Here is a 114,416-nt window from a genome sequence, read left to right as displayed (position 1 = left end):
GCAAGGCTTCGACGCGCTGGTGCACCCGGACGACGAGGGGTTCGCCTCCCAGGAGGCGAAGCGGTTTGCGGGGGAGCCGGGTCGCGCCAAGGCGCGCTGGAATCACCGCGAGGACAGCCATGGTCCAGTGCGCTGGGGCGTGGTTGCAGCAAAATTCACGCCAGTTAAGATACCCGGTTCGACACGGCAAGGCAAACGTGCCCTGCCGGTCGGATGCGTCACCTTTTGCGTCTCCAGCTTTCCGGCATGCCCACGTCTTGGTGGATCGGCTTCAACGTCATGGTGCTGTTCCTGTTGGCCCTCGATCTCGGGGTGTTCAACCGGAAGGCGCACGCGGTTTCGGTCAAGGAAGCGCTCGGCTGGAGCGCCCTCTGGGTGTCGCTGGCGGTCGGGTTTGGCCTCTGGATCGGGCAGGCCATGGGACGCCAGGCCATGCTCGAGTTCTATGCCGGCTATCTGGTGGAACAGGCGTTGTCGGTCGACAACCTGTTCGTCTTCATCCTGATCTTCGGATACTTCCGCGTTCCCCAGGAGCTCCAGCATCGGGTGCTCTTCTGGGGCATTCTTGGCGCGCTGCTCATGCGCGGGGCCATGATCGGTGCGGGCGCCATCCTGCTGGCGCAATTCCACTGGATCATCTACGTCTTTGGCGCCTTTCTCGTCTACACCGGCTTCAAGATGGCCTTCGGTGGTGGGAGCGACATCGCGCCGGAGCAGAACCCCGTCATTCGCCTGGTGCGCCGGTTCGTGCCCCTCACCACCAGGTTTCACGGCGAGAGGTTCTTCGTACGAGAGGCGATCGAGCCTGGGGGAGCGCTGCGCCGTGTCGCCACGCCCCTTTTTGTGGTGCTCGTGCTCGTGGAGACGACCGACGTGGTGTTCGCCGTGGACTCCATCCCTGCCATCTTCGGCGTGACGCGCAACCCGTTCCTCGTGTACACGTCGAACGTGTTCGCCATCCTCGGGCTCCGCTCGCTCTACTTCGTGCTCGCCAACATCATCGGCAGGTTCCACCTGCTCAAGTACGGCTTGTCGGTCGTGCTGGCGTTCGTGGGAGTGAAGATGCTGCTCAGCGAGTGGCGCCCCATCGGCATCGGGGTGTCACTGGGCATCGTCGCCGGGGTGCTCGTGGGCAGCGTCCTGCTCTCCCTCGTCATTCCGCCGCGCCCGGACCGCGACGCCACGACGTGACGCTCCCCCGTCCCGGATGCCGCCCGTGCGGGGGCGTCCGGGCGTCCGGGCGGCACGGTCAGCCCGGCACTGCCGCCGATCGGTGGGCCCGTGCCATGCGCAGGAAGTTGCCAAGCAGGGTTCGCCCGTGCTCGGTGAGAATGGACTCCGGGTGGAACTGCACCCCCCACACGGGATGCTCGCGGTGCTGCACCGCATGAATCTCGGTGGCGTCATCGGTCGCCACCGCCGTCACGGCCAGACAGGACGGCAACGTTTCGCGGCTGACCACCAGCGAGTGGTAACGCATGACCCCGAAGGGCGAGGGAATGTCGGCAAAGAGCCCGGTGCCGTCGTGCACCAGTCGTGACATCTTGCCGTGCATCACGCGCGACGCCCGCACCACGTCGCCACCGTATGCCTCGCCAATGGCCTGATGGCCAAGGCATACGCCAAGGAGTGGCGTGCGGGCCCCATACCGCCGAATCACCTCCACCGAAATGCCGGCGTCGCGCGGGGCGCAGGGACCCGGTGACACCACGATCGCATCGGGCGCCATCGCGCCCACATCGTCCACGGTCAGCGCGTCGTTGCGATGTACCTCGAGCCGCTCACCGAGCGCGCCGAAGTACTGCACGAGGTTGTAGGTGAACGAGTCGTAGTTGTCGATGACGAGAAGCATGGTGACGCTCGAGGTCAGGAGCGTGGATGGAACTGTCGGTGCACACTGCGAAGATAGTCGCGGTCCACGTGCGTGTAGATCTGTGTGGTGGCGATGTCGGCGTGCCCCAGCATTTCCTGGACGGCACGGAGGTCCGCGCCTCCCTCCAGCAGGTGGGTGGCAAAGGAGTGGCGCAGCGTGTGCGGGGACACGGCTTTCTCGAGTCCCGCCTGTTCCACGTATTTGCGCAGGATCTTCCAGGCCCCCATGCGCGTCAACGGCGCGCCGCGGCCGTTGAGAAACAGCAGCCCCTTCCCCTGCCCCCGCTCCAGCACCGGACGGAGTTCGCGCACATAGACCGCCACGGCGCCGATCGCCGATCGTCCGATCGGCACGAGGCGCTCCTTGCTGCCCTTGCCGATCACGCGCACGAGCCCTTCCTCGAGCAGCACGTCCTTGACCGCCAGGCCGATCCACTCCGACACCCGGAGTCCCGCGCCATAGGCCAGTTCCAGCATGGCGCGATCACGAAACGCGAGGCGCTCGTCGAGCTGTGGCGCCGCGAGCAGTCGCGTCACCTCGTCGACGCTCAGGACCTCGGGCAAGGTCCGCCATCGTTGCGGGGAGTCGAGTCGCTCCGTGGGATCGGTCGTGACCACCCCTTCCGCCAGCAGGATCCGATACCATGTGCGGAGCGCCGAGATGTTGCGACGGATCGAGCTCCCGGCAAGGCCGAGGTCCTTGAGGTGGTAGATGAACTCCCGAAGCGCCGCCGCGGTAATGGCCCCGACCGTCGTGATCCCCTGCGTGCGCATGAACACCGCACAGCGCAGCACATCGCGTCGATACGCGTCGATGGTCCGGGGCGAGGCTCCCGCCTCGAGCGCCAACGCATCTTCGAACAGTTGCAGGGCGAACCCCTGCTGCAGATGGCGCCAGTCGTCTCCCCGGTCGGGCAACGCCGGGGCCGTCACTGGCCCTGCCCGCCACCCGCACGCGACGAGCGCATGCGCCACACGACAATCGCCACCGCCATCATGACGAGTACGCCGGCGCCGATCGCCAGCAGACGTTGCTGCTCCGCAATGTGCGCCAGCAATTGCTCGGCGTTCGCGCCGGCTCGAAACGCCAGGACACACACGATCCCGTACCACAGGCCGGAGGCCAGCGTCATGGCCACAGCCGCGCGCACCGCGCCGATGCCGAGCGCGCCTGCCATGGGCGGCACCAGCGCACGCACACCCGGCAGGAATCGACTCGCCATTACCGCGAACAGTCCCTGCGTCTTGAAGCGTTCCGCAAAGCGGTCGGCGGCGGAGGGGGATACCACGGCCGGAAAGCGCCGCATGAGCCACGGGAGACCGTAGCGGTGGCCCAACCCGTACATCAGCATGGCGCCTCCCACGTTGCCGACCATGGTCGCCAGCCACACGCCCCATTCGGTCCCGGTGCCGCGCGCGGCCACGAACGCGCCGAGCGCGATCACCGTGTCGGCAGGGAGCGGCGGAAACACATTCTCGAGAAAGGCCGCCACGATGATGGCCCCGTACAACAGGGCCTCCGGAAGCGACGTCAACCACGCCAGCAACTCAGTCATGTCGCCGCCCGGTGCCGAAGGGATGGCTGGGCGATCGGCGCGTGCTCGGCGCGGGATCGCCGCCCATCGTCAGTCGCGTCGGATGACGGATGCCGTCGCGATCACGGCCAATCCCTCACCACGGCCGATCCAGCCCAGGCCCTCGTTGGTCTTGCCCTTCACGAACACCTCCTCCACCGCCACCTCGAGCACCGCCGCCAGCCGTTCCCGCATCGCCGCCCGATGCGGGCCGATCTTGGGCTGTTGCGTGATTACGGTGACATCCACGTTGCCCACCCGCCATCCCGCCTGGTGAAGGCGCGCGACGGCCGCGGCGAGCATCACGACGGAATCCTTCCCCCGGTTGGCCGCGTCGGTGTCGGGGAACATCTCGCCAATATCACCGAGCCCGGCGGCGCCCAGCACGGCATCGGTGATGGCATGGCACACGGCATCGCCGTCGGAGTGTCCCGCACAGTGCATGGACGCTGGAACGTCGATGCCGCCCAGGCGCATGGGCCCCCCCTCACCGAACCGATGGGAGTCGTAGCCGATCCCCACGCGCACTCCCATCGCCATCGTCACGCCGCCGCCGTGGCCGACACAGCGGGAGCGGCGATCGACATCCCGTCGTTGCTGCTGATGATGGTGTAATCCTGCCGCCGCCGCGCCGGCGTGAAGCCGGCATCGACGATGAGCCGATCGAGTTCGTCGGTGGTGGTACGGTGCGTGGTGTTCGCGGCCGACACCACGTTCTCCTCGATCATGAGCGAGCCGAAGTCGTTGCACCCGAACTTGAGGGCCATCTGCCCCACCTTCATGCCCATCGTGACCCAACTCGACTGCAGGTTGGGCACATTGTCGAGCACGATGCGCGAGATGGCCACCGTACGCAGATACGTGGTGGCATCGGTCTTCGGCATGTGCGACATCGTGGGCGTGTTCTCCGGCTGCAGCGGCCACGTGATGAACGCGGTGAAGCCGTTGGTGCGGGCCTGCAGGTCCCGCACGCGCTGCAGATGCTCGAGGCGCTCGGCGAGCGTTTCGCCGATGCCGTACATCATGGTGACCGACGTCTTCATGCCGGCATTGTGCGCCAGCTCCATGATCTCCAGCCAGCGATCGGCGCCCGCCTTCTTGGGCGCCGCAATGTCCCGCACCCGCTGCACGAGAATCTCACCGCCGCCCCCGGGAATGGAATCGAGTCCCGCTGCCTTGAGTTCGCGAATGACCTCGGTGGCATCCATGCGGAAGCGCGTGGAAAAGAAATCCACCTCGCTCGGGGAGAAGCCATGAATGTGGATCGGGTGATGCGTCTTGATGTAGCGCAGCAGGTCGAGGTACCACTCGAATGGGATGTACGGATTGTGGCCGCCCTGAATCAGGATCTGCACACCGCCGAGCGCCTTCGTTTCCTCGATCTTCTCGCCGATCTGCTCATAGGAGAGGGTGTATCCCTCGCCGTGCTTCGGGCGCCGGTAGAAGGCGCAGAAGCCGCAATCGGCGACGCACACGTTCGTATAGTTGATGTTCCGATCGACGATGTAGGTGACGACACCATGCGGATGCTTCTGCTCGCGAATGCGATCCGCCTCGAGGCCCAGTTCGAGCAGCGGCGCGTTGGTGTAGAAATCGAGAAGGTCACGCATGACGGTCACGGGTATTGAGCAGAATGGCGGTCACGCGGCGGGGAGGAAGGCCAACGTACCATCCGGTACGCGTCCTGCCAGCACGAGCCGACGGAAGAACTCGGTGAGCCCCGCGAGATGCGGGTACGACAGCCGGTAATCGAGTCCCGCGAAGTAGTCGCGACAGGTCTCCACCGGAACGCCACTGGCGAGTGCGGCCTGCGCCGAGAGCAGGTCGAGATGCGCCAGCCCCCAGTCGCGGGAGGCGATGAGGGACGCATGCGCACCGAGCGCGGCGTGCACCGGGGTGCGGCGCTGCGCCACCCACACGGCGAAAACGAACGGCAGCCCGGTCCAGTGCTTCCACGCTGCGCCGAGATCTTCGATGTACGGGTATCGCTCGGCCCACAGGCCACCGCGATTGGCGGCATCGAACAACGTGAGTGCCGCATCACCGATCACGAGCCGCGCATCGTGCGGCTCCTCCTGAAAACGTGCAATGTCCCCCATCTCGGCATCGCCGGGCACGAACTCGGGGCGGCACTTCCACACGTGTTCGAAGAGCAGTTCGAGCAGATGCACGCTCGTCATGCTGCTGCGGCTCACGACGACGCGGCGCCCACCGAGGTCGCGCGCATCACGCTTGCTGAACAGCATCACGCTGCGCACCGGGCCGTCACTGGTGATCCCCAATTCCGGGAGCAGCAGGAACTGGTGCGCATCCTTTGCGTACTCCACCGCCGACACCACACTGATGTCGATGTCGCCGGTCGCCATGAGGCGATTGAGCTGCGTGGGCACGCCGTCCACCAACTCACCGGCGAGCGGCACGATGCCACGTTCGATGGCCCCGTACACCGGGTAGCAGTTGATGTACCGGATGCGCCCGACCCGCAGGGCCTCCCGCCCGCTGTTCATGGTCAGGACGCGGCGGAGGTGAAGGCGTCGGCCGCGGCCGTGATGCCTTCGCCGGTGTCATCGGGCGCGAATTCCCGGATGACGCGATAGAACGAATCCCGTTCGGCCGGCTGCTTGCCCGCACCGCGGATGAGCTGCAGCAGCTGCGGCAGCGTCATGCCCTGCGGTGTGCTGGCGCCCACGGCGTGGTAGATCTTCTCGCGCACCACGGTGCCCTCGATGTCGTTCACACCGAAGTGCAGCGCAATCTGGGACACCGGCGTGGTGACCATGATCCAGTGCGTCTTGATGTGCTCGAAGTTGTCGAGGAAGAGACGCCCCACCGCCAGGTTGCGCAGGTCGTCGAGGCCCGTCGTGCTGGTCCCCTGCCGGCCCAGCGTCACCCCGAGTTCGTTGTCGTCGGGGTGATACGCCAGCGGGATGAACGCGAGGAAGCCGCCCGTGTCATCCTGCAGCGTGCGCAGCATGTCGAGATGCTGCATCCGGTCGTCGATGGTCTCCACGTGACCGTAGAGCATCGTGCAGTTCGACCGGATGCCGAGCCTGTGCGCCGTGCGATGCACCTCAATGTACTCGGCCCCGCCCAGCTTCTTGTCGGCAATCTGCTCGCGTACGGCCGCACTGAACGTCTCCGCCCCGCCGCCGGGAAGGGTATCGAGCCCGGCCTCGCGCAGGGCCACGAGCACCTCGTCCCGGCTCATTTTTTCGATGCGCGCGATGTGTGCAATCTCGACGGCCGTGAGCGCCTTGATGTGCACCTGGGGGTGCCGCTCCTTGAGCGCGCGGAACATCGTCGTGTAATACTCGAGGCCCGCCTGCATATCGAGACCGCCGACGATGTGGAACTCGCGCGTCATCGTACCGTCGGCGCGATCGGATTCGGCGAGTACCTGCTCGAGGGAATACCGGTAGGCACCGTCTTCCTTCGGCAGGCGCGCATAGCCGCAGAAGACGCACGTCTTCCGCAGCACGCAGATGTTGGTGGGGTTGATGTGCTGGTTGGCCGCAAAGGTCACCCGGTCGCCATGGCGCGCACGGTTGGCGGCATTGGCCATGGCCCCCACCCCGAGAATATCGGGGCTGGTATACAGGGTGTGGCCATCGGCAATCGTGAGGCGCTCGCCGCGCATCAGCTTTTCGCCGATGGGGCGCAGCGCGGGATCACGCAGCGTGTCGAGGTCGAACGGTACTGCGAGCGGCATCAGGAGCTACCCGGGCTTCGGCGCGGCACCACGCCGCGCGTCATCTCGATATACGCCCCGACGGGCTTACCCGTGCCAGCGTCGGAGCGCGATCGAGACGTTGTGACCGCCGAACCCGGAGCTGTTGGAGAGCGCGACCTCGACCGGACGCGCCGTGGGCGTGTTCGGTGTGACGTCGAGATCGCAGTCCGGATCGGGGGTGCTGTAGTTGATCGTGGGAGGAATCATACCGTCGCGCATGGCCAGCGCGCAGGCGATGAACTCCACGCCACCGGCCGCGCCGAGCATGTGCCCGGTAGCCGACTTGGTCGAACTGACAGAGAGCGCGTACGCATGATCGCCGAACACCGTCTTGATGGCCCGGATTTCATTCGGATCATTCAGCGGCGTGGAGGTGCCGTGCGCGTTGATGTACGTGACGTCGGTGGGCGCCAGCTTGCCGTCAGCCATGGCCTTGCGCATGGCCCGCTGCAGCCCCTCGTGTGCTTCCGGCTGCCCGGTGAGGTGATACGCATCGCCCGTGGCGCCATATCCCACCACCTCGCCGTAGATGCGCGCTCCGCGCGCGATCGCATGCTCGAGCACCTCGAGCACCACCACGCCGGCGCCTTCCCCGAGCACGAAGCCATCGCGCGTGGCATCGAAGGGACGCGATGCCGTGGCCGGCGCATCATTGCGCTCGGAGAGCGCGGTCATGTTGCCGAACCCGCCGATGGCCATGGGCAACACCGACGCTTCCGTCCCACCGCACAGCATCACGTCGGCGTCACCGTACGAAATGGTGCGGAACGCCTCGCCGATGGCGTGAGCGCTCGTGGCACAGGCGGACATCGTGGCGAAGTTGGGGCCCTTGGCGTTGAAGCGCATGGAGACCACCCCGGCCGCGATGTCGGCGATGTACATGGGGATGAAGAACGGCGAGATGCGCCGGTTCCCCGACTGCATGAGCACCGAGTGCTGGTCCTCCATCGTGGCCAGCCCACCGATACCGCTCCCGATGATCACGCCGAAGTCCTCGGGAACGTATCCGCCCTGCTCCAGCCCCGCATCGTGCATGGCCTGCACGGACGCCGCCATGGCGTACTGGGTAAAGAGGTCGGCGCGCTTGGCCTCCTTGCGGTCCATGTACAGGCCCACATCGAAGCCCTTCACCTCACAGGCGAACTTCACCTTGAAGTCCGACGCATCGAACTTGGTGATGAGCGCGCCCCCCGATACCCCGCCCAGCAGCGACTGCCAGGTCGTCGCCACGTCGTTGCCGACGGGCGTGATCGCCCCAAGACCCGTGACGACGACCCGCCGCCGCATCAGCCCGCGACCTTCGCCTCGAGGTACGCGATGGCGTCACCCACGGTGCGCAGCTTCTCGGCATCCTCATCGGGGATGTCGATGTTGAACTCCTTCTCGAACTCCATGACCAGTTCGACGATGTCGAGCGAGTCCGCGCCGAGGTCCTCGATGAAGCTCGCTTCGGGGGTGAGCTTTTCGCGCTCAACGCCGAGTTCCTTCTCGATGATATCCTTGATCTTCGACGCGTGATCCGACATGGGAACCGTTCCTCTGATGTTGTTGGGGTGAGAATGGAGAACTTAGCCACGGCACGGCGTCACAGGGAGGCCCTCCCGGGAGAATCCCGCAGGACGGAGCCACCCAGGAGCCCCGACTACATCACCAGGCCGCCGTCCACCACGAATACCTGCCCGGTGACATAGCCGGTCAGGTCCGACGCGAGCACGAGTACCATGCCCGCCACGTCCTCGGGGGTGCCGAGGCGTTCGAGAGGGATGCCGGCGCTCATGCCGGCCCGAGCCTCGGGGGGCATGGCCGCCGTCATGTCCGTCTCGATGAATCCGGGCGCCACGACGTTGGCCAGGATGTTCCGCGACGCCAGTTCCTTGGCAATCGACTTGGTAAGACCGATCAGCCCGGCCTTGCTGGCGGCGTAGTTCGCCTGCCCCTTGTTGCCGATCAGCCCCACGACGCTGGCGACGTTGATGATCCGGCCCCACCGCCGCTTCATCATGCCGCGCGTCGCGGCGCGACAGGTGGCAAAGGCCCCTCGCAGATTCGCGTCGATGACCGCATCCCAGTCGTCGTCCTTGAGTCGCATCAGCAGGTTGTCCCGCGTCAGCCCGGCGTTGTTGACCAGAATGTCGAGCTGACCGAAGTCCCGCTCGACCGCCTCGATCAGCGCCGTGGCCTGGGCAACGTCGGCGACATCGGCCGCATAGCCGCGGACCTCGGCGCCCGTGGCAGCCGCGAGCTCAGCCGCTGCCGCCTCGGCCTTGGACAGATCACGCCCCGTCACCGCCACGCGGGCGCCGGCGGCGGCGAGCGTGCTGGCAATGGCGCGCCCGATGCCGCGGGTGGACCCCGTCACGAGCGCCACGCGCCCGCTCAGGTCAATCTTCCGACCAGTGGACATAACGTATTGTGCTGTCAGGAGTTTTGTGAAATGAGCGCAACGAACTTCTCGACGTCGGCGACCGTGCCGATCGCCAGGGTCTGCACCTCGGGCGCAATGCGCCGTGCCAAGCCGGTGAGTACCGCACCCGTCCCGACCTCCACAAACAGCGCGGAGGGATACCGCTCCGCCAGGGTGCGCATGACGCGGGTCCATTGCACCGGCGCTGTGAGCTGCTGCAGCAGCAGCTCGCGCGCGGTGGCCGCGGTGGTGACCGCGGCGGCGTTGACGTTTGCAATCACCGGAATGGCGGGGGCGTGCCACGTTTCGGCCTCGAGGGCGCGAGCCAGACCGTCAACAGCCGGGGCCATGAGCGGCGAGTGGAAGGCACCACTGACCGGTAACGGAAGACACCGCTTGGCACCGGCCTCCTTGGCCAGTTCCATCGCCCGCTCCACCCCGGCCACCTCACCCGAGATGACCACCTGCTCTTCGCTGTTGTAGTTGGCGGGCACCACCAGGCCGCGCTCTGCGGTCGCCTGGGCGCAGAGGTCGTCGATGGACCTGGTGAGGACCCCGAGAATGGCGGCCATGGCACCGGGACGCGCAACGCCCTGCTCGTACATGAGCGAGCCGCGGCGCCGTACGAGGCGCGCGGCGGCCGCCAGGTCGAGCGTACCGGCAAGGTGATACGCCGAGAACTCCCCAAGGGAGTGCCCTGCTGCCGCAACGGCCTGCGGGCCGACGGCGTCGCGCACCACGGCCCATACCGCCGCGCTGTGCGCCAACAGCGCGGGCTGCGCATTCACGGTTCGCGTCAGCTCGTCGGCGGGTCCTTCGAAGGCGAGGGTCGACAGCGCCGCCCCAACGGCATCGTCAACCGCATGAAACGCGTCACGCGCCGCAGGGAACGCCTCGTAGAGATCCTTCCCCATACCGACTTTCTGCGACCCCTGTCCTGGGAGCAGGAATACGAATTCCATGGCCATCGCGATACGAAGGGGCTGAAGTGAGGAGCGGCGCCGAGGCGTCCGCGCCTGACGCGTTTAGAAGCGGGCCACGAGTGAGCCCCACGTGAATCCCGCACCGAAGGCCGCAAAGAGCACCGTGCTGCCTTCCCGGATGCGCCCCTGCTCCATGGCGTCGTTCAGCGCAATGGGGATGGAGGCGGCGGAGGTGTTGCCGAAGCGATCGACGTTCACGAACACCTTGTCCATGGGGATGCCGGCGTGCTTGGCCGTTGCCTCAATGATGCGGACGTTCGCCTGATGCGGAATGAGCAGGTCCACATCGGCGGCCGTGATGCGCGCGCTGTCGAGCGCACGATCGGTGGCCTCGGCCATGGAGCGCACCGCATGCTTGAAGACCTCGCGTCCCGCCATCTGGATGCAGGCGCGACTCCCAGCCTCCGGCGAGTACGGTTCGGCGCCGCCACCGGCCGGCCGCCACAGCAACTCGGCCAGTGCCCCATCCGAGCGCATGAACGTGGAGAGGATGCCCTTCTCCCGCTTTTCGCCCTTCGCGCGACGCAGCACGGTGGCCCCCGCGCCGTCAGCGAAAAGGATGCAGGTATTGCGGTCGGTCCAGTCGACAATCGCGCTCAACTTTTCGGCGCCGATGACCAGGACCGTGTCGGCCGCGCCGCTCGCGATCATGGAGTCGCCGACGATGGCGCCGTACAGCCATCCCGAGCAGGCGGACGCCACATCGAAGGCCGCGGCACGCGACGCGCCGAGCGCCGTCTGCACTTCGACGGCCTGAGACGGCAGCAAGTGATCGGGCGACGCCGTACCCACGATGATCACGTCGATCTCGCCGGCGGTCACTCCCGCCTTGGCCATGGCCTGCTGCGACGCCTTGGCGCAGAGCGAAGCGAGGGACTCGTGGGGTTCGCAGATGTGACGCTGGCGGATGCCCGTCCGCTCGACGATCCATTCGTCGTTGGTGTCGACCCCCATCGCCGCGATATCGGCGTTGGTGACAACCTTGGCGGGCACGGCGTGCCCGGTCCCGGCAATGTACGAAAACGGTCGCTTCATGAGGCTGTTCCGGAGGGGGACGCCTGGGGCATCGACTCGGCGAGCCGGCGACCGATCTCGTCGGTCATCCCCGACTCGTACGCCCGCAACGCCACCTGAATGGCGTTGCTGATGGCCCGGGGCGAACTCTTGCCGTGGGAGATGATCGAGACCCCGCGGACGCCCAGCAGTGGCGCCCCGCCGTACTCGTCGACATCGAGCTGCTTGAGTGAGCCGGCCACCTTGCGCGCATCCAGTCCGGCGACCTGGGATACCATGCCGATGAGCATGGGGCCGATGCTCTCGTAGAACTTGAGCAGGATGTTGCCGGTGAACCCGTCGCAGACGACCACGTCGATGGGGCCGCGATCACAGACGCCGCGCGGCAGGTCCCGCCCCTCGACATTGCCGAGGAAGTTGAGGCCGGCGCCCAGCAGTCGCTGATGGGCCTCTTTCACGGCCAGGTTGCCCTTTTCCGGCTCCTCGCCAATGGAAAGCAGGCCGACGGCCGGTTCGGCACGGCCAAGCAGGGCACGCGCGTAGACCGTGCCAATGCGCGCAAACTGTACCAACTCCTCGGCGGCGCAATCGACGTTGGCGCCGACATCGAGCACGAGGATGGGTTCCTTGGCCGTCGGGAAGATCGTGCCGATGGCGGGCCGGGTGAGCCCGGGGTGCAGCTTGAGCAGCACAAGCGACGCGGCCATCTGCGCCCCGGTGTTGCCGGCGGAGACGAACGCGTGCGCGTGCCCTTCGGCGACGCGCTTGATGCCGACCACCATGGAGCTGTTGGTCTTGCCCCGCAGCGCGACCGAAGGCTTGTCGGTCATGGCGATCACGTCCGGCGCGTCTACAATGGCGAGACGCTCACGGACGCGCGCAAGGCCGGCGAGCTCACCGCCAAGGAGCACGTCGAGCTCCGCTTCGATTACGGCGGTGGGGCCGACGAGGTCGATGTGGTGTTCGGGGGCGAGCGCGCCGAGCGCCTGCACGGCGCCCGCGATGGGGGCCCGGGGGGCGAAGTCGCCCCCCATGGCATCCACGGCGATGCGCGCCAAGCTTACGCTTCCTGCGCCGTTACCCGCTGCTCGCCCGCATAGTACCCGCATTCCGCGCAAACGCGGTGCGGGCGCTTCGCCGTGCCGCACTGCGGGCACGACTGGATCACGATGGCGGGCGCGGTCTTGTGCGTGTTGCGGGCGCGCTTCCGCCGCTTCGAGGTACGGCGCTTCGGTACGGCCATGGGATGCTGACCTGAACTATTCGAGACGTAAGGACCGGCAGGCGCTCAGCGCAGAGCGCGCAGCGCATCCCACCGGGGATCAGAGGGTGGAGGACAGGTGCAATCCCCCGCGTTTCGATCGGCGCCGCACGCCGGACAGAGCCCGCGGCAATCGTCACGGCACAGCGCAAACGACGGAACGGCCAAGAGCCACTCCTCCCGCATCGCCGGACGCAGATCGAGTTCTCGCACACCTGCCGGAATCACGACCACGTCGTCTTCACCCGCCTCGTCCACACCGGACTCGGCGAAGATCAACTGCACGTCGTCGGACACCGACACACTCGCTTCGGCCAGACACCGCCGGCACTCCGCGAGTGCTGTACCTTCGAAATGGCCGCTGAAGTAGAAGCGACCGTGTCCCGCAGCGGAGAGACGGCCTGTCACGTGCACCCCGGGATCGACCGGACGCGACTCACCTGCCTCCCACACGGAATCCCCGGCATCGAGCCAACCGTCGACCACTTCTGCACGGGCTTCCAAACTGCGGATGTCAAAGCACAGCATAGCCGTGTAACGTAGAACGCCAGCCCCCGTCACACAAGGGCTGGCGCCGCCTTTCGCCCCGCTTCCGGTGGAGACAAGTGCCGCCACCGTGCGGAGTTAGCTGGCAGCCACCGCCGTCGGCTCACGCCAACCGGTGGCACCGGCCCCCTCAGGCGATGACGTCGGCTTCGGCGAAGAAGAACCGCGCTTCCCGCGCCGCGTTCTCGTCGGAGTCGGACGCGTGGATGGCATTCTTCCCCTTCGACTCGGCGTACAGCTTCCGCACCGTCCCTTCCGCCGCTTCCGCCGGGTCCGTGGCGCCGATCGCGGTACGCAAGGCAGCGACTGCGTCGTCCTTCTCGAGGATCATCGGCAGACACGGGCCACTGGTCATGAACTCCACCAGTTCCCCGTAAAACGGACGGGCCGCGTGCACTTCGTAAAAGGCGCCTGCCTGCGCCGTGGTCAGGTGCATGACGCGGGCGGCCTTCACCTGAAAGCCCTGGCGCTCGAGCAGCGCAATGATATTGCCCGCGTTGCCGGCGGCAAAGGCGTCGGGCTTGACGATCGTAAGGGTGCGGCGGCCAGCCATGGTCCGGGAGGGGTCGAATGGTGAAAACAGGCGCCGGAAGCACGGCGCGGCGGGAGCCAGAGCCCCCGCCGCGCGCAAGATAACCAGGCCGGACGCCGAAGAAAGCGGCGCCCGCCACGAGACCGTCACCCCAGACGGGCCCGGATCAGCTCCACGAAGTCCACCGGGCGCTGGGCCACGCCCATGCCGGCGGCCTTGAAGGCGTCGATCTTCTCGGCGGCCGTCCCGGCCGAGCCCGAGATGATGGCGCCCGCGTGACCCATGCGGCGGCCCGGCGGGGCCGTCTGACCGGCGATGAAGCCCACGACCGGCTTGGTCATGTGGTTCTTCACGAAGTCGGCGGCTTCCTGTTCATCGGTGCCACCGATTTCGCCCATCATGGCCACGGCCTTCGTGTGCGGATCCTTCTCGAACGCCGCCAGGCAGTCGATGAAGTTGGTGCCGTTGATCGGGTCACCACCGATGCCGACGCACGTGCTCTGGCCGATGCCGGCCTTGGTGAGCGCGTTCACGACTTCGTAGGTGAGCGTTCCGGAGCGGCTGACCACACCCACCGGACCGGGAGCGCAGATGCGGCCGGGGATGATCCCCACCTTGCTCTCCCCCGGCGTGATGAGCCCCGGGCAGTTCGGGCCGAGCAGACGTGCGCCATGCTCCTTCACGAAGGGATACACCTTCGTCATGTCGAGCACCGGCACGCCTTCGGTGATGCAGACGATGAACTTCACGCCCGCCGCCGCGGCTTCCATGATCGCATCGGCCGCGTACATGGGCGGCACGTAGATCACCGAGGTGTTGGCACCGGTTGCCTGCACCGCATCGTGCACGGTGTCGAAGATGGGGGCGGTACCTTCGAAGGTCTGGCCACCCTTGCCCGGGGTCACGCCGGCCACGACCTGCGTGCCGTATTCGATCATCTGCTTGGCATGGAACGAACCGTCGCGGCCCGTGATGCCCTGCACCACCAGCTTGGTGCTCTTGTCGATGAAGATGCTCACGCCGCACCTCCCTTGGTGGCGAGTTCCACGGCGCGCTGCACGGCCGAGTCCATGTCGCTCGACGCCGAGAAGCCGTTCTCCTTCAGGATCTGCAACGCGAGCTCCTCGTTGGTGCCGGTGAGACGGATGACGATGGGCACCTTCAGCGGGTTCTGCTTCGTCGCGGTCACGATGCCGTTCGCGACGTCGTCGGTGCGCGTGATGCCGCCGAAGATGTTGAACAGGATGCACTTCACGTTCGGATCCGACGTGATGATGCGGAGCGCGTTCACCACCTTCTCGGGGTTCGACGAACCACCGATGTCGAGGAAGTTGGCGGGGTCGCCGCCGTAGTACTTCACGAGGTCCATGGTGGCCATCGCGAGGCCGGCGCCGTTCACCACGCACCCCACGTTGCCGTCGAGCTTGATGAACGTGAGATTCGCGTTGCGCGCATCCACTTCACTCGGGGCTTCGCTGCTTTCGTCGCGCAGCGCGGCGATATCGGGCCGACGATCGAGTTCGTTGTCGTCGATCACCATCTTGCCGTCAACCGCGATGAGCTCTCCCTGCGGCGTCATGACCAGCGGGTTGATCTCGGCGAGCGAGCAGCCGGCGTTCATGAATGCCGTATACAGCTGCTGCATGATCTTCGCCGCCTGACGGGCCAGCTTCACATCCTTGTACAGGAAGAAGCCCATGCGCATGGCCTCGAAGGGCAGCAGGCCGTAGCGCGTGTCCACCGGGTGGTAGAGGATCTTCTCGGGCGTGGTCGCCGCCACCTCTTCAATGTCGATGCCGCCGGCGGCCGACACCATGAACACGGGCTTCTTGGTGGCGCGGTCGACGATGATGCCCACGTACGCCTCGGACCCGATGTCCGCGGCAACGGTCACGAGCACCTTTTCCACCGTGAGATCCTTGATCGTCATGCCCAGAATGGCGGTGGCCTTCTCCTTCGCCACGTCAGGGGTGGGGCAGAACTTCACGCCACCCGCCTTGCCGCGCCCACCGGCATGCACCTGGGCCTTCACCATGACTGCGGTGCCGTACTTCTTGGCGATGGCTTCCGCCTGATCGGCGGTCGTGGCGACTTCGCCGGGCGGAATCGGCACACCGGCCGCCCGCAACAGCTCTTTTGCCTGATACTCGTGTAGGTTCACGCGCTCTCCAAGGACTGGGGAATGTCAGCGGTTCAATGCTAGGTGGTCGCACCGGTGAAGGGCAATACGAGCCTGCCCGCCCCCGGTGTGTCCTGACGGATCCACCGCCGTGAACCGCCGGCGGTGCGTCCGGCCGCAATCACTGCGGCGGTCTGCCCAACGCGCGTCCGAGGCTGTCGAACGCCGCCCCGAATGCACTCCAATCACCTTGCTTCATGGCTTGTCGCATGGCGTCGTACCAGCGCGACGGGGCGCCTGTCTCCGGCGTGGAAACACCCATGGCGGTGCGCCCGCCATGGCGCGGCCGTTCGACCGTCTCTCCGAGCGAGGCCAGCGCATCGGCGAGGGTGGGTCCCACGCCGATCTGCTCGCCGTCACTCACCACTGCTGCGCCCATCGACAGGCGCCCGTCGGCGCCTGCCCCCTGTGCCGCCTGCACATACAGCACCCCACGCGAGGTGACCATGGCTTCGGGGCGCGACAGCAGGGCCCGCGAGACCGGCCCGGCCGATTCGGCACGGGCCGACCCTCGAGGAACCGTGGCAGGCGTCGGCCCAGGCGCACCTCCGGAATCGGCGCGCGCGTGCGCCCGCAGGCTGTCCACGGCCGCCGCCATGCGCGCGAGCGTTGCCGGCCACGGCACCGCAGGTGAGGACGTCCACCAGTACGTTGTTGGCACGGCCCCGCCCGTCACGGTCACCACGCCGGCCACCGCCTCCCGGGCGTCGAGCAACGGCACACTCCATGACGCCACGGCCCCGCCCTCCTGCTCCAGCATGACCGGTGCGGCGGGGCCATTGATGAAGGCACTGTCCGGCAGGTGACGAAGGACCGGCCCCTCGAGACGCGAGCCGTACCGCGCGAAGGTGCGCACCTGCAACTCCGCGCCGTCCGTTGGCGGTGGCAGTTGCACGGCGAGGGAGGGCGGCAATTCGGCACGCCGCGAGAACAGTCCGGGGAGTCGCGTCATCCACGTGCGGGCCAGAGCGTCGGGCTTCTCCGCCGGCATCACTCGCACGCGCCCGGTACCGGCATCCACGATGGCGGTGCCGGCCAGCTTGAAGTAGGAGTACACGCCGTCGCCCACCTGCCACCGCTGGCTCAACGGATACCGGGCCGACGCACTATAGAGGTGCAGCACCCAGTACAGCCGGTTGCCGTCGCGGATCGCATGCACGGTGGTGCTCTGCTCGAAGACCGGCGCGATGCGTCGCACCCGCTCACGGACGTCGCGATGGCTCACGAGCAACGGGCTCCCCGCCGTGGAATCGGCGCCAAGCAACGAGAGATCGCGCAAGGCCCAGGCATGCGCGAGGCGCGCCAGCGGCGTGTCGAGCAGCGCGCCCGGCACCTCGGCCGCGGTGGCACCATCCAACAGGCGGGCGCCGCTGGCACCTGGTGCCACCAGCGGCGCCTTGTCGCCGTACCTCCCATCAGCAACGGACCCCGGCACCGGCACGAGGCTGTCGCTCAGTACCGCCCGCGAGGCATCCACCAGCGACAGCCGCCAGGCACCGGCACCCGACACCGGGCGCTCGACGCGCAACGCGGTCACTCGTCCGTCGAGCAGGAACCAGCCAGGGGCGGCGACGGCCATGTACCCCGACGCATCGGTCGCCGCGGGGCGTGGTTCGCTCCCGGTCGTCGCCCAGTCGTCACCGCGAGTGGAGGAAACCGGCAATGTGCCCCCCGGGCGCAGCCCCTCCGCGAGTGTCACGGCGTCCCAGAGACTGGCCCGGGCGCCAAGCGTGGCGGTCGGTGTTGGCAGGGGGAGCATCGCGGCGCGATTGGCGCGATCGGCACTGTCAAGCGGAAGCGAACGCACCGCATCGGCGTCGAAGGCGCGCCGACTGAACAACGCGCGGGCCGCCACGTAATCGGCATCACGCCGTGCCGGGTCACCCAGCGTGTCCCCCCTCGCCGCCACGGCGGGCACGACGTGCCGCAACCCCATGGCGGCGAGCAGGATGACGGTCAACGTGACGAAGGCCGCCTTGAGCTGTCCGGCCCAGCCCGTACGCAGGATGATCAGGGCGGCCATCGCCGAGCCGTACGCCAGCACCGCGTCCATGCGCAAGGTGACCCGATGATCGACGCGCAGGAACAGTCCGTCGGGACCGCTGCCCGCGCGCAGCAGGTCGAACGCATCGAGTCGATAGCTCCAGGCCAGCAGCAGCAGCACGAGCGCTCCCAACACACTCAGGTGCCGCCGGACATGGGTACTCGCCGCGATGCGTCGTCCTTCGAGCCGGAGCGAACGGGTGAGGGCATAAAGCACCAGGACCATCGCCGTGAGCGCCACGACGCTGACCAGGGCCCAGAGGTACATCGTCTCCTCGAAGGGCAACCAGTAGACGTAGTGCCCCAGGTCGCGATCGAAAATGCCTTCGATTTCGCCGAACGGGATGCCGTGCCGGGCGAGGGCGAGCGTTTCCCAGTTGGTGAGCGGGATGGCCAGCACGGCCCCAACCAGCAGGGCGAGAATGATCGTCGCCGACAGCAGCCGCCGTCCCGGCACCATGGCCGTGAGCTCGATGTTGGCGACGCGCGACGGGACCGCCACGGCGAGAATGGTGCGCCGCACCGCGTGCAGATTGGCGAACGCGAAGAGAGAGCCGACGATCCAGGCGCCGCCCTGCAGCAGCACGGTGTCGAGGACCCGCTCCCAGAACAGGGTGGGCACGCCCATGGCATCGTACCATGCGTGATCCACGATCAACGCCGTCGCGGTGCGCCCTACGAGGAGCACGACGGCGGCCACAGCCACCACGAGGAGGAGCCAGCGCCTGTTCCCCACGTCAGTGTGCGCCGACGGCGGTCAGAGCGTGATACCCTGCTCGCGCACCCATGTCTCCATGATGGTGCGGATCTCGTGAAGACGCTGCTCCGTGCGTGCTTCGTACCGCGCAACGATCACCGGTTGGGTGTTGGAGGCGCGCAGCAACCCCCAGCCGTCGCCAAAGAGCACCCGCACGCCATCGACATCGATGACCTCGTACCGGGCGGCAAAGTGCGGGACGGCCTTCGCCATGATGGCGAACTTCGTCTCGTCGTCCGTGTCAATGCGGATCTCCGGTGTCGACACGTAGGGCGGCACGTCGGCGAGCAGCGCGTCGATGCGCTTGCCGCTGTCGGCCACGATGCGCAGCAGCCGCGCTGCGGCGTACAACGCATCGTCATGGCCGTAAAACCCCTCCGAGAAGAACATGTGCCCCGACATCTCGCCCGCGAGCGGCGCCTGGAGGCTCTTCATCTTCTCCTTGATGAGCGAATGCCCGGTCTTCCACATCACGGGCGTGCCGCCAGCCGCTGCGATCCCGTCGGAAAGTGCCTGTGAGCACTTCACGTCGAAGATGATGGGCTGACCAGGCCCGGTGCGCGCCAGCACGTCGCGGGCGTAGAGGATGAGCAGTTGGTCGCCCCAGATGATGCGGCCGTGCGCATCGACCACGCCGATGCGATCGGCGTCGCCATCGAACGCGACGCCCATCTCTGCCCCGTGGGTCTGCACGGCGGCAATGCAGTCGGCAAGATTCTCGGGGACGGTGGGATCGGGGTGATGATTCGGGAAGGTGCCATCGCTTTCGGTGAAGAGCCCGATGGCGTCGACACCCAACGCGTCGAAGAGCTGGGGGGCCACCAGGGCGGCCGCGCCGTTCCCGCAGTCGTACACCACGCGCAGCCGGCTCCCATCGACCCGGGCAATGGGCCCCACCCGCGTGGCGATGTCGTGCACGTAGCGATCAATGACTGCCGCATGACGCACCGTCCCCTGCCCGCTCGGCATGGGCCCCGCCACGATGCGCTCGTAGAGCGTCTGAATGTCGGCACCGTGCAGCGACGCCGTACCGAGGCACATCTTGAAGCCGTTGTACTCGGGTGGGTTGTGCGATCCGGTGATCTGGATGCCCCCCACGACGGCTTCGTGGTGCAGCGCCCAATAGAGGAGCGGCGTCGGCACGATGCCGACATCCACCACATCCACCCCGCTTTCCGTCAGCCCCCGCACCAGCGCATCGCGCAGCGCCGCTCCGCTCGGCCGGTTGTCCCGCCCCACCGCCACGGCCCCGGCAATCCCCCGTTCGGCCAGCAGGGCGGCGTACCCGCGCCCGATGCCGTACGCGACCTCCTCGGTGAGATCGGTCCCCACCACGCCACGGACGTCATACTGCCGGAAGATCGCTCGATTGATGCTCATGCCAGACCGTGCGGAGGGGACGCCAAGGAGAGGAGGAAAGCTATCACACGCCGAATGCCGGCGGGGTCGGCCCGGTCATGGGGTCGTGGTTGGCTGACGTGACGGTGCCACACCGGCGTCTGCCGCCGGGACCGTCCGGACGGCCGCCTGCAGTCGTGCCCCGCGCTGGGCCGGCTCGATTGGCGCGCTGCGAGTGATGGGACTGGTGAGCGCACGCTTGGCCATCCGGACGATGGGCGTCGGATACACGCCCAACCCGAGCAGGACCACGGCGGCAATCGCCACGAGCGACTGGCCCATGGGGAGCAACGCGGGAGCCGGCTGTCCCTCGGTGCGCGGACGCATGAACATGGCACTCACCGCGTTGAGGTAGTACGCCGCCGAGACCGCGCTGGTCAGCACCAGCACGACCGCCAGAATGGTCTGTGGTGCGTTGGCCTGCAGCGCCGCCTGCAGCACATACCACTTGGCAAAGAACCCCATGCCGCCCACCAGCGGCATGCCGAGAAACGCCAACAGAAACACCGCCATGGCGCTGGCCAACCAGGGGCGCACGAGCCAGAGGCCCGCGATGTCGTCGAGGGTGGGCGCCACATCACGGCCGGCATTCACCGCGATCAGCACGCCGAACGTGCCCATCGTCGCCAGCGTGTAGGACACCATGTAGAACACCAGCGCCGTCGTGGCGGCTGCTCCCCCGACCACCAGCGTCACGAGCAGATAGCCGGCATGCGCGATGCTCGAATAGGCAAGCATGCGCACGAGATTGCGCTGCGACAGCGCGAACACGTTGCCCACGACCATCGTCACCACGGCGAGCCACCACAGGCCGGTGTGCCATTGGGCCGAGGCGCGCCCGAGCGCCTCGACCATGATGCGGGCAAAGACGGCAAATGCCGCGGTCTTGACCGTCGCCGACATGAACGCCGTGATCGGCAGCGGCGCGCCGTCGTAGACATCGGGGGTCCACCAGTGAAACGGGGCCGCGGCCACCTTGAAGGCGAGGCCCACGAGCAGCAGGGCGGCCCCCATGGTGAACAAGGGGGAGAGGGGCGGATGTGCGGACACCCACTGCCCGATGTCCACGAGTCGCGTGCTGCCGGTTGCACCGTAGAGGAGTGCGATGCCGTACAGCAGGAACCCCGTGCTCACGGCACCCAGCAGGAAGTACTTCACGGCCGACTCGGCGCCACGTCCGCTCCGGCGGTTGACACCGGCCAGGACATACACGGCAAGCGACATCAGCTCGACGCCCAGAAACACGAACATGAGGTCTCGTGCAGCCGCAAGAATCATCATGCCCACGGCCGCGAACAGCATCAGCACGGGCACCTCCGGGCTGAACGCACCGCTGCGGTGCTGTTCGGCATCAATCAGCACCAGCGCCATCCCCGTGCCCAGCAGAATCACCAGGTCGATCGCCCAGCGGAAACCGTCCCCTGCCAATCGCTGATCGGCCGAGCCGGTCGCACCGTCGCCCCAGGCAATCACGACCACCAGGCCGACCAGAAGGCAAAGCGCCACCGCAAACCGTGACATCGCGGACGTCCGCTCGGCTCCTTCGGCCGCCCCGGCGCGTTGCGACTGTGGCGACCACACGGTCCCCACCAGCATCGCGAGTGCGCCGCTCGTGAGCAGCAGTTCCGGGGCGAGGGCGCGCAGCAGCGCGCCGCCTGACATGAACTCACTCATCGGTTCAGGGACACGGGGGGCAGCGCCGCCGGCGCGTTGGGGCCGAAGCGCACGATTTCCACCAGATCGCGGGACGGGCGGTCGCTCCGGCCCAGAACCGCACCGGGCATGAGGCCGAGGTAGATGATCGCCACCGCGAAGACCCCCATCACGAACTTCTCACGCGGGCCCAGGTCGGCAACGTGGGCCTGTTGGGGGGCGTCCAGCCCGCCAAAGAGCAGTAACTGGAGGGCACGCAACCCGTACGCCGCGGCGAAGATCACGCCGGTGGTGGCGACAACGGCCAGCACGGGGAACTCGGCATAGCTGCCGAGCAGCACGAGGAACTCGCCCACGAACCCGTTGGTCCCCGGCAGTGCGACCGTGGACAGCATCACCAGCGTGAGCATGACCGAGAACCAGGGGACCACCCGCGCCATGCCGCCGAACGCGGCCAGGTCGGTGGTGCCGGTGCGGTCCTCGAGCATGCCGGCAAGCAGGAACAGGGCGCTCGTGCTGATGCCACTGCCGACGATGCTCATCACCGCTCCCTGCACGCTCTGCTGCGTGAGGGCGAAGCTCCCCAACATGATGAAACCGAGATGACTGATGGAGCTGTACGAGATCACGCGCTTGAGGTCGCGCTGCGTCATGGCCAGCAGGGCGCCGTACACGACGGCGATGACGGACAGCACGAGAATCGTGCCACGCACCAGGTCGTGCGTAGCCGCTGCCGGAAACAGCGGAATCGCGAAGCGCAGGATGCCGTACGCCCCCACCTTGAGCCCGAGCGTGACGGCCGCGAAGGTCGGGGCGGCGCTTTGCGCATCGGGAAGCCACGTATGGAAGGGGACCAGCGCCGACTTCACGGCGAACGCCGAAAAGAAGGCGGCAAAGAGGAACAGCTGCGCGCGCGGCGATAGCGCCACGGCGCGCAGGGCATCGATGTCGAGCGTGGTACCGCCACCCAGATTCCACAGCGCAATGATGGCGACCAGCATGAGCAGCGAGCCGACCAACGTGAAGAGCACGTAGCGCACGCTGGCCCGCGAGGTCCCCTCGCGTCCCCACACCCCGACCAGCAGATAGGTGGGGATGAGCATCAGCTCCCAGGCCAGATAGAAGAGCAGCAGATCGCGCGTGATGAACACGCCAATCAGGCCGCACAGCAGCAAGAGCGCCAACGCGCCAAACGCCGGCGTCCGCACGCGCACATTGTCCCACGATCCCAGCAGCGCCAGCGGCACCACACACGCCGTGAGCACGACCATGGGCAATGACAGCCCGTCCACGCCGAGGCTGATCATGGCGCCAAGGTCCGTCAGCCAGGGCATTTCTACCCCGGCCTGCCAGCCCCGCTGCGCGGGGTCGAACGACAGCCAGAGCAGAAGGGCGAGCAGCGCCTCCACCACCATGGCCGCCAGGGTCAGCACACGCGCATCCGGGCCACCGGATGGGGCGGCGGTACCGGTCGCTTCGGCATGAACATCGCGGCCCAGAAGCCGCACGAGCAGGGCGGCGACGAGCGGCCACAGCAACATGGCCGGCAGGATCCACCGATCGACATTCAGGGAGAGAATCACGTCGCGCATATCAGGTCAGCGTCAGGGCGGCGATGAGCGCCAGCGCACCGGCGGCGAGCATCCAGGCGTACTTGCCCATATCCCCGTCCTGCAGGCGGGCTCCCATCAGGGAGGCCGTGCGACTCAGCAGCGAGCCGCCAGCGCTGAAGCCACGGTCCACGGTCCGGTCGATGCCCCGGTCCAGTACCACGCCGGCGAAGGCCTGAACCGGACGCACGATCAGCGCGTCCACCAACGCATCCACGCCGTAGGCGCGGGCGAGCAGGGTGGTGTCCTTGGTGGCGGCCGACTGGTCCGCACCGGGTTGGCGATAGCGCACCGCCGCAATGGTCATGCCCAGCAACGCGACCCCAACGGCCACCCCTACCAGCACCAACTCGGTGGTGTGGTCGAGATGTCCCGCCCCCGACAGCGCCCGGGCACTGGTACCGGTCACCGGTTCCAGCCATTGCTCGAGCAGGCCCACCGGGCCCATGGGAAGGAGCGCCGGCAGGTTGAGCCATCCCCCTGCCACGGTCAGCAACGCGAGGACCAGGACCGGCGCCGTCATGACCGCGGGGGCCTCGTGCAACGCCGCCTGCTCGGCCTCGCCTGTGCGGTTGCTACCGTAGAAGGTGAAGAGCAGCATGCGGGTCATGTAGATCGCCGTGAGCAGCGCCGTCAGGATGCCCACGCCGTACACGGTGTACAGCACCATGCTGCCGGGGATGCCGAGCAACGTGGCCGATGCCAACGGTGAGCCATGTGCGCGGCTGAACACGGCAGCGAGGATCTCGTCCTTCGAGAAGAAGCCGGCAAGCGGTGGGATGCCGGCAATTGCCAACGTCGCCAGCGTCATGGCCGTCGCCGTGGCCGGCATGAACCTCGCCAGCCCGCCCATGTTGCGCATGTCCTGCGGGTCGTCGTGACGGTGGGTCTGGTGATAGGCGTGATGCATGGCGTGAATCACCGAACCGGCTCCGAGAAACAGGAGCGCCTTGAAGAAGGCGTGGGTGACCAGATGGAAGACACCCGCCGTGTACGCGCCGGCGCCGACGCCCACGAACATGTACCCGAGCTGGGAGACCGTCGAATACGCCAGCACCTTCTTGATGTCCCACTGCCGCAGGGCAATCGTGGCGGCGAACAGCGCCGTGAGGGCGCCGATGGTGCTGACCAGGAGAGAGGCCTCGGGGGCACCCGCAAAAATGGGGGCCGCGCGCGCCACGAGGTACACCCCTGCCGTGACCATGGTGGCGGCGTGGATGAGCGCCGAGACCGGCGTGGGGCCGGCCATGGCGTCCGGCAGCCAGATGTAGAGCGGCAACTGCGCGCTCTTGCCGGCACAGCCGACGAACAGGAACAGCGCGATGGCCAGGACCACCGGCGTGCCACCCATCGCCCCGAGCGCGGCGTGAGCGCCCTCGAAGTCGAGCTTCTGGGTCGTCGTCCAGATGAGGAACATGGCGACGAGGAAGCCGAAGTCACCCACCCGGTTGACCACGAACGCCTTCTTGCCGGCGTCGGCGTTGGCCTTGTCGCCGAACCAGAAGCCGATGAGCAGGTACGAGGCAAGACCCACCCCTTCCCAGCCCACGAACATCACCGGGTAGCTGCCCCCCAGCACCAGCACCAGCATGAACGCCACGAACAGATTGAGATACGCGAAGTACCGGGCGTAGCTGGCGTCATCGCGCATGTAGCCGATCGAAAACACATGGATGAGCGAGCCCACACCGGTGATGACCAGCACCATCAGCATCGAGAGCTGGTCCAGCTGCAGCGTCCAGTCGACCACGAGATTGCCGACCGGCATCCACTGGCCCAGCGACAGCACCGCGGGGGCCGGCAACCCCACCCGCACGCGCATGAACAGCGCAACGGCCAGCGCGAACGCGGCGATGACGACGCCGGGACCGACGACGGTCACGAGCGGGTGCCGTGCCGTGGACGACGCGGAGGGGCCGGTGGTCGGCCTCCGGGTGAGGGCGATCGCGCCGTTCACGAGGAACCCGAGCACCGGCAGCACAATGAGGAGCGGCAACAGGGCAGCGATCATCCGCGGAGGCTCCGGAGTTTCGAGAGGTCCACCGTGCCGAAGTGCCGGAAGATCGAAATGATGATGGCCAGCCCGATGGCGGCTTCCGCCGCAGCGACGGACATGACCATGATGACGAACACCTGCCCGGTGATGTTATGGAGCTTGGCGAACGCCACAAAGCTGAGGTTCACGGCATTGAGCATGAGCTCGGCGCACATGAACAGGATGATCGCGTTGCGCCGGGTCAGCACGCCGACCACGCCGATCACGAAGAGAATCGCGGATACGATGAGCGCTTCGGTGATCATGCCGAGGCTCGCTTCTTGGCCAGGAGCACCGCGCCGACCACCGCCACGAGCAGCACGATGCTCGTCAGCTCGAAGGCCACGAGGTAGTCGGTGAAGAGCGCCGCGGCGACCGGTTCCACCACGTTGTCCGACATCGGCGCCGGCGCGACGCGCGGCAGTCGATGGCGCTGGGCCACCAGCAGATTGGCCAGCAGGGCGAGTCCCATGAAGCCGGCCCCCAGCCGAACGCCCAGCGAGCGCAGGTCGGAGATCTCATGCCGACCGAGATTGAGGAGCATGACCACGAAGACGAATACCACCATGATGGCCCCGGCATACACCAGTACCTGAATCGCGCCTACGAACGGCGCATCCAGCATGACGTACAGTCCCGAGAGGGCGAACATCACATTCACGAGCCAGAGCGCCGCCGGAACCGCATTCTTGCGCGTCACGAAGAGCAGCGCCGACACGATGGCCAGCAGCGCGAAGAGATAGAACTGGAACTCGAAGAACCCGGTCATTCGCCCTTCGGGTCGGCAGGGTCCCAGAGCTCGCTCACGGGGTGCGTCTGCGCCATGAGCCGTTCCAGATCGTACACGAACGCGGCGCGGTCGTACTCGGCGTTCTCGTAATGGCGGCCCAGGTGGATCGCCTCCTCCGGGCACACTTCCTGACAGTAACCGCAGAAAATGCACCGGAACTCGTCGATTTCGAACACGAGCGGGTAGCGGTTGCCCTGCTCGTCCTCCCCCGGGGTGAGCTTGATGCAGTTGGCCGGGCAAACCGTCGGGCAAAGACCGCACGCCACGCACTTGGCCTTCCCATCCTCGGTGGTGAGCATGCGGTGCGTTCCCCGCCACCGAGGGGAGAGATCCCACTTGGTCTCGGGGTACTCCATCGTGACCTTGTGCGGATCGACGAGGTGCTTCAGCGTCGTCGCCATGCCCTTGAGCGTGGCGCGCACGTAGCTCACCTGCTCAAGCGGCCGATTCATGACCTTCACACCGATGGCCATCAGTGTTGTCCTCCCTCGGCAAGGATGCCCGGGGCGGCACTCGCCGCGAGCGCCGGGACGGCATCGTTGGTACTGCTGTCGGCGCCACGCTGGGCGGCCAGCTGGCGGCGCGACAGATCGAGTCCGCGTGCACGCAGACGTTCGAGATCGGTGGGGCCAACCCGGGCGCTGGCGGGACTGATGAGCTTTCCGCGATCGAGCCATGCCAGCAGCACGGCGATCAGGACGGCATTCAGCGCCAGCAGGGCCAGCGAGAAGAGCGGACCGCGGTTCACCCCGACCATATCCAGCGCCAGCGTGGCCGAAGCGATGATGACGATGTACGCCAGCGCCAGCGGCAGCATGACGCTCCAGCCAAGACTCATCAGCTGGTCATAGCGGAAGCGCGGCAGTGTCCAGCGCACCCACATGAACACGAAGATGAAGAAGCCCACCTTGGCGAGCATCATGGCCAGCGTGGCGAGCGTCTTCACCACGGAGTACGGCCCGCTGTTGTCCCATTGCGTGAACGGGATATCCCAGCCACCGAAGAACAGCACCGCCGTGAGCCCACTCACCGTGAGCATGTTGGCGTACTCGGCAATGAAGAACATGGAGAACTTCATGCCACTGTACTCGGTGTGGTACCCGGCCACCAGTTCCGACTCCGCTTCTGGAAGGTCGAATGGCAACCGATTGGTCTCGGCGAAGGCCGCCACCAGAAAGGTGAACCAGGCGATCGTGAGCGACAGGACATTCCACCCCATATTCGACTGCTGCTGCACGATGGCGCCGAGTGACACATTGCCGGCCAGCAACAGTACCGGGATGGTGGACATCCCCATGGCGATTTCGTACGACACCATCTGGGCGCTCGAGCGCAACCCCCCAAGCAACGCGTACTTGTTGTTCGACGACCAGCCGGCGAGCACGATGCCGTACACGCCGAGCGACGAGATGGCCAGCGTGAAGAGGAAGCCCACGGGGAGCGGCGCAATGGCCATGTCGACCAGCCCCCATGGCGTGGGCAGCGGTGCCGCGAAGGGCAGCACGGCCCACGTCATCATGGCCGGGATGAAGGCGAGTGCCGGCGCAATGATGAAGAGCCACCGGTCGGCAAACGCCGGGTTCGTCTCTTCCTTCATGAAGTTCTTGATGCCGTCCGCCACCGGCTGCAGGATGCCACCAGGGCCGGCCCGGTTGGGGCCGCGGCGATCCTGAAACCACGCCGCCAGCTTGCGCTCCAGGAGCGTGAGGAGCGCCACGGTGACGAGGTACACTCCGAAGAACAACAGGATCTTGACCACGCTGGCCGCGACGAAGGTTCCGATCGCCTCCGGTGCCACCTGCGGATTGGCACGTGGGAACAGCGCGGCGAGATCGAGGGCCGCCAGCACGCTCGTTCCGCTCATGCGGACACCTCAGCGCTCGCGCCGGCGGTCTGCTCGTGGGACACCGGCAGTCCGCGCAGGCCGAGTGCGTCGTAGTCGAGCCCCGCAAAGGCCGGAAGCGATGCCGCCAGTGCCGCGAACACCTCGCCCGGCTGGAAGAACGCGCCGGCGCCGCCCACGGCGGCCACCAGGTCGGCAAGCACGTACCAGGCGGGACGCGCCACCCCCGGCGCCGATCGCGCCTGCAGATACCGCTGCACGCGCCCCCGCAAGTTGGTCAAGGTGCCTTCCTCTTCCAGCGTATTGGCAATCGGCAGGACCACCGTGGCGCGTTGCGCGATCACCGCGGGTACGGTGGTGCCGAGATACACGATGGGGCCGGCGGCGGGAAGCGCCGCGCCGTCCACGCCGGTGAGATCATCACCAAGAATCAGCAGCGCGTCATCGGCCTGTACGTCGGCGAGCAGCGCGTCGCGTTCCGCGAACCCCAGGAGGCGCGCCCCGGTGGCGTTGGCGGCGCGCTCTTCACGCAGGGCGAGATCGGTGGCGCCAGGCAGCGGGACCGCGATCCCCTTCTCCACCCGGAAGCGCTTGTCATGGTCCTGCCCGGCCACCAGTCGGTCAAGCAGGAACAGGGCCTCGTTGGACGTATTGGGGGAGGCGACGACGACGACGCGACGTCCCGCGAGCGCACGTACGGTCGCGGCGATGGCCTCGTCCCATTCCACCACGGTGAGGGAACCCGCCGTGCGCAGCAGTGGCTGATCGGCGCGGTCGCGACGCCCGAACTCACGGTACGTCTGCCGGCCCACCTCGCACATGTAGTACTGATTCACGGCGTCGTTGGGGCGCGGCCGCAGACGGACCGGCACGTTGTCACGCGTCTCGGCCACGGCGTTGCAGCCCTGGCTGCACCCGGTGCAGACGGTTGCCGCGCGATCAAGCTCCCAGGCGCGCGCCTTGTTGAGGAAATCCTTGCTGAGCAGGGCGCCCACCGGGCACAGGTCGACCACATTTCCCGCCCACACGTTGGTGAGATCGTGCCCGTCGGCCTTGCCGATGAACGCGCGGTCGCCGCGCTCGGACACATTCAGCACCGGTTCATGCGCGACATCGTCCATGAAGCGCACACAGCGCGTGCACAGGATGCACCGATTGGCCACGTACAGCACGTCGCCGCCGAAGTCCTCGACGGGATTGAAGCGCTTGGGCTCGCGATATCGCGAGTCCGCACGCCCTTCGGCAAAGGTGTAGTCCTGCAACTCGCACTCGCCCGCCTGGTCGCAGATGGGACAATCGAGCGGGTGATTGATGAGCAGGAACTCGAGCACGCCTTTGCGCGCTTCCAGCGCCTTGGGCGAGTGCACGTGCACCACCTGCCCTTCCATGACCGTGGTGGCGCACGCCGGTGCCAGCTTGGGGAACTTCTCCACCTCCACGAGGCACATGCGGCACACGCCCGCCACCGGCAGGCCGGGATGGTAGCAGTAGTGCGGAATGAGCACGCCCGCCGTCTTCGCCGCCTCCAGGATGGACATCCCGTCGGGTACCGTGACCGGCCGCCCTTCGATCGTGAGATTCACCATCTTCACATCAGCCATGATGCCCTCACGCGGCCGAGGCGCGGAGCGCCCCGGGTACGGTGACCCTCGACGGGTTCGCCGCGATCTTGGCCTCGAACTCGTGACGGAACTTCTTGAGCCCCGACACCACCGGCGTGGCGCACGAATCGCTCAGCACGCAGATCGTCTTCCCGCTCATGTTGTCGGCGATCGAAAGCAGCGTGTCGAGATCTTCGCTCGTTCCCTGCCCGTCGCGGATGCGCTCCATGATGCGCGTAATCCACGCCGTGCCTTCCCGGCACTGCGAGCACTGGGCGCAGCTCTCGTGGGCATAGAACCGCGTGAGGCGCGCGATCTGTCGCACCATGCACTGCCGATCATCGAAGACAATGACCCCACCGGACCCCAGCATGGTCCCGGCGGCGACCATGCCCTCGTAATCCATGATGGCGCCTTCCGCTTCCTCTCGCGTGAGAATGGGCACCGACGATCCGCCGGGAATGACCGCCTTGATCTCCCGGCCGGGAAGCGGACCCCCGCACAGGTCGTTGAGGAACTCGCCGAAGGGAAAGCCCAGTGCGACCTCGTAATTGCCCGGACGCGTGATGTTGCCGCAGACCGAGAACAGCTTGGTGCCGATGCTCTTGGGGTTGTCCGGACGGCCGAACTGCTTGTACCACTCGGCTCCGTGCTTCACGATGTACGGGACCGCGGTGAGCGTCTCCACGTTGTTGATCGTGGTGGGCTTCCCGAACAGCCCCGCCACGGCCGGAAACGGTGGCTTGATGCGCGGATTCCCACGCCGTCCTTCCAGCGAGTTCATCAGGGCGGTTTCTTCACCGCAGATGTAGGCGCCCGCACCGCGGTGCACGTGCACGTCGATGCGCTTCCCCGACCCCATGGCATTGGCCCCGAGAATGCCCGCCGCGTACGCCTCGGCCACCGCCTGCGTCACCCGGGCGTACGGCTCGGTGAACTCGCCGCGGATGTAGATGTAGGCGGTCTCGGCGTAGATGGTGTACGCGCCAAGCGCCACGCCTTCCACCAGACCATGCGGAGTCCAGCGCATGATCTCGCGATCCTTGAACGTGCCCGGCTCCGACTCGTCGGCGTTGCAGCAGAGATAGTGGATCTTCCCGTCGGGCTTCATGAACGACCACTTCATGCCCGTGGGAAAGCCCGCGCCACCGCGGCCACGCAGCCCCGAGTCCTTCACGATGCCCTGGATCTCCTGCGGATCCATCGTGACGGCCTTCTGCAGCGCCTCGTAGCCCCCGCGGGCGCGCCATCCGGCCAGCGTGCGCGCCTCGGCGTCGCCAAAGTACTGTGTAAGCACCGGCGTCTCGCGCGGGTGCGAAGGATGCGGGTACCCCATTACGTCAGCTCCGACAGAATCCGCGGCACCGACTCCGGTGTCACCGACTCGATGAACGCGTTGTTGATCATCACCGGCGTGGCAAAGCCGCAGGCGCCGAGGCACTCGACTTCGATCACGGTGAACCGGCCGTCGGCACTGGTGAGGCCCAGATCACCGCAGCCGGTGTGCTCGAGAAAGCTGCGCACCACATCCTCGGCCCCGCAGACGTTGCACGGGGTGGTGGTGCACACTTGAATGAAGTGTCGCCCCACCGGGTGCTGGTGGTACATGGTGTAGAAGCTCACCACGCCCTTGATGTACGCCGGTGTGAGTGACAGGACCTGCGCCACCTCCTCGATCCCCTTCTCGCTCACCCAGCCGCGCGCGTCCTGCAGCATCCACAGTGCCGGAAGCAGCGCCGCCTGCCTGGTGGGATAGCGGGAGAGAATGGTGTCGAGTTCAGCGCGCGCCGCCCCCACGAACACGGGGTCGTGCGGCTCGTCATGATGGTGGCCATGCGGTGGGGCGGCCACCAGGGCGCCCCCGCTGGCGGAAGGGCCGTGGCTCACCGGTCGATCTCTCCCATCACGATGTCGATGCTGGCGTTGATGGCGATCACGTCGGAGAGCAGATGCCCCTCCACCATCTTCGGAATCGCCGACAGGTTCACGAACGATGGGGGGCGGATGCGCCACCGTACCGGCTTGGCGCTGCCGTCGCTCACGAAGTAATACCCCTTCTCACCCTTGGGACTTTCGACGGGCACGTAGCATTCGCCGGCCGGTGGACGGGGGCCTTCCATGACCAGCTTGAAGTGATGGATCATGCTTTCCATCTCGCTGGTGGCCTTGTGCTTGGGCGGTAGAATGAGGCGCGGATCGTCGATGTTGACCGGACCGTCCGGGAGACGTCGAATGGCCTGCTCGAGAATGCGGACGCTCTGGCGCATCTCCTCGACGCGCACCAGGAAGCGATCGTACACATCGCCCGCCGTTCCCACCGGCACGTCGAAGTCGTACGTCTCGTAATCGAGGTACGGGAAGTCCTTGCGCACGTCGTAGGCGACGCCCGACGCCCGCAGCATGGGTCCCGACAGGCCGGCGTTCACCGCTTCCTGCGCGCTCATGGCCCCCAGCCCCACCGTGCGCCCGGCCCAGATCGCGTTCGTTTCAAGCATGCGCACCGATTCCTCGAGGGTCTTGGGGAACCCCTTGAGGAAAGCGCGCAGGCCATCGAGCCATCCATCAGGGAGATCGGCGGCCATGCCCCCGACACGCGTGGTGGTGACCGTGAGACGCGCCCCCACCCACCCTTCGAGCAGGTTGTAGACGTTCTCGCGCTCCTGATACAGCCACAGGAACGGTGTGAACGCCCCGATATCCACCGAGGTGGTGCCAAGCCACACCAGATGCGAAATGATGCGCGAGAGCTCCATGAGGATGACGCGCAGCACCTTGGTGCGCTCGGTCATGCCCACGCCGAACAGGCGCTCGGCGCCGAGCGCGAACGCCACGTTGTTGCCTGGCGAGTTGAGATAATCCTCGCGGTCGGTCCACGGGATGATCTGGTTGTACTGGCGGTACTCCCCGATCTTCTCGAAGCCGCAGTGCAGATAGCCGATGTGCGGGATGCACCGCACCACGGTTTCGCCATCGAGCTCCAGCACCAGGCGCAGCACGCCATGAGTGGCCGGGTGCTGCGGACCGATGTTGATCAGCATGTGATCGGCCTCGAGCTCGGGCGCCTCGCGAGCCGGCAGCCGCTCGAGGGCCACGGCACTGCCACCCTGGGGGACCAGCGGGGCCCGCAATGGCTGGCCCTGAGCGTCAAGGCCGCTGGTGCCCAACGCCACCTCGATGGTGCGACGCGCGCTCATGCCGGTTCCTCCGGGTCACCAAGCGCAGCCCGTTCGGCGAGCCGCTGCTTCATATCGGCCGGCAACGAGTCGAAGGCGTCGGCAATGCTCAACTCCTCCATGGAATAGCGCGCCTCCGGATCGGCGGCGAGCGCCTGCTTGAGCTGTTCGGCACGCGAGAATCGGCCGCGCAGCGGGAAATCCTTCCGCAGCGGATGGCCTTCCCGGTACTGCTCCCACATGAGCAGGCGCCGCAGGTCGGGATGCCCCTCGAAGCGGATGCCGAACATGTCGAAGCACTCCCGCTCGAGCCAATCGGCCCCACTGTAGATGTCGATGACGCTCGGCACCCAGAGCGGGCCGCGCCTGGGCAACTCCACCTTGAGTCGCAGGAAGCGCCGGTGCCCGAGAGCGCGCAGGTGCCACACCACCTCGAGCGGGCGCCCGCCATCCCGATACTCCACCGCCGTGACGTCCACCAGATAGTCGTAGCGCTCAGACGGCTCGTCGTGCAGGAAGCGCACGATGTCGTGTACGCGCTCACGGGTGACGAACACGGTCGTTTCTCCCCAGATCACCTCGGCGCGCAGTACATCGGCGCCGAAACGCGCCGCGAGCACGGCGGCTGTGGGATTGGCCGGTGCCCCGGTGCGCGGCACGTGGACGGGCGTGATGGGCGAGCCGTTCTCATCGGCCGCGACGGCGGCCATGACCTGCGGCGCCACCGGCGCCGACTGCGGGGCGGGGACCGGTGCCGTCATGGCGCCGAGCGGGTCTGGTGCACCGAGTTGCCGAACGGCTCCGACAACTCGTCGATGCGCGAGGGCGGGATATACAGCTGGCTGGCCGGGTCGGGCTCGATCTCGACGTGACGCCCGGTGTCATTGAGTCGCTCGCGCATGACCTTCTTCTGCAGCATGATGATGCCGTGCATGAGCGCTTCCGGACGCGGCGGGCAGCCGGGGACGTACACATCGACCGGGATGATGGTGTCGATGCCCTGCACCACGGCGTAATTGTCGAACATGCCGCCCGTGGAGGCGCAGGCGCCCATGGAGATGACCCATTTGGGCTGCGGCATCTGCTGGTAGATGCGGCGCAACACCGGCGCCAGCTTGAGCGGCACGCGGCCGGCACAGAGCAGCACGTCGGCCTGTCGCGGGGAATAGCTCAACCGCTCCATGCCGAACCGCGCCAGGTCGAAGCGGCTGGCCGCAGTGGCCATGAACTCGATGGCGCAGCAGGCGGTGCCGAAGGGCATGGGCCACAGCGAACCGGCACGGGCCCAATTCACCAGGAAATCGAGGCGCGTGGTCACCCAGCCGTCCTGCGAGCCGGGATCGACCTGTACGAGGCGCGAGTCGGTGGCGGGGGTCAGTCCCACGTGAGCGCTCCCTTCTTCCAGACGTAGATGAAGCCGACCACCAGAATGAGTACGAACACCAGCATCTCCCCCAGGCCGAAGAACGACAGTTGGCCGGCGGGGCAGCTGTTCGCCACGAGGGGCACCGCGCACGACAGCTGGCGGTAGTGCACGCCCCACGGGATCATGAAGACCGTCTCGATGTCGAAGACGATGAACAGCATCGCGACCAGGTAGAACTTCACCGAGAAGCGTTCGCGGGCATCGCCCAGCGGGTTGATGCCGGACTCGTACGGCTGGGACTTGACCGCCGTGGGCTGGGCCTTCGTCGTGAGGTGGGCGATGCCAAGGATCAGCACCGCGTTGAGGATCACGAAGCCGAGGAGCAGCAGGACCGGCAGATAGGTACGTAGCATCGCGGTGCAGCAAGGATCCGACAGATCACGAAGGGGGAGTGGACTTCGTGAAAGAATTCACAAACCATGTGCGAGAAGAGTACCAAGGGGACCGGAATCCCTCAACAGCATGCGTAATGGTTTTCGCTCCAAGTAACCGGCGAAGGACGTTTGGCAGGGTCAGCCGGTGGAGAGTAGCTTCTTCCTCATGCTCGACGCGCTGCGCGCGAGGGCGTATGGACCGCCTGGTCCTAATGCAGGTCCACCTTCCGCTTGCTCATCACCATGGGGCTCTGCTCAGACCGCTGGATCACGCGCATGGCGCGCGAGCACGGCATGATCGAACCGTTTGAAGACCGCCAGGTTCGTCAGGGGGTCGTGTCGTACGGCGTCAGCTCGTACGGCTACGACATGCGCGTGGCGTCGGAATACCGGATCTTCACGAATGTGCTCAGCTCGATCGTCGATCCCAAGCAGTTCGACCCGAAGAGCTTCGTCGAGTTCGAAGGCGACGTCTGCATCGTGCCGCCCAACTCCTTCGCGCTGGCGCGCAGCGTGGAGTACTTCCGCATTCCGCGCAACGTGCTCACGCTCACCGTGGGCAAGAGCACCTATGCGCGGTGCGGCATCATCACCAACGTCACGCCCTTCGAACCTGAGTGGGAAGGCTATGTGACGCTCGAGATCTCCAACACCACGCCGCTGCCCGCGAAGATCTACTCGAACGAGGGGATCGCGCAGGTGGTGTTCTTCACCGGGGACGAAGAGCCCGACGTCAGCTATGGCGACAAGCAGGGGAAGTATCAGGGCCAGCACGGCGTGACGCTGCCCCGCATCTAGGCTCAGCCGCGCTCAGCCGCCGGCGTAGACGTAGCGCAGACCGCGGTCCTGCGCCTGCTGCAGCGTCACAATCATCGCCGGTACCACCTCCACGCCGGGAAGCAGGCTCTTCCGCGCCTCATCGGCGAACGCCGTCGTGCGTTCCCGATCGGCGCGCTGCTCGGCGGGGAGAAACCGCCCCCCTGACGCGCGAATGGAGTTGCCGCAGGCCAGCAGGAGCACGTTGCGGCGGGCCAGAATGGCGACGGATTCCGTGATCGGGTTCCGGGTCCCGGGCATGCCCATGACCTCGCCGACGGTCGGATACTTCGCCCACATCGCGTCGTTGAAGAACCAGCCAATGGACCGGCCGTTGAGTCCGACCATGACGGTGCAATCCTCCTCGCGGATCCCGTACACGGTCTTCTGCGTGTCGAGAAACGTCTGGGCCCAGCGCAGCGCGAGGCCATCGGTGGGCAGGTGCGAGTGGAACACCACCCGCTGGGTGCCCGCCACGCGCTTCATCCACGGATCCTCCACGGCGGCCGCGGTCGCCGCGTCGGCGGCGGGGGGCGGCGCGGCGTCAAGCGCCCGACCGGGGAGCACGCCAAGCGTCGCCCCGAAAGCGGCCAGGCGGCCAAGGAAATCACGGCGGGCGGTGTGGGCGGTCATTTGGCGAGAGAGTCTGGGGATACGCGCCGCCTGAGCAGCGGGCGCGGAGGCGGCAAGGGCTTGCCGGCCCGGCGCGCGGCGGTGGTGGCATAGGCCACATCGAGGGGAGGATCGCCGCGCGGCCAGTCGCGCTCCTTGCCGGGGTGATCCTGACGGGCCTTGCTGAGCACGAACGCCGCGATGTCTGCCGCTCGCTCTGCACTCAACGTGTCCACGCCGTCGTACGGCATGTTGTGCTTGAGGAAGGTGGCCAGCGTGAACTGGCGGGCCATCCCGGCGCCAATGGAGTAACTGCCGCGCCCCCAGACGGCCGGTGCATTGAGGGCTGGCATCCCCTGCCCGTCGCCCCCGTGGCACCGGGCGCAGCTGGCGGCATACCCCTGCCGGCCACGGGTCACGTTGCCGGCGAGTTTGACGGTGTCGACCCGGTCGTGGCGAGGGCGCCCGTTGAGCGTGGCGATGTAGGCCACCATGTCGCGCATTTCGCGCGAGTCCTCACGCAGCATCTTGCCCGCGAGGCTGCGCGCAATGCACTCGTTGATGCGCCGTTCGAGCGTTTCCTCATAGCCCGGACGGCTGCGGTACCGCGGATAGCGCGAGAGCGTGGCCGTCCACGGCATCGCGCGCCCACGGGTGCCGTTGTCCAGATGGCAGCTCACGCAGCGCAGCCCATTTCCGCTGTGCGCCGGGAGCGAGTCACGAAAGGCCGAGAGCAGTGCCAGTCCCCGCACCGGATCGCCGGAGCGAGGCTGCGCCGCAAGGCCCACCGGGCCCAGCACGGCCAACCATCCCCATCGGAGGAATCTTCGCATGACGCCAATATGCGATGCCGCGCGCCCCGCCGCAGGGGGCCCTGGACGCACAGCGGGCGGAACTCGAAGGAGTCCCGCCCGCCGTAGAGGCCGAGTCCAGCGCGTGGACCGTCAGCCCGACCCGACCGTCGCCCGCGGTTCCTGACGCGTGGCGGTGGCCACGAGGTAGTCGCGGTTCATGCGCTTGATCACGTCGATGCTGATCTCCTTGGGACACGCCTCTTGGCACTCGCCGGCCAGGGTGCAGTGACCAAACCCCTCGAGATCCATCTGCTCCACCATGGCCAGCGCTCGCTTGTCGCGCTCCGGTTGTCCCTGCGGCAAGAGCCCGAGGTGGGTGATCTTGGCGCCGGTGAACAGCGAGGCCGACGCGTTGGGGCACGCCGCCACGCAGGCGCCACAGCCGATGCAGGCCGCCGCATCCATCGCCTCTTCCAGCACGTCCTTGCCGATGAGAATCGCATTGGCATCACGGGCGCCGCCGGTGTTCACCGACACGTAGCCACCCGCCTGGATGATGCGATCGAACGCCCCGCGATTGACGACGAGGTCCTTCACGATGGGAAACGGCGATGCCCGCCACGGCTCGACGGTGATGATGTCCCCGTCCTTGAACGCCCGCATGTGCAACTGGCAGGTGGCCGTGCCCTTCCACGGACCATGCGCCTGCCCGTTGATCATCATGGCGCACGAGCCGCAGATCCCCTCGCGGCAGTCGTGCGAGAAGGCCACGGGTTCCTTCCCCTCGAGAGTGAGCTTCTCGTTGAGCATGTCGAACATCTCGAGGAACGACATGTCGGCACTCACCCCTTCGAGATCGTACGTCTCCAGCTTGCCCGGAGCCTGCGACGCCGGCTGGCGCCACACGTTGAGCGTGATCTTCATTACTTGTAGCTCCGCGTGGAAAGCTTCACGTTCTCGTACTCCAGCGGTTCCTTGTTGAGGATCGGATCCTTCCCCTCGCCGGCGTACTCCCAGGCGGCAACGTAGGCGTAGTCGTCGTCGTTGCGCTTGGCCTCGCCCTCTTCCTGGTACTCCGTGCGGAAGTGCCCGCCGCACGACTCTTCGCGGTTCAGCGCATCCCGGCACATGAGCTCACCCAGTTCGATGAAGTCGGCCACGCGCCCCGCCTTCTCCAGTGACTGGTTGAGTGAGTCGCCGCTGCCCGGCACGTTCACGTTCTGCCAGTACTCCTGCTTGAGCGTCTGGATGAGCCCGATGGCCTTCGTCAGCCCGTCCCGGTCGCGCGCCATGCCGCAGTAGTCCCACATGATCTTGCCAAGCTCCTTGTGGAAGGAGTCGACGGTGCGCTTTCCCTTGATGCCCAGGAAGGTGGTCTGCCGCTCGCGCACCGCCTGCTCTGCCGCGCGGAACTCGGCGTGCGACGTGTCCACCTTCTCGAGCTTGGTGCTCGCCAGGTAGTCACCGATGGTGTAGGGCAGCACGAAGTAGCCGTCGGCCAGTCCCTGCATGAGCGCCGACGCGCCGAGGCGGTTGGCGCCATGGTCGGAGAAGTTCGCCTCGCCGGCCACGTGCAGGCCGGGAATGGTGCTCATGAGGTTGTAGTCCACCCAGAGGCCGCCCATGGTGTAGTGCACGGCCGGGTAGATGCGCATGGGCTGTTCGTACGGATTCTCATCCGTGATGCGCTGGTACATGTCGAACAGGTTGCCGTAGCGCTCGGCAATGGTGGGCTTGCCCAGCCGCTTGATGCTGTCGGCAAAGTCGAGGTACACGCCGAGGCCACCCGGACCCACGCCGCGCCCGTCGTCGCACGCCTCCTTGGCGGCGCGCGAGGCGATGTCCCGCGGCGCGAGGTTGCCGAAGCTCGGGTACTTGCGCTCCAGGAAGTAATCGCGCTCGCTGTCAGGAATCTGCGACGGCGCCCGATGGTCGCCGCGCTTGAGCGGCACCCAGATGCGCCCGTCGTTGCGCAGCGACTCCGACATGAGCGTGAGCTTCGACTGATGGTCCCCGCTCACCGGGATGCAGGTGGGGTGGATCTGCGTGTAGCACGGGTTGGCGAACGCCGCGCCCTTCTTGTGCGCCCGCCACGTGGCCGTGACGTTGGAGTACATGGCGTTCGTGCTCAGGTAGAACACGTTGCCGTAGCCGCCGGTGGCGAGCACCACCGCGTCGGCCGCATGCGACGTGATCTTGCCGGTGAGCAGATTGCGCGTCACGATGCCGCGCGCGTACCCGTTCACCACGACCAGCTCGAGCATCTCCTCGAAGGTGTGCATTTGCACCTTCTTGAGCGCCGTCTGCCGTTCCAGCGCCTGATAGGCGCCAAGCAGCAGTTGCTGCCCGGTCTGGCCGCGGGCGTAGAAGGTGCGCGATACCTGCGCGCCGCCGAACGACCGGTTGGCCAGCAGGCCGCCATACTCACGCGCAAAGGGCACCCCCTGCGCCACGCACTGGTCGATGATGTTCACCGACACTTGCGCCAGGCGATACACGTTCGCCTCGCGGGCGCGGAAGTCACCCCCCTTGATGGTGTCGTAGAAGAGCCGCTTGACGGAGTCGCCGTCGTTCTGGTAGTTCTTGGCGGCGTTGATGCCGCCCTGCGCCGCGATGGAGTGCGCACGCCGGGGCGAGTCGTGGAAGACGAAGCAGGAGACGTTGTAGCCCAGCTCCGCCATGGTGGCGGCGGCCGAGGCGCCAGCGAGACCGGCCCCCACCACGATCACATGGTGCTTCCGCTTGTTGGCGGGGTTGACCAGCTTCATCTCGAAGCGGTGCTTGTCCCACTTCTGCTCGAGGGGACCGCTTGGTGTCTTGGAGTTCAGTTCGAGCATGTCAGTGCGTCTCCGCCGCGGCCGTGGTGGATTCCGCGGCGCGTTCCTGCAGCGCCGGCGCTTCGGGGAACAGCCCCGCCATCGACGCCACGGGAATGGCGATGAAGCCGCCCGCCACGATGATTGCGATCACCAACGACAGGGTGCGCTTGAGGGGCTGCGCCGCCGGGCGCGCCACACCGAGCGTGCGCACCACGGCCCAGCCGCCGTGATAGAGGTGCAGCCCCAGGGCGGCCATCGCGAGAATGTAGAAGGCGGCCACCGCGGGATTGGCGAGCCCGATCCGCACGTTGTTGTACGGGTCGAGATGCGTGAACTGCGGGTGCACCGCCCCGATCGTCATGTGCAGGATGTGAAACACGATGAACACCAGCAGCAGCACGCCGCCCCAGCGAATCGTCTTCGCGGCGAACGTGGTGACCTGCGGGCGCCGCACGGCATACGCGTCGGGACGCGCCGCCCGTGACACCATCGTCAGCTGATAGGCGGCCACGGCATGCAGCACCACGGCGGCCAGCAGCCCGAGGCGAATGGCCCACAACAGGGGCATGCTCGTACGAAGCAGGAGCGCGTAGTCGTGCATGGCGCCCTGCCCCTTGAACATCAGGAAATTGCCGGACATGTGGCCGATGACGAACAGGATCCCGATGATCCCCGTCACCGCCATGACGATCTTCTTGCCGATCGTGCTCTGCCAGAATCGCGAGAGAGCGTACATAAGCGGGGTGGAAGAAGGAACCGGCGCACCAGAGGGGGCGCCGGTTTCGCCGGATCAGAGGGAGAGCACCGACATCGGTTCGCGCACGGCCTGCGCCGACTTCTCGAGCGCGGCGCGCTCGTTGGCCGTGAGCTCGATCTCGAGCACCTTTTCGAGACCGTTCTTGCCAAGCTTGCAGGGCACGCCCAGGAACAGCCCCGACATGCCGTACTCCCCCTCGAGCCAGGCGGCACACGGAAGGATGCGCTTGCGGTCGTGCACGATGGCGTCGACCATCTCCACGGCGCCCGACGACGGCGCGTAATAGGCAGACCCGGTCTTGAGGTACTTCACGATCTCGGCACCGCCATCGCGCGCGCGCTGCACGATGCCCTGGAGCTGCTCCTCGCCCATGAGCTGGCGGATGGGAATGCCGCTGATGGTCGTGTACGACACGAGCGGGACCATGGTGTCGCCGTGGCCACCGAGCACCATGGCCTGGATGTCGCGCACCGACACGTCGAGCGCCTCGGCCAGGAACGAGCGATAGCGCGCCGTGTCGAGCACGCCGGCCATGCCGATCACCCGCTCACGCGGAAATCCCGTGACCTGCTTGGCCACGTAGCACATCACATCGAGCGGATTCGACACGACGATGATGATGGCATTGGGAGAGGTCGCCTTGACCTGCTCCGCGACCGACTTGACGATGCCGGCGTTGGTGTTGAGCAGGTCGTCGCGCGTCATCCCCGGCTTGCGCGCAATGCCGGCCGTGATGACGACGATGTCCGAGCCGGCCGTCTCCTCGTATCCGTTGGTACCGATGACGCGGGTGTCGAAGCCCTCGACCGGGGCCGATTCCCACTGGTCGAGGCCCTTGCCCTGCGGAATGCCTTCGACCACGTCGACCATCACCACCGTGCGCCCGAGCGACTTCTCGGCAATGCGCTGCGCCGTGGTGGCGCCAACGTTGCCCGCACCAACGACCGTGATCTTGTTGACCATGTTGTGCCGGATCTCCGAACGGCTTGCGAAGCGAAAGACTGCTGCGTTGTGAGATGGGAATCGCCGAGCGCCAGTGAAAACCCGGTTAGCTGGTTACTGTCTGCGCGGCGTTCAGGGAGTGTCGTTTTCGCAACATAGAGCGGTGCACACGGCCGAGCAATGCGGACGAAACGGTCCAATCCGCCTCGACAATCAGCCACCGACCTGGCTCAACGCACGCAGGCCACCCACCTGCATCTGCAGCAGGGCGTGCTCCTTGGGTTTCTCGGCGAGCGCTTTTTCAAAGAGCGGACGCAGCGGCTCGCCGCGCCGCAACGCGTCGCGCAGCGGTACCTCATGGTCGCCGAACAGACAGGTGCGGAGGCGACCGTCGGCCGTCAGGCGCACGCGATTGCAGGTGGAGCAATACGTATGCGTCATGGGCGTGATCACGCCCACGGTGCCCGGCGCCCCATCAAACCGATGGTAGACGGCCGGCCCATTGCCGCGTGCCGGACCGGCATCCGCGTGCAAGGCCCCGAGGGTCCGCACGCGCGCCAGAATCTCGGCGCTGGGCACCACGTGATCCCAGGTCAGCTCCCGGAGCTCACCCACCGGCATGAGCTCGATGAAGCGCACATGCCACGGGTACTGCCGGGTGAGCGCCGCAAACTCCACGACCTCGTCGTCGTTGATGCCGCGCATGACCACCATGTTGATCTTGATGGGCGCGAGCCCGGCCTCCTGCGCCGCGCGGGCCGCCGTGACCAGGTCGAAGCCCAGGTCGCGGCGCGCAATTTCGACCACCCGCTCGGGGCGCAGCGAGTCGGCGCTGATGTTCACGCGGTCCAGCCCCGCGCGGGCCAGCTCCTGGGCCATGGCCGGCAACTTCACGCCGTTGGTGGAGAGCGCGATGTCCTCGACCCCATCGATGGCCTTGAGCTGCGCCACCAGCGTGACGAGATCCGGGCGGATGGTGGGTTCCCCGCCCGTGATGCGCAGTCGGCGCAGGCCGAGCGGCGCCAGCTGCCGTACGACCTCCACGATCTCCTCGTAACGCAGGATCTCCTGCTTGGGGAGCCACGGCAGCCCCTCGACCGGCATGCAGTACTGACAGCGGAAGTTGCAGCGGTCGGTCACCGAAATGCGCAGATACTCGATACTGCGCCCGAACTGATCGCGCATCAGTGCTCCCGGGGGGCGGGATGGCCGCTCGATCGGGTCGGATCGACCCACGCCCGCTCCCCGTCGACGTAATGCTCACGCTTCCAGATGGGCACGCGCTGCTTGAGCGACTCGATGATCGCGCGGGCGCCATCGAGCGCGGGGCCGCGGTGCGCGTGCGCGGCGACGATGGCCACGCTCACCTCGCCGACGGCCAGCGTCCCAATGCGGTGCTCGATGGTGACCCGGAGTCCCGGCGACGCCTCGCAAACCTCGCGCGCCACGGCGGCGAGTTCACTGGCCGCCATGGACTCGTACGCTTCGTAGTCCATGCCGGTGACCGGGCGCCCCTCGTTGAGGTCACGCACGGTACCCAGAAACACCGAGAGCGCACCGACCCCCGCGGCCTGTGCCCTCGTAATGAGGTGCCCGACATCGATGGGGGCCGTGACGATTGCCGCGTGCAGCACACCCGTTTCCGTGCGCGAACTCATCCGTTCATCCGCCGGCAACGGGGGGAATCAGCGCGACCTCGTCGGCGGCACCAATAACCCGGTCTGGGGCGGCAAACGTCTGGTTTACTGCCACCAGCGGGGATGCCGGCAGTCGGTCTCCCCCTGGCATGGTCCGCAGCGCAGCCACCAGATCGGCAACCACGCAGGGTGCCTGGACCGGCACGAGCAGCTTCCGGGTGCCGAACGCGTCGGCATACGAGGCGAAGAGCAGAACGGGGACGGTCATGACCTTCGCAAGATAGTACGTGGAGCGCCGCCGCGTTCCACGCCATAGCTCGCGGAGGGCCTCACCGAAGAAGAAAGGGCCCCCGATCGCAGATCGGGGACCCGGAACCGCTGAGGTGGCGGCGCGCACGGCTCAGCTGTCGTGCAGATCGTCGTCCCCGTCATCGTCGAGCAGATGGGCCTCGATACCGGCTACCATGGCGCGCAGTTCCTTGCTGGGCTTGAACACCGGCACCGGGCGCGCCGACACCTCGACCGGTGACCCCGTGCGCGGATTGCGCGCCATGCGGGTCTTCCGCTGGCGGATCTTGAAGGTACCGAAGCCGCGGACCTCGATGTTCTTCTGCTCCTGAAGCGCTTCCTTTATGGCATCGAGGAACGCATCCACGACGCGTGCACAGTCCTTCTTGGAGATGGTCGGACCGGCGGTTCGGGCGATACGAGCCGTGACGTTCTCGACCAGATCGGCTTTGGTCATGTTGCGGGCGGAGAGATTCAGGGCAGAAACGCCACGAGCACCAAGCCACGGCTCGGTGCCCGCGAAGCATTGCGACAGCGAACGTATGGCCTTAGTGCTTATCAGTCAAGCGTTTGGGCCATCTCACCCTCGACGATTTCTCAAAGCCTTGAGAAACTGGTCGAATAGCGGAACCGCATCATGAGGACCAGGCGCCGCCTCGGGATGGTACTGGACGGCGAACACTGGAAGGTGCCGATGCTTGAGCCCCTCCACCGTTCCGTCGTTCAGGTTGATGTGCGTGACCGCCAGATCCGGCGCCCCTTCGACCCCCTCGGGCGAGCCGACCACTGCAAACCCGTGGTTCTGCGAAGTGATGAGCACCTGGCCGGTTTCCAGATCCTTGACCGGCTGATTCCCACCCCGATGTCCGAAGGGCATTTTTGCCGTGTGCCCGCCAAAGCTGATGCCGAGCAGCTGATGCCCCAGGCATATTCCGAACATGGGAACGCGCTGCTCCGCGATCTCCCTGATTGCCGCGGGGGCGTAAGTCACCGCCTCCGGGTCGCCGGGACCATTGGAAAGGAAGACCCCGTCGGGGTTCATGGCGAGCACATCGTGGGCCGGCATGTCCGATGGCACCACGGTTACGCGAATGCCGTGCGCATCAAGGAGGCGCAGAATGTTGCGCTTGATGCCGTAGTCGTACGCCACGACGTGATACGGCGCATTGGCCTGGCCCCATTCGTAGGGCTCGCGCGTGGACACCACCGACGCCAGATCGAGTCCGGCCATGCTGGGACATGCATCAAGCGCAGCCAGAGCGTCCTTGCCGGGCGTCTCCCCTGCCCCGATCACCCCGCGCATGACCCCGACGCTGCGCAAATGCTTGGTGAGCCGACGCGTGTCGACCTCGGTCAGCACCGGCACCGAGGCGCCGCCCAGCCACTCGGGCAGGCTGCCGGTGGCGCGCCAGTTGGAGTAGGTAGGGGACAGCTCACGGCAGATCACGCCGGCAACCTGCGGGCGCGCCGACTCGGGGTCTTCGGCATTGATGCCGTAGTTCCCGATCTGCGGCGCGGTCATGACGACGATCTGCCCCCGGAAGGACGGATCGGAAAACGTCTCCTGATAGCCGGTCATGTTGGTCGTGAAGACGACCTCCGCAACCGTCGGCTCAGCGGGCCCCACGAGCCGGCCGTGAAAAAGGGTTCCGTCCTCGAGGAGGAGGAACCCCTTCTGCGACAGCGTAGCCACCTCGGCTTACTTGCTGCTGTCTGGCGAGGCGGGCGCGGCCGGTGTGGCCGGTGCCGCCTGCTGGGTCAGCGGCGCTGCTGGCGCGGCGGTGCGATTGCCACCCGCCGGTGCAGCAGGCGCCGCCGCTGGCGCGGCGAGCTTGTCGAGCACCGACTTGGGCGCCGCCGAACGGCTCGACATGATCTGCAGGATGAACGCGAGCCCAAGGAAGATGCCCCCGCACCACCACGACGCCTTGGTGAGCAGATTGCCCGCCTGACGTGTCCCGATGAGCGAATCGGACGAGGAACTCGCTCCGCCGAAGCTGGCAGCCAGACCGCCCCCCTTGCCCGACTGGAGGAGGACCGCCACGGCGAGCACGACGGCGTCGAGGATGAGCAGGATCAGCAGAAACGTGTACATGTCGCGGAGCCGGAGTTCCGGTACGAATGACCGAGAGTTGGAGCAGCGGGGAATCCGCTGCAGCCTCGTAAAATCGCCGAGTCGTGCGGCCGGGGCAAGTGCTTTCGCCGTCAGCGCTTGCCCCGCCGCTCAGGCGACGCGGCCCAGCGGCCTGTCAGGCGCGCACGATGCTCGCCCAGCTGTCCGCGTCGAGCGAGGCACCGCCGACCAGCAAGCCGTCCACATCGGGGGCCGCAAGCAGTTGGGTGGCATTGCCGCGGTTCACGGACCCGCCGTAGAGAATGGGGATGCCCGCTGCGGCCTTGTCGCCGACGCGCGAGGCAAGGGCCCGGCGCAGCACCCCGTGAATCTCGGACGCGTCGGCCGGGGTCGCGGTACGTCCCGTGCCGATCGCCCAGACCGGCTCGTAGGCCAGCATGATGCCGGCGACCTGCGCGTCCTCCAATTCGGCCAGGCTAGCAGCCAACTGCCGCTCCACCACCTCGCCGGTGCGCCCCGCCTCGCGTTCCTCGAGCGTCTCTCCCACGCACAGCATCGGGGTAAGGCGAGCCTGCGCGATCAAAGCCATCTTCTTGGTGGTCTGCGCATCCGTCTCACCGAACACGTGCCGGCGTTCCGAATGCCCTACCAGGACGACCCGTGCGCCGATGTCGCGGGCCATGAGGACGGAATTTTCTCCGGTGAAGGCCCCCTGCGCCTCCCCGTGCACGTTCTGCACGCCCACCCAGATTTCGGGGCGGTCCTTCAGCCCCTCGATGACGGTGCCCACGGTCATGGCCGACGGGAAGAAGACCAGCGTTCGCTCGTTGAGCTTGGGCACCTGCGCGAGAAACCGCTGCAGGAAAGCGCGGGCATCGTTGGGGGTGTGATTGAGCTTCCAGTTGGCCGCGAGGACCGGCTTGCGATGCATGAATGAATCCGGGAGAAAGAACGGCGGTCAGCGCGCGTCGAGCGCGCTGACACCGGGAAGGTCCTTGCCTTCGAGGAATTCCAGCGACGCACCGCCGCCGGTTGACACGTGGCTCATCTGCGCGTCCAGCCCCGCGTCCGCTACCGCCGCCGCGCTGTCGCCGCCGCCAATGATCGTGGTGGCGCCCAGTCCGGTGGCCCTGGCCATGGCTTCGGCAACGGCCCGGGTTCCGGCATCGAATGGGGGCTTCTCGAAGACCCCCATGGGGCCGTTCCAGAGCACGGTGCGCGCTCCTTCCACGAGCGCACAGTACCGCGCCACGCTCTTCGGACCGATGTCGAACATGGCCTGACCGACAGGGATGGCGTCACGATCCACGGCGCTCGCCTGCGCGCCCGCGTCCATGGCCGGCGCAATCGTGGCGTCCTCCGGAAGCACCAGCTTGTCACCGGCGCGCGCGAGCAGATCCTTGGCCATCTCGAGGCGATCGGGTTCCACCAGCGAGGTCCCCGTTTCGAACCCCATGGCCCGGAAGAAGGTGCAGGCCATGGCACCGCCAATGAGGAGCGTGTCCACCTTGGGCAGCAGCGCCTCCACCACGTCGATCTTGCCGCTGATCTTGGAGCCGCCGAGGATGGCCACGAACGGCCGCTGCGGCGCCGCCAGCGCCCCCCCCAGATAGGCCAGTTCCTTCTCCATCAGCAGTCCGGCCACGGCCGGACGACAGAACTTGGCCACCCCCGCCGTGCTGGCATGGGCGCGGTGTGCCGCGCCAAAGGCGTCGTTCACGTAGAAATCGCCCAGCTGTGCCATCTGGTACGACAGCGCTTCCTCGTTCTTCTCCTCGCCGGCGAGGAACCGCGTGTTTTCGAGCAGCAGCACTTCACCCGACGCCAGATTCTGCGTCGCTTCCACCGCACGCTCGCCGACGGTCACGTCGAGAAAGTGCACGGGACGCGGCAACAGTTCGGCCAGCCGCGCGGCCACCGGCGCCAGCGTATACCGAGGGTCAGGTGCCCCCTTGGGCCGACCGAAGTGCGCCATCAGCACGACGCTGGCCCCCCCGTCGAGCAGCGCGGTGATCGTCGGCAGGGCGGCCACGATGCGGGTGTCGTCGGCGACGCGGCCGGCCTCATCGAGCGGCACGTTGAAGTCCACGCGCACGAGCGCGCGCCTGCCGTGGAGCTCGGCCGGCGACAGGTCACGAATGGTCTTGGTATTCATCAGAAGTCGAAGGGAGGGCAACGGCGCGGAGGCCGCAGAGTGCCCGTGAGGTGAACTCTGCGGCCTCCGTGACTCCGCATCCGCCGCGCCAGCCCGGACGCGGAGGACGCGATACCGGGATCAGAGACGCGAACCGACGTAGCGCAGCAGGTCCACACAGCGCGACGAATAGCCCCACTCGTTGTCGTACCAGCCCGACACCTTCACCATCGTGCCGTTGATGACGATCGTGCTGCCAGCGTCGAGCGTGCAGGAGAAGGGATTGCCGATGTAGTCGACCGAGACGAGCGGTTCGGTGCTGTAGCCAAGGATGCCTTCGAGCGCGCCGCCTTCCGATGCCGCCTTGAAGGCGGCGTTGACCTCGTCCTTCGTGACGGCACGCTCCACGATGCACGTGAGGTCGGTGAGCGACACGTCCGGGGTGGGCACCCGCACGGCCACGCCGTCGATCTTCCCCTTCACTTCGGGGATCACGAGCGACGTGGCCTTGGCGGCGCCGGTGGTGGTGGGGATCATGCTCACCGCGGCCGCGCGCGCGCGACGCAGATCCTTGTGCGGCAGGTCGAGGATGCTCTGGTCGTTGGTGTAGCTGTGAATGGTGACCATCGAGCCGTGCACGAAGCCGAACGCCTCACGGATCACCTTGACCATGGGCGCGAGGCAGTTGGTGGTGCACGAGGCGTTGGAAATGATGTGGTGCGCCGACGGATCGTACTTGTCGCTGTTCACCCCCATCACGACCGTGATGTCCTCGTTCGTTGCCGGCGCCGAGATGATCACCTTCTTTGCGCCGCCTTCGATGTGCTTCACCGCGTCCTTCGCGTCGGTGAAGCGGCCCGTGGACTCGAGCACGATGTCGACGCCCAGGTCCTTCCAGGGCAGCTTCGCCGGATCACGCTCGGCGAGGATCTTGACCTTGTCGCCGTCGATGGTGATGCCGTCGGCATCGGCGCTCACCTGCCCGTCGTACTTCCCGTGCACCGAGTCGTACTTGAAGAGGTGCGCGAGGGTCTTGGTGTCGGTGAGGTCGTTGATGGCAACGAAGTCGATGTCGGCGACGCCCTGCTGCTTGGCGGCACGCAGCACCTGGCGGCCGATGCGGCCGAAGCCGTTGATGCCAACGCGAAGAGCCATTCGTGTCAGTTCCGGATGAAGTCAGAGTCGGGAGCGGCACGGTCGCCGGGATCGGGCGCCCGTCCGAAGGTCACACAGCTGATGATGCGGGCGCCGCCCGCAAGCAGCGCTTCCGCGGCGGCGTTGACCGTCGCGGCGGTCGTGATGACGTCGTCAACCAGCACCACGTGCCGATCGTGAAGCGATGCCCGATGGTGTGTGGGCACCACGAACGCCCCGGAAACGTTGCGCGCGCGGTCGGAAGGTGTCAACCGCACTTGCGACTGCGTGTCGCGCGTACGCACGAGCGTGTCTGCCCAGACGGGCACGTGCCAATGCGCCGAGAGGGCCATTGCGAGACACGTCGCCTGGTTGTACCCGCGCTCGCGCAGGCGGGCACGGCCGAGCGGGAGGGGAATCAGCGCCGCGCGCTCGTCCACCACATCACGCGGCCAGTCGAGGCGGGCCATGCGGGCGGCCATGGGCTGGGCCACCCGTGTCCAGCCCCCGTACTTGAGCGCATGCACGAGATCGGCCCCGGTGCCCGTGTCCATGCGGGTGACCGACCGGACGGCGCGAATGGCGGGGGCGAGGCGAGCACACCAGCGGCAGGCGGGGAGCGCTGTCCGGGGTGTTTCGCTCGCCGTGGGCCCCGGAGGCATGGGCACCGCGAGGGAAAGCCGCGGATGGCCACAGCGTGCGCACTGCGGCAGCGTCAACGGCACCAGCTGAGCCAGGCAGACGCCGCACACAATGCCATGCTCGTCGGGGCGGTGCGCACGCCGGCAGCAGACGCACGCGCCGGGCAGCAGGAGCTCGACGGCACCGGTTGCCAGCGCCTGCCACCACGAGGACGCGCCCTCGACCTGGGCGCCACCTCCACTCCCCGCAGGACTCGAGACGCGAGTGCGGCTCACGGCCGTGGCGCGTGGGCGTCCGGGCGTGGTACATCCAACGCCTGCCACATCACATCACGCGACGGTGGCTCGCCAAACCAGCAGGTGTACGCGGCGGCGCCCTGCTCCACCAACATGCGCAGCCCGTCTTCGGCGGGCAGCCCCCGCGCCTTGGCCTCACGGACCCATGCGGTCCCCTCACGACGGTAGACCAGATCGAAGACCGCCGTGTTCGGGCGGAGGTACTCCACCGGCACCGGCACGTCGTCGCTGTCGTGCATCCCCGCCGGCGTGGCATTCACCACCAGCCCCGCCCGGGTCCAGGGCGCATCGCTCACGCGCGCCAGCACCGCGGTCCGGCCGCCGGCCAGCGCCACCAACCGCTCGGCGCGCGAGCGGGTACGCGAGACGACCAGCACCCGGGCGTCGCGCGTCAGGGGCGACTGGGCCAGCGCCACCAGCACCGCCGCCGCCGCGCCGCCCGCCCCCAGAACCACCACGTCCCCCTGGAGACCACGGCTGCACAGAGCGGCCACCGTGGCCGAAACCCCGTCCACGTCGGTGTTGTGTCCCACCAGCGCGTCACCGTCCCACCAGAAGGTGTTCACCGCGCGCGTACGCTCCGCGGCCGCGGTCGTGTGCGCGGCAAGCGCGAACATGGCCTCCTTGTGCGGCATCGTGACGTTGCCGCCCGTGCGGGCATGCCGCATCGCGCCCACCGTCTGCCCCAGCGCCGCGGAGGCCACCTCGCAACGCGTGTACTCGACGGCGCGTCCGGCATGGCGCAGGGCCGCATTCTGAAAGGTCGGCGACAGCGACCGCGCCACCGGTTCCCCCATGATGACCAGCGCGGACGGCGCGTCCCGCGCTCGCGGCTCGACGACCTCGCGCATCGTTACCCGCGCTGGTTCACGACGGACGCCGTTCGGCCAGCTTCTCCACGATGGCCGCGATCTCCCGCTCGAGCTCCGCGTAGGTCGCGCGGTACACCTCGAGATCGCCGCCGAAGGGGTCGCTCACCGGGCGCCCCTTGCCGCCCACGAAGCCGGTGAGCAGATACGATCGCCCGCTTCCCCCCAGCGCTTCCGCGCGCTCCAGATGGTGCGGTCCCATGGTCAGGATGAGGTCCGCCGACGCCACCAGCTCCGGTGACAGCTGGCGCGCTCGGTGCTCCCCGAGGGTAAGGCCGTGCTCGAGCGCCACCAGCAGCGCCCCGTCAGATGCCGGCGAGCCGGGCCAGGCGCTTGTGCCCGCACTGCTGATCGTCACGTCCGCCACGTCGCGCTCGGCAAACAGGCGCCGCGCGATGACTTCGGCCATGGGACTGCGACAGGTATTGCCGGTGCACACGAAGAGCAGATGCATCAGGTATCTCCCACCAGATCGGGGACGATGGTGCGCAGCACAGGCGCCGACAGGACTCCGGGACGAATGATACGTGGCCGGCGGCCGGTGCAGTCCACGACCGTGGAGGGCGCGGACGGGACCAGCCGCCCGCCGTCCAGCACATGCAGGAGCCCCGCCCGAATCTCCTCGGGCCACTGCGCGATGATTTCCGATGCCGCCATGGCGGGCGGGACCCCCGGTCGGTTGGCACTCGTGCTGGTGATCGGCTCGCCGTAGAAGCGCAGCAGGCGCTGCAGGCCGGCATGCGGCGTGAAGCGGACCGCGACACCGCCTTCGGGACCGCGCAAACGCGGCGGGACCCTCCCGTCGCCGCCACGGAGTACCAGGGTGAGCGGACCGGGCCAGAAGCGCGCGGCCAGATGCGCCGCATAAGGCGGCAGGTGCAGGTCGAGCCGATGCACCTGCTGAGGGTCGCCAATGAGCAGCAGAAACGGCTTTCCTGGCGGACGCCCCTTCATGCGAACGAGCGCGTCGATGGACGCCTGATCGACCGCGGTCCCGAACCCGTAGACCGTTTCCGTGGGGTACGCCAGCACACGTCGCTCCGCGAGGTGTGCCACGATCCCACGCAGCGCACCGTCGATCTCCGCCGGAGACCAGAACGGCACGGTCATCCCGCTGCGATCGGCCCACGACATCACGGTTCGTCCGACAGCAGGCTGAGCGCGTCGGCGCGAGCGAAGTCGGCCTCTTCCGTGATCTTCATGCCCCGTTCGCTGCCACGCACCACCACCACTTCGAAGCCGAGCCGCTCGCAGAGGGCCGCGTCGTCGGTGGCGCCAATGCCGTCTCGTCGCGCGGCAACATGCGCCTGCTCCAGCATCTCCCGGGGAAAGGCCTGCGGGGTCTGGGCCCGCCACAAGCGCGCCCGATCGACCGTGCGCACGATGCGTCCCTGATCGTCGACTTCCTTGAGCGTGTCCACGACGGGGAGCGCCGCGATGGCACCACGCCCGCGTCGCGCCTCGGCAATGACCCGATCGATCGTGGCGTCGGTGATCAACGGCCGGGCCGCGTCGTGTACCACCGCAATCGCGATCTCCTCCGGCAGATCCTCGAGACCGTTCACGACGCTCTCGTGCCGCTCGCGCCCCCCCACCGACACCAGCAGCCGATCCACATCGCACTGAAACAGCCAGGGCGGCGGATCGGCAGCGTACGCCTTGGGGAGCACGACCACCACCACGCCCACGTCGGGGCGCGCCATGAATGCCTGCACGCTGTGCAGCAGCGCCGGTTTGCCCGACACCCACCGGAACTGCTTGAGTTCGGCGCTGCCGGTTCGCGAACCGGAGCCGCCGGCGACGATGACCACCCCGACATCGCGCGCCACGCCCATGTCCTTGGTCGTCACATCACCGCGCGAGGCGATGACCGGCGGCGGAATGACGCGACGCGGCGGCGGCAGTTCGGTATCGCTCATGCAGGATCGAGGGAAAGACGGTGAAGGATCGGGTACGGCCGCAGGCGCGCGGGGGTCATGCCGCGTCCTTGCCCACCGTGCGTTGCAGCACGTCGGAGAGCGTGCGCACGCCAATGAGCTGCATGTCGCCCGGTGCCCGTCGCGGCACGGCACGGTCCGACAGGTACGCCGTGGTCATCCCCAGCTTGGCGGCCTCGGTGAGGCGGCGTTCGGCCTGCGACACGGGACGGACCTCGCCACCCAGTCCCAACTCGCCGAGGAAGATGGCCTGCGCCGGCAGTGGCCGGTCCACGACGCTGGACGCGAGCGCCGCCGCGATGGCGAGGTCCACGCCGGGCTCCTGCACCCGCATGCCGCCCACGATGTTGCAGAACACGTCGAGCTGCGCGCAGGAAACGCCGCCGCGTTTGTCGAGCACTGCCAGCAGCAGTGCGAGGCGTCGCGAATCGATGCCGTTGGCCACACGCTGCGGCGTGCCGAAGCCGGCGCGCGCGGCCAGTGCCTGCACCTCCACGAGCACGGGGCGCGTGCCTTCCATCAGCGCGCAGACGGCACTGCCGCTGGCCACATCGCGACGATCCCCCAGGAAGAGGGCCGACGGGTTTTCCACCGGCACGAGCCCGCTGCCCACCATGCGGAAGACGCCGATCTCGTCGACACTGCCGAAGCGGTTCTTCGTGGCACGCAGGACGCGATGATCAAGCGTGCCGTCACCCTCGAAGTACAGCACCGTATCCACGATGTGCTCGAGCGTTTTCGGCCCGGCAATGCCGCCCCCCTTCGTCACGTGCCCGATGACGAACACCGTGGTGTTGGTGTCCTTGGCAAACCGCATGAGCCGCGCCGCGCACTCGCGCACCTGCCCCACGTTGCCCGGTGCGCCTTCCAGCAGTTCGGTGTGCACCGTCTGAATGGAGTCCACGATCACGCAGCGTACCGGGCGGCCGTCGGTAGCCGGCTGCGCGGCCGTCGCCAGGATCGTCTCCAACGACGTTTCCGTGAGCAACGCGACACTGCTCGCATCCTCCGCCAGGCGATCGGCGCGGAGCCGCACCTGCAGCGCGCTCTCTTCTCCCGAGACATACAACGTGGGGTGCCCTGCACCCTGCAACCGGGCCGCCACCTGCAGCAGCAGCGTACTCTTGCCGATGCCAGGCTCCCCACCCACGAGGACCATGCTGCCGGGCACGATGCCGCCCCCGAGCACGAAGTCGAATTCGTCGAGCCCGGTGCGATACCGCGGCGTGTCCGCGGTGGTGACACGGCCCAGTGCCACCGTGCTGCCGGCCACTCCCGCCGATTGGCGAGCCTGGGTGCGCTTGCTGGCGGGCACCGTGGCCACGACTTCCTCGGCCAGCGTGTTCCATGCCGCGCACGCGTCGCAGCGCCCCGCCCACTTGGGGAACTGCGCCCCGCACTCGGTGCAGGCATACACGGTCTTCGCCTTCGCCATCAGAATGGCGTACCGCCGAAGTCATCGTCGCCACCCTTCACCAGCTTGGGCCCCCCGAAGCCCCCGCCACCATACCCGCCTCCCCCGTACTCCGGCGGCGGCTGCCGGGGCGAGAAGTTGTCGAACCGCGTGTACTGCTTGTGGTAGAACAACCGGGCGCTGCCGATGGGACCGTTGCGCTGCTTGCCGATGATGATCTCCGCGCGCCCCTCGATGCTCGGATCCTTGAGGCGACCGTTCTCGTCCCGCTCGGCATACACCTCCTGCCGGAAGATGAACATGATCACGTCGGCGTCCTGCTCGATGGCCCCCGACTCACGCAGGTCGGAGAGCTGCGGGCGCCCCTTGTCGTCGCCGGTGCGCTGTTCGGGGGCGCGCGACAGCTGGGACAGCGCCACGACCGGCACACTGAGCTCCTTTGCCAGCGCCTTGAGGCCGCGCGAGATCTGCGACACTTCCTGCTGCCGGTTCTCCACACCCGCCGGACCCGTCATGAGCTGCAGGTAATCCACGATGATGAGGCCGAGATCGTGTTCGGCCTTGAGTCGGCGTGCCTTGGCGCGCATGTCGAGCAGGGTAATGCCGGGGGTATCGTCGATGTAGATGGGCGCATGACTCAGGATACCCGCGGCCTGCGCCAGACGTGGCATCGATTCGTCGAGCGCCCTCCCACCTTTACGCAGCGCCTGGGCGTCAATGAGCGCCTCCGCAGCCAGCATACGCTGGACCAATGACTCCTTGCTCATTTCGAGCGAGAAGAAGGCCACCGGCACCTTGGCGGTGATCGCGGCGTGCTGCGCGATGTTGAGCGTGAAGGCCGTCTTGCCCATGGAGGGACGGGCGGCCACAATCACGAGATCGGCCGGCTGCAGCCCCGAGGTCATGTGGTCGAGTTCCACGAATCCGGTGGGTACACCGGTGACCGCCTGATCGCGCTGCGCGAGCAGTTCCAGCTTCTCCATGGCGGGCCACAGCAGTTCCTTGATGCGGGCGAAGCCCCCCTTTTCCTTGCTCTGGCCGAGAGAGAAGATGCGCGACTCGGCGTTGTCGAGCAGATCGCCGGCGGTGATGCGCCCTTCGAAGGCCTCCTGTACGATCTCGGTGCTCACCTCGATCAGCCGGCGCAGCAGCGCCTTTTCCTTCACGATCTTCGCGTGATACTCCACGTTGGCGACCGTGGGCACGGCGTCGAGCAGGAAGGCCAGATACTCGCGGCCGCCGGCATGCTCCAGCTCCCCGCGCCGTTCGAGTTCGTCGGCCAACGTGAGCGGATCAACGACACTGCCGCGTTCGGTAATGGCCAGCATGGCGCGGAACAGCCGGCGATGCCCCTCGCGGTAGAACATGGTGTCGTCCACGTGCTCGCCGGCGCGGAGGATGGCATCCGCATCGAGCAGCATGGCCCCCAGCACGGCCTGCTCGGCCTCTTCGGACCAGGGCGGTCGCCGCTCCTTGTAAGGGTCCCGCGACGCGGCGGCCGCCTGGACGCCGCCGCCGTTGCTGCCGGTCGTCACGGCAAGGCTGGTCATCTGCAATTACTCCGCGCCGTGGTGAGCCCGCGCGGCATCGAGCACGCGTCGAGCAAGTTTGACGTCTTCCCAGGTCGGACGCTTCCACGCCTCGTTGCGCAGCAGCGCCGCTGGATGATAGGTCACGATGAGCGGGACGCCGTGGTACTGATGCAGCTTCCCGCGCAGGGCACCAATGGCGGCTGTGGTCTGCAGCAGGGTTTGCGCCGCAAAGCGCCCCAACGCCAAAATGACCCGCGGCTGCACGAGCTCGATCTGCCGCAAGAGGTACGGCTGACACGCCGTTACCTCATCGGGGAGCGGATCGCGATTCCCCGGAGGACGGTGCTTGAGCACGTTGCAGATGTACACCTCGTCGCGCGTCAGCTGAATGGCACCGAGGATCTTGGTGAGCAGCTGGCCGGCATCGCCGACGAAGGGGCGCCCGTGTTCATCCTCGTTGGCGCCCGGGGCTTCGCCCACGCAGAGCAACTCGGCACGTGGGGGCCCTTCCCCCGGTACCGGGTGACGGGCGCTCCTGTGCAGCGAACAGGCCGTGCAGCGCGCCACGTGGGCCACCACGTCGTTGAGCGTGGGCAGTGCGGCGACCTCCGGCGCAAGGTCGGCCAGGCGCAACCGGCCGGCGGCCAGTCCGGCTGGCACATCGAGGGCGGCGAGCCACGGTGGCCACGGGGTCTGGCCGTCGGCCCCCGCCGCAGTCGGCGGCGGCGACCCCGATATGGAGCGGCCGGCGACGGGCGTTTGGGGCGACGGCACGGGGGCACCGGCACTGGCACCACGCAACGCCTCCCGCCAGTCGGTGGTGGCCCCGGCGGCAAAGCGACGCTCCGGAATGGGGGGTGGCGGCAACGGGGGAACCGGCGGCGCCACTTCGGCCTCGGCGTGCAACGAGCGGGGGGTGGGCACACGAGGCGGTCCCTCGGCACCAGCCGCAGCGCCCCCCGATGCCGAGTCGGGCGCAGAGATCTCGCCGGTGCGGCGCTCGCCCGTGCCGCCCCGCCGACGCGGGCCGGCGGCACCCACCACCTTCAGCACCTCATCAACGGACAGACCGTCGAGCACGAACTCGGATTCACCGAGGTCGCGCCGTTGTTCGAGGTAGCGGCGCAGCCGATCCCTGGCGTCCACGTTGGGGGCGAGCGGGTGGGGAGAATGGGGAGCGCCACCGAGTGGCAGCGCAGCACGACAGGGGCCAAACAGGGCGCCGCGCCGAGACCGGAGTCACGGCGCGGCGCCTGATCCTGCAGCTCCGTGCGCGATCAGGGGGAGCGGCGGCGCGGGACCACCTTGTAGTCGATCTCACCGTGCGTGAGCTCCTCGAGCGCCCGCGTGGTGAGCTTCTTTTCGTGCAGCGAACGATCGCGCGGGAATTCGTTCAGCACGCGCGCGAACTTGGCTGCAATGAGCACGCTCAGGTACTTGTTGGCCGCATGCTTGGCCACGTCCGTCGGAGTGAATACCTGCATCAGTCGCCCTTGCTGAAAACGTGAATTTCCTGCTCGAGTTGCTCGATGAGCCCCTCGACCTGTGCTTCGATTTCGTGTACCCGATCGTGCCGGAGCCCCTCGGCATCGATGATCGCACTGACCTGATCCACCGCGCGCTCGAGGTTGTCGTTGACCACCACGTAGTGGTAACGCCCGACTTCCCCCAGCTCCGCCCGCGCATTCCGTAACCGCACCAGCAACTTCGCCTGGTCCTCGCTCTTGCGCGCCGAGAGTCGCGCCTTGAGCACCTCGCCGGAGGGGGGAAGCACGAAAATGAGCACGGTGTCCGGGAACGCGAGATGAAACTGTCGCGCCCCCTGTACATCGATGTCCATCAGCGCATGTCGCCCCGCCGCCAGGACGCGTTCGACTTCGGTGCGCAGCGTGCCGTACAGGTTGCCATGCACCTCTGCCCACTCGGCGAACTCGCCGCGCGTGACCGCCGCTTCGAACGCCTCCCGGGTGAGGAAACGATAGTCGCGACCGTCAACCTCCCCCTCCCGGGGGAGCCGCGTGGTACAACTGACAGAATAACCCAGATCGAGCCGCCGCTCCAGCAGCCGGCGGGCGATCGTGGTCTTTCCACCCCCAGACGGGGCGGACAGGATGACCGGAAAGGCGCTCACTCGAGGTTCTCGACCTGCTCCCGGATACGCTCCAACTCCTCCTTCACGCCAACCACATCGTGAAGGATGGCGGCATCGGCCGCCTTGCTGCCAGTGGTATTCGCCTCCCGCAGCATTTCCTGCAGGAGAAAGCCCAGGCGCTTCCCGACCGGTTCCCCGCCGGCGTCATCGAGGGTGGCGCGAAAGGCCACCAGATGCGAACGGAACCGGTCCAACTCCTCCGCCACGTCCATGCGGTCGGCCAGGATGGCGATCTCCTGGGCGAGACGGGTATCGTCAACGGCCACCCCGTCGGCCAACTCCCGCACTGAGTCGCGAAGGCGGTCCCGATAGGCCACCACCCGCTCCGGGGCGCGGGCGCCGATCCGGTCGAGCGCGCCGGCAATGAGCTCGAGCCGCTGCCGGAGGACGGCGGCCAGCCGCTCCCCCTCCTCCGCCCGTGAGCGCTGCAGCGCCTCGAGCGCCACGTCCACGATGGCCACCAGCTCGGCTACGGTGCCCGTCGCGTCATCCTCCCGCGGCGACGCCAGCACATCCGGCATGCGGAGGACACTCGCCAAATCCACGCCGCCGGAAAGGCCGTGGCGCGCGGTCAGCTCCTGCAACTGCGCGGCGACAGCGGCAAAACGGGCTTCATCAATGGCCAGGCTGGTCTCGGCCAGCCGTTCGCTGCGCGCCGTCAGCGTGACATGACCACGCGCAACCTTGTGGCGCATGGCCTCACGCACCTCGGTTTCCCAGCGCGCAAAGGCGTTGGGCAGCTTGATGCTCGGCGAAAAGAACCGGTGGTTGACCGTGCGCACATCCACGACGACGCGAAGCGCGCCCACCGTGCCCTCGGCCTGCCCGTACCCCGTCATGGAGCGAATCATCGCCGAATGATAACGCCTGCGGCGCGACGACGGGATGTGACGGTCAGTTGAAGAACTCCCAGCGCACCCCGTACATCTGCACGGCCGGCGGCATGGTGATGCCGCGAATCTGTTCGTACTGCCCGCCGGTGAGATTCCGGTACTGGTAGAAGAGCGTGCCGCGCTGGATGCGGATCTCGAGCAACCCGGTAGCGACAATCGCGGGCTCGGTGATCCACTTGGTCGGTTCCTCGTTGGCACCGTAGAAGAACGGCACCCCCGACCGGCTGTCGAGAATGAGCCGCGCGTTGAAGCCGAACTGCCCCTTGGGAAACTTGCGCAGCCACTGGGAAACCAGCGCCAGCTCGGTGCGTACCTGGGTCTTGGGGCGATTGAACTGCGCGGCGTTCCAGTTTACGGCCACCACGTCGAGCCGCAGATCCTTGTAGAGCCGGCCGTGCACCGTCGCCGACACGCCAGTGGCCGCTGCCGTACCGAACGTCGTGGCCGGCATGCCCAGCAACGGCAGCGTGCCCTGGAAGCTGGCATCATCGCGCAAGATGCCACCGCCCACCCACAGCCCCTTGAGGCGCACCGCCACCTCGGCGCGCAGCGTACTCGACGCCGGCCGCCCGGTGGTGTCGGCAGGGGAGCGACTGCTTCGCCCGGCCACCATGGTCAGCCACGAAAACGGACGCACGCGCGCGAAAAGATCGGTGCGATCGGTGGAGTCGCGCCCGTTGCGTTCGATCCAGCCGCCGGCGTCGAGCCACTTCCACGATGCGTTGGCGCGCACCACCGGCGCGTGTGCTGCCACGCCCCCCCGCGGGCGCACCCGGTTCGTGAGCGAGGCCGACCACCACGTGGCCCGGTAGCCCACCGCCACCACATGCTGCGTTTGCCCGCGAATCGTATCGCCTTCGATGGTGATCGTGTCCCGCGCTACGATTGCCGTGGAGTCGGTACCATCCTGCCGCGTGCGGAGCGCGCTCACGATGGCCTGCGACCACAGTCCGCTGCTCGTGTCGCCGTAGCCGATCCGCACATACGCGTCGCGCCGCTGCCCCTTGAACGCGGGAAGCGCCAGAAAGCCGGAACGCGGGGTATGCGCATCCCGCTCGCGGCTGATGGCATTGGCGAACGCATCCACGCTCAGCTTCCCCCGCGCCCACCCCAGGCGGAGGTAGAAGGCCTGCGATTCCCCGTCGCTGCGCAGACGCCGTGTTCCCTCAGCGCCGAACGCCGAGACGCGCCCGGTCTGGGTGGCAATCTGTTGCCCGCCAAACTGCACGGCGAACCCGTTGCGCCACCGTCGCGCGAGGAAGGCGCGAAACGCATTCGTATTCAGATCGCCCGTGAAGATATCCACGCGCGTCGCGGGGGTCGTGCTCGTGGTGGTCATGGAGCGCAACCATACCCGCACCTCACCCGGTGCCCGCTCGATGAGGAGCTCGTCGAGGTTCCAGAGCGGGATGTCCGTCAGGTCGAGCAGCCCCCCGTTGCGTGGCTCGACCGGGTCGAGCTCCACACCGTCGAGGAACACCCGGATGCGCGAACCGTCCCCATTGAACGTCGCGGCATGAATGCCGGCCAGCCATCCGCTGCGATAGGTGGTCACTCCCGGCACGCGATCGAGCAGATCCGCCAGGTTGAGCGCGCCGGTCGCGAGGATGGAATCGCGCCGCCAGCGGAGCCGATCGGTGACCTCGAGAGCCGGCGGGGCATCGAAGTGCGCGAGCGGTGACTTGATCGTATCCCCCTCGATGGCGCGCCGCACACTGTCGGAGCGCGCCAGAATGCGGGCTCGCATGAGCGAGTCCTGCACGATGCTGTCGCGGGCCACGCTGTCCCGACGCGCCGGCGGCTGCGCGGCCGTTGGCTGCGCCGGAGGGGGCACCGGTACCGCCACCTTGACGCTGTCGGCCCGCTTGGCGCTGTCGGGGCGCACCTGAGCGCCCACGGCGCGCACGTGGCCCGCGACGACCAGCAGCACCAGCACCAGCCAGCGCCACGCCCCGCAGGTCACACGGGTCACTGCCGCGCGCGCGTCCGTACGAATTCCACGAACGTCCCCACGGGCGTCCCGGTGGGACCCTTCGGAATCCACCCGAGGTCGCTCTGCGAGTAGGCGGTGCCTGCCACGTCGAGATGCACGAATGGGAACCCGTCCACGAACTCCTGCAGAAAGAGCGCCGCGGTGATGGAGCCCGCCGCGCGGCCACCCGTATTCTTCATGTCGGCCACATCGCTCTTGATCTGCTCGCGATAGTCCTCCCACATCGGCATGCCCCAGCCGGGCTCACCAGCCGCCTGTCCCGCGGCCAGGACTTCGTTCGCCGCACCCTGGTCGGTGCTGAATACCCCCACGGCATTGTGACCAAGGCCAATGACAATGGCACCGGTCAGCGTCGCGGCATCGATGGCAATGGCCGGGTTGAATTGCTTCGCGTACACGAGCAGGTCGGCCAGCACCAGGCGCCCTTCGGCGTCGGTGTTGATGATTTCGATCGTCTTGCCGTTGGATGCGCGCACGACATCGCCGGGCTTCACCGCCTCGCCCGACGGCATGTTCGTGGTGGAACCGATGATGCCGACGACGTTGATGGGCAACCGCAGTCGGCCAATGGCTTCCATGGCGCCCATGACCCCACCGGCACCCGACATGTCGAACTTCATCCACTCCATCTCCGGTGCCGGCTTGATGGAAATGCCCCCGGTGTCGAAGCAGAGTCCCTTGCCGATGAGCACCACCGGCTGTTGTCCCTCGGGACCGCCACGGTGCTCGAGGGTGACCAGGCGCGGCTCCTGTGACGTACCCTGCGCGACACACAGGAAGCTGCCCATGCCACGCGCGGTCATCTCCGCTCGACCAAGCACGGTGAGGGCCATGCCATGGCGCTCGGCAATGTCTCGCCCGACCTCGACAAAGGTGTCGGGGGTGCAGTAATTGCCCGGCATCTGTCCCAGCCGCTTGGCAATGGCCTGCCCTTCGGCCACCGCCACGCCCGCGGCGAACGCCGCACGGATCTCCTCGCTGTCCGCGGCCAGCACGGTGACCGCCTCGAGCCGCGCCCGGCGATCCTTCTCCGGCGGCGGCGTTTGCAGGTCGAGGTAGCTCCAGCTGCCCGCCGCGGCACCGATCACCAACCCCTCCACGGCATTCGCGTCGGCATCGCCCCCGTCCAGCATGAGGTGCATGGCCGCCACACCGAGCTTGCTCGCCTGTCGTGCCGCCACGGCGGCCGCCCGCCGCGCCACCGTGCGGGTGAGCGGCGCGGCGCCGCGACCGACCAGCAGCACACGCTGTACGCCGGCATCACCACCCACGAGCAACAGCGTCTCGTCGCGCCCCCCTCGGAAGTCGCGCCGTGACACGGAGCGCGACATGGCGCCGCCAAGCTGGCGGTCGAGGTCGAGCAGCGCATCGGGTACCGCTGAAGCGGGCGACAGCACCACGACAAGCAGCGGCGTGTCGACGGCCGCGGGGGCAGCATGGGACAGCGAGAACGAAAGCGGCATGGGAACGAAAGGAGGAGCGTCGACGGGACGACAGTGGAAACAGGACGGAGTGGAGGCGCACCGCGCCGACCGTGCGGCAGCACGTGTCGCAATGTACCCACAATGACGAAGCCCGATCCGATTGGACCGGGCTTCGTACAACTGGGGCGGGTGGACTCGAACCACCAACCGTCCGATTAACAGTCGGATGCTCTGCCATTGAGCTACACCCCATCGGTACCGCAGGATCGCCCGAACCGGTTGCCATGCACCCGTGCGCGACGACTCCTTCGGATATGCTCGCCTAATCCCGGTCAAATGGGAAGAGGGGATGCCCAGAGTGGGGGTCGAACCCACATGCCCTTGCGGGCGACGGATTTTGAGTCCGTTGCGTCTGCCGATTCCGCCATCTGGGCGCACGAACGGGCGCCGCCAGGACGCCCGCTCGAACCCCCAAAGTGTACATCCGGCCGCGCGCAGCCGCTACCGCGAAATTGCGGGGACCTGGCTCAACGTTCGCCGCCCGGCGGACGCCGCCGCAGGCGCGGCTCCGCTCCGGGGGGGCCGTTCCGCGTCGAATCCCCGTCGCCCAGCCGGCGGCGCTGCAACTCCTGCATGCCCCGCCGCAATTCGTCTTGCAGCGCGAAGTAGCGGGCACGCTGCAGGGGGGTGAGGAATCGCGCCAACTCCCGCTGCTCCTGCTCGAGCAAGTCGATGCGGCGTCGTTCGAACCGCGGCATCTGGTCCAGCAGTTCCGCCACGCGCGATTCGTTGGCGTTGTCGCCGGCGAGCAACTCCGTCCGCATGGCCTTCCGGGCTTCCATCTCGTCACGCCGCAGCGTGCGACGCGCTCCCTCGGTACGGCTCGCCACCTCGCGCAGACGGGCCGCCTGGTCGTCATTCAACTGCAGTCGCTGGCGTACCACGGCCTCGACGCGCTGCTGGAAGCGCCGCTCCAACTCGGCGCGCCGCGGGTCATCACGTTGGCCACGTGTGTCGGTGATTGGCGGCACCGTCTGCCCCCACAGCGGGGCCGGCACGCCGGCCGCGCCTGCTTGCAGGGCGAGGGCCGCGACGGCAACCGTTCGCGCCCATCGCAGGTGACGCGTGAACGAGGTGATCACTGGGTACCCCCTCCAGAGTTGGGCAGAATGGGGACGCCGGGCAACGGCTCCGTGCTCGTGGCGCCATCCCACTCGTCGAGACGGTCGAGCATGCGCTGCAGCTCGTCCTCGCTGTAGTCACCAAGGTCGCCATACGAGACCGACACCGCGTGGGCCGTAACGCCGGGGGGACTCACGGCTACGGTTTCGGCCAACTGCGGACGCATCGTGTCGGCGCTCTCGCCAACCACGAGCGCACCGGCGCCCACCGGAGCTTGCACCGAGGTGATGCCACGCCGCGCCACCAGCATCGAGGCGCCGCCGGCAATGACGACACCAAGCGTGGCCGCCAACCGCCAGATTGACTGACCGAACACCACCGGGCGTGGGCGCAGGCGCGCCGACGAAACCGCCCGTGCTTCGCCCGCCCCCGGGAGGGCTTCCGTAACCAGACGGGGACCACGGGATGCCACCGGTGGCGCCTCGACCGCCCCCAGCGCAGGCGCGGGCGGCAGCGCCGCGACGATCCGCGCCACATCGGGGACGGTCACCCGCGGACGCGCACGGCGAACGAGTTCCAGCACCGCCAGGTCATCCGCGCACGCCGTGCACTCAACCACGTGCGCGGACACCCGCGCCGTCGTCACGTCGTCGAGAACACCAGCCGCAAAGTCCGGCAGCAGGTCCTGCAGCTCGTGGCTGCGACACTCAGTCATGGAGAAACTCCTTCACCGCGCGCATGGCGTTGTGATAATGCACCCGCGCCGCTCCCTCGGTAGATCCGAGGATGTCGGCGATTTCCTTGTAGCTCCGTCCTTCCTGCACCCGGAGCGTGAATACCTCACGCTGCATCCGGGTCAGCCGCGCCAATGCACGGGCAACCCGCTGCGCCGCTTCGTCAGCCACCAGCACATCGAGCGCATCGAATCCGCTTGCCGCGTGCATGTCGTCGATTTCGAGATCGTGACCGCGACGCGCCTGCGCGCGCCGCCGGTCGATGACGAGCCGCCGCTCGATGGTGAACAGCCACGTGCGCAGCGAACTCTCGGACCTGAACGTGTCGATCGCCGAGAAGGCGCGGATGAAGGTATCCTGCACCAACTCATCCACGTCGTCCGATACCCCGAGCCGTCCAGCAAAACGCGCCAGCGCCTCGGCGTGCCGCTCGACGATGGCCGTCGCAGCCCGCTGGTCGCCTGCCTTCCACTGTTCGATAAGGCGCCCATCGAGCTGGGCATCCTCCTGCTGGGTGGCGTCGATCATACGTTCGGCCTGTTGGACGGCCCGTGGGATGAATCGTTAAGGCGCGCCCCGGCGCCCGTCCCGTTGACCGCCGTCGGAACCGGGGCGAGCTTCGCGGTATGCCAATCCCGACGCAGGCGCCCGCGAGCCGCCGGCCGGCGCTCATTGCCCATCGTGGCGCCTCACGCGCCTTCCTGGAAAATACCCTGCCCGCCTTTCAGCGGGCGCTGGAACTCGGGGTGGATGGTATCGAACTGGATGTGCACGGCACCCGCGACGGCGTGCTGGTGGTCCATCACGATCCCACCCTCAAGCGGCTGGACGATGAGGTACCCATTGCCGAGCTCACGGCGGCCGAGGTGGGCGCCTTCCGGCTGCCGGGGGGCGAGCACGTCCCCACGCTGGCCGAGGTATTCGCGCTGGCCGACGGACACACGACGCTGTATGTGGAAGTGAAGGCGCCCCACGTCGAGTCGCTGGTCGCCGACTTCCTCTCGGCCCATCGCGAGGTATCGGCCGAGGTCCACGCCTTCGACCACCGTATTCCTGTAGGCGTGCGGGCGCGTCGAGCGGACACGCGCATTGGCTTGCTCAGCACCTCCTACCCGCTCGACCTGCCGGCGGCACTCGCCAACAGCGGAGCCACGGCCTGGTGGCAACATGCGCCGCTGATCGACGAAGCGCTGGTGGTGACGTGTCACGACGCGGGGGTCAGGCTCATTGCCTGGACAGTGAACAGCGCGCCCCACGCGCGCCAGCTGGCGGCGTGGGGCGTTGATGCCCTCTGTACCGATGTGCCCGATCTGATCAGAACGGCGCTGTCGGCGGCGACTCCGCCGCCGACGTAGCGGGGGGCGGTGTCGCGGGTGCTGGCGCCGGCGCGTCCGGAGCGCCCGCTGGCGGCGGCGGTGGCGGGGCATCCGGTCGGTCATCCATGCGCGCCTTGGCCTCGGCCAGGGCATTCTCCAGGCGCCGCGCCTCGGCGTCGCGTTCCTTCAGGGCGTCGAGGAGGCGTCCGCGCGCCTCGGCGTCGAGCTCCCCACCGGCTTCAGTTGCCCGGAAGAGAGCATAGCCCAGTGCCTCGGCGGCCTTGTCCGCCTGCTCGCGGGCGCGGTACGCCTCGAGGCGCAGCTTGCCTTCGTCGAAGACGTCCTGTGCGGCCTTGCCGGCCTTGTCGATCCCCTGCCTGACCTTGTCCCAGAGTGCCATGGTGTCCTCGGTGAAAGTGTCGTTCGGCGATACTACGGGCGACGTGGCCGCCAGGTTACGCGGCCAGGGCACAAACGCACGAGGGGCAGCGCACCGTGTGGTGCCCTGCCCCTCGAAACGCGGCCGACGAGCTCAGGCCTCGACCGTCTCCTCGACGAACTCGACGGGGACGACGTTGACCTTGTACGCCTTCTTGCTCTTGTGGGCGAACTGCACGACGCCGTCGACGAGCGAGTAGATCGTGTAATCGGTGCCCATGCCCACGTTGGCACCCGGATGCCACTTGGTACCGCACTGACGGAGAATGATGTTGCCGGCCGTCACGAACTCACCGCCATACTTCTTGATTCCCCGGTACTTCGGGTTGGAATCGCGGCCGTTGCGTGAGGAGCCGACGCCCTTCTTATGTGCCATGACGAATACTCCAGTGAGGCAGCGCGCCGCGAGCGGCGCACCGCCGGCGCTCAGCCGAGGGTGATGTCCTTGATGCGAACTTCGGTGAACTTCTGCCGGTGACCCTGTTTGCGGGCGTAGTTCTTCCGGCGCTTGAACTTGAAGACGATGATCTTGTCGTCGAGTCCGTGCTTCACGATCTCCGCCGTGACCTTGGCGCCGGAAAGCGTGGGCACACCCACCTGGATCTGCTTGCCGTCGGAGCCAAGGAGGACGTCGTTGAATTCGACGGCCGTGCCGGCTTCACCCAGCAACGAAGGGATCCGAAGGGTCTTGCCCGGCTCGGCGCGGAACTGCTTGCCGCCGGTGCGGATGATCGCGTAGCTCATGGTTGGTTCCAGTTATGTGCGTTCCAGACGTAGCCTAGAAGCTTATCCAGATTGGCTTTAGGTGTCAACGGGGCGAGGTGCCGCCCCTCGTACGGGTCAGGCCAACGCGTACTGCTGTGTCACATCACGCTGCGCGCCCCGCACCACCAGCTTGATCTCGTCGGGCTTGAGGAGCGGATCGTCGCGCAATTCGAGCGGAAAACCAGCCAGCTTTTCCAGCCGCTTCACGAAATCGTGCTCCTGTTCCAGAACATGGAGTGCCACCTCGGGGTGCAGGCGCAGCACCACCGGCTCCTTGCGCCCCTCGGCCGACATGCGACGGACCGCGCGTTCCGTACGGCGCACGATGGTTTCGGGGGTGAAGACGCGCCCGGTCCCACTGCAGGTGGGGCACGACTCGGTCATGCTCTGGTAATGGCTCTGCCGCACCCGCTGGCGGGTCATCTCCACCAACCCGAGGTCCGACACGGCAAACGCCTTGGTCCGGGCGCGGTCGCGACCGAGATGCGTGCGCAGTTCATGCAGCACCTTGTCGCGGTTCCCTTGCGTCTCCATGTCGATGAAGTCGCACACGATGATGCCGCCCACATCGCGCAGCCGCAGCTGCCGGGCAATCTCCCGTGCCGCCTCCGTGTTGGTCTTGAAGATGGTCTTCTCGGGGTCGCGCTTTCCGGTATAGCGCCCCGAGTTCACGTCGATGGAGACCAGCGCTTCCGTCTGCTCGATGATGATGTAGCCACCGCTCGGCAGGTCGCAGCGACGCTTGAAGAGATCGCGGATCTCCGTCTCGATCCCTTCCTTGTCGAAGAGCGGAACCGGCTCCTCGTACAGCTTCACCCGTTCCACGAGATCCGGTGCAATGCCCTGCAGGTATTCGGTGATCTCGTTGAACACCTGCTTGCTGTCCACCAGCACGCGCTCAACCTTGGCGCTGAAGAGGTCGCGAACGAGACCGCGCGTGACGTTGGTTTCCCGGTGCACCATGGCCGGCGCCCGCAGGAACTGCGTCTTCCGCTTGATGCGCTTCCAGTTGTTCATGAGCGTATTGAGTTCACGCTCGAACGTTTCCTTGGTGGCATCTTCGGACACGGTGCGCACGATCACGCCGCCCGAGTCATCGGGGAGCATCTCCCCCACCATGCTGCGCAGGCGCTGGCGTTCGGCCCGCTCGTCGATCTTGCGGCTGACCCCGACCTTGGAGGCAAAGGGCATGTACACCAGGAACCGTCCCGCCAGCGACACCTGGGCGGTGACGCGCGGGCCCTTGGTGGAGATGGGCTCCTTGGTGATCTGCACGAGGATGTCCTGGCCGCGCTTGAGCAGGTCCTGAATGGGGCGCACCTCGCGCCGCCCGCGGCGACCGCCGCCTCCCCCGCCCCCGCCCTGTTCCTCCGCGGCGTCCTCGTCCTCGTCGTCGTCATCCGAGACCTGCGCATCCTCGACGACCACGTCGGCTGCATGGAGGAAGGCCGACTTTTCGGTGCCGATGTTCACGAAGGCGGCCTGAATGCCCGGAAGCACGGCTTCGACCTTTCCGAGGTACACGTCACCAACCATGCGACGCGCATCGGGCCGATCGACCAGCAGCTCCACCAGTTGGCCGTCCTCGATGATGGCGACGCGCGTTTCACGCGGCGTCGCGTTCACCAGGAGTTCTCGCTTCATTGCAACCCACTGCCTGCCTCAGGCTGGCGGCGACTCCGGCCGACCCGAAACGACAGCACATAACGGTGGACCTGCAGGAAAATCGAGCGCGCCCGTCTGTTGCGTCCCAAACACGGGAGGCAACGGCAGCGCACGATCGTACGTCACACGGCTCCCCCACCGGCTGACGAGATCGGATCGAGTGCCTCGCGCCCCCGGGTCGCGGACCATCCCGGCCTCGCGACAGACGTCACGGCGGCAGGAGGCGCTGGCCTCGGAGTGAAACGCGGGCCCCCGCGATCGACGCGACCAAGGCGTGTCAGGCGGTGGAACGTGTGGACGGGTTGACCGGCAGCACGCTGGCCCCGGAAAACCCGACCCACAAACGCAAACGGCCCGTGAGTCGCACGGGCCGCCGGCGCCATAAGCGACGGCTAGAGTGGAACAGGGGTAAGCTATCCCTCTCGTTCCTAGGCCACCAGCCCCTTGAGGAGGTGCCGGGCGATGACCATCCGCTGGATCTCGCTCGTCCCTTCACCGATCTCGCAGATCTTCGCGTCGCGCATGAACCGCTCCACCGGATAGTCCTTGGTGTAGCCGTAGCCGCCGTGGATCTGGATGGCCTTGATCGTGGCCCGCATGGCCAGTTCCGAGCAGAACAGCTTGGCCATGGCCGCTTCCTTGCCGAACGGCTTCCCGTTCTGCGACAGCCACGCCGCGTGGTAGACCAGATGACGCCCGGCCTCGATTTCCGTGGCCATGTCACTCAGCTGGAACTGCACGCCCTGAAACGTGGCAATGGCGGCACCGAACTGCTTGCGCACGCTCGCGTACTTGAGGGCCTCATCGAGGGCGCCCTGGGCGATCCCGATGGACAGGGCGGCGATGCCGATGCGACCGGCGTCGAGAGTCTTCATGAAGTTGATGAAGCCCAACCCTTCGGTACCCAGCAGATTCTCCGCCGGCACTTCGACGTTGTCGAAGAGCAGTTCGCGGGTGTCGGAGGCGCGCCACCCGAGCTTGTCCTCTTTCTTGCCGGCCTTGAACCCTGGCATGGGGGCGAGCGAATCGTCGTGGCCCACGCCCAACAGTCGGCACTGCTCGAGATCCACGCTCTCCTTGGTGAGAATGAAACTCGAGATGCCCTTGGTCCCCTTGGACGGATCCGTCACCGCGGTGACCACGAAGACTTCGCCCACCCCGGCGTGCGTGATGAACCGCTTGCTGCCGTTCAGCAGGTAGTAGCCATCCTTCTTGACCGCCGTCGTCCGGGTTCCACCGGCATCGCTGCCTGCCGCCTCCTCGGTCAGTCCGAATCCGCCCAGCACCTTGCCACTCGCCAGCAGGGGCACGTAGCGCGCGATCTGCGCCGGTGTGCCGAAGTTGACGATGGGGGACGTGCCGAGCGTGGTGTGCGCGGAAATGGTGATGGAGTGCGACGCGCAGACCTTGGCGAGTTCCTCGATGGCGATCATGAAGCTGATGGTGTCGAACCCGGCACCACCGACGTCCTCCGACCACGGAATGCCGAGGAGACCGAGCTCTCCCATCTTCTTGACGTTCTCCCACGGGAACGTGGAGGCATCGTCGTGCTGCGCGGCCACTGGCGCCACTTCGTCACGGGCGAAAGCGCTCACCATGTCACGTACGGCAAGGTGCTGCTCGGAGAAATACAGACTGTCGTCCATCGGGTACGGTCGGAAGGGAGTGTGGTTCAGGACCGGGGGCGCGACCGGCCACGACTGGCCGGGTCGTGGGAGTGACCAGCCACCGTGACCGTGTTCGCGAGACAGCGATCACAGGCGCCACACTGCGCGCGTGCCTCGCGATCACCGAAATAGCGCAGGACGTACGCTCTTCGGCAATGGGTGGTGTGCGCATAGTGCTCCATGGCGTCGAGGCGGGCCACGTCGGTGCGTCGGCGTCGCTCGAGTTGGTCCCACCGGATGGGTGGCGAGGCGCGCCGCCGGTGTGATGGTGCCAGTCGTATGCCGCCGTCGACGCGACGCCATGTGACAAACTGTTCCGACGCGAGACGCTCCAGAACAGGGACGAGCATGGCAGCGCCACCCAATCCCGGGGGCAACCCGTCAAGGTCAATGGTGGCACCGTGCGACAGCGCGGGCCCCACCCCGCGCCAGAGGGCCCGCAGCAGTTCGCGGTCGAAGTCGCGTGGGCCGTGGAGCTCGCGGGCAATGCGCACCGGCGTCGCCAGCAAGCGTGCGTGCACCTGTCCCGGGCGTGGCGGCACCAGCTGGCACAGGTGATGCGCGAGCAGCACGCGCAGGGCGGCCGCGGCGCAGCGTTCATTTACCCCGGGCACCTGTCTGGCCAAGGCTGGCGGCGCGAGCGGCACCACACCCGTGTCATCGGCCCGCTGCTGCAGTGTGCACCACACCTGGTCGACGTCATGCCGAGTGGGGTGCGTGCCCGCCAGGAAATACTCGTGCGTGTTGCGGTCGGTGGGGGCATGCAGCAATTCGCAGCGGCTGGGCTGCCCGTCGCGGCCGGCGCGACCCGCTTCTTGATAGTAGGCCTCGAGCGAGCCCGGCATGGCGTGGTGGACCACCAGCCGCACATCGGGCTTGTCGATCCCCATGCCAAAGGCACTGGTGGCCACGATGACGCGCGTGCGCTCCTCCATGAACGCGTCCTGCGCGCGTTGCCGTATCTGGTGCCCGAGTCCCGCGTGATAGGCGGTGGCGCGGATGTGTGCCCGCCCCAGCATGGCGGTGATGCGTTCGACCGCGTTGCGCGCGGGGGTGTAGACGATGGCCGGCGCCGTTTCCCGTTTCAGCAGCTCGACGGCCAAGGCGTCCTTTTCGGGCGCCCGCTGCACACGGCGTACGCGGTAGGTCAGATTGGGGCGATCGAATCCCGCCACCACCACGGTGGGTGCGTGCAGGGCGAGCTGCTGCACGATATCGCGGCGGACCTCCGGTGTGGCGGTGGCGGTGAGGGCCACGGTTTGCGGCGCCCCCAGCGCCTGCCGCAGCTGCCCCAGCCGGCGGTAGCTGGGGCGGAAATCGTGCCCCCATTCGCTGATGCAATGTGCCTCATCGACCGCCAGCAGACGCACGCCGATGGCCCGCAGTTGCGCACAGGTGTGCCCCGCTTCGAGTCGCTCCGGTGACAGGTACAGCAGCGCCAGCGCGCCGTCGCGGGCGCGTGCCATACGCTCCGCCACCGCGCCTGCACCGAGCGTGCTGTTGATGAAGGCCGCGGCAATGGCGCGACGCTCGAGCGCCTCCACCTGATCCTTCATGAGCGAGATGAGCGGACTGATCACGACACAGAGTCCGCCGCGCACCAGCGCCGGCACCTGATAGCACAGCGACTTGCCGCCCCCGGTGGGGAGCACCACGAGCGCGTCCCGCCCCGACAGCACCGCCTCTACCGCGCGAATCTGCGGCGGCCGGAAATCGGGGTAGCCGAAGCGCGCCGACAGCAGCGCGCGGGCATCGCTGAGGGAGCCGTAGGTCGGGGGAGAGTGCGAGCGCATGGCGTACCGTAGCACACCGGCGGCTCATCTCCGTTACCCGATCTCCGTGCGCGCCATCGTCACAACGCAGCCCGTGGGCATGTGGCCGCGATCAGGAATCGGAGAAGCGCTTCCCCGTATCGTTCATGAGCCACGCCACCACGACGAGCACCACGGCCAGCACCCCCTTCCAGGCCATGCGCCCGTACTCGCCCGCCAGGGCCGCCATGACGGCCTCGTACAGGTGAAACAGCCCGATGAGCAGGGCGACCAGCGGCATCATCGATTTCTTCATGCGCGATCAGACGGCGCGGGCAAAATGGCCGCGCGTAAAGACGTTGTTGAGCAGGCGGCGTGAGGCGTGGACATCGGGCTGTTCACCCGCATCGAGCGCGTCGAGCGCCGAACGATGGGCACGTACCAGGTCCCGCACCGGATCGCCCGGCACGTTGAACACCATGTGGAAGCCGCGAATCCCGTGCCCCCAGAGCGCCGGGAGGAACTCACTGGCCTCGATGGGGCGCGAGTGCAGCAGCCGGTTGCGGCAATTGCTGTCGGTGGCCACCGCGAAGGTGTAACCGGCAGGATCGGTGAGCGACACGTTGGTGTGCTTCTGCACGCACAGGTCGCGACAGGTCGTGGGTTCGCGGTCGAAGGCCGCGCTCAGCACGCAATGCTCGATCGTCATCCCCTCCGGACGGCCGTACACCAGCACATCGAAGCCGTGCCCGCCCCACGGCGCCACCAGCTGCCCCAGTTCGTCGGTGGTGAGCTCGATGCTTGCCACCAGACGCGGCACCCCACACTCGAAGAGCAGTGCGGCGGTATGCTGATTGAAGACATTCACGGCATAATCGGCCACCACATCGTGCCCGGCAGCGCCGAACTCCGCCGCGAGCCCCAGATGACCGGTGAGCAGTGGCAGCCCCAGGCCGAACCACTTGGTCAGTCGGGCGCGCTCCTCGGGGCGCACGATGCTGGGCGTGCGCAAACGCAGCGCGACTCCCTGGCCCGCCAGCTCATCGCGCAGCGCCGCGACGCGCGCCAGTGGCGGCGCCGGATGCCGCAGGAACGGATCGAGCACGATTTCGGTGGCGCCGCCACCCGCCGCCTCGCGTGCCTGCTCCACGTCGAAGACCACGGCCCGCAACGCAAAGCGATCCGGCAATGGCACCCGCGCGACCACCGTGGCCTCAGGCACACGCGTGACACACTCGGCGATGCGCGCGCTGCGGACCGCCTCCTCGCTCATGCGCGCCCACCCCCGCTGCTGCTCGATCTGTTCGGTGGCATCCTGCCGCACGCGGTTGAGCTCACTCACCGGGAGAAAGAGGCCGCTGGCCAGACCGCTGATATCCACGGCGCCCAGCTTGAACGGGGTGCCCCCCAACCGTCCGAACTGCTCGCGCAGCTGCGTCATGTCGAGTGAGCGCTTGCTGGCCTGCGCGAGCGGGACGTCGCCGCGCACCGTCACTTCGATGTCGCCGCAGCGCCACACCGTCTTGAGCGGACTTCCCGATTGCCCGAAGCAGCGCACGTCGAGACGCTGCACGCCGGTGCGCTCGGGAACGGCCACCTGGGCGAACGATTGCCGCGCCGTGTCCATCAGGTTGGCGTCGGTGGTGCGTACCACGTGCCATCCCTCCGGGACCCGCGTCACGCGCGGGCCGCTCTTCACCAGCACGGCCTGACGATGCACTCCTGCCCGCACCGACAGTGTACGCATCTCGGCCACGGTCCCGCCCAGTGACGCACCGCTGTCACCCGCGGGCGCTTCGAAGCCCAGCCCATCGCCCACCGCCACGGGGCGCTGCACCTCGATCACCAGCGCCGCACCGTCGGCGCCGGTCACCAGACCAATCGGGAGCCCGCGGTTGTCGGGCTGCGTGCGGGTGATGTACTCACGCCCCTGTCGGCCACCGTACATGCCGCCCGTGTTGCCGCGGCTGAAGATCTGCACCAGCGGCTCCACCTCGGCCGGATCCGGCGCTCGCCCCGATTCCCCGCGCGCGATGCCGTCGAGCCAGCCGCGGTAGGCCTTGGTGACCGTGGCCACATACTCGGGCTTCTTCTTGCGCCCTTCGACCTTGAGGCACCCCACCCCGAGTCGTGCGATCGCTTCAAGGTGATCGTGTGCCGCCAGATCCTTCGTGGAAATGAGGTATCCGCGGTCGAGCGTGGCGCCGCTGGCTTCGTCGGTGAGCGTGTAGTCCTTGCGGCACGATTGCGCGCAGGACCCGCGATTGGCCGAGCGTTCGCTGATCATGCCCGACATGAAGCACTGTCCCGAATACGAGATGCACAGCGCGCCATGCACGAACGTTTCGAGGCTCAGCGCCGGGACCTGCTCGCGAATGGCGCGAATGTCCTCGAGTGTGTTCTCGCGCGCCAGCACCACGCGTTCCACGCCCAGCTGCTGCATGACCCGGGCGCCGGACACGTCGTGCACCGTCATCTGGGTGGAGCCGTGCACCTCGAGCTGCGGGTACACCTGCTGGATGAGTCGCACCACACCAAGGTCCTGCACGATGGCCGCATCGATGCCGCGATCGATGCACTCGCCGAGGTACTGCAGCGCCTCGGACAGCTCATGGGGCTTGATGAGCACGTTGAAGGTGAGATACACCCGCACCCCGCGCGCATGCGCGATGGCGCACGCCTGCCCCAGTTCGTCGAGCGTGAGCTGCGCCCCCTCATCGCGCGCATTGTACATGGACGCGCCAAGGTAGACGGCATTGGCGCCGTTCGCGACGGCAGCGCGAACGGCATCGATGGTGCCGGCAGGGGCGAGCAGTTCAGGAACAGGAAAACGGGCCATCCCTGGATCATAATGGGGGCTGGAACTGCCGTTCAGCGCTTCAAGAACCGCAGCAGGAGGGCGGTGCCCACCAGGACGATCCCCACCCAGCGCAGCCACTCTCTCCCCGTCTGCTGGGCAATCGTGAAGGCGATCACCCCGAAGCAGATGAGTGCCACCCGCAATCGCACAATCATGCGGCGGCCGGCAACCCCAGTGCCCGGGCTTCGCCATCGGGCACGACGATCAGCATCCGCAACAGCGCGGTGGAATACACTTTCCCCTGCGCATCGGTCTTGAGCGACAGCGTGCCGCCGCCATCGAGGGCGCCGTGCAGCAGGAAGTTGAGTGCGCCCAGATTGGGCAATTCGAAGCGCACCACACCGCCGGTCAGCTGGCCGGTGAAATGCGCGGCCACCGCATCGCGCGTCACGTACTTCTCCAGCACGGGATACCACTCCGGGCGGAGGGCGATGAGCCCCACGTTGGCGGTGTCTCCCTTGTCACCGCTGCGGGCGTGCGCGATGTCGAGCAAACGAACGTTCATGTGGTTCACTCCACGATGCGGACAGCGGTGGATACGGCGCGCTTGTCCAGCAGCGCCGGCCAGTAGGCCACGATCTCCTCGACCTTGGGGCGCCCGCCGGCAAAGCCGGTCACGCTTGGCGGCCCGTTGAGTACGAGCGGCGCAATCTCGCGCGTAAAGCGCTCAACCGCGGCACGATCCCCGCCCCGCACGCCGATGCGGTACTGCACCTCGGGGGCATCGCGACCATCACCCGCGAGGGCGCCGTGGGTGGAGGTGGCGCCCACGAACTCGCTCAGCACCTGATCGAAACGCAGGCCGAGCCGATCGAGCCGCTCGCGCAGCACGCGATCGGCGAGCTGCGCCTTTTCCATGGCATCGGGCCAGGCGTAGACGAGCGACCCCACCGCCTTGAAGCCGGCGCGGTAGGCAATAGAGACCTTGAGGAACGGCGTCGGCGGGCCGCCGGTGATGCCGTGCACCTTCACCCGATTCTCGCCATCGGCCGTGAGCCGGATGCTGGTGAAGTCGGCCACCACATCCGGCGTGATGTACGCGTGCGGATCGCCCATCTCGTACACGAGCTGTTCCGTGACGCTGGGCACACTGACGCGGCCACCGGTCCCCGGATGCTTGGTGATGGTGAAGGTACCGTCGGCGCGCGCTTCCGCGATGGGATAGCCCACGTTGGCCAGGTCGGGAATGGTGCGCCACTCGTGCAGGCAATTGCCGCCACTGCACTGGGCGCCGCACTCCAGGATATGGCCGGCGACAATGCCGGCCGCGAGGCGGTGCCAGTCGTCGGCGGCCCAGCCGAACTCGTGGCGCAGCGGCGCCATGGTGAGTGCCGTGTCCGTGCTGCGGCCGGTCACCACCACGTTGGCGCCCTGCTGCAGCGCCTCCACGATGGGTGTGGACCCGATGTAGGCATTGGCGGACAGGACGCGATCGCGGATACCGGCGAGCGGTTCGCCGGTGTCCATGTTGTTGAGCGCATGCCCTTCGGCCAGCAGGGTGTCGAGCCGGTCGAGGATGTCATCGCCCGTGACCACCCCGATGCGGATCTTGCCACGCACCCCGTGCTTCGAGGCCGCCTCGAGGACGGCGTCGGCGCACGCCATGGGATTCACCCCGCCGGCGTTGGCAATGACCTTCACGCCGCGTTCGGCCACGGCCGGGAAGACACTCTCCATGGCGCCGATGAAGTCCCGGGCGTAGCCCAGCCGCGGGTCGCGCTCCTTCTGCTTCTGTACGATCGACATCGTGACTTCGGCGAGGTAGTCGAGCATGAGGTAGTCCACCGGACCACCCTCCACCTGACGCCGCGGCGCCTCGAGCCAGTCCCCCCAGAAGCCCTGGCCACTGGCGACCCGTACCACCTTGTCCTGCGCTGCGTCCGACATCATTCGCCTCCGACGGCCGGCATCGGCGGCAGCACGAAGGCGCCGAGATGCGGACCGCGATTCTGGTTGGCTGCGCGCAAGGCCATCGCGAGCAGATCACGGGTGTCTTCAGGGTAGACGATGGTGTCCACGAATCCGCGGGCCGCCGCGTAGCGCGCGTCGAGCTGCTGCTCGTAGTCGGCCCGCATGGCCTCCACGGCCTCGAGCACCTCGGGGGCCGGTGCGCCGCCCGCCTTCTTGGCCGCGTCGAGGGCCGGACCATGGACGGCCTGCACGGCGGCCTCACCTTCCATCACCGCCATGCGCCCCGTGGGCCAGGAGAAGATGAAATCCGGGTCGAAGCCCTGCCCGGCCATGGCGTAGTAGCCGGCGCCGCTGGCATGGTTCACCGTGAGGACGATCTTGGGGACGCGCGCGCACGCCATGGCTTCCACGAAGTGGGCGCCGGCACGGATGATCCCGTCGTGTTCGGCGTCCGGCCCCACCATGAACCCCGACACGTCCTGCACGAACAGGATGGGGAGCCCCTGCTTGTCGCAGCGTTCGATGAAATACGCCACCTTCTCCGCGCTTTCCGCGTAGATGATGCCGCCGAAGCGCGGACGCTCGCCGGGACGCCCCCTGATGAGTCCACGCTGGTTGGCAATGACCCCCACGTGAATCCCCTCGATGCGCGCATCCCCGCAGATCATCTCCTTGGCCAGATTCGGCTGGAACTCATCCAGGGCGCCGTCATCGAGGACCGTGCGCAGGAGGGCATGCATGTCGTACTGCATGCGATGATCGGCCGGGAGCAGGTCGTACAGCGAGGAGGGCGGCTCGGCCGGCGGGCGCCAGGTCGTTGCCGCCTGCACCTGGGGACGCGGCAGTCGCGCCACGAGTTCGCGCAGCTTGTCGAGGCACGACGGGTCGTCATCGAGGGCGTAGTGCGCCACGCCGGAAATCTCGGTGTGGGTGACGGCGCCTCCCAACGTTTCGCCGTCCACTGACTGACCGGTGGCCCCCTTCACGAGATTGGGACCACCGAGCCCCATGAACGACGTGCCCTTCACCATGAGGATCACGTCGCTCAAGGCGGGGAGATAGGCGCCACCAGCCACGCACTGCCCCATCACCGCGGCGAACTGCGGAATGCGCAGGTAGCGGCGCATGATGGAGTTGTAGTAGAAGATGCGCGCCGCGCCGTACTGTCCGGGGAACACGCCCCCCTGATACGGCAGATTCACCCCCGCCGAATCCACCAGGTAGATGATCGGGATGCGGCAGCGCATGGCCACTTCCTGGGCGCGCAGGATCTTGGTGATGGTCTCGGGCCACCACGAACCGGCCTTGACGGTGGCGTCGTTGGCCACCACCACCACTTCACGCCCCTCGACCATGGCGATGCCCGTGATGACGCCGGCGCCAGGCGCCTGGCCGTCGTAGCGATCATGGGCCACGAGCAGGCCGATTTCGAGGAATGGCGTGTTCGGGTCGGCCAGCCGCTCCACGCGCTCACGCGCGGCGAGCTTCCCCTGCTTGTGCTGCTTCTCGATCTTGTCCGGGCCGCCGCCAAGACGCAGGCGGGCCTCCAGCGCGCGGATGTCGTCGGCGAGCTGGCGCAGTCGTGAACTCACGCGCTTACGCGTCCTGTTGTTCGCGCGTGGCGAACCACTCGCGGATGTAGTCCACCAGCTCCTGGGTGCTGGTGCCGGGGCCGAAGAGGCGCGCCACGCCCCGGGCCTGGAGCGCGTCCATGTCTTCCTTCGGAATGATGCCGCCGCCGGTCAGCAGAATGTCGTCGCGCCCCGCTTCGAGCAGCAGATCGCGCACGCGCGGGAAGAGCGTCATGTGCGCACCGGAGAGGATGGACAGGCCCACCACATCCACGTCCTCCTGCACGGCGGCGGTGGCAATCATCTCGGGCGTCTGATGGAGGCCGGTGTAGATCACTTCCATGCCGGCATCACGCAGAGCGGCTGCCACCACCTTGGCGCCGCGATCGTGTCCGTCGAGGCCAGGCTTGGCCACCAGCACGCGAATGGGTCGGGTCATCGGGTCGGAGAATCGGAGGGACCTGCAGAAGGCATGGCGGAACGCGAGTCCGAACTGCACCCACTTCGGAAAATACTCACCCGTCCTTGCGAGCCACCAGCATCATCTCGCTGGACTTCCGGTGCAGCGGGCGAGGGCTCCAGGAGTCGAACGCCTGCTCCACCACGAGCCCCACCTCGCGCATGCGGCTGGCGAGCTCGGATGCCGTGTAGAGCCGGATGCGGTGCGACCGTTCGCCGTGCCCCTTTGGTCCACGCCAGGTGGAGGTGATCTCGAGGAAGCCCGAGAGCGGGTCGAACTGACGCTCCTGTCCGAACATCGTGCCGTCGCCGCTGCTCCACCAGTCGCGCGACAGGAACTTGGCCATCACCCCGTCACGGGCGCCGCCGTGCCAGACGAGCACGCCACCCGGCTTGAGGACCCGGGCGAACTGGGCCAGAACGCGCAAATCGTCTTGCGGCTCGTCGAAAAACCCGAACGAAGTGAACAGGTTCACCACGGCATCGAACCGACCCGACCAGCGCCCCGGGAGGGCGCGCATGTCGCCCTGGGTATAGCGCAGCGTCTTGCCCGTGCCGCGTTCCCTGGCCTGATCGAGCAGGGTGGCCGAGTAATCGAGGGCGTCCACATTGAAGCCCGCTTCGGCCAGCAGGTGGGCATGCCGCCCCTGGCCACAGGGGCAATCCAGCACGCGAGCCCCTGAGGGGAGCGCCAGCACCTCGAGGAGCCGCGCCACCTCGCGGCGGTCCTGCGCGAGGTCGAACAGGGGTTCGTACTCGTGCAGGTACTGCTGATCGAACTGGGTGGCCCACCACGGGCTATTGCTGTTCATTCGAAGACGCTAGATACTGGGACGAAGCCGCACAAGCCGCATGCCCCCGGCACCTTGGCGCGGATCGCTGCCACGCCCCCGGGGCCGACCCTTCCTCGTTGCATCGGATCCTGTGCCCACCATCCGCCTTGTCTATTCCAGTGCTGCCGCCGGCGGCATGACCTACTCTACACTGGTCGACATCATGAGCCAGGCGCACACGCGCAACATGGCTCAGGGCATCACCGGCATCCTCTGCTACGGGTCCGGGCAGTTTCTGCAGGCGCTCGAGGGAGAGCGTGCCGCAGTCACGGCGCTCTACCACCGCATCGCCGGGGATCGGCGCCACGACGACTGTCAACTCATCTCGGTGGACGAGATCGCCTCCCGCGCCTTCCCCGAGTGGACCATGAAGGTCGTGAACTGGGAAGACGGGGACATGGCGCGCCGGCGCGCCCTGCTGCAGGCGGACACCGGATCGGACATGTTCACGCCCGGTACCATGACGGCGACGCAAGCGTCGGCCTTCCTGGTACACCTCGCCGAACTCGAGCGCGAGCTATCGGGCGACTAGAAGAACACGGGTTCGCGATACGCGCCGAACACGTCTTCGAGCGCGGCGCGAATCTCGTAGAGCGTGCAGTAGGAGCGCGCGCACTCGAGGATGTGCGGCACCACGTTCTCCGTGCCGCGCGCCGCGGTGCGCAACGCCTCGAGGTTCTGCAGGCACCGCGCGTTGTCGCGCGAAGCGCGCAGCGCCGCCATCTTGACTCGTTGCTCGTCTTCGGCCTGCTGCCCGATGCGCAGAATGGGAATGGTGAGCTCCGGCTCCTCGGTGACGAACTCGTTCACCCCGACCACCAGCTTGCGGTGCTGCTCGATCTCCCACTGCTGCCGCGCCGCACTTTCCGCGATGCGCTTCTGGAACCAGCCGTCTTCGAGCCCTTTCACCACCCCGCCGATCTCGTCGATCTGCGTGAAGAGCTGCTCCGCTTCGCGCTCGAGCTGGTCGGTGAGCGCCTCCACATAGTACGACCCACCGAGCGGATCCATGACGTTCGGCACGCCGGTCTCGAAGGCCAGAATCTGCTGCGTACGCAGCGCCACCTGCACGGCGCCCTCGGTGGGCAACGACAGCGTCTCGTCCATGGAATTGGTGTGCAGCGACTGCGTGCCGCCCAGCACCGCCGCGAGCGCCTGATAGGCCACCCGCACCACGTTGTTCATCGGCTGCTGCGCGGTCAGCGTCACCCCGGCCGTCTGCGAATGGAAGCGCATCATCCACGAGCGCGGATTCCTGGCGCCGTACCGCTCCCGCAGGTGCCGCGCCCAGATCCGGCGGGCCGCGCGCAGCTTGGCGATTTCCTCGAAGAAATCGTTGTGGATATCCCAGAAGAAGGACAGCCGCGGTGCGAACTCATCGACGTCGAGACCGCGCGCGATGCCGCGCTCCACATAGGTGAAGCCGTCGGCGAGCGTGAACGCCAGCTCCTGGGCTGCCGTGGACCCCGCCTCGCGGATGTGGTAGCCGGAGATGGAGATGGTATTCCAGTTGGGGGCGTGCTGGGCGCACCACTCGAACCCGTCAACGATGAGGCGCAAGGCGGGCTCAATGGGGAAGCACCAGGCGTGCTGCGCCATGTACTCCTTGAGGATGTCGTTCTGCACGGTCCCCTGGAGTTTCGCCGCATCCACCCCCTGCTTTTCGGCGGCGGCTATGTAGAAGCACAGCAGGATGATCGCCGGCCCGTTGATCGTCATGCTCGTGGAGACCTTGTCGAGGGGGATCCCCTCGAAGAGCGTCTCCATGTCGGCCAATGAGGAAATGGCTACCCCGCACTTCCCCACTTCCCCTTCGGAGCGCGGATGGTCGCTGTCGTAACCCATCAGCGTGGGGAAGTCGAACGCCACCGACAGTCCGGTCTGCCCCTGCGAGAGCAGGAACTTGTAGCGCTGGTTCGTTTCCCGCGCCGTGCCGAAACCGGCAAACTGCCGCATCGTCCAGAGCTTGCCGCGATACCCCGTGGGATGAATGCCCCGCGTGAACGGCCATGCCCCCGGCGTCTCGAACGCCGTCCCCGCGGAGTTCTCGAGATCGAGGGCCGTGAACAGTGGCGGCACCTCCTGCGCGGAGTTGGTGTAGGCGATGTCCCGCGTCCGCCCGGCGTCGTACTGCTCACGCCACCGCGCCACTTCCTGGCGCAAGGTGTCGAGCTCCTGCTGCTGCTGACGAACGACGTCTTCGAGTTCGCGAACCGTGGTCATGCGCTGATCCCCTGGGCAGTCGGCAGCGGCGCGTAGGCGGCGCCGGTGAGGAGGGCGCTGCTGCGGGCACGCAGGGTGTCCGCCACAGCAAATGGGACAAGGGTGCCGTTTTCGAGTCCGTCCAGCTGCGCATCGAGCCAGGACATCGTATCTGCGTCCCGCCAGAGGCGCTGCCGTACCTGCTGCTCCACCACCTCCATCACCCGCTCCCGAAGTCGGGCGCGACGGCGGGAGCGGAGCTCGCCACTGGTGGCAAGATAGCGGAAGTGCCGATCGAGCGCGTCCGCCACCTCCGCGATCCCTTCGTTCTGGGCCGCCACCGAGCGGAGTACCGGCGGCGTCCACTGCTCGGGGTGCTCGGCCTGCGCGGCCGCGCGCGCGGCGCGCGCCGGGTTCATGGCGTCACGCACGGCGTCGCGATCGGCCACCTGCCGCAAGTCCACCCCGTGATGCGCCGGGAGTGGCTGTGTGCCATGCCCGGCGCGCAGCCCCAGCATGAGTTCAATGTCGTTGCGCAGGCGATCGGCGCCCGGACGGTCGGCCTTGTTCACCGTGAACACGTCGGCGATTTCCATCACGCCGGCCTTGAGCGTCTGAATCGAGTCGCCCGACTCGGGGACGAGCACGACGAGCGTGGAGTCGGCCGCGCGAGCCACATCGAGCTCGCTTTGTCCCACGCCCACCGTCTCGATGATGATCACGTCCAGTCCGAACCCATCGAGCACGTCACACACTTCCCGGGTGGCCGTGGCGAGCCCGCCCAGCGATCCGCGGGTGGCCATCGACCGGATGAACACCCCCGGGTCGAGGGCGACCTCCTCCATGCGTATGCGGTCGCCGAGCAGCGCTCCACCGGTGAACGGTGAGGTCGGGTCGACGGCCACGATGCCCACGGTGAGCCCGGCGTCACGGTAGAAGCGCGTGAGGCGGGTGGTGAGTGTGCTCTTGCCAGCCCCCGGCGGGCCGGTGATTCCGATACGCCGCGCCCGCCCGAGCTGCGCGTGCTGGGCGGCGAGCAATTGCTCGAAGCCGGGCCGGTGGTTTTCCACGATGCTGACCACGCGCGCCAGCGCCGCCGGCTTGCCGTCACGGAACTGCTCCAGCAATCGCGTCATGCTCGCGCCCACGCGACCCGCGTCACTCGTTGCTGTCGTCATGCTCATCCCGGATGTCACCCACCAACTCCTCGAGCAGATCCTCGAGGGTTACCAGCCCCACGACGGCGCCCTCATCCTGGACGATGGCCATTTGCCGTCGCGAGCGCAGCAGTTCGAAGAGCAGCTCCTTGGCCGACTTGTCGGCGCGCGTGGTCGCGACCGGACGCATGGCCGGCACCGACTCCCCCCGGCGGCGGAAGACGTCGAAGACGTGCACCATCCCCACGATCTGTCCGGGCGACGCGCCGAACACCGGGACGCGACTGTACCCGGCGCTGGCCACCTGCCGGGCCAATTCCGCGGCGTCAAGGCCATCCTGCACGCCGAACACTTCGCTTCGCGGCGTCATCACGTCGCGCACGGTCTTGTCACCGAACTGCACGACACCGGAAATGATCTCCATCTCCTCAGTGGCACCGATGTCGTGGAAGGTGCCATCGCGAAGCAGCTCCTCGATGCCGTCCCGTCCCTCGTCATGCTCCGCCGCGTGCGGTCGGGCCACGAGTCGCCGCACGCCATGGGAGAGGGCATGAAAGGGGGCGAGGCCGAGGTCGACGACCCGCAGCAGGGGCACGAGAACCGGAACCAGCTGCGGGGCCCAGCGACGGCCAACGGCGCGCGGCAGCAGCTGGCCGAATGCGAGGAGGAGGAGCAGGAACAGGACGACGTCGCGCAGGAATGCCCAGGCGCGCAGGCCATCCTCCATGGCAATGATCGACCCGGTCGCGAAGACGATCAGCATCACCGCGGTCCCGGCAGTGTGCACCAACCGGGTGGGACGCTCGAGATACCGCGCCATTGCCCCCACGCCACCGACCCGGTGTTCGATCCAATGCCGAAGCCAGAGCCGGCTCACCGCCCGAACCGCGGTGCCGGCAGTGGTGAGCACGGCGATGGCCATGACCGCAAAGAAGATCACGACGCCGGTCATGCGTCCACCGCCCCGCCAAGGTCGCTCGGCGCCTCTGCCACGGGTAGTCGTTCGAGATACACGCGCTCGATCTTGCGGCGAATGACGCGCTCAACGATCACCTTGAACGGTCCCATCACGAGCGACTCCCCGGCGCGCGGCACGCGTCCCAGCAGCTCCATGATCAGGCCACCCACGGTCGAGACGTCGTCGCGCGAGAATTCGTGGCCCAGCGCCGCCGAGAGGTCATCGAGCGTCAACCGCCCCGAAACCCAGAACCGCACGTCATCCTCGTTCTCCACGAGGCGTTCTTCATCGTCGTACTCGTCGCGAATCTCGCCGACCAACTCTTCGAGAATGTCCTCGATCGTGACCAGTCCCGCAGTTCCGCCGTATTCATCGGCCACGATGGCAATGTGCCGCCGCGCCTGACGGAACTCCCGCAGCAGATCGGCGATGCGCTTCGATGCCGGGATGAAGACCGGCGGGCGCATGAGCGTCGTCCAGCCGCCATCCGGTTCGGCGTCAGCCAGGACCGCCGGCAGGAGATCCTTCACGTACAGAATGCCAACGATCTCGTCGATCGTCTCCTCGTACACGGGGACACGCGAGTGTTGAATGCTGCGCACGCGATCGACCATCTCCGACCACGGCGTCTCGCGTTCCACGCCCAGCATGTCCACGCGCGGGACCATGACCTCTTCGGCCGTCGTCTCGCCGAACTCGAACACGCCGAGCAGCAGCGCCCGCTCATCGCCGGATACGTCGGTCTCACTGGTGACCACATCGCGAAACTGTTGTGCGGCCTCCTCGCGCCGTTCCTGTGTGGCGTCCGACTCCGATACCACTTCCGCGAACATGCCGTCCATCCAGTTGCCCAGCGCGACCACCGGCCACAGAACACGTTTCACCGCCCGGCTGAAGCCGGCGAGGCGCAACGCCGCCTGATCGCCCAGCGCATCCCCCAGCACGCGCGCGGCGCTCTCCGCCACCAGCACGGTGGCCAGGCCGAGGAGCACCAGAGCCGCCACCAGCGGGAGCGTGGGGCGTCCGGTGAGGTCGAGGGCGACGGCAAGCCCACAGCCGGCCGCCAGATGCCCCACGACGCGTGCAAACGCCAGCGCGCGATGCATCTGCTCTCGCGCCGGAACGGCGCGTGCCACGGAGGGCTGTGGTGCCCCCCCCCGGTCGCTGCTCACCGGCAGCGCGTTCTCCGACAGCAGCGCCCCGTCGGCCACCGCCGAGAGGGCGGCGACGGCGGCACCTGCGGCCGCCAGTCCCCACGCCACAGCGCTCATGCGCGCGGGGCCGAGGTGGTCCAGAAGCGCCGCACCAGCTGCTCCTGGCGTCGCCACATCGGCGACGTCGTGCGCGTCTCATCCTCGGGGTGTTCCCACCCGCAGGCGTGCAACGTGCCGTGCACGACCAGACGCGCAATCTCCTCCCGGACGCCGACGCCGTGTTCCCGTGCCTGGGCACGCGCCACGTCGGGGCAGATGTAGATGTCACCGATGACCGCCCCTGCCGGATCCGCACCGAGGGCGAACGTGATGACGTCCGTCGGTCCGGTATGGCCAAGATGGGTGGCGTTGAGCCGCGCACTCGCACGGGCCGTGACGAAGGTGATCGAAAGCATGGCGCGTGGCACCCGGAGGGCCTGCAGCACCTGGCGGGCGAGTGTCGCCAGCCGTTCGGCCGCCACCGGAACTCGCACGCCGTCGCAGCTGACGGCCACGGCGCGCGGTTCCGGTCGGGGCAATCGATCCGTACTCATCCTCCGCCCGCCGCGTCTTCGTTGTACGCCCGGATGATGTCGCGGACCAGCCGGTGGCGCACGACGTCCGCCTCACTGAAGTAGTGGAACGCGATACCCTCGATTCCGTGCAGGATGCGTTCGATCTGCATCAGCCCGGACTCCTCGCGGCGCGGCAGGTCCACCTGGGTCTTGTCACCGGTAATGACGATTTTCGAGTTCACGCCGAGCCGCGTGAGAAACATCTTCATCTGCGCGCCCGTCGCGTTCTGCGCTTCATCGAGAATCACGAAGGCATCGCCCAATGTGCGGCCACGCATGAAGGCCAGCGGTGCCACTTCGATGGTGCGCGTCTCGATGAGCTTCTGGATGCGCTCGAACGGGATCAGGTCGTCGAGGGAGTCGTACAGCGGGCGCAGGTACGGGTCGACCTTGGCCTGCATGTCGCCAGGCAGGAACCCGAGGCTTTCGCCGGCTTCCACCGCCGGGCGCGCCAATACGATGCGGCGGACGCGTTTGCGCATGAGCGCATCCACGGCGGCAGCGACGGCCAGGTAGGTCTTGCCCGTACCCGCCGGTCCGATCCCGACCACGATGTCGTGCTCGGAAATCTTCTTGAGATACTCCGCCTGCCCGGGCGTCTTCGCCTGCACGCCGCGCCGCGCGCCGGGGAGGACGAGGGTGCCGCTCGTGGCGCCCGGCGTGTCCGCGGGGCGCTCGGTCAGCGCGAGCCGCAGGACATCGTCGGCCGACACCGACTTCCCGTCGCGCACGAGGGTCACCAGCGCCGCCGACACGGCTTCGGCGCGCGTGACGGCATCCGTGTCCCCCGTGAGGGAAAGATGGTCCCCGCGCAGTGCGACACGGGCCCCCGTGGCCCGTTCAAGCTCCTTGAGATTTCCGTCGTTCACCCCCGCCAGCATCTGGAGGTCGGCCCCCTCCACCGAGACCCTGGCCGTCGTGACGTCACCCCGATCGCTGCGGGGATCACTCATGAAGTGCCCCCGCGTCGGCCAGCCGCTACGGCGATGTGCAGCTCGGCGAGATCGTCAGCGGGGACGGCGACCGGCGCGCCCTCGAAGAGCGAGCGCGCCGCCGTGGTCTTGGGAAAGGCAATGACGTCTCGGAGCGACGGGGCACCGGCGAGCAGCATGGCAATGCGATCGAAGCCGAACGCGATGCCGCCGTGCGGCGGGGCTCCGGCGCGCAAACCTTCAAGCAGGAATCCGAAGCGGCGTTCCTGCTCCTCGGCATCACCGATCCCCAGCAGCGCGAACATGCGCGACTGAATGGCGGGATCGCTGGTCCGGATGCTGCCTCCCCCCAGCTCGGTGCCGTTGAGCACGGCGTCATACGCCAACGCACGCCACCGGGCCGGCTCGTCGGGATAGGCGGCCATATCCTCGGGGTTCGGTGCCGTGAACGGATGATGCACGGCCGCCAGCGCCCCCGTCTCGGGATCCTGTTCGAACATCGGGAAGTCGAGCACCCAGAGAAAGCGGCGCGCCTGATCGTCGACCAGGTCGAGTCGGCGGGCGCACTCCTGCCGCACCCGATCGAGTGCGGGACTGCTGATGCGGTCGGGAGCCGCCACGAAGAGCGCCAGATCGCCGTCGGTGAGCGCCAGCGCCTGTTTGGCGTGGTCAGTGAGGAACTTCGCCAGGGGCCCGTCGTAGGCTCCCTCCGCCCTGCGCAGGCGCAGCAGACCGCCGGCGCCAGCGCCCTTGGCCAACGCTTCGAGCTCGTCCACCTGCTTGCGACTCCACGCCGCGCCGCCAGGCACCACCAGGCCGCGCACCCGGTATCCGTTCGCCAGTGCCGTGGTGGTGACCGCAAAGTCGAGCGTGGCAAACAGTGCGCTGTAATCGTGCAGCTCGAGGCCGTAGCGAAGGTCCGGACGGTCGCAGCCGTACGACTCCATGGCCTCGGCGTAGCTCATGCGTTCGAACTGCGGCGGCACGTCGTCGTGGCCGGCCTCGCGCCACATGGCCCCGATCAGCCCCTCCGCGAGGGTGAGGATGTCCTCACGCCCGATGAACGAGGCTTCGATGTCGATCTGGGTGAACTCCGGCTGCCGGTCGGCGCGCAGATCCTCATCACGGAAGCAGCGGGCGATCTGGAAGTACCGATCGAAGCCGCAGCACATGAACAGCTGCTTGTAGATCTGCGGGGACTGCGGCAGTGCATAGAACTCACCCGGATGCACCCGGCTGGGCACCAGATAGTCGCGCGCCCCTTCCGGCGTGGGCTTCGTGAGAATGGGCGTTTCCAGCTCGAGATAGCCGTGATCTGACAGATAGCGCCGCGACACCTGCAACAGCCGGTGCCGGAGCACCAGATTGTCCTGCAACTCGGGGCGACGCAGATCGAGATAGCGATGACGCAGGCGCAACTCCTCGGCGGGCATCTTGTCGCCGCGCCCTCGAGCCACGGGCAGCGCAGGAGTGACGGCCGGCCCCACGACCTGCAGACTGTGCACCCGGACCTCGACCTCGCCAGTACCCATGTCGGGGTTGACCCGGTCGGCCTCGCGCGCCACGACCTCCCCGGCGCACACCACGACCGATTCCACACCTACGGCGGCAGCCAGTGCCTGCACCTCCGCCGCGCTCCATGCCGGTCCGAAGGCCAGTTGCACCAGCCCCGTGCGATCCCGCAGGTCGATGAACACCAGCCCGCCCAGGTCGCGACTCCGATGCACCCACCCGCCCAGGCGAACGGTGCGGCCCACATCGCTGCGCCGAAGCAGGCCGCAGGTGTCGGTACGCATGGACGTGGCGAGCACGGACGACGGAATCGAAGACGACATCGAGGGCGGTACTCCGCAAGCAGGAGCGAGGGGGGCGTACACGACACGCGGCGACGCGACGACGCGGAACAGGACGCAAACAGTGGAAGATAAACGCCTTACGTCACTCAAGGTAGCGTTTTTCTGCGCCGATTCGCTTGACCTTGCCTCGCGGCGCCGTTTAGTCTCCCATATGCGCCGCATGCTCATTTGCGGGCTTGCCGCGTCGATTTGGGCCACTGGGCTCCGTGCGCAGCCGGTACCCGCGCGCGATCTCTGGGAGTTCCCGCTGGGGGCCATCTTCGAGCCGCCGGCGTTGGCTTCCGAGCCGGGCGCGGGACTGTGGAACCCCGCCACCGCCTCCGTGCCCGCCGGAGAGCGATTTCGCCTCGGCGTGGCCTCCCTCACCACCGGCAATGCGCAGGGCGTCGATGGGCAACTGCTCTCCGTGGGTTGGCGGCGGGCCAGCGGCACCACCCTTGGTCTGTCGCTCGGGCGAGCCGCCGTCGGGGGACTCGTGCGCACCGACTCCGACCCGCAATCCATCGGCAGCATCCCGTACACCAGCACCCTCTTCAGTCTCACCGCGACCCGCGAACTGGTGCCGCACCTGACCGCGGGAGTGGCCATGCGGTGGCGGAATGGCCGAGCAGATCAGCTGTCGCGGCACGCCGTGGCGGCGGATTTCGGGGCCGTCCTGCACGATCTGCCCTGGCGGAATGCGCGGGTGGCGCTCTCGAGCTTTCTCTGGCGACCGGGACGGGAGATCGAGGACCGTCCAACGGTCATCGCTGCCGGTGACTTCCGTCTCTTCGGTCGGTCACCGATGCGCGAAACGCGGCTCGGGTACAGCACGACCGCCGTGAATCGGGGTGCTCGCGAGCGCGGCCTGTTCATCGCGGGGCGCTTCGAACGGGTTGAAGCGCGCGCGGCCTATGTACGCAGCGCTGCGGGCACGGTCTCCGATCAGCGGCTGCGCACCGGACTAGCGCTCTACTACGCGCGCTACGCCGTGGGCGTGGCGCGTGAAGAAGGCATTGCCGGCCTCGGGGCCGTGTATCAGTTCACGCTCAGCTCGCTCATCAAGTGACCGACTCCGCCACCCCCTCCCGTCCCGATCTGCTCGACTATGAACCCGAGGCGGCCCTCGCGCTGCTGCAGGCGTGGATGGCCGAGCGTGGCGAGCCGGGCTATCGGGCGGGTCAGGTGTTCGGTCGCCTCTGGCAACGCCCCGTCGGCTCGTTCGAGGCCATGTCGGAGTTGCCGAAGGCGTTGCGGGAGGCGCTTGCGCAGTCGTTCCGCGTGACGTCGCTGGAACTGGCCGCGCGCCAGCGTTCCGCTGATGGCACCGAGAAGTTTCTGTTCCGCCTGCACGACGGCCAGTTCATCGAGACGGTCGCCATTCCCGACGGCGACCGGATGACGTTCTGCATTTCCTCGCAGGCGGGGTGTGCGCTGCAGTGCGCATTCTGTGCCACGGGGGCCATGGGGTTTCAGCGCAATCTCCAGCCCTCGGAAATCGCCGGGCAGGTGCGCGCGCTGCGCATGCTCACGCCTCCCATCATCCCCACGAACATCGTCTTCATGGGCATGGGCGAGCCGCTCATGAATTGGAAGTCGGTCGGCCCCACGCTCACGTTGCTGAACGATCCACGCGCGCTCGGTATCGGCGCGCGCCACATCACGATCTCCACCGTGGGCGTGCTCCCCGGGATCGTGGCGCTGAGTGAACGGCCCGAGCAGTTCCGCCTCGCCATTTCCATTCATGCACCGAGCGACGCCCTGCGCAAGACGCTCATGCCGGTCAACACCAAGTATCCCTTGGCCGACGTCATCGCTGCCGCCCGCGCCTTCGACCGCCGCGTGACGTTTGAATACGTCATGCTGGGCGGCGTGAATGATCAGCCCGAGCACGCGGCGCAACTGGCGCAGCTGGCGCGCGAGTGTCGTGCCTTCGTCAACCTCATTCCACTCCATCCGGGCGGTTCGATGGGGTTCACCCCGACGCCGGCAGCGGTGATCACGGCGTTTGCCAAGGCCCTGCGCACGCGCGGCGTGGAAACCGCCGTGCGCCGCAGCCGCGGGCTCGACATTGCCGCCGCCTGCGGGCAGCTACGGACGGAGCGTCTCGGTCGGCGGGCGCCAGTCGCGCCCGAGATAGACGGTGAGGTCCACGTAGCGTGACGTATCGGGGTCGGTGCCGATGACGCCGACGCCCAGCGCCCGCTGCACCCGGATCGGCCAGTCGGCATGGCTGGTGTGGTTGCTGATGCGGGTGCGCGTGTCGCCATCGCTGCGTCCAGACCCGAAATCGACCACATCGAACCCATACTCGCGCAGGTGATTGGTCGCGCGCCGCGCGAGCCCCGGTACCCCGCCCACATTGAGGACGCGGACGCGGATCCGCGTCCCCTCGGGGGCCCGCGCGGAAGAGTCGGTTAGGGCGGCCGCGGCCATTGTCGCGTAGGTGCCAGACGCGGTCGACTCGGCCGTGCGTGCCTGCCACCACGCCACCCCGGCGCCCGCGGCGACCAGCAGGACCAGCCCCGCGGCGATCAGCAGGCGTCCGCCTCTGGCCGTGGGCGTCGTAGGGGACGGCGGGGCGGGAATGCCGACGGTCATGTGCCGGGGCGGTGCGTCATCGCACGCCGTTCCAGAGGGCCACCGTGTCGGGCGAGAGCCCCTTCCCTTCCCGAATGGCCCATTCGAGGCGCAGTCGCACCACCTGCCGGAAGACGCGATCGAATGCGACCGGCACGAGCGACGCGAGAAAGGCGCGATCGCTCTGCATGAACGTGCGACCGGGTTCGAGGAAGTCCGCCATGTAGAGCGCACGGCCGGTGTCGGCCCACCCGTCGTGCCCCACCGTGTGCCACCGGATCGCCTCCAGCACATCGCCACGCTGTTCGCCGAGTGCTTCCAGCCGGAGGGCCGCGGCAGGTCCGTGCAGCAACCCCACCGGACTCACGCGGTCGCCGGTCATGTCGCGCAACGTCAGTTCGTCGGCGTCCCGCAGGGCATCATGCCACCAGCCCGCATCACACCAGGCAGCGCGACGCTCGGGCGGCAGGGCCATGCGCTCCGCCCAGGAATCGAGCAGTGCCACCACGCGTGCGATGTGGGCGCGACGCTTGTCGCCCACCACGGCCCACGTCGGAAGTCCGGCCATGCGCCCGCTGTCGCTCAGGGCGCGTCGAGCGCCGCACGCATGGCCGCCACGAGCGCACAGGCGTCGTCCACGCTGGTTCCGGCCGCGCGGACGATGGCACTCCCGACTACCACCCCGTCGCCAAGCTGCGCCGCCACGCGCGCCTGCTCCGGCGTGGAAATGCCGAAGCCGATGCAGAGCGGCAGCGATGTGGCCGCTCGCAGCCGCGCCACCGTGGCCGGCAGATCGTCGGGGAGCGCGGCACGTTCGCCGGTGACCCCCAGTCGGCTGATGAGGTACACGAAACCCCCACCGTGTCGGCTGATTTCCTCCATGCGCGGCAACGGCGTGGTCGGCGCCACCAACCGCACGAAATCGAGGCCGCTTGCCCCCAACCACGGCTCGCGCACCGGGTCGGCGCCTACGGGGAGGTCGGTCACCAGCACCCCGTCCACGCCGGCATCACGCGCCCGTTGCAACGCGTCGGCGCCAGCGGCGATCACGGGATTGAGATAACTGAACAGGACGATTGGCACCGACACCGCCGCCTCACGCACGAGGTCGAGTGTGCGCAACAGGGTCATACCGTGCTCCAACGCGACCTGTGAACTGCGCTGAATCACCGGACCGTCGGCGAGCGGATCGGAGAACGGGACTCCCACCTCGATGACGTCCGCCCCGGCGGCCGCCAGCCCGCGCATGAGCGCGATGCAGCGTTCCGGGTTGGGATGTCCAGCGGTGACATAGCAGACGAGCGCCTTGCGTCCCTCCGCCCGGAGGGCGGCGAAGCGCGCCGTGAGGCGCGAGGTGGCAGGAGCCACTGCTTCAGGCGAAATAGTCACCGATGTTGATGCCATAGCGTTGCGGGTCTTCGGTGCGAATGATCGTGCGTGCAAACTGACCGGTCGCCGTGCGCACCGTAAGGTCTACCGGGTTCGGATCGTCCAGCAGATTGCCGCGGTCGTCCATGAGCAGGCGAATGATCGGCCGCGACAGCGCCGACGGATCGGGGTTGGCAGCCAGCACGATCGCCAGTTCGAAGGTGTCGAGGACCACCACCGTGCCTACGGGATAGATGCCCGTGAGATTGATGAAGGCCTTGACGACAACAGGATCGAGACCGAGCCGAGGATTGTCCCGCATGCCGCGAAGGACATCGGCGGGGCTCCAGGGAGCATCCTGATACACGCGCGTGGTGGTGGCCGCATCGAAACCGTCGGTGACGGCGATGATCTTGCTGAACAACGACAACTTCCGCTGCCGCGAGACCTTGGGGTAGCCGGACAGGTCGGTCTTCATGTGATGCTCGTACGCCGCCGTCATCGCGCGCCACGGGCGGACGCCGCCATTCGGCAGCGCGAACAGCGCCAGCACCCCGTTCCAGGTGTGGGTCCACAGGACGACCTGCTCGTCTTCCGCGAGGTGTCCGCGCTTGTTGAGCAGCTCGCGCGGCACGCGGGACTTGCCGATGTCGTGCAGCAACGCCGCCAATCCCAGATCGAGCAATTGCGTCTTGCTGAGAGCAAGGCGGCGGCCGAGCGCCACCGACAGAATGCACACGTTGACGCTGTGCACGAACGTGTACTCGTCGAAGTCACGGAGCGTCGTGAGGCCGATCATCGACGAGCCATCGGTGAGGATGGCGTCCACAATGCCCTGCACGGCGCGTTTCACGCGCTTGAGGCCCGGGCTCTTCCCCAGCCGCGCCGACGTGAGCACCTCGCGCGTGACATCGAGCGAGCGGACATAGGTCTGGCGCGCCCGTTCCTTGGCGTCGAGGTCGTGATCGAGTTCGTCCTGGTCGTCAACCGCCGGGAGGAGCTCGAAGTCATGGACCTGCGCCGTCTCCAGCCGGGCCGTGAAGTGCGTGAGACGCTCTTCCTCCGGATACTCGAGCGGGGGCGCCTGCAGGAACGACAGCAGGACTACCCACGAGCGCGGTGGCGGCGCCTCGGAGGTGCCGACGCCGCCAATGCCGGCCTCGCGGAACAACCCCAACAATGCCGCGACCGCCGCATAGTTGTCGAAGGTGAGGCGCAAGCGCGTGTCGTTGACGAAGAGGTAGTCGCCCACCCGCCGCACCGTGCAGTGCCCCTCACTCTCCCGCACCCGATCGGCACACGCCCCCAGTTCCGCGATGGCCTTCTGCACCGCGGTGTTCTCCACCGGGTAGAGGCGCACGGCGCGGACGGCGCTGTTCATTGCCACGATGAGCGCCCGGATGGTCTTCTGGTTGCCGCCGTCCGTCGTGCCACGGTCGGCGCGGGTGGTGGAGTGCGGCGCGGTCATGCCCCGCCTCGCATGGCGCGGGCGACCGCGCTGCGCACCACGACATCCTTGGTGTCTGCCGACTTCTGCAGGGCGGCGATCGCGGTCCGACTGCCCACGAGTCCCAGCGCGCGGGCCGCGCAGGCACGCATTTCGGGGGTCTCCTTGGCGCCGAGCAACCCGCGGGCGTTCAGGATGCCATCGAGTACCGCGACCCCCTGCTCACCACACAGGCTGCCGAACGCCTCGAAGAGCACCATCTTCTCCCCGAGGTCGGCGCTCCGGAGCTCCTTGCGACGGATGGCGTCAAGCAGTCGCGGCAGCGCGCCGCCGTGCTTGCGGGCACCAATGCCACGAAACGCCGCCACCCGCACGTCGCGATCGGCGTCGTCCATGGCGCGCTCCAGCGCCTGCAGCGCCGATGGGGAGCCGATGTCCGCCAGCGCCGCCACCGCTTCGGCGCGCAGTTTGCTGTCCGCCCCGCGCAGGATACGGGCCAGCCCCGGGACGGCAGCCGGCGTCGCGAGCTGCGCCACAAGGCGAAGTGCGCCACGCACCACCGGTTCCTGTGGGTGCTCGAGCAGCTTGGCCAGCTCCCCGGTGTTTGCGCCCGCGAGTCGCAGTGACGCGCGTTCGATGGCCGCGCGCGCTGGAGACGCGCTGGCGGCACCGAGCCAGGCGACCAGCGGTTCGAGTGCCGCCGGGCGCAGCTCGGCGAACAGCCCCTCGAGCAGCGACGCCACCGGGGTCCGCGCACTCTCGTCGAGGGTGTGCAGCAGTTGGGCGACCACCTGTGGTTCACTCAGTCGCGCCGGCAACTCGCGCAGTCCATTCTGCACATCGCCGTGGACGCCGGTACGCGCGGCGGTGGCCCCCGCTTCACGCAGGGTGTAGGCCACGAGGTCGTACTCTCCGAGCGTGAGAAACTCGAGCACCAGCTGATCGAGAATCGCCAACGCCTCCCGTTGTGCCCCGACGTCGGCCTGCAGCTCGATGATGTCGAGAAGGCTGGCGAGGACGAGGCGCCGCTGGTCTTCGGTATACTCGCGCTTCAGTTCATCCTGCAGGTACGCCGCCTCGCGCGGATCGAGGAAGTACAGCGTGGACTCGAAATCCTCCGGCCGTACCAACCCCGGCGGTCCGTCACCGGGGGGCTGTGTTTCCGCGGGCGGCACCGCCAGCGGCAATTCGCCGGCGGCCTGCGTGGCCACGCCGGGCCGGTCGCCCGACGCCATCACGAAATCGCTGGCGCCGCTGTTCTCGACGTACCGGTACGTGAGATGGGCGACGTCGGCCACCCACAACATGGTGACCAGGTCGTCGTCGTCGGTGGATGCCGTGCGTGCCCGATGCAGCAGGGCGAGGAGGATCTCCAGGTCCTGGGTCTCGAAACCGGGAAGGAAACTCAGCGAGCGCAGTCCGTCGCGGTACAACAGCCACGGCAGCGACTCGCCGGCGCGCTCCACGTCCTGGTACACCACCCGGTCGTCGAGCGTGAACGACGCTTCCCGCACCTGCAGGTCGAGGGGCGTCAGGTACGTCCAGACGCGCGCGAAGGCCTGTCGCGCCTGTTCGACGCTCTGGGCGCGCGTGGGGTTGTTGGGCAGATACAACTGGACGGCACGAAGCGCCTTCGCGAACGCACGCAGTGCGTCCTCAACGGCCGATACGACTTCCGGCGAAAAGCCCGCGTCCGGTACCGAAACGGTCATACCTCGGGAAGGGTGTGCTGGCTGATGGTTCCCACGTCCTTGTCGCCCCGGCCGCTTACGCACAACAGTACCGGGTCCTGCTCCGACCACCGTCCGGCCTCACGTTCGAGCCACGCCACCGCGTGCGCCGTCTCGAGAGCCGGAATGATCCCTTCCAGACGACTCAGCAGGGCCACCCCTCGCAACGCGTCCGTATCCGTGACCGCCACGTACTCGGCCCGCCCGCTGTCGTGCAGCCACGCATGCTCCGGTCCCACCCCGGGATAATCGAGGCCGGCAGAAATGGAGTGCGCCGGGTGGACCTGACCGGCGGCATCCTGCAGAAGATACGAGAGCGAGCCGTGCAGGACCCCCGGCGTCCCCTTGGTGATGGACGCACTGTGGCGGTCGGTATCGAGGCCGGCACCGGCGGCTTCCACCCCCACCAGCTCCACCCCCTCGTCGCGCACGAAGCCGGCGAAGATACCCATGGCATTGGAGCCCCCACCCACACAGGCGACCACGGTACGTGGCAAGCGGCCGGTCTTCGCCAGCATCTGGGCGCGCGCCTCGGTGCCGATGACGGACTGGAACTCCCGCACCATGCGTGGATACGGCGCCGGCCCGACCACCGACCCGATGATATAGTGACTGTCGGTGACATTGGTCACCCAGTCCCGAATGGCCTCGGTTGTGGCATCCTTGAGGGTGCGGGTGCCCGACGTGACCGGAACGACCGTGGCCCCCATCAGGCGCATGCGGAATACGTTGAGCGCCTGCCGCTGCATGTCTTCTTCGCCCATGTACACCACGCATTCCAGTCCGAAGCGGGCGCAGATGGTGGCCGTGGCCACCCCGTGCTGTCCGGCGCCGGTTTCGGCAATGATGCGCTGCTTCCCCATACGGCGCGCGAGGAGCGCCTGCCCCACGGTGTTGTTGATCTTGTGGGCGCCAGTATGGTTGAGATCCTCGCGCTTCAGCCATATCGGCGCGCCCACGCGCGCGCTGAGGCGCGGCGCGAAGGTGAGGGCCGTCGGACGCCCCACGTACTCGCGCAACAGGCCGTCGAGTTCGGCCTGAAACGCGGTATCGTGCTGCACCGCCGCAAAGGCCGCTTCCAGAGCATCGAGTGCGGGTATGAGCGTTTCGGGAACGTACCGACCGCCGAACGGTCCGAACCGGTCCGTCGGGGGGATCCCTGCACTGCCGACCATCGTCATCGCGACATCTCCGCGGCGCGATGCGCCGCCCGCACGAACTGTTGCACGCGCACCGGATCCTTCACACCGGGCGCACTCTCCACGCCGGAAGATACGTCCACGACCTGCGGGGAAAGCAAACGCACCGCGTCAGCCACGTTTTCCGGCCGGAGTCCACCGGCGAGTACCAGCCGGAGCGCTGGCAGTTCCTTCCGAAGCGCTGCCACTGACTCGACCATCCCGGACCAGTCAAGTGCCACGCCGGTGCCACCGAGCTGTCCGGCGACGAAGGCGTCGAGTACCAGAGTGCCACTCACCGCCCCCCACATGATGGCATCCTCCGGGAGAGTCGCCCCCGTGATCCGCAGCACCGGCCACACCTCGCAGCCGGCGGTACGGCCTATCTGCACGGCCTCAGCGGGGGGCCGCCGCCCGTGCATCTGCACCACGTCAACGGCGAGCGCGCTGGCGAGGGCGATCACATCCTCGGCGGACTGATCACCGACGACGGCCACGCGTCGCACGCCGTGACGCGGCGCGCCCAGGACCTGACGCGCCTCGGGGAGGGTGAGGTGCCGCGGCCCCCCGGCAAGGATGACCCCGAGGAACGACGCGCCGGAGCGCGCCGCATGGCGTGCGTCTTCCACTCTGGTCAGCCCGCAAATCTTGACGTCGGGCATGGTTCAGTAACCGGTCGATCCCAGCTGACGGCGCGCCACTTCGGCATCACGGGCGCTGTGGGCGCGGGCCACGCCGGCGAGGGCGCGCACCTCGGCCGCCGGGTCGGCCGCTGCCGAGATCGCGCTGCCCACGAGCACGGCATCCGCCCCTGCGGCGGCGGCCGGCGCCAGATCGCCCGGGGTGCGCAGGCCGCTCTCCGCCACCGCGATGCACTCGGCTGGGATGCATGGAACCAGCGTGGGGGCCGTTGCGGGGTCAATGACGAGTGTTTCCAGATCGCGGTTGTTCACCCCGATCACCGAGGCTCCGGCGGCCAGGGCACGATCGAGCTCCCCGAGGGTGCGTACCTCGACCAGCGTCGCGAGCCCCGCGGCGGCGGCGGCGTCCATGAGGCGCGGCAACGCGTCTGGGGAGAGCGACCGTACGATGAGCAGCGCCGCCGACGCGCCTGCGGCGCGTGCCTCCCACAGCTGCACCGGATGCACGAGAAAATCCTTCCGGATGACCGGCACCGGCACCGCGTGGCTCACGGCGCGGAGATCCGCGAGGTCACCGCCGAACCGCGTCGGCTCCGTGAGCACCGAGATCGCGGCGGCGCCGCCGGCCACATAGGCGGCGGCCTGCACCCTGGCGTCGAGGCCAGGGGCAATGGCCCCCTTGGATGGGGAGGCCCGCTTCACCTCCGCAATGACCCGCAGGCACGGGCCGCGCAATGATGCGGCGAAGGGAATAGCGGGAGGGAGATCGGTGGCGCGCGCCCGCAGCTCGTTCAGGGTGGCAGCGACGGCGCCCGCCCGCTCATGCGCCTCGCGGGTCAGCGCGCCGAGCGTGCCGCCGGGGAAGCTCCAGGGCGCGGACGAAAAAAATGCTTGCACTTCGGGGCGTCTTCGGTTAGCGTGCCGGGTGGTTGGATTCGGCCTGTTTTCGGGGCGCGAGCCGTCCCCTCAATCCATGGAGGTACCATGCCGCTCACCAAGCGACAGCGGGAGATTCTGTCGTTCCTGTCAGAGTACAACGAAGTCAACGGGTACGCGCCGAGCTTTGAGGAAATCGCCTCGCGCTTCAACTATAACTCGCTGGCTACGGTGCATGAGCACCTCACGAATCTCGAGCGCAAGGGATACATCAAGCGGTCGTACAACGAAAGCCGCGCGATCGAAATTCTGCCCTCGGAGATCTACCAGCGTGCGGTCGAACTCCCGCTGCTGGGCACCGTGGCTGCCGGCGCACCGCTCGAAGCGATGCACACCGGCGAAACCATGGCGGTGCCCGACGGGTTCCTGCGCAAGAACGGGAGCCATTACGTGCTGCGCGTGAAGGGCGACTCCATGATCGAGGAGCACATCCGCGACGGCGACTACGTGGTCATCAACGACAAGCAGGCCGCGGACAACGGGGAGATGGTCATTGCCCTGCTCGACGGGTCGGGCGCCACGGTCAAGCGGTATTATCGTGAGCGTGACGGGCGCATTCGTCTGCAGCCAGCAAACGAAACCATGCAGCCGCTCTTTGTCCACGAGGACGACGTGCGCATTCAGGGCATTGTGGTGGGCGTGCTGCGGCGCTACTGAGCCTCGGCACCGAGGGGGCTAGGACGCGGCGTAACGCGATCGGGCGGCGGCGGCGTGCGAGGCGGCGCGCAGCCGCATCAGGGCCGTGAAACCTGCGCCTGAGCGCAGAGCGTCGCGTGTCTGGGCCACGGCGTCCGCGTAAGCGAGGCCCTCACGGCTCACGTAGAGCGCAGCCGCGGCATTCAGCAGCACGGCAGCGTGCGCCCCTGGCGTTCCTCCCCCCTGCAACACCTGTTCGATCACACGCGCGTTGTCGGCGGGCTCGCCGCCGCCGAGCTCCGACGCGTCTACCGCGCGTACCCCGTGAGCCGCGGGATCGATCTCCCACGACTGCACGCGGCCGCCGGCAACCTCCTGTACCGACGTCACGCCGAGCGGGGAGATTTCATCGAGGCCCGGCTCTCCATGCACCACGAGGGCCCTGACCGAGCCCAGAGCGCACAGCGCGTCTGCCAGGAGCGGGAGGCGCGCGCGTTCCGCTACGCCCACCACCTGCCGCCCGGCGCGGGCCGGATTGGCCAGCGGGCCCACCATGTTCATGACCGTGGGCACGGCCAGCTCCCGCCGCACCGGCCCCACATGGCGCAACGCCGGATGCATGAGCGGCGCGAACATGAACACGATCCCCGCATTCTGCAGGGTGTCGGCCATGGCGGCCGGCGAGATGTCCACCGCCACCCCAAGCGCCTCGAGCACATCGGCGCTGCCACTGCGCGACGTGAACGACCGATTGCCGTGTTTCGCCACCCGCACCCCCATGCCCGCGGCCACCAGCGCCGCCGCCGTGGAAATGTTGAACGTGGTGAGCGCGCCACCGCCGGTTCCGCAGGTGTCCACCAGTTCGTCCGGCTGGGCCACCGGCAGCACCAGCATGGCGTCACGCAATGCCTGCACGACCCCGGCCACTTCCTCGGCCGTTTCTCCCTTCACGCGGAGCGCCATGAGCAAGGCGGCGACCTGGGCAGAGGTCCCTTCGCCGCGCATGATGACGCCGAAGGCCGCGCGCAGCGCCTCCGCGTCGAGCGACGCATGCTGGGCCAGACGACGGATCGCCCCGAGCAGGGCGTCAGCTGACATGCAGGGTGTCCAGCAGGCGCTCCGTGAGGCCGTGGCGCGAGGTGATGAGGGAGATGACCAGGCTGAGCAGGCGCACGCGCTCGACATCCTCCTCGGTATAGATCCCGCGCTGGGCGCGGTTGGTGAGGTTGAGCACACCGACCAGTTCCCCATGATACAGCAACGGAAAGCAGATGAAGCTGCCCGTCGTGAAGTACTGGTCTCGCAGCAGTGGGTGTTGCGCCGCCTCGCGCACGTCCTGCACCAGCAGCGGCTCGCGCGCCGCGGCGACGCGTCCTGCCACCCCCTCGCCAATACGGATCCGCATGCCCTCGGACACCGACGGCGCGATGCCGCGTGCCGCCGCGAGGTACAGATATTCGGGGTCCGGCGACCGCAGCATGAGCGAGCAGCGCTGCGCCTGCATATCGTCGCCGACGAGTGCCAGCAGCGCGTCGACCAGCGTCCGGGCGTCCGTGGTTTCGGCGTCCAGCGTCAGGGCGCGATCGACGAGGTACAGCGTCCGCGTCCGCTGGCGGAGCGCCTCGCTGCGCCGGTGCAGTTCGAGGTGCGCCTGCTCGAGCTGCGACACGGCGGTGGCGAGTTGCTGATCCGACAGCTCGGCACGTCTGGCGGCACGGCGCGCTTCCTCCACGGCGCGCGCCGCTTCCGCCTGCACGGCGATCATCTCCGCCGGATCGAGGGCGGGGACTTCGCGCGGCGTGTTGCGGACCTCGCGCAGCTCCGCTTCGAGCGCGCCCAGCTTGCGGACGTACTCCCCGTGTACCCGCTGGGTCACGTCCTCGAGCGTTCGCACGGCCTCTTCGCGCGCCTCCCGCTCCGCCAGGCGGGCGTAGGCCAGGTCGAAGAGTGCCATGGCGGGGGCGAGGCGTTCCGTGGTGCGCGTGCCGAAAATCTTGCGGGGCTCGTACAGCGCGAGCATCGCGCCGAGCATGCCGTCCATGCGCATGCCGCGCACGGCGAGAATTCCGCCTTCGAGCATCGTGGCAAAACCGCACAGGCGGGCGTAATCGGCCGACCGGTCGGTCACATCGATGAACGGCCCGCCAGCCAGCACGCGGGTGCGCACGGGCTCGGGCAGATGGTCGAAGGTGGTTTCCATGCTGCTCCGGACCACCTGCGCACCGACCGGGGTGAGCCGGTCGCGCAGCATGTCGCGGCGCGCGTCATACAGAATCAGCGCCAGCGTCGCGCCCCGGTCGAGTTCGGCAAGCGACTCCCCCAAGGCGATCAGGGCCTGATCGAGATCGGGGGCCGCCGACAGGGCGTGCGCAAGGGAGGCGAGAGTGCGTGGAGGCATGGTGAAAGAGGTGACGAGCACAAAACGTCATTCAGCGCGGTCGCGCAATGGCCGAGCCGTCCGCGTCCGGCCACCGCACGGGCGTGACCCAGGCGAGTTGAAGCAGACGCCCGAGGTGCCTAGCTTCCACGGCCAATGGACCTGCGACCGATCCTCCTGGTAACGCAATATGACGGAGGGCGCTTCGCCGGCTGGCAGCGCCAGCCCGTCGCCCGAACCGTTCAGGGCGAGATGGAAGCCGTGCTGGCCCGGCTCTGCGGTACCGCCGTTCCCGCGGTCGGCGCCGGGCGGACCGATGCTGGCGTTCACGCACACGGCCAGGGGGTCGGCGTGCGGGTTCCTGCGCGCTGGAGCCCGGAACGGCTCCAGCGTGCAATCAATGCCATGCTGCCGCCGGACATCTGGGTGGCGTCGGCCCACGAGATGGTTGCGGATTTTCATCCGCGGCGCAGCGCAATCAAGCGCCGATATGGTTATCTTGTGGGGACGGATGACGCTGCCCGGTCGCCCTTCCGGCGCCGGTACGAGTGGGCGGTTCCCCGCCCGCTGGCGGCGGAGGCGCTTCACGCGGAAGCCAGTCACCTGCTGGGAGAACACACGTTTCGGGCGTTTGCCGTGGCTCGCACGGCGCCGATCGACGATCACCATCGCTGCGTCATTCAGCACGCGGCGTGGGTGCCTCGCGACGGCGGCTGGGTCTTCGAGGTCGCCGCGAACCGGTTTCTCCATCACATGGTGCGTTTTCTCGTGGGGACGATGATCGATGTGGCACAGGGACGCCGGCCGCGTGGCACCATCGCGCGGCTGCTCGTGGCATCCGACAACACCGAGACATCGCCGCCAGCGCCGGCCCATGGGCTGTCGCTGCGCGAGGTGGTCTACCCCGTCTCCTGCTATGCCCCCAACGGGTGAGCGCGCTCTCCGCCCAGTGCACGCCGTAATGCGTCCATGACACCGCGTCCTACGCTCATCGCCCTGCTCTCCCTGGTACTCGTTGGGTGCGAGGGAGCCAATCCCTCCCGCTCAGAGGCGCAGTCGCGCACGTTGCCGCCGGCCCCCCCCCCTGCCGGCCAGCCCTGTTCCGGCGACCTCCGTGGCCGCCTCGCGTCGCACCGCCATCACCACGGCAGTTGAGCGTGTGGCCCCTGCCGTCGTGACGGTGCAGACGGAAACGGTGGAACGTGTGCCCGTGGACTTCTTCGAGTACTTCATGGGGGGGCGTTCAGGGGAACGGCGCAACGCGGGTATCGGCTCGGGCTTCGTGGTGCGTGCCGATGGCGTGATCGTGACCAATGCCCACGTGATTGCGGGCGCATCCCGCGTCTCGGTGGCAATGCGCGACGGGACTACCTACGAAGCCACGGTGGTGGGCGCCGACGAGTCGAATGATCTTGCGGTGGTGCGGATCAAGGCGCAAAACCTGCCGGTAGCGCCACTCGGACGGTCCTCGGATCTCATTGTGGGCGAGTGGACGATCGCCATCGGCAATCCGTTCGGGTTCGTGCTGGGCAACAATGAACCGAGTGTGTCGGTTGGCGTGGTGAGCGCTGTGGGCCGCAATCTCGCCGGGCGTGGCGAGGGCGGTGGCGCGTACATCGATATGATCCAGACGGACGCCGCCATCAACCCCGGCAACTCCGGGGGCCCACTCGTGAACGCGTCGGGGGACGTGATCGGCGTCAACAGTTCGATCTACTCACCGAGCGGCGGTTCAGTGGGTTTGGGGTTCGCCATCCCCATCGATCGCACGAAGCGCATCGTCGAGGACCTGCTGGAGCATGGCACGGTCCGGCAGCCATGGGTGGGGATCCGGCTGCAAACGCCACAGGCGAGCAGCGCACGCGATGTGGCCAAGGCCGGCGCAGTGGTGGCACGTGTCGTTCCCGGCTCGCCGGCGGAAAAGGCAGGGGTGCGGGTGGGCGATCAGGTGGTGGGCGCGGGAACGCGCCCTGTGCGCAATCCCTTCGATTGGGAGGCGCGGCTGCTCGACCTGCGGGTGGGGGAAGCGCTGCCCATTACCGTGCGCCGCGGCGGCCGCGACGTGCGCCTCACCGTGCGGGTAGCCGACGCGCCCGAGGTGACCGCCCAGAAGGTCACGGTCCTGCGGGAACTGCAACTCATCACCCTTACCGATGCCATCCGTCAGGAGCGCGGCATCGCTGCCGCCGCCGGGGCGCTGGTGTACCGCATTTCCGATCGCATCCGCGACGAAATCGGGTTGCAGGAAGGGGATGTGATCGCGCAGGTGGGGCAAACGCGCATCAACTCCGCCGAGGCTGCCTCCAGTGCCTTCGATCGATACGGCGCCCGCGGGCCGGTGTTCGTCGTGTTCGAGCGCAATCGTCAGTACTTCCAGACCTCATTCTACCTCCGCTGACCTGACGCACCTCACCCTCGATTCCGTGACCGCTTCCGATAGATCGTCGTATCAATCTCCGCTCGCCGACCGCTATGCGTCCCGTGCCATGCTCACGCTCTGGGGGCCGCAGGAGCGCTATGGCCTGTGGCGTCGCCTGTGGCTGGCCTTGGCGGAAGCGCAGCAATCGCTCGGCATTGCCATTCCCGATGAGGCGCTCACCGGGATGCGCGCGCACCTCGACGACATCGATTTCGACGCGGTGGCCGAATACGAGCGGACGTTCCGTCACGACGTCATGGCGCATGTGCACGCCTTCGGCGACGTGGCGCCCGAGGCGCGCAAGTTCATTCATCTCGGGGCGACCAGCTGCTATGTCACGGACAATGCCGAGCTCATTCTCATGCGGCGCGGTCTCGGCCTGCTGCGGGCGAAGCTGCTCGACGCTCTCGACGCGCTGCGCGGCTTCGCGCAGGAGTGGAAGGATGTGCCGGCGCTCGGGTACACCCACCTGCAGCCGGCGCAGCTGACCACGGTGGGCAAGCGGGCCACGCTGTGGATGCAGGACATCCTGCTCGATCTCGAGGATCTCGAGTTCCGCATCCGCTCCCTCCCCTTCCGTGGCGTCAAGGGCACGACCGGGACCCAGGCGTCCTTCCTGTCGCTGTTCGACGGCGACCATGCCAAGGTGCGCGAACTCGACCGGATGGTGTGCGCGAAGATGGGTTTCGCCACCAGCATCCCGGTGAGCGGACAGACCTACTCGCGCAAGATCGATGCGCAGGTGCTGGGTGTGGTGGCCGGGATCGCGGCCACCGCCTCCAAGTTCAGCGGGGACATTCGCCTGCTGCAGGCGTTCGGGGAGATCGAGGAACCGTTCGAGAAGAATCAGATCGGCTCCTCGGCCATGGCATACAAGCGCAATCCCATGCGGTCGGAGCGCATCGCGGCGCTTGCCCGTTTTGTGCTCTCGCTCGAGCCGAATGCCAACCAGACCCACGCCGTGCAGTACTTCGAGCGCACCCTCGATGACTCGGCGAATCGCCGTCTGACCATTCCTGAGTCGTTTCTCGCGACCGATGCCATCCTGGTGCTGCTGCAGAATGTGGTGCGGGGACTCGAAGTGCATCCGGCGCGCATCCGGCGGCGCGTCGATGACGAGCTGCCATTCATGGCCACGGAGGAACTGATCGTCCGTTTCGTGCGCGCGGGCGGCGACCGCCAGGAGGCGCACGAGATCATTCGTGGTCACAGCATTGCGGCGGCGCGGGCGGTCAAGGATGGCGCCGCGAGGAACGACATGCTGGAGCGGCTCGCCGCTGATCCGGCGTTCGGTGTGCCGCTGGAGGATCTGCAGGCCGTAGCCGAGCCCGCGCGTTTCGTCGGGCGCGCGCCGCAGCAGGTGGAGGAGTTCCTCGAGGAGCACGTCGCCCCGTGGCTCTCGCGCGAGCGGGCCAGTGTGGAACAGGACGAGGTGCGCGTATGAGCGCCGTGGCGCTGCTGCAGACCGATCTGCCGCTGCCGCTGGTGCGGCGTGGCAAAGTGCGTGACGTATACGCCGTCGATGTCGATCGCCTCCTGCTGGTCACGACCGATCGCATCAGCGCCTTCGACGTGGTGATGTCGGAGGCGATTCCCTACAAGGGCGCCGTACTCACGCAGCTCACCGCGTGGTGGCTCGGCCAGCTGCCGTCGGGCATCGCGCACCATCTCATCACGGCCGACACCGACGCCATCCTCGCGGCCGTTCCCGCACTCGCGCCCTATCGCGACGCGTTAGCCGGTCGTGCCATGCTCACGTGGAAAGCCGAGGTGGTGCCCATCGAATGCGTGGTGCGAGGCTACCTCACCGGCTCGGCATGGAAGGAATACCAGGCGCTCGGCACCCTCGCCGGCGAGGCGCTGCCCACGGGTTTGCGTGAAAGCGACCGTCTCGACCCGCCCATATTCAGTCCCGCTACCAAGGCCGAAACCGGCCACGACGAAAACATCACCATCGGCACGGTCGTGGACCGGGTCGGGGGGGAGACGGCGGCGACGCTCGAGCGGCTGGCGCGCACGATCTACGAATTCGGACGGGCCGTTGCCGAGCCACGCGGGATCATCGTGGCCGACACCAAGTTCGAGTTCGGCTGGCGCGACGGCACCTTGCTGCTCATCGACGAGGTCCTCACCCCCGACAGCTCCCGGTTCTGGCCTGCCGACAGCTACGCCCCAGGCCGCGGGCAACCGAGCTTCGACAAACAGCCGCTGCGCGACTGGCTGGAGGTGGAGCGGAAGGCCGGACGCTGGGACGGTGAGGCGCCCGCTCCGGTCCTGCCCCCGGAGATCGTGGAAGCCACCAGTTTGCGGTATCGCGACGCCTTTCGACGATTGACGGGTTCCCCGCTCGACCTGGCCCGCCTGGGGCTTCCGGTCGCCCGGTGAACGCCCCCTCGGTCGAGATCGGCGGCATTACCGCAGCGACAGCTGTTGCCCTGCTCGTACTGTTCGGACTCGCCCTGCGCGGTCGTTCGTGGACCTGGTGGTTGCTGGGCTACGTCATGACGCTGGTAACCCTGGTGCTCGCCTGGAGACGCCGATGAACGCCCCCGACGGTACGGAGCGCCGACGCATGCGGCCCCGGGAGGCGGCGGTCATCGCGCTGCCCAACGGCTTCACACTCGCCAACCTGTTCTTCGGCATCTTCGGCATCGTGGCCGCCTCACGCGGCGACTTCGATGCCGCGGCGCGTTTCATCGTGTTCGGGGCCGTCGCCGATACGCTCGACGGCCGCATTGCGCGCGCCACCAAGTCCGGCTCGCGGTTCGGCGAAGAGCTCGATTCGCTGGTGGATGCCATTTCGTTCGGCACCGCGCCCGCACTGATCATGTACTTCGCGGTGTTCCAGAGTACCCGGTGGGAGTGGATCTTCTGTTTCTTCTTCACCGCCTGCGCGGTAATGCGTCTGGCCCGCTTCAACGTGATGCAGGCCGGTCGCAAGACGACGCACTTCCAGGGGCTGCCGAGCCCGGCGGCCGGCGGTATTCTGGCCACGTACTACTGGTTCAGCCAGACCTCGCTCTACACCGAGACGGTCGTTGCCGACCTCCCCTGGCATCAGATGCTCCGATTCCTGATGCTGGGCCTCGGCATGCTGATGATCAGCAACGTGCAGTACGCCAAGTTTCCGGTCGTCAACTTCCGCTCGCTCCAGGGAATCCTCGGCTTCCTGCTCGTCGTCGGTACGCTCATCGGCGTGATCTTCCTGCCGAAGCAGTTCTTCTTCCCGGCCGGCATGGCGTACGTGCTGTACGGGATCGGCCGCACGGTGTTCCTCGGTCTTCTCGACCGTCTGCCGGGGCGTGATCCGTCCGGTGAGAACGAAGAGGATGAGGAAGATCCGGAGACCGCCCCTCCCCGTCGCCGTCGCCGGCGTCGTCGTTCCCAACGCAATCCAACCGGTCCCGACACCGGTCGCGAGGACAAGCCCGCATGACCCGTTTCCGTTGCGCCGTCCACATCGTGCCCCGTCGCGGCATTCTCGATCCTCAGGGCAAGGCCGTCTCCGACGCGCTGCACTCACTCGCATTCACCAACGTGAGTGATGTGCGTGTGGGGCGGTACGTCGTGGTGGACACCACCGCCGAGTCGGAAACGGACGCGCGCGCGGCGGTGAAGGCCATGTGCGAGAAGCTGCTCGCCAATCCCGTGACCGAAGACTACGACATCGCCAGCGTGGAGCGCGCGTGAAAGCCGGCATCGTGCGCTTTCCGGGCTCCAATTGCGACGAGGATGCGTTCCACGCCGTCGCGGACATCCTCGGCCAGGACGCCGTCTACCTGTGGCACAAGGACCATGACCTCCAGGGGGTGGATCTGGTGATTCTCCCCGGCGGTTTCAGTTATGGCGATTACCTGCGCGCCGGCGCGATCGCGCGCTTCAGCCCGATCATGAAGGAGGTCGTGCAGCACGCCAACCGCGGCGGCCTCGTGCTGGGCATCTGCAATGGTTTCCAGATTGCCTGCGAAGCGGGGCTGCTGCCTGGCGCGCTCCTGCGCAACGACACGTTGCGCTTCGTGAGTGCGCCGGTCACGCTCCGGGTGGAAAGCATCGCCACGCGCTTCACCTCGCAGTATCACCTGGGCCAGCAGATCCGCATTCCGGTGGCACATGGTGATGGTCGATACACGGCCGACGGTGACGTGCTCGCCCGACTCGAGGGTGAGGGGCATGTGGTATTCCGCTATGTCGACGCCAACGGTGAGCCCACCGGCGAGGCCAATCCGAACGGATCGCTGCGCAACATCGCGGGCATCGTCAGCGAAGCCGGGAACGTGTTGGGGATGATGCCGCACCCGGAGCGGGCCATGGAGACGGCGCTGGGCTCGACGGACGGTCTGCCGCTCTTCACGTCGATCGTTGAATCACTGCTGGGAGGCGTTGCCGCATGAGTGCACCCACGCCATCGACCGCCGCGCGTGTGCAGTCGCGTCCCGGTGACCCGACCATCACGCCGGCGCTGGTTGCCGAACATGGCATTACCGAGTTCGAGTACGAGCGTCTGGTGCACATGCTCGGCCGCACGCCCACGTTTACCGAGCTGGGGGTCGTCAGTGCCCTGTGGAGCGAGCACTGCTCGTACAAGCACTCGCGCCCGATGCTCAGGACGCTGCCTACCAAGGCGCCCTGGGTGCTGCAGGGGCCCGGGGAGAACGCCGGCGTCATTTCCGTCGGCGACGGCTGGGCCGTGGCGTTCAAGATCGAGTCCCACAATCACCCGTCGGCGGTGGAGCCGTACCAGGGAGCCGCGACGGGGGTGGGCGGCATTCTGCGTGACGTCTTCACCATGGGCGCCCGCCCCATCGCCCTGCTGAACTCGCTGCGCTTCGGCCCGCTGACCTCCTCGCGCGTGCGATGGCTCTTTGCCGGCGTGGTGAAGGGGATTGGCGACTACGGCAACTGCGTGGGCGTTCCCACCGTGGGTGGCGAAGTCGTGTTCGACCCGTCCTACGAAGGCAACCCGCTGGTGAATGCCATGTGCGTGGGGCTCATGCGGGAGGACGAACTCATCCGCGCCGTCGCCAGTGGGGTCGGCAATCCCATCATGGCGGTGGGGGCGCGCACCGGTCGCGACGGCATTCATGGTGCCTCATTCGCCTCGGAGGATCTCTCCGAGTCCAGCGAGGCGAAGCGCCCCATGGTGCAGGTGGGCGACCCGTTCACCGAGAAGCTGCTCCTCGAGGCGTCGCTCGAGCTGATTCGCAGCGGGCACATCGTGGCCATTCAGGACATGGGGGCGGCCGGGCTCACCTCCTCGTCGGCGGAGATGGCGGAGCGGGGGGACGTAGGGGTCACGATCGACGTGACCAAGGTTCCCGTGCGCGAACAGGGGATGACGCCCTACGAGATCCTGCTCTCCGAATCCCAGGAGCGCATGCTCGTGGTGGCCCGACAGGGCCATGAGGACAACGTCCGCCAGATTCTCGCGAAGTGGGATCTCGAAGCGGCGGTGATTGGCGAGGTGATTGCGGAACCGGTCTACCGGGTGACCGAGGGGGAGACGATCGTCGCGGAGTTTCCCGGCTCGCGGCTCGTGACCGAGTGCCCGCAGTACGTGCTGGAGCCAAGGGAAAGCGCAGCGCTGCGGGCGGCGCGGGCGCGGGACCCGCATGACGTGAAGCCCCTCGCCGAGGAACGCGACCATTCGTGGACGCTTGAACGCCTGCTCGCGTCGCCCACGATTGCCAGCAAGCGGTGGGTGTGGCAGCAATACGACTCGACGGTGCGCACCAGCACGGTGCGCGGACCCGGGAGTGATGCGGCGGTCGTGCGTCTGCGCGGCACGGACAAGGCGATTGCGCTGTGTATCGATGGCAATGGTCGCCATGTGGCGCTGTCCCCACGCAACGGCGGGCGCGCGGCGGTGTGCGAGGCCGCGCGCAACGTGGCGTGCAGCGGTGCGCGCCCCAAGGCCATCACGAACAACCTCAACTTCGGCAATCCGAAGAAGCCCGAGGTGTACTTCCAGCTCAGCGAAGCGATCGCCGGGATGGGAGAGGCCTGCACCGTGCTGGAGACGCCGGTCACGGGCGGCAACGTCTCGCTCTACAACGAGAATCCGCAAGGTGCCATTCATCCGACCCCCACGATCGGCATGGTTGGCCTGGTGGAGTCCCTTGCCCACATCACCCCGTCGGCGTTTCAGCGCGTGGGCGACGACATCGTGCTGCTGGGAGAATGCACGGACGAATTGGGGGCGAGTGAATACCTGCTCAGCATCCACGGTCTCACGATCGGCGAGCCGCCCGCGTGCAACCCGGTCACTGAGCGTGCCCTCATCGACGCACTCCTCGAGGCCATCGCCGCGGGAGTCGTGCGCTCGGCGCACGATTGCAGCGACGGCGGACTCGCCGTGGCCCTGGCGGAATGTGCCATGATGGATCGCGACCGCGTGTTCGGGTTCGCGGTAGACCTGTCTCCGTGGGCCACGCTCCCCCATCGCGCCCTGCTGTTCGGCGAGGCGCACGGCCGGGTGGTCGTTTCCACCGCAGACAGCGCGGCCGTGCGGCAGATCGCACAGCGGTGCGGGGTGCCGGCGCGGGTGATCGGGCGCGTGACCGAGGCCGATACCGGCGCGAGCTTCACCATTTCCGACGATACCTTCACGGCGCCGATCAACTGGCTCGCCCAGGCGTTCCACGAGGCCATCCCCCAGGCAATGGACGGCGACACGCCGGCCGAGCATGTGGTGGCCGCGTCGCACGCTCCTACCAACGACTGAGGGAGTATCCCATGTGCGGCATTTTCGGCGTCTACGGCCACAAGGATGCAGCGGCCCTGACGCAGCTGGGCCTCTACTCATTGCAGCATCGCGGCCAGGAGTCGGCCGGCATCGTGGCGGTCGATGACAACGGTCGGGCGCGCGTGAGTCGCGCGATGGGCCTCGTGTCCGAAGGATTCGGTGACGATGAGATGCTGGCGTTGCAGGGGCCGATCGCCATCGGGCATACGCGCTACAGCACGGCTGGCTCATCGGCCATCGAGAACGCGCAGCCGGTACTGGCGCGAGTGCGCCGGGGGCACATTGCCCTCGCGCACAATGGCAACCTCACCAACGCCGTGGAGCTGCGGCGGGCCCTCGAGGATGAGGGGGCCATCTTCTCGAGCACGATGGACTCGGAAGTGATCGTGCATCGCATTGCCCGCGCCTCCGGCGAATCGCCGGAGGCGCGCGTGGCCGAGGCCCTGCAAGGAGTGGAAGGCGCGTACTGCCTGCTCGTGATCCTGGATGAAACGGTGGTGGTGGCTCGCGATCCCCACGGTTGGCGACCGCTCGTCATGGGGCGCCTCGCCGACAGCCTGGTGTTCGCGTCGGAGACCTGTGCGCTGGACATCGTGGGCGCCGTGGTCGAGCGCGAGATCGCGCCAGGGGAAATCGTGGCGGTGGATCGGCACGGGCTGCGGTCGCTCACGGCGTTGCCGGCGGCGCCGCTCAATCGGTGCGTGTTCGAACACGTGTACTTCGCCCGTCCCGACAGCAAGATCTTCGGCGGGTCGGTGGATCGCTCGCGACGTGCGCTGGGGCGCCAACTCGCGCGCGAATGCCCCGCTCCCGACGCGGACGTCGTGTTTGCGGTACCCGATTCATCCAACTCGGCAGCGCTGGGATTCGCCGAGGCATCGGGCATCCCCTACGAACTGGCGCTCATTCGCAATCACTACGTGGGACGCACCTTCATTCAGCCCACGCAGTCGGGGCGTGATGCCAAGGTGAAGGTGAAGTACAACCCGGTGCGCGAGATCATCGAGGGGAAGCGCGTGGTCATGGTGGATGACTCGATCGTGCGCGGCACGACCACGCGGGGCCTGGTTTCCCTCGTGCGGGCGGCGGGTGCCCGGGAAGTGCACATGCGCGTATCGAGTGCGCCCATCATCAGCCCGTGCTACTACGGCATTGACACCCCGCGCCGGGAAGAGCTCATCGCGGCACAAATGAGCCACGAGGAACTCGTCCGGCATCTGGGCGTGGATACGCTGGGGTACCTGTCCATCGCGGGCATGCTCTCGGCCATGCCGAGCGGTCCGGACGGCTACTGCCATGCCTGTTTCTCCGGCCGCTATCCAACGGCCACGCCGTCGGAGCCGGAGTTGCTCCGCGCCGGTAGTGCCGCCGGTGTGCCGGTCGGCATCGCCTGATCCTCACCCATCCATCCACAGCAGGAGCCTCTCTCGTGACGCGGTCGGTCTATTTCTTCGGTAACGGCACGGCTGACGGCACGCGGGAGATGAAGTCGTTGCTTGGCGGAAAGGGCGCCAATCTGGCTGAGATGACGAATCTCGGGGTGCCCGTCCCGCCCGGCTTCACGATTGCCGCCGACCAGTGCGTCGCGTATCTCGAGCATGGCGGCATCAGTGACACCCTGCGCAGTGAAGTGGAAGCCGCGCTCGTCCGCCTCGAGACCGTGAGCGGGAAGCGGTTCGGCGATCCCGCCAATCCGCTGCTCGTTTCCGTTCGCTCAGGAGCCGCGGTCAGCATGCCGGGGATGATGGAAACGATCCTCAACCTCGGGCTCAACGACGAGACGGTCGAGGGGCTCGCCGCGGCCAGCGGCAATGCGCGCTTCGCGTTCGACTCGTACCGCCGCTTCGTGCAGATGTACGCCGACGTCGTGCTGGGGGTGAACATCCATCGCTTCGAGCAACTGCTCGCGACGAAGCGTCTCACGACCGGCGTCAGCTCCGATGCGGAGCTGAGCGCGGAGGCGCTCCGCACGCTCGTCACGGAGTATCAGCAACTCGTACGAGCCGCCACTGGTGCCGATTTCCCCTCCGATCCGCAAGTACAGCTCTGGGGCGCCATCGAGGCCGTGTGGAAGTCGTGGACGCTCAAGAAGGCAGTGGACTACCGCAAGGTGAACGGCATTCCCCATACCCTCGGCACGGGGGTCAATATCGTGTCCATGGTGTTCGGCAACAGGGGAAGCGATTCGGGGACCGGTGTGGCCTTCACGCGCGATCCGAGTACCGGCGAACGCCGTTTCTATGGCGAGTTCCTGGTGAACGCGCAGGGCGAGGATGTCGTGGCCGGCATTCGCACCCCGCTGCACATCGACGAAATGGCGACGCAGTTGCCGGGAGCCTACGAGGCCCTGCTCGAGACACAGGGGCGTCTCGAGCGGCACTTCCGCGACATGCAGGACATCGAGTTCACGGTGGAGCGCGGCACGCTCTATCTGCTGCAGACGCGAACCGGCAAGCGCACCACGGCGGCCGCGCTGCGCATTGCGCTGGACATGGTCGAGGAAGGCCTCATCTCCGAACGGGAGGCCGTGCTGCGGTTGCAGCCCAACCAGTTGGACCAGCTGCTCCACCGCGTCATTGCCAGTACGTCGCAGGCAACGCCCATTGCCGTGGGACTGCCGGCCAGCCCCGGCGCGGCCAGTGGAGTGGCGGTCTTCGATCCCGATGTGGCCGAACGGCGCCATCACCAGGGAGAACAGGTCATTCTCGTCCGCGAGGAAACCACCCCGGAGGACTTCCACGGGATCGTGGCGGCGCGCGCGGTGCTCACGGCGCGCGGCGGCATGACGAGCCATGCGGCCGTCGTGGCCCGTGGCATGGGCAAGTGCGCCATCGTGGGCTGCACGGCCATGGACATCCTGAGCGACCAGCGCAGCATGCGCGTGGGGGAGGTGGTCGTTACCGAGGGGGACTGGCTGACGCTCGACGGCGGTACCGGGCGTGTCTTTCTCGGGGACCTGCCCACCCAACCGAGCGAAGTCATGCGCGTCATCAACGGCCTGCAGCCGGCGAGTGAGGCCCCCACGTATCGCGGCTTCGCCACGTTGATGGGGTGGGCCGACACCCATCGCCGGCTCAAGGTGCGCGCGAACGCGGACACGCCGCGCGATGCGCGCGTGGCGCGGAACTTCGGCGCCGAAGGCATCGGGCTGTGCCGCACCGAGCACATGTTCTTCGAGGGCGATCGAATCACCGCGATGCGCGAGATGATCGTTGCCCGTGATGAAGGCGGGCGCCGTCGCGCACTCGAGAAGCTGTTGCCCATGCAGCGCACCGATTTCGAGGGAATCTTCGAGGCGATGGATGGCCATCCGGTGACCATTCGGCTGCTCGATCCGCCGTTGCACGAGTTCCTGCCGCACGGCGGCGAGGAATCCTCACTGCTGGCGGCCTCCCTGAATCTCTCGCGCCCGGAGCTGTCGCGCATCGTGTCGGCGCTGCGCGAAACCAATCCCATGCTGGGCCACCGCGGGTGTCGCCTGGGTATTGTGTACCCCGAGATCACGGAGATGCAGGCGCGCGCCATTTTCGAAGCAGCCGTTCGTGCCTGCCGACGCGGCATCGAGGTCCTGCCGGAGATCATGGTACCACTCGTGTCGGATGTGACCGAGTTCCGGCATCAGCGGGCGATCATCGAGCGCGCCGCCGACCAGGTCATGGGAGTCATGGGAGAGCGTGTCCCGTATCTCGTCGGCACCATGATCGAGCTCCCTCGCGCGGCGCTCACCGCCGACGAGATCGCTGCCGAGGCCGACTTCTTCTCGTTCGGCACCAACGACCTCACCCAGACCACATTCGGGCTCAGCCGTGATGACGCTGGACGTTTCCTCCCGCAGTATGTGGAGGGAGGCATCTTCCCCGACGATCCGTTTCAGGTGCTCGACGCCAAGGGAGTCGGCAAGCTGGTGAAGTGGGCCGTACGTGACGGTCGCGAGACGAAGCCCTCACTCAAGGTGGGGATCTGCGGCGAGCACGGCGGAGAGCCGCGCAGCGTGGCGTTCTGCCACACTGTCGGCCTCGACTACGTGTCGTGCTCACCATTTCGGGTTCCTGTGGCCCGCCTCGCCGCCGCCCACGCGGCGCTGCACGACTGATTGGCACCCCAGGCCGCCAGGCCGGGCACAACAACAAAGGGCTCGCCATGAGGCGAGCCCTTTGTCGTAGTGGAGGTGAGGGGAATCGAACCCCTGTCCGAGACTAGATCGACCCCAGCTTCTACGTGCGTATTCCATTGATTGAGGTCTCCCTTGGCTGGCCAATGGAAAGCCCACCTCGGGACAAGTCTTCTAGAGTTTTGCCTGCCGCCGGAAGACGCACCGACAGGCTAGCCCAGATTTGCGATACTCACGTGCCGCCCCGGGCGGGCTGCCGCGTGAGCACTGCTACGTAACCCGAAGGTTAGGCAGCGAGCGCGAGGTTGTTGTTCGCGATTGTGGTTTTCCCGAGTGTTTAACCAGGTGCT

Annotated in this window: 114 protein-coding genes, 2 tRNA genes, 1 other RNA gene and 1 pseudogene (1 of these 118 running past the window's edge); 18 read left to right on the top strand and 100 right to left on the bottom strand. The window is 67.6% G+C overall.

The window, feature by feature from the left end; genetic code table 11:
• Positions 1–121 carry the start of a 3-deoxy-manno-octulosonate cytidylyltransferase gene (kdsB, locus tag LW840_RS01890; RefSeq protein ID WP_291266264.1) on the bottom strand. 641 nt of this gene lie to the left of the window's left edge, so only the first 121 of its 762 coding nucleotides appear in the window; the start codon lies at positions 119–121; its stop codon lies off the left edge, out of view.
• A 125-nt stretch (positions 122–246) separates the two neighbouring features.
• Here kdsB and LW840_RS01885 point away from each other — a divergent pair, with 125 nt between their 5' ends.
• Complete coding sequence (locus LW840_RS01885) at positions 247–1,191, top strand: TerC family protein (RefSeq protein WP_291263362.1); 945 nt, start codon at positions 247–249, stop codon at positions 1,189–1,191.
• A gap of 58 nt (positions 1,192–1,249) precedes the next feature.
• Here the strand turns inward: LW840_RS01885 and LW840_RS01880 are convergent, their stop codons facing one another.
• The 34 genes and pseudogenes from LW840_RS01880 to ndhC all read right to left on the bottom strand — a co-directional run bounded on the left by LW840_RS01880 (position 1,250) and on the right by ndhC (position 34,777).
• Entirely contained in the window at positions 1,250–1,852 is a 603-nt protein-coding gene (locus LW840_RS01880) for an aminodeoxychorismate/anthranilate synthase component II (RefSeq protein WP_291266263.1), read from the bottom strand.
• Positions 1,853–1,866: 14 nt separating this feature from the next.
• Entirely contained in the window at positions 1,867–2,805 is a 939-nt protein-coding gene (gene xerD, locus LW840_RS01875; RefSeq protein WP_291266262.1) for a site-specific tyrosine recombinase XerD, read from the bottom strand.
• Positions 2,802–3,428, bottom strand: a complete 627-nt coding sequence (locus LW840_RS01870; protein ID WP_291263359.1) for a DedA family protein — start codon at positions 3,426–3,428, stop codon at positions 2,802–2,804. Before LW840_RS01870 ends, xerD begins: the two co-directional genes overlap by 4 nt.
• Before the next feature lie 69 nt (positions 3,429–3,497).
• Positions 3,498–3,986, bottom strand: a complete 489-nt coding sequence (gene ispF / locus LW840_RS01865) for a 2-C-methyl-D-erythritol 2,4-cyclodiphosphate synthase (protein WP_291263367.1) — start codon at positions 3,984–3,986, stop codon at positions 3,498–3,500.
• 2 nt (positions 3,987–3,988) lie between these two features.
• The gene (gene mqnC / locus LW840_RS01860; RefSeq protein WP_291266261.1) at positions 3,989–5,056 is read right to left on the bottom strand and encodes a cyclic dehypoxanthinyl futalosine synthase; all 1,068 of its coding nucleotides are present in this window, start codon (positions 5,054–5,056) and stop codon (positions 3,989–3,991) included.
• A 30-nt stretch (positions 5,057–5,086) separates the two neighbouring features.
• A complete protein-coding gene (locus LW840_RS01855) occupies positions 5,087–5,953 on the bottom strand; it encodes a menaquinone biosynthesis protein (protein ID WP_291263357.1) in 867 nt (288 codons plus the stop codon).
• A 2-nt stretch (positions 5,954–5,955) separates the two neighbouring features.
• Positions 5,956–7,155 (bottom strand): CofH family radical SAM protein, encoded by a 1,200-nt coding sequence (locus LW840_RS01850; protein ID WP_291263356.1) that lies wholly within the window; start codon positions 7,153–7,155, stop codon positions 5,956–5,958.
• Positions 7,156–7,221: 66 nt separating this feature from the next.
• Positions 7,222–8,463, bottom strand: a complete 1,242-nt coding sequence (fabF, locus tag LW840_RS01845; RefSeq protein ID WP_291276306.1) for a beta-ketoacyl-ACP synthase II — start codon at positions 8,461–8,463, stop codon at positions 7,222–7,224.
• Complete coding sequence (locus LW840_RS01840) at positions 8,463–8,702, bottom strand: acyl carrier protein (RefSeq protein WP_291263354.1); 240 nt, start codon at positions 8,700–8,702, stop codon at positions 8,463–8,465. Before LW840_RS01840 ends, fabF begins: the two co-directional genes overlap by 1 nt.
• Positions 8,703–8,818: 116 nt before the next feature.
• The gene (gene fabG / locus LW840_RS01835) at positions 8,819–9,580 is read right to left on the bottom strand and encodes a 3-oxoacyl-[acyl-carrier-protein] reductase (RefSeq protein ID WP_291266260.1); all 762 of its coding nucleotides are present in this window, start codon (positions 9,578–9,580) and stop codon (positions 8,819–8,821) included.
• A gap of 14 nt (positions 9,581–9,594) precedes the next feature.
• Positions 9,595–10,542 (bottom strand): ACP S-malonyltransferase, encoded by a 948-nt coding sequence (fabD, locus tag LW840_RS01830; protein WP_291266259.1) that lies wholly within the window; start codon positions 10,540–10,542, stop codon positions 9,595–9,597.
• 63 nt (positions 10,543–10,605) lie between these two features.
• Positions 10,606–11,598: a beta-ketoacyl-ACP synthase III gene (locus LW840_RS01825; protein ID WP_291263351.1), complete on the bottom strand. Its 993-nt coding sequence runs from the start codon at positions 11,596–11,598 to the stop codon at positions 10,606–10,608.
• Complete coding sequence (gene plsX / locus LW840_RS01820) at positions 11,595–12,635, bottom strand: phosphate acyltransferase PlsX (protein WP_291266258.1); 1,041 nt, start codon at positions 12,633–12,635, stop codon at positions 11,595–11,597. Before plsX ends, LW840_RS01825 begins: the two co-directional genes overlap by 4 nt.
• 2 nt (positions 12,636–12,637) lie before the next feature.
• A complete protein-coding gene (gene rpmF / locus LW840_RS01815; protein WP_291263349.1) occupies positions 12,638–12,820 on the bottom strand; it encodes a 50S ribosomal protein L32 in 183 nt (60 codons plus the stop codon).
• A gap of 45 nt (positions 12,821–12,865) precedes the next feature.
• Complete coding sequence (locus tag LW840_RS01810; RefSeq protein WP_291263348.1) at positions 12,866–13,453, bottom strand: DUF177 domain-containing protein; 588 nt, start codon at positions 13,451–13,453, stop codon at positions 12,866–12,868.
• Positions 13,454–13,514: 61 nt separating this feature from the next.
• Positions 13,515–13,937, bottom strand: coding sequence for a nucleoside-diphosphate kinase (gene ndk, locus LW840_RS01805; RefSeq protein ID WP_291263347.1), 423 nt, complete (start codon positions 13,935–13,937; stop codon positions 13,515–13,517).
• A gap of 125 nt (positions 13,938–14,062) precedes the next feature.
• On the bottom strand, positions 14,063–14,935 hold the full coding sequence (gene sucD, locus LW840_RS01800; protein WP_291263346.1) for a succinate--CoA ligase subunit alpha: 873 nt from the start codon (positions 14,933–14,935) through the stop codon (positions 14,063–14,065).
• Positions 14,932–16,077 (bottom strand): ADP-forming succinate--CoA ligase subunit beta, encoded by a 1,146-nt coding sequence (sucC, locus tag LW840_RS01795; protein ID WP_291263345.1) that lies wholly within the window; start codon positions 16,075–16,077, stop codon positions 14,932–14,934. The genes sucD and sucC overlap by 4 nt, the downstream gene beginning before the upstream one ends.
• A 139-nt stretch (positions 16,078–16,216) precedes the next feature.
• Positions 16,217–18,844 carry a UPF0182 family protein gene (locus tag LW840_RS01790; protein WP_291276305.1) on the bottom strand — a complete coding sequence of 876 codons (2,628 nt, stop codon included), beginning with the start codon at positions 18,842–18,844 and terminating at the stop codon, positions 16,217–16,219.
• 51 nt (positions 18,845–18,895) lie between these two features.
• On the bottom strand, positions 18,896–20,275 hold the full coding sequence (locus tag LW840_RS01785; protein ID WP_291263343.1) for a phosphomannomutase/phosphoglucomutase: 1,380 nt from the start codon (positions 20,273–20,275) through the stop codon (positions 18,896–18,898).
• 75 nt (positions 20,276–20,350) lie between these two features.
• On the bottom strand, positions 20,351–21,967 hold the full coding sequence (locus LW840_RS01780; protein ID WP_291263342.1) for an NADH-quinone oxidoreductase subunit N: 1,617 nt from the start codon (positions 21,965–21,967) through the stop codon (positions 20,351–20,353).
• Positions 21,964–23,529, bottom strand: a complete 1,566-nt coding sequence (locus tag LW840_RS01775; protein WP_291266256.1) for an NADH-quinone oxidoreductase subunit M — start codon at positions 23,527–23,529, stop codon at positions 21,964–21,966. Before LW840_RS01775 ends, LW840_RS01780 begins: the two co-directional genes overlap by 4 nt.
• 10 nt (positions 23,530–23,539) lie before the next feature.
• Entirely contained in the window at positions 23,540–25,567 is a 2,028-nt protein-coding gene (gene nuoL, locus LW840_RS01770) for an NADH-quinone oxidoreductase subunit L (protein WP_291276304.1), read from the bottom strand.
• Entirely contained in the window at positions 25,564–25,857 is a 294-nt protein-coding gene (gene nuoK / locus LW840_RS01765) for an NADH-quinone oxidoreductase subunit NuoK (protein ID WP_291263339.1), read from the bottom strand. The genes nuoL and nuoK overlap by 4 nt, the downstream gene beginning before the upstream one ends.
• The gene (locus LW840_RS01760; RefSeq protein ID WP_291266255.1) at positions 25,854–26,360 is read right to left on the bottom strand and encodes an NADH-quinone oxidoreductase subunit J; all 507 of its coding nucleotides are present in this window, start codon (positions 26,358–26,360) and stop codon (positions 25,854–25,856) included. Before LW840_RS01760 ends, nuoK begins: the two co-directional genes overlap by 4 nt.
• Positions 26,357–26,854, bottom strand: a complete 498-nt coding sequence (locus LW840_RS01755; RefSeq protein WP_291263337.1) for an NADH-quinone oxidoreductase subunit I — start codon at positions 26,852–26,854, stop codon at positions 26,357–26,359. Before LW840_RS01755 ends, LW840_RS01760 begins: the two co-directional genes overlap by 4 nt.
• Before the next feature lie 302 nt (positions 26,855–27,156).
• Positions 27,157–28,164, bottom strand: a pseudogene (gene nuoH / locus LW840_RS01750) (NADH-quinone oxidoreductase subunit NuoH); the annotation flags it as partial.
• Positions 28,165–28,241: 77 nt separating this feature from the next.
• Complete coding sequence (locus tag LW840_RS01745) at positions 28,242–29,825, bottom strand: 2Fe-2S iron-sulfur cluster-binding protein (RefSeq protein WP_291269333.1); 1,584 nt, start codon at positions 29,823–29,825, stop codon at positions 28,242–28,244.
• A gap of 7 nt (positions 29,826–29,832) precedes the next feature.
• Positions 29,833–31,161 carry an NADH-quinone oxidoreductase subunit NuoF gene (gene nuoF / locus LW840_RS01740; protein WP_291276303.1) on the bottom strand — a complete coding sequence of 443 codons (1,329 nt, stop codon included), beginning with the start codon at positions 31,159–31,161 and terminating at the stop codon, positions 29,833–29,835.
• Entirely contained in the window at positions 31,161–31,712 is a 552-nt protein-coding gene (locus LW840_RS01735; RefSeq protein ID WP_291266252.1) for an NAD(P)H-dependent oxidoreductase subunit E, read from the bottom strand. Before LW840_RS01735 ends, nuoF begins: the two co-directional genes overlap by 1 nt.
• Positions 31,709–32,863 (bottom strand): NADH dehydrogenase (quinone) subunit D, encoded by a 1,155-nt coding sequence (gene nuoD / locus LW840_RS01730; RefSeq protein ID WP_343213616.1) that lies wholly within the window; start codon positions 32,861–32,863, stop codon positions 31,709–31,711. Before nuoD ends, LW840_RS01735 begins: the two co-directional genes overlap by 4 nt.
• 152 nt (positions 32,864–33,015) lie before the next feature.
• Positions 33,016–33,759 (bottom strand): NADH-quinone oxidoreductase subunit C, encoded by a 744-nt coding sequence (locus tag LW840_RS01725; protein WP_291263404.1) that lies wholly within the window; start codon positions 33,757–33,759, stop codon positions 33,016–33,018.
• A complete protein-coding gene (locus LW840_RS01720) occupies positions 33,756–34,316 on the bottom strand; it encodes an NADH-quinone oxidoreductase subunit B family protein (RefSeq protein ID WP_343213615.1) in 561 nt (186 codons plus the stop codon). Before LW840_RS01720 ends, LW840_RS01725 begins: the two co-directional genes overlap by 4 nt.
• A gap of 56 nt (positions 34,317–34,372) precedes the next feature.
• Entirely contained in the window at positions 34,373–34,777 is a 405-nt protein-coding gene (gene ndhC, locus LW840_RS01715) for an NADH-quinone oxidoreductase subunit A (protein ID WP_291263405.1), read from the bottom strand.
• A gap of 264 nt (positions 34,778–35,041) precedes the next feature.
• Between ndhC and dcd the strand changes: the two genes are divergently transcribed.
• On the top strand, positions 35,042–35,596 hold the full coding sequence (gene dcd, locus LW840_RS01710; RefSeq protein ID WP_291266250.1) for a dCTP deaminase: 555 nt from the start codon (positions 35,042–35,044) through the stop codon (positions 35,594–35,596).
• A 12-nt stretch (positions 35,597–35,608) separates the two neighbouring features.
• On the opposite strand, the gene LW840_RS01705 is transcribed toward dcd, so the two are convergent.
• The 33 genes from LW840_RS01705 to LW840_RS01545 form a co-directional block, all read right to left on the bottom strand.
• The gene (locus LW840_RS01705; protein ID WP_291269332.1) at positions 35,609–36,247 is read right to left on the bottom strand and encodes a hypothetical protein; all 639 of its coding nucleotides are present in this window, start codon (positions 36,245–36,247) and stop codon (positions 35,609–35,611) included.
• Entirely contained in the window at positions 36,244–37,059 is an 816-nt protein-coding gene (locus LW840_RS01700; protein ID WP_291266248.1) for a c-type cytochrome, read from the bottom strand. Before LW840_RS01700 ends, LW840_RS01705 begins: the two co-directional genes overlap by 4 nt.
• Before the next feature lie 111 nt (positions 37,060–37,170).
• The gene (locus LW840_RS01695) at positions 37,171–37,944 is read right to left on the bottom strand and encodes a succinate dehydrogenase/fumarate reductase iron-sulfur subunit (protein WP_291263409.1); all 774 of its coding nucleotides are present in this window, start codon (positions 37,942–37,944) and stop codon (positions 37,171–37,173) included.
• Positions 37,944–39,857, bottom strand: coding sequence for a fumarate reductase/succinate dehydrogenase flavoprotein subunit (locus LW840_RS01690; RefSeq protein WP_291263410.1), 1,914 nt, complete (start codon positions 39,855–39,857; stop codon positions 37,944–37,946). Before LW840_RS01690 ends, LW840_RS01695 begins: the two co-directional genes overlap by 1 nt.
• Position 39,858: 1 nt before the next feature.
• On the bottom strand, positions 39,859–40,575 hold the full coding sequence (locus LW840_RS01685) for a succinate dehydrogenase cytochrome b subunit (protein WP_291263411.1): 717 nt from the start codon (positions 40,573–40,575) through the stop codon (positions 39,859–39,861).
• A 54-nt stretch (positions 40,576–40,629) separates the two neighbouring features.
• Positions 40,630–41,559 (bottom strand): malate dehydrogenase, encoded by a 930-nt coding sequence (gene mdh, locus LW840_RS01680; RefSeq protein ID WP_291263412.1) that lies wholly within the window; start codon positions 41,557–41,559, stop codon positions 40,630–40,632.
• A gap of 192 nt (positions 41,560–41,751) precedes the next feature.
• On the bottom strand, positions 41,752–42,723 hold the full coding sequence (moaA, locus tag LW840_RS01675) for a GTP 3',8-cyclase MoaA (protein ID WP_291266246.1): 972 nt from the start codon (positions 42,721–42,723) through the stop codon (positions 41,752–41,754).
• Complete coding sequence (locus LW840_RS01670) at positions 42,723–43,196, bottom strand: molybdenum cofactor biosynthesis protein MoaE (protein ID WP_291263414.1); 474 nt, start codon at positions 43,194–43,196, stop codon at positions 42,723–42,725. The genes moaA and LW840_RS01670 overlap by 1 nt, the downstream gene beginning before the upstream one ends.
• A 4-nt stretch (positions 43,197–43,200) precedes the next feature.
• On the bottom strand, positions 43,201–43,443 hold the full coding sequence (locus LW840_RS01665; RefSeq protein ID WP_291266245.1) for a MoaD/ThiS family protein: 243 nt from the start codon (positions 43,441–43,443) through the stop codon (positions 43,201–43,203).
• 132 nt (positions 43,444–43,575) lie between these two features.
• On the bottom strand, positions 43,576–43,920 hold the full coding sequence (locus tag LW840_RS01660; protein WP_291266244.1) for an HU family DNA-binding protein: 345 nt from the start codon (positions 43,918–43,920) through the stop codon (positions 43,576–43,578).
• A gap of 123 nt (positions 43,921–44,043) precedes the next feature.
• Complete coding sequence (gene carA / locus LW840_RS01655; protein WP_291276302.1) at positions 44,044–45,156, bottom strand: glutamine-hydrolyzing carbamoyl-phosphate synthase small subunit; 1,113 nt, start codon at positions 45,154–45,156, stop codon at positions 44,044–44,046.
• Positions 45,157–45,162: 6 nt separating this feature from the next.
• Entirely contained in the window at positions 45,163–45,558 is a 396-nt protein-coding gene (gene secG, locus LW840_RS01650; RefSeq protein WP_291263418.1) for a preprotein translocase subunit SecG, read from the bottom strand.
• Positions 45,559–45,712: 154 nt separating this feature from the next.
• Positions 45,713–46,468 (bottom strand): triose-phosphate isomerase, encoded by a 756-nt coding sequence (gene tpiA / locus LW840_RS01645; protein ID WP_291276301.1) that lies wholly within the window; start codon positions 46,466–46,468, stop codon positions 45,713–45,715.
• Between the two features lie 27 nt (positions 46,469–46,495).
• Positions 46,496–47,692 carry a phosphoglycerate kinase gene (locus LW840_RS01640; RefSeq protein ID WP_291266243.1) on the bottom strand — a complete coding sequence of 399 codons (1,197 nt, stop codon included), beginning with the start codon at positions 47,690–47,692 and terminating at the stop codon, positions 46,496–46,498.
• Positions 47,693–47,812: 120 nt separating this feature from the next.
• The gene (gene gap / locus LW840_RS01635; RefSeq protein ID WP_291262246.1) at positions 47,813–48,826 is read right to left on the bottom strand and encodes a type I glyceraldehyde-3-phosphate dehydrogenase; all 1,014 of its coding nucleotides are present in this window, start codon (positions 48,824–48,826) and stop codon (positions 47,813–47,815) included.
• Between the two features lie 5 nt (positions 48,827–48,831).
• Positions 48,832–49,722 carry a phosphoribosyltransferase family protein gene (locus LW840_RS01630; RefSeq protein ID WP_291266242.1) on the bottom strand — a complete coding sequence of 297 codons (891 nt, stop codon included), beginning with the start codon at positions 49,720–49,722 and terminating at the stop codon, positions 48,832–48,834.
• Complete coding sequence (locus tag LW840_RS01625) at positions 49,719–50,594, bottom strand: hypothetical protein (protein WP_291269325.1); 876 nt, start codon at positions 50,592–50,594, stop codon at positions 49,719–49,721. Before LW840_RS01625 ends, LW840_RS01630 begins: the two co-directional genes overlap by 4 nt.
• A gap of 16 nt (positions 50,595–50,610) precedes the next feature.
• The gene (locus tag LW840_RS01620; protein WP_291273188.1) at positions 50,611–51,066 is read right to left on the bottom strand and encodes a low molecular weight protein arginine phosphatase; all 456 of its coding nucleotides are present in this window, start codon (positions 51,064–51,066) and stop codon (positions 50,611–50,613) included.
• The gene (locus LW840_RS01615) at positions 51,066–51,722 is read right to left on the bottom strand and encodes an L-threonylcarbamoyladenylate synthase (RefSeq protein ID WP_291276300.1); all 657 of its coding nucleotides are present in this window, start codon (positions 51,720–51,722) and stop codon (positions 51,066–51,068) included. Before LW840_RS01615 ends, LW840_RS01620 begins: the two co-directional genes overlap by 1 nt.
• Positions 51,723–51,745: 23 nt before the next feature.
• A complete protein-coding gene (ispD, locus tag LW840_RS01610; protein ID WP_291262241.1) occupies positions 51,746–52,531 on the bottom strand; it encodes a 2-C-methyl-D-erythritol 4-phosphate cytidylyltransferase in 786 nt (261 codons plus the stop codon).
• Between the two features lie 55 nt (positions 52,532–52,586).
• Positions 52,587–53,984, bottom strand: coding sequence for a DNA repair protein RadA (gene radA / locus LW840_RS01605; protein WP_291276299.1), 1,398 nt, complete (start codon positions 53,982–53,984; stop codon positions 52,587–52,589).
• Positions 53,984–55,513, bottom strand: a complete 1,530-nt coding sequence (dnaB, locus tag LW840_RS01600; protein ID WP_291262239.1) for a replicative DNA helicase — start codon at positions 55,511–55,513, stop codon at positions 53,984–53,986. The genes radA and dnaB overlap by 1 nt, the downstream gene beginning before the upstream one ends.
• Positions 55,514–55,519: 6 nt before the next feature.
• A complete protein-coding gene (locus tag LW840_RS01595) occupies positions 55,520–56,641 on the bottom strand; it encodes a uracil-DNA glycosylase (protein WP_291267812.1) in 1,122 nt (373 codons plus the stop codon).
• 131 nt (positions 56,642–56,772) lie between these two features.
• Entirely contained in the window at positions 56,773–56,979 is a 207-nt protein-coding gene (locus tag LW840_RS01590; protein WP_291267811.1) for a DNA-directed RNA polymerase subunit omega, read from the bottom strand.
• Positions 56,979–57,626 carry a guanylate kinase gene (gene gmk / locus LW840_RS01585; protein WP_291262236.1) on the bottom strand — a complete coding sequence of 216 codons (648 nt, stop codon included), beginning with the start codon at positions 57,624–57,626 and terminating at the stop codon, positions 56,979–56,981. The genes LW840_RS01590 and gmk overlap by 1 nt, the downstream gene beginning before the upstream one ends.
• Entirely contained in the window at positions 57,623–58,498 is an 876-nt protein-coding gene (locus tag LW840_RS01580) for a YicC/YloC family endoribonuclease (protein ID WP_291262235.1), read from the bottom strand. The genes gmk and LW840_RS01580 overlap by 4 nt, the downstream gene beginning before the upstream one ends.
• A gap of 43 nt (positions 58,499–58,541) precedes the next feature.
• On the bottom strand, positions 58,542–60,512 hold the full coding sequence (locus tag LW840_RS01575; protein ID WP_291276298.1) for a Plug domain-containing protein: 1,971 nt from the start codon (positions 60,510–60,512) through the stop codon (positions 58,542–58,544).
• Positions 60,509–61,996, bottom strand: a complete 1,488-nt coding sequence (locus LW840_RS01570) for a leucyl aminopeptidase (protein WP_291267809.1) — start codon at positions 61,994–61,996, stop codon at positions 60,509–60,511. The genes LW840_RS01575 and LW840_RS01570 overlap by 4 nt, the downstream gene beginning before the upstream one ends.
• Before the next feature lie 141 nt (positions 61,997–62,137).
• A tRNA-Asn gene (locus tag LW840_RS01565) sits at positions 62,138–62,209 on the bottom strand.
• 98 nt (positions 62,210–62,307) lie between these two features.
• Positions 62,308–62,391, bottom strand: a tRNA-Leu gene (locus tag LW840_RS01560).
• Between the two features lie 93 nt (positions 62,392–62,484).
• Positions 62,485–63,099 carry a hypothetical protein gene (locus LW840_RS01555; protein WP_291260935.1) on the bottom strand — a complete coding sequence of 205 codons (615 nt, stop codon included), beginning with the start codon at positions 63,097–63,099 and terminating at the stop codon, positions 62,485–62,487.
• The gene (locus LW840_RS01550) at positions 63,096–63,794 is read right to left on the bottom strand and encodes a zf-HC2 domain-containing protein (RefSeq protein ID WP_291273189.1); all 699 of its coding nucleotides are present in this window, start codon (positions 63,792–63,794) and stop codon (positions 63,096–63,098) included. Before LW840_RS01550 ends, LW840_RS01555 begins: the two co-directional genes overlap by 4 nt.
• Positions 63,787–64,341: an RNA polymerase sigma factor gene (locus LW840_RS01545; protein ID WP_291260937.1), complete on the bottom strand. Its 555-nt coding sequence runs from the start codon at positions 64,339–64,341 to the stop codon at positions 63,787–63,789. The genes LW840_RS01550 and LW840_RS01545 overlap by 8 nt, the downstream gene beginning before the upstream one ends.
• 98 nt (positions 64,342–64,439) lie before the next feature.
• On the opposite strand from LW840_RS01545, the gene LW840_RS01540 reads away from it, so the two are divergent.
• A complete protein-coding gene (locus LW840_RS01540) occupies positions 64,440–65,168 on the top strand; it encodes a glycerophosphodiester phosphodiesterase (RefSeq protein ID WP_291276297.1) in 729 nt (242 codons plus the stop codon).
• On the opposite strand, the gene LW840_RS01535 is transcribed toward LW840_RS01540, so the two are convergent.
• The 14 genes from LW840_RS01535 to LW840_RS01470 all read right to left on the bottom strand — a co-directional run bounded on the left by LW840_RS01535 (position 65,128) and on the right by LW840_RS01470 (position 79,028).
• Positions 65,128–65,529 carry a hypothetical protein gene (locus tag LW840_RS01535; RefSeq protein WP_291260939.1) on the bottom strand — a complete coding sequence of 134 codons (402 nt, stop codon included), beginning with the start codon at positions 65,527–65,529 and terminating at the stop codon, positions 65,128–65,130. The genes LW840_RS01540 and LW840_RS01535 overlap by 41 nt on opposite strands.
• Before the next feature lie 132 nt (positions 65,530–65,661).
• Complete coding sequence (gene rpmA, locus LW840_RS01530; RefSeq protein ID WP_291260940.1) at positions 65,662–65,943, bottom strand: 50S ribosomal protein L27; 282 nt, start codon at positions 65,941–65,943, stop codon at positions 65,662–65,664.
• Between the two features lie 50 nt (positions 65,944–65,993).
• Positions 65,994–66,311 carry a 50S ribosomal protein L21 gene (gene rplU / locus LW840_RS01525; protein WP_291260941.1) on the bottom strand — a complete coding sequence of 106 codons (318 nt, stop codon included), beginning with the start codon at positions 66,309–66,311 and terminating at the stop codon, positions 65,994–65,996.
• Positions 66,312–66,407: 96 nt separating this feature from the next.
• Positions 66,408–67,976, bottom strand: a complete 1,569-nt coding sequence (locus tag LW840_RS01520) for an Rne/Rng family ribonuclease (RefSeq protein ID WP_291260942.1) — start codon at positions 67,974–67,976, stop codon at positions 66,408–66,410.
• A 449-nt stretch (positions 67,977–68,425) separates the two neighbouring features.
• A complete protein-coding gene (locus LW840_RS01515; RefSeq protein ID WP_291260943.1) occupies positions 68,426–69,643 on the bottom strand; it encodes an acyl-CoA dehydrogenase in 1,218 nt (405 codons plus the stop codon).
• Positions 69,644–69,669: 26 nt separating this feature from the next.
• The gene (locus tag LW840_RS01510) at positions 69,670–71,457 is read right to left on the bottom strand and encodes an ATP-dependent DNA helicase RecQ (RefSeq protein WP_291276296.1); all 1,788 of its coding nucleotides are present in this window, start codon (positions 71,455–71,457) and stop codon (positions 69,670–69,672) included.
• Positions 71,458–71,548: 91 nt separating this feature from the next.
• Positions 71,549–71,731 carry a hypothetical protein gene (locus LW840_RS01505; protein ID WP_291260945.1) on the bottom strand — a complete coding sequence of 61 codons (183 nt, stop codon included), beginning with the start codon at positions 71,729–71,731 and terminating at the stop codon, positions 71,549–71,551.
• Between the two features lie 6 nt (positions 71,732–71,737).
• Positions 71,738–74,254, bottom strand: coding sequence for a U32 family peptidase (locus LW840_RS01500; RefSeq protein ID WP_291268604.1), 2,517 nt, complete (start codon positions 74,252–74,254; stop codon positions 71,738–71,740).
• Between the two features lie 32 nt (positions 74,255–74,286).
• Positions 74,287–74,430 carry a hypothetical protein gene (locus LW840_RS01495; RefSeq protein ID WP_291276295.1) on the bottom strand — a complete coding sequence of 48 codons (144 nt, stop codon included), beginning with the start codon at positions 74,428–74,430 and terminating at the stop codon, positions 74,287–74,289.
• Positions 74,427–74,780, bottom strand: a complete 354-nt coding sequence (locus LW840_RS01490; protein WP_291260948.1) for a hypothetical protein — start codon at positions 74,778–74,780, stop codon at positions 74,427–74,429. The genes LW840_RS01495 and LW840_RS01490 overlap by 4 nt, the downstream gene beginning before the upstream one ends.
• Positions 74,781–74,785: 5 nt before the next feature.
• Entirely contained in the window at positions 74,786–76,162 is a 1,377-nt protein-coding gene (locus LW840_RS01485; RefSeq protein ID WP_343213689.1) for an acyclic terpene utilization AtuA family protein, read from the bottom strand.
• Positions 76,162–77,778, bottom strand: coding sequence for a carboxyl transferase domain-containing protein (locus tag LW840_RS01480; protein WP_291268606.1), 1,617 nt, complete (start codon positions 77,776–77,778; stop codon positions 76,162–76,164). The genes LW840_RS01485 and LW840_RS01480 overlap by 1 nt, the downstream gene beginning before the upstream one ends.
• Positions 77,779–77,782: 4 nt before the next feature.
• The gene (locus tag LW840_RS01475) at positions 77,783–78,196 is read right to left on the bottom strand and encodes a cobalamin B12-binding domain-containing protein (RefSeq protein ID WP_291260951.1); all 414 of its coding nucleotides are present in this window, start codon (positions 78,194–78,196) and stop codon (positions 77,783–77,785) included.
• 76 nt (positions 78,197–78,272) lie between these two features.
• The gene (locus tag LW840_RS01470; RefSeq protein WP_291260952.1) at positions 78,273–79,028 is read right to left on the bottom strand and encodes a class I SAM-dependent methyltransferase; all 756 of its coding nucleotides are present in this window, start codon (positions 79,026–79,028) and stop codon (positions 78,273–78,275) included.
• Between the two features lie 112 nt (positions 79,029–79,140).
• On the opposite strand from LW840_RS01470, the gene LW840_RS01465 reads away from it, so the two are divergent.
• The gene (locus LW840_RS01465; protein WP_291260953.1) at positions 79,141–79,581 is read left to right on the top strand and encodes a BLUF domain-containing protein; all 441 of its coding nucleotides are present in this window, start codon (positions 79,141–79,143) and stop codon (positions 79,579–79,581) included.
• On the opposite strand, the gene LW840_RS01460 is transcribed toward LW840_RS01465, so the two are convergent.
• From LW840_RS01460 to aspS, 7 genes are read right to left on the bottom strand one after another with little or no spacing between them, the layout of a single operon-like run.
• Positions 79,578–81,272 carry a methylmalonyl-CoA mutase family protein gene (locus LW840_RS01460; protein WP_291268607.1) on the bottom strand — a complete coding sequence of 565 codons (1,695 nt, stop codon included), beginning with the start codon at positions 81,270–81,272 and terminating at the stop codon, positions 79,578–79,580. The two genes, LW840_RS01465 and LW840_RS01460, sit on opposite strands and share 4 nt — an antisense overlap.
• The gene (gene meaB, locus LW840_RS01455) at positions 81,269–82,429 is read right to left on the bottom strand and encodes a methylmalonyl Co-A mutase-associated GTPase MeaB (RefSeq protein WP_291276294.1); all 1,161 of its coding nucleotides are present in this window, start codon (positions 82,427–82,429) and stop codon (positions 81,269–81,271) included. Before meaB ends, LW840_RS01460 begins: the two co-directional genes overlap by 4 nt.
• Positions 82,410–83,360: a CBS domain-containing protein gene (locus LW840_RS01450; RefSeq protein ID WP_291260955.1), complete on the bottom strand. Its 951-nt coding sequence runs from the start codon at positions 83,358–83,360 to the stop codon at positions 82,410–82,412. Before LW840_RS01450 ends, meaB begins: the two co-directional genes overlap by 20 nt.
• Positions 83,357–84,637, bottom strand: a complete 1,281-nt coding sequence (locus LW840_RS01445; RefSeq protein ID WP_291268609.1) for a hemolysin family protein — start codon at positions 84,635–84,637, stop codon at positions 83,357–83,359. The genes LW840_RS01450 and LW840_RS01445 overlap by 4 nt, the downstream gene beginning before the upstream one ends.
• Positions 84,634–85,053 (bottom strand): rRNA maturation RNase YbeY, encoded by a 420-nt coding sequence (gene ybeY, locus LW840_RS01440; RefSeq protein WP_291276293.1) that lies wholly within the window; start codon positions 85,051–85,053, stop codon positions 84,634–84,636. Before ybeY ends, LW840_RS01445 begins: the two co-directional genes overlap by 4 nt.
• A 56-nt stretch (positions 85,054–85,109) precedes the next feature.
• A complete protein-coding gene (locus LW840_RS01435) occupies positions 85,110–86,087 on the bottom strand; it encodes a PhoH family protein (protein WP_291269314.1) in 978 nt (325 codons plus the stop codon).
• Complete coding sequence (aspS, locus tag LW840_RS01430; RefSeq protein ID WP_291260959.1) at positions 86,084–87,901, bottom strand: aspartate--tRNA ligase; 1,818 nt, start codon at positions 87,899–87,901, stop codon at positions 86,084–86,086. The genes LW840_RS01435 and aspS overlap by 4 nt, the downstream gene beginning before the upstream one ends.
• A 172-nt stretch (positions 87,902–88,073) precedes the next feature.
• On the opposite strand from aspS, the gene LW840_RS01425 reads away from it, so the two are divergent.
• Positions 88,074–88,970 carry a hypothetical protein gene (locus LW840_RS01425; protein WP_291260960.1) on the top strand — a complete coding sequence of 299 codons (897 nt, stop codon included), beginning with the start codon at positions 88,074–88,076 and terminating at the stop codon, positions 88,968–88,970.
• A complete protein-coding gene (gene rlmN / locus LW840_RS01420) occupies positions 88,967–90,064 on the top strand; it encodes a 23S rRNA (adenine(2503)-C(2))-methyltransferase RlmN (protein WP_291266605.1) in 1,098 nt (365 codons plus the stop codon). The genes LW840_RS01425 and rlmN overlap by 4 nt, the downstream gene beginning before the upstream one ends.
• Here the strand turns inward: rlmN and LW840_RS01415 are convergent.
• The 8 genes from LW840_RS01415 to LW840_RS01380 are packed head-to-tail and all read right to left on the bottom strand — an operon-like array spanning position 89,993 to position 97,742.
• Positions 89,993–90,502: a LytR C-terminal domain-containing protein gene (locus LW840_RS01415; protein ID WP_291266604.1), complete on the bottom strand. Its 510-nt coding sequence runs from the start codon at positions 90,500–90,502 to the stop codon at positions 89,993–89,995. The two genes, rlmN and LW840_RS01415, sit on opposite strands and share 72 nt — an antisense overlap.
• A 16-nt stretch (positions 90,503–90,518) precedes the next feature.
• On the bottom strand, positions 90,519–91,049 hold the full coding sequence (locus LW840_RS01410) for a hypothetical protein (RefSeq protein WP_291266603.1): 531 nt from the start codon (positions 91,047–91,049) through the stop codon (positions 90,519–90,521).
• A gap of 14 nt (positions 91,050–91,063) precedes the next feature.
• Positions 91,064–91,849 (bottom strand): tryptophan synthase subunit alpha, encoded by a 786-nt coding sequence (trpA, locus tag LW840_RS01405; RefSeq protein WP_291266602.1) that lies wholly within the window; start codon positions 91,847–91,849, stop codon positions 91,064–91,066.
• 4 nt (positions 91,850–91,853) lie between these two features.
• Positions 91,854–93,317 carry an HD domain-containing phosphohydrolase gene (locus tag LW840_RS01400; RefSeq protein ID WP_291266601.1) on the bottom strand — a complete coding sequence of 488 codons (1,464 nt, stop codon included), beginning with the start codon at positions 93,315–93,317 and terminating at the stop codon, positions 91,854–91,856.
• Positions 93,314–95,008 carry a HEAT repeat domain-containing protein gene (locus LW840_RS01395; protein ID WP_291273089.1) on the bottom strand — a complete coding sequence of 565 codons (1,695 nt, stop codon included), beginning with the start codon at positions 95,006–95,008 and terminating at the stop codon, positions 93,314–93,316. Before LW840_RS01395 ends, LW840_RS01400 begins: the two co-directional genes overlap by 4 nt.
• Entirely contained in the window at positions 95,005–96,207 is a 1,203-nt protein-coding gene (gene trpB, locus LW840_RS01390) for a tryptophan synthase subunit beta (protein WP_291270175.1), read from the bottom strand. Before trpB ends, LW840_RS01395 begins: the two co-directional genes overlap by 4 nt.
• Positions 96,204–96,866, bottom strand: a complete 663-nt coding sequence (locus LW840_RS01385; protein ID WP_291270174.1) for a phosphoribosylanthranilate isomerase — start codon at positions 96,864–96,866, stop codon at positions 96,204–96,206. Before LW840_RS01385 ends, trpB begins: the two co-directional genes overlap by 4 nt.
• Positions 96,867–96,869: 3 nt before the next feature.
• Positions 96,870–97,742 (bottom strand): indole-3-glycerol phosphate synthase TrpC, encoded by an 873-nt coding sequence (locus LW840_RS01380; RefSeq protein ID WP_291276292.1) that lies wholly within the window; start codon positions 97,740–97,742, stop codon positions 96,870–96,872.
• A gap of 87 nt (positions 97,743–97,829) precedes the next feature.
• Here LW840_RS01380 and lexA point away from each other — a divergent pair, with 87 nt between their 5' ends.
• The gene (gene lexA / locus LW840_RS01375; protein WP_291260970.1) at positions 97,830–98,438 is read left to right on the top strand and encodes a transcriptional repressor LexA; all 609 of its coding nucleotides are present in this window, start codon (positions 97,830–97,832) and stop codon (positions 98,436–98,438) included.
• Between the two features lie 18 nt (positions 98,439–98,456).
• On the opposite strand, the gene trpD is transcribed toward lexA, so the two are convergent.
• A complete protein-coding gene (gene trpD / locus LW840_RS01370; RefSeq protein WP_291266596.1) occupies positions 98,457–99,515 on the bottom strand; it encodes an anthranilate phosphoribosyltransferase in 1,059 nt (352 codons plus the stop codon).
• Positions 99,505–100,815, bottom strand: a complete 1,311-nt coding sequence (locus tag LW840_RS01365) for a GAF domain-containing protein (protein ID WP_291266595.1) — start codon at positions 100,813–100,815, stop codon at positions 99,505–99,507. Before LW840_RS01365 ends, trpD begins: the two co-directional genes overlap by 11 nt.
• Before the next feature lie 135 nt (positions 100,816–100,950).
• On the opposite strand from LW840_RS01365, the gene truA reads away from it, so the two are divergent.
• The 11 genes from truA to ppdK all read left to right on the top strand — a co-directional run bounded on the left by truA (position 100,951) and on the right by ppdK (position 114,048).
• A complete protein-coding gene (gene truA / locus LW840_RS01360; protein ID WP_291266594.1) occupies positions 100,951–101,727 on the top strand; it encodes a tRNA pseudouridine(38-40) synthase TruA in 777 nt (258 codons plus the stop codon).
• A gap of 181 nt (positions 101,728–101,908) precedes the next feature.
• Positions 101,909–103,192: a trypsin-like peptidase domain-containing protein gene (locus tag LW840_RS01355; RefSeq protein WP_291276291.1), complete on the top strand. Its 1,284-nt coding sequence runs from the start codon at positions 101,909–101,911 to the stop codon at positions 103,190–103,192.
• 25 nt (positions 103,193–103,217) lie between these two features.
• Positions 103,218–104,657 (top strand): adenylosuccinate lyase, encoded by a 1,440-nt coding sequence (gene purB / locus LW840_RS01350; RefSeq protein ID WP_291273090.1) that lies wholly within the window; start codon positions 103,218–103,220, stop codon positions 104,655–104,657.
• Entirely contained in the window at positions 104,654–105,598 is a 945-nt protein-coding gene (locus LW840_RS01345) for a phosphoribosylaminoimidazolesuccinocarboxamide synthase (RefSeq protein ID WP_291273091.1), read from the top strand. The genes purB and LW840_RS01345 overlap by 4 nt, the downstream gene beginning before the upstream one ends.
• Complete coding sequence (locus LW840_RS01340) at positions 105,595–105,756, top strand: hypothetical protein (protein WP_291260977.1); 162 nt, start codon at positions 105,595–105,597, stop codon at positions 105,754–105,756. The genes LW840_RS01345 and LW840_RS01340 overlap by 4 nt, the downstream gene beginning before the upstream one ends.
• Positions 105,753–106,649, top strand: a complete 897-nt coding sequence (gene pssA, locus LW840_RS01335; RefSeq protein ID WP_291266592.1) for a CDP-diacylglycerol--serine O-phosphatidyltransferase — start codon at positions 105,753–105,755, stop codon at positions 106,647–106,649. Before LW840_RS01340 ends, pssA begins: the two co-directional genes overlap by 4 nt.
• On the top strand, positions 106,646–106,903 hold the full coding sequence (gene purS / locus LW840_RS01330; protein WP_291266591.1) for a phosphoribosylformylglycinamidine synthase subunit PurS: 258 nt from the start codon (positions 106,646–106,648) through the stop codon (positions 106,901–106,903). The genes pssA and purS overlap by 4 nt, the downstream gene beginning before the upstream one ends.
• Positions 106,900–107,604, top strand: a complete 705-nt coding sequence (purQ, locus tag LW840_RS01325) for a phosphoribosylformylglycinamidine synthase subunit PurQ (RefSeq protein ID WP_291276290.1) — start codon at positions 106,900–106,902, stop codon at positions 107,602–107,604. The genes purS and purQ overlap by 4 nt, the downstream gene beginning before the upstream one ends.
• Positions 107,601–109,934, top strand: coding sequence for a phosphoribosylformylglycinamidine synthase subunit PurL (purL, locus tag LW840_RS01320; RefSeq protein ID WP_291266590.1), 2,334 nt, complete (start codon positions 107,601–107,603; stop codon positions 109,932–109,934). The genes purQ and purL overlap by 4 nt, the downstream gene beginning before the upstream one ends.
• Before the next feature lie 11 nt (positions 109,935–109,945).
• Entirely contained in the window at positions 109,946–111,349 is a 1,404-nt protein-coding gene (gene purF / locus LW840_RS01315) for an amidophosphoribosyltransferase (RefSeq protein ID WP_291260982.1), read from the top strand.
• Between the two features lie 35 nt (positions 111,350–111,384).
• On the top strand, positions 111,385–114,048 hold the full coding sequence (ppdK, locus tag LW840_RS01310; protein WP_291266589.1) for a pyruvate, phosphate dikinase: 2,664 nt from the start codon (positions 111,385–111,387) through the stop codon (positions 114,046–114,048).
• A 67-nt stretch (positions 114,049–114,115) separates the two neighbouring features.
• On the opposite strand, the gene ssrA is transcribed toward ppdK, so the two are convergent.
• Positions 114,116–114,416, bottom strand: a transfer-messenger RNA (tmRNA) gene (gene ssrA / locus LW840_RS01305); the annotation flags it as partial.

This window comes from Gemmatimonas sp., assembly GCF_021298855.1.
GTDB lineage: Bacteria > Gemmatimonadota > Gemmatimonadetes > Gemmatimonadales > Gemmatimonadaceae > Gemmatimonas.
The sequence above is the reverse complement of the archived record's forward strand: the minus strand, read 5'-3'. Positions and strand labels throughout refer to the sequence as shown.

Coding starts and splice junctions, on each gene's coding strand:
- LW840_RS01885 (WP_291263362.1), top strand. CDS start 247: ATGCCCACGTCTTGGTGGATCGGCTTCAACGTCATGGTGCTGTTCCTG.
- LW840_RS01880 (WP_291266263.1), bottom strand. CDS start 1,852: ATGCTTCTCGTCATCGACAACTACGACTCGTTCACCTACAACCTCGTG.
- LW840_RS01870 (WP_291263359.1), bottom strand. CDS start 3,428: ATGACTGAGTTGCTGGCGTGGTTGACGTCGCTTCCGGAGGCCCTGTTG.
- ispF (WP_291263367.1), bottom strand. CDS start 3,986: ATGGCGATGGGAGTGCGCGTGGGGATCGGCTACGACTCCCATCGGTTC.
- mqnC (WP_291266261.1), bottom strand. CDS start 5,056: ATGCGTGACCTTCTCGATTTCTACACCAACGCGCCGCTGCTCGAACTG.
- LW840_RS01855 (WP_291263357.1), bottom strand. CDS start 5,953: ATGAACAGCGGGCGGGAGGCCCTGCGGGTCGGGCGCATCCGGTACATC.
- LW840_RS01850 (WP_291263356.1), bottom strand. CDS start 7,155: ATGCCGCTCGCAGTACCGTTCGACCTCGACACGCTGCGTGATCCCGCG.
- fabF (WP_291276306.1), bottom strand. CDS start 8,463: ATGCGGCGGCGGGTCGTCGTCACGGGTCTTGGGGCGATCACGCCCGTC.
- LW840_RS01840 (WP_291263354.1), bottom strand. CDS start 8,702: ATGTCGGATCACGCGTCGAAGATCAAGGATATCATCGAGAAGGAACTC.
- fabG (WP_291266260.1), bottom strand. CDS start 9,580: ATGTCCACTGGTCGGAAGATTGACCTGAGCGGGCGCGTGGCGCTCGTG.
- fabD (WP_291266259.1), bottom strand. CDS start 10,542: ATGGAATTCGTATTCCTGCTCCCAGGACAGGGGTCGCAGAAAGTCGGT.
- LW840_RS01825 (WP_291263351.1), bottom strand. CDS start 11,598: ATGAAGCGACCGTTTTCGTACATTGCCGGGACCGGGCACGCCGTGCCC.
- rpmF (WP_291263349.1), bottom strand. CDS start 12,820: ATGGCCGTACCGAAGCGCCGTACCTCGAAGCGGCGGAAGCGCGCCCGC.
- ndk (WP_291263347.1), bottom strand. CDS start 13,937: ATGGCTGGCCGCCGCACCCTTACGATCGTCAAGCCCGACGCCTTTGCC.
- LW840_RS01785 (WP_291263343.1), bottom strand. CDS start 20,275: ATGAGCATCAATCGAGCGATCTTCCGGCAGTATGACGTCCGTGGCGTG.
- LW840_RS01780 (WP_291263342.1), bottom strand. CDS start 21,967: ATGAGTGAGTTCATGTCAGGCGGCGCGCTGCTGCGCGCCCTCGCCCCG.
- nuoL (WP_291276304.1), bottom strand. CDS start 25,567: ATGATCGCTGCCCTGTTGCCGCTCCTCATTGTGCTGCCGGTGCTCGGG.
- nuoK (WP_291263339.1), bottom strand. CDS start 25,857: ATGATCACCGAAGCGCTCATCGTATCCGCGATTCTCTTCGTGATCGGC.
- LW840_RS01760 (WP_291266255.1), bottom strand. CDS start 26,360: ATGACCGGGTTCTTCGAGTTCCAGTTCTATCTCTTCGCGCTGCTGGCC.
- LW840_RS01755 (WP_291263337.1), bottom strand. CDS start 26,854: ATGGCCATCGGTGTGAAGGTCATGAATCGGCCGCTTGAGCAGGTGAGC.
- LW840_RS01745 (WP_291269333.1), bottom strand. CDS start 29,825: ATGGCTGATGTGAAGATGGTGAATCTCACGATCGAAGGGCGGCCGGTC.
- nuoF (WP_291276303.1), bottom strand. CDS start 31,161: ATGGGGTACCCGCATCCTTCGCACCCGCGCGAGACGCCGGTGCTTACA.
- nuoD (WP_343213616.1), bottom strand. CDS start 32,863: ATGCTGATCAACATCGGTCCGCAGCACCCGGCCACTCATGGCGTGCTG.
- LW840_RS01725 (WP_291263404.1), bottom strand. CDS start 33,759: ATGACGGCACCGGTCCCCGCCCCGCAGTCGGCGCCGGTGGCGCCGCAG.
- ndhC (WP_291263405.1), bottom strand. CDS start 34,777: ATGCTACGTACCTATCTGCCGGTCCTGCTGCTCCTCGGCTTCGTGATC.
- dcd (WP_291266250.1), top strand. CDS start 35,042: ATGGGGCTCTGCTCAGACCGCTGGATCACGCGCATGGCGCGCGAGCAC.
- LW840_RS01705 (WP_291269332.1), bottom strand. CDS start 36,247: ATGACCGCCCACACCGCCCGCCGTGATTTCCTTGGCCGCCTGGCCGCT.
- LW840_RS01700 (WP_291266248.1), bottom strand. CDS start 37,059: ATGCGAAGATTCCTCCGATGGGGATGGTTGGCCGTGCTGGGCCCGGTG.
- LW840_RS01695 (WP_291263409.1), bottom strand. CDS start 37,944: ATGAAGATCACGCTCAACGTGTGGCGCCAGCCGGCGTCGCAGGCTCCG.
- LW840_RS01690 (WP_291263410.1), bottom strand. CDS start 39,857: ATGCTCGAACTGAACTCCAAGACACCAAGCGGTCCCCTCGAGCAGAAG.
- LW840_RS01685 (WP_291263411.1), bottom strand. CDS start 40,575: ATGTACGCTCTCTCGCGATTCTGGCAGAGCACGATCGGCAAGAAGATC.
- mdh (WP_291263412.1), bottom strand. CDS start 41,559: ATGGTCAACAAGATCACGGTCGTTGGTGCGGGCAACGTTGGCGCCACC.
- moaA (WP_291266246.1), bottom strand. CDS start 42,723: ATGCGCGATCAGTTCGGGCGCAGTATCGAGTATCTGCGCATTTCGGTG.
- LW840_RS01670 (WP_291263414.1), bottom strand. CDS start 43,196: ATGAGTTCGCGCACGGAAACGGGTGTGCTGCACGCGGCAATCGTCACG.
- LW840_RS01665 (WP_291266245.1), bottom strand. CDS start 43,443: ATGACCGTCCCCGTTCTGCTCTTCGCCTCGTATGCCGACGCGTTCGGC.
- LW840_RS01660 (WP_291266244.1), bottom strand. CDS start 43,920: ATGACCAAAGCCGATCTGGTCGAGAACGTCACGGCTCGTATCGCCCGA.
- secG (WP_291263418.1), bottom strand. CDS start 45,558: ATGTACACGTTTCTGCTGATCCTGCTCATCCTCGACGCCGTCGTGCTC.
- tpiA (WP_291276301.1), bottom strand. CDS start 46,468: ATGCATCGCAAGCCGGTCCTCGCGGCCAACTGGAAGCTCAATCACACC.
- LW840_RS01640 (WP_291266243.1), bottom strand. CDS start 47,692: ATGAATACCAAGACCATTCGTGACCTGTCGCCGGCCGAGCTCCACGGC.
- gap (WP_291262246.1), bottom strand. CDS start 48,826: ATGGCTCTTCGCGTTGGCATCAACGGCTTCGGCCGCATCGGCCGCCAG.
- LW840_RS01625 (WP_291269325.1), bottom strand. CDS start 50,594: ATGCGCGAGGTCGTCGAGCCGCGAGCGCGGGACGCGCCGTCCGCGCTG.
- LW840_RS01620 (WP_291273188.1), bottom strand. CDS start 51,066: ATGCATCTGCTCTTCGTGTGCACCGGCAATACCTGTCGCAGTCCCATG.
- LW840_RS01615 (WP_291276300.1), bottom strand. CDS start 51,722: ATGACCGTGCCGTTCTGGTCTCCGGCGGAGATCGACGGTGCGCTGCGT.
- ispD (WP_291262241.1), bottom strand. CDS start 52,531: ATGAGCGATACCGAACTGCCGCCGCCGCGTCGCGTCATTCCGCCGCCG.
- radA (WP_291276299.1), bottom strand. CDS start 53,984: ATGGCGAAGGCGAAGACCGTGTATGCCTGCACCGAGTGCGGGGCGCAG.
- dnaB (WP_291262239.1), bottom strand. CDS start 55,513: ATGACCAGCCTTGCCGTGACGACCGGCAGCAACGGCGGCGGCGTCCAG.
- LW840_RS01590 (WP_291267811.1), bottom strand. CDS start 56,979: ATGCAGGTATTCACTCCGACGGACGTGGCCAAGCATGCGGCCAACAAG.
- LW840_RS01580 (WP_291262235.1), bottom strand. CDS start 58,498: ATGATTCGCTCCATGACGGGGTACGGGCAGGCCGAGGGCACGGTGGGC.
- LW840_RS01570 (WP_291267809.1), bottom strand. CDS start 61,996: ATGCCGCTTTCGTTCTCGCTGTCCCATGCTGCCCCCGCGGCCGTCGAC.
- LW840_RS01550 (WP_291273189.1), bottom strand. CDS start 63,794: ATGACTGAGTGTCGCAGCCACGAGCTGCAGGACCTGCTGCCGGACTTT.
- LW840_RS01545 (WP_291260937.1), bottom strand. CDS start 64,341: ATGATCGACGCCACCCAGCAGGAGGATGCCCAGCTCGATGGGCGCCTT.
- LW840_RS01540 (WP_291276297.1), top strand. CDS start 64,440: ATGCCAATCCCGACGCAGGCGCCCGCGAGCCGCCGGCCGGCGCTCATT.
- LW840_RS01535 (WP_291260939.1), bottom strand. CDS start 65,529: ATGGCACTCTGGGACAAGGTCAGGCAGGGGATCGACAAGGCCGGCAAG.
- rpmA (WP_291260940.1), bottom strand. CDS start 65,943: ATGGCACATAAGAAGGGCGTCGGCTCCTCACGCAACGGCCGCGATTCC.
- rplU (WP_291260941.1), bottom strand. CDS start 66,311: ATGAGCTACGCGATCATCCGCACCGGCGGCAAGCAGTTCCGCGCCGAG.
- LW840_RS01520 (WP_291260942.1), bottom strand. CDS start 67,976: ATGAAGCGAGAACTCCTGGTGAACGCGACGCCGCGTGAAACGCGCGTC.
- LW840_RS01515 (WP_291260943.1), bottom strand. CDS start 69,643: ATGGACGACAGTCTGTATTTCTCCGAGCAGCACCTTGCCGTACGTGAC.
- LW840_RS01510 (WP_291276296.1), bottom strand. CDS start 71,457: ATGCGCTCGCACTCTCCCCCGACCTACGGCTCCCTCAGCGATGCCCGC.
- LW840_RS01505 (WP_291260945.1), bottom strand. CDS start 71,731: ATGAAGAAATCGATGATGCCGCTGGTCGCCCTGCTCATCGGGCTGTTT.
- LW840_RS01500 (WP_291268604.1), bottom strand. CDS start 74,254: ATGGCCCGTTTTCCTGTTCCTGAACTGCTCGCCCCTGCCGGCACCATC.
- LW840_RS01495 (WP_291276295.1), bottom strand. CDS start 74,430: ATGATTGTGCGATTGCGGGTGGCACTCATCTGCTTCGGGGTGATCGCC.
- LW840_RS01490 (WP_291260948.1), bottom strand. CDS start 74,780: ATGAACGTTCGTTTGCTCGACATCGCGCACGCCCGCAGCGGTGACAAG.
- LW840_RS01485 (WP_343213689.1), bottom strand. CDS start 76,162: ATGTCGGACGCAGCGCAGGACAAGGTGGTACGGGTCGCCAGTGGCCAG.
- LW840_RS01475 (WP_291260951.1), bottom strand. CDS start 78,196: ATGACCCGACCCATTCGCGTGCTGGTGGCCAAGCCTGGCCTCGACGGA.
- LW840_RS01470 (WP_291260952.1), bottom strand. CDS start 79,028: ATGAACAGCAATAGCCCGTGGTGGGCCACCCAGTTCGATCAGCAGTAC.
- LW840_RS01460 (WP_291268607.1), bottom strand. CDS start 81,272: ATGACCACGGTTCGCGAACTCGAAGACGTCGTTCGTCAGCAGCAGCAG.
- meaB (WP_291276294.1), bottom strand. CDS start 82,429: ATGACGACAGCAACGAGTGACGCGGGTCGCGTGGGCGCGAGCATGACG.
- LW840_RS01450 (WP_291260955.1), bottom strand. CDS start 83,360: ATGACCGGCGTCGTGATCTTCTTTGCGGTCATGGCCATCGCCGTGCTC.
- LW840_RS01445 (WP_291268609.1), bottom strand. CDS start 84,637: ATGAGCGCTGTGGCGTGGGGACTGGCGGCCGCAGGTGCCGCCGTCGCC.
- LW840_RS01435 (WP_291269314.1), bottom strand. CDS start 86,087: ATGAGTGATCCCCGCAGCGATCGGGGTGACGTCACGACGGCCAGGGTC.
- aspS (WP_291260959.1), bottom strand. CDS start 87,901: ATGTCGTCTTCGATTCCGTCGTCCGTGCTCGCCACGTCCATGCGTACC.
- LW840_RS01425 (WP_291260960.1), top strand. CDS start 88,074: ATGCGCCGCATGCTCATTTGCGGGCTTGCCGCGTCGATTTGGGCCACT.
- LW840_RS01415 (WP_291266604.1), bottom strand. CDS start 90,502: ATGACCGTCGGCATTCCCGCCCCGCCGTCCCCTACGACGCCCACGGCC.
- LW840_RS01410 (WP_291266603.1), bottom strand. CDS start 91,049: ATGGCCGGACTTCCGACGTGGGCCGTGGTGGGCGACAAGCGTCGCGCC.
- LW840_RS01400 (WP_291266601.1), bottom strand. CDS start 93,317: ATGACCGCGCCGCACTCCACCACCCGCGCCGACCGTGGCACGACGGAC.
- LW840_RS01395 (WP_291273089.1), bottom strand. CDS start 95,008: ATGACCGTTTCGGTACCGGACGCGGGCTTTTCGCCGGAAGTCGTATCG.
- trpB (WP_291270175.1), bottom strand. CDS start 96,207: ATGACGATGGTCGGCAGTGCAGGGATCCCCCCGACGGACCGGTTCGGA.
- LW840_RS01385 (WP_291270174.1), bottom strand. CDS start 96,866: ATGCCCGACGTCAAGATTTGCGGGCTGACCAGAGTGGAAGACGCACGC.
- lexA (WP_291260970.1), top strand. CDS start 97,830: ATGCCGCTCACCAAGCGACAGCGGGAGATTCTGTCGTTCCTGTCAGAG.
- trpD (WP_291266596.1), bottom strand. CDS start 99,515: ATGTCAGCTGACGCCCTGCTCGGGGCGATCCGTCGTCTGGCCCAGCAT.
- LW840_RS01365 (WP_291266595.1), bottom strand. CDS start 100,815: ATGCCTCCACGCACTCTCGCCTCCCTTGCGCACGCCCTGTCGGCGGCC.
- truA (WP_291266594.1), top strand. CDS start 100,951: ATGGACCTGCGACCGATCCTCCTGGTAACGCAATATGACGGAGGGCGC.
- LW840_RS01345 (WP_291273091.1), top strand. CDS start 104,654: ATGAGCGCCGTGGCGCTGCTGCAGACCGATCTGCCGCTGCCGCTGGTG.
- pssA (WP_291266592.1), top strand. CDS start 105,753: ATGAACGCCCCCGACGGTACGGAGCGCCGACGCATGCGGCCCCGGGAG.
- purS (WP_291266591.1), top strand. CDS start 106,646: ATGACCCGTTTCCGTTGCGCCGTCCACATCGTGCCCCGTCGCGGCATT.
- purL (WP_291266590.1), top strand. CDS start 107,601: ATGAGTGCACCCACGCCATCGACCGCCGCGCGTGTGCAGTCGCGTCCC.
- purF (WP_291260982.1), top strand. CDS start 109,946: ATGTGCGGCATTTTCGGCGTCTACGGCCACAAGGATGCAGCGGCCCTG.